At 39.6% G+C, this 115,343-nt stretch carries 98 protein-coding genes, 3 tRNA genes and 1 other RNA gene; 52 read left to right on the forward strand and 50 right to left on the reverse strand.

Going from position 1 to position 115,343, the window contains the following annotated elements; all coding sequences use genetic code 11:
* Nucleotides 1-77: 77 nt before the first annotated feature.
* Complete coding sequence (locus tag IL355_RS13835; RefSeq protein WP_192462701.1) at nucleotides 78-2,264, reverse strand: glutamine synthetase III family protein; 2,187 nt, start codon at nucleotides 2,262-2,264, stop codon at nucleotides 78-80.
* Between the two features lie 214 nt (nucleotides 2,265-2,478).
* Here IL355_RS13835 and IL355_RS13840 point away from each other — a divergent pair, with 214 nt between their 5' ends.
* The gene (locus IL355_RS13840) at nucleotides 2,479-3,495 is read left to right on the forward strand and encodes a glutamine synthetase beta-grasp domain-containing protein (RefSeq protein ID WP_192462702.1); all 1,017 of its coding nucleotides are present in this window, start codon (nucleotides 2,479-2,481) and stop codon (nucleotides 3,493-3,495) included.
* A 60-nt stretch (nucleotides 3,496-3,555) separates the two neighbouring features.
* Here IL355_RS13840 and IL355_RS13845 read toward each other — a convergent pair whose 3' ends face one another.
* The 3 genes from IL355_RS13845 to IL355_RS13855 form a co-directional block, all read right to left on the reverse strand.
* Nucleotides 3,556-3,933 (reverse strand): hypothetical protein, encoded by a 378-nt coding sequence (locus tag IL355_RS13845; RefSeq protein ID WP_192462703.1) that lies wholly within the window; start codon nucleotides 3,931-3,933, stop codon nucleotides 3,556-3,558.
* Between the two features lie 99 nt (nucleotides 3,934-4,032).
* Nucleotides 4,033-5,169, reverse strand: coding sequence for a carboxypeptidase-like regulatory domain-containing protein (locus IL355_RS13850; protein ID WP_192462704.1), 1,137 nt, complete (start codon nucleotides 5,167-5,169; stop codon nucleotides 4,033-4,035).
* A 10-nt stretch (nucleotides 5,170-5,179) separates the two neighbouring features.
* Entirely contained in the window at nucleotides 5,180-6,118 is a 939-nt protein-coding gene (locus IL355_RS13855) for a calcium/sodium antiporter (RefSeq protein WP_192462705.1), read from the reverse strand.
* 567 nt (nucleotides 6,119-6,685) lie between these two features.
* On the opposite strand from IL355_RS13855, the gene IL355_RS13860 reads away from it, so the two are divergent.
* Complete coding sequence (locus IL355_RS13860) at nucleotides 6,686-6,835, forward strand: SsrA-binding protein (RefSeq protein ID WP_192462706.1); 150 nt, start codon at nucleotides 6,686-6,688, stop codon at nucleotides 6,833-6,835.
* Nucleotides 6,836-6,839: 4 nt separating this feature from the next.
* Here the strand turns inward: IL355_RS13860 and IL355_RS13865 are convergent, their stop codons facing one another.
* On the reverse strand, nucleotides 6,840-7,352 hold the full coding sequence (locus IL355_RS13865; RefSeq protein WP_192462823.1) for an adenine phosphoribosyltransferase: 513 nt from the start codon (nucleotides 7,350-7,352) through the stop codon (nucleotides 6,840-6,842).
* Nucleotides 7,353-7,413: 61 nt separating this feature from the next.
* Between IL355_RS13865 and IL355_RS13870 the strand changes: the two genes are divergently transcribed.
* Nucleotides 7,414-7,487: transfer RNA gene (locus IL355_RS13870), tRNA-Arg, on the forward strand.
* A gap of 546 nt (nucleotides 7,488-8,033) precedes the next feature.
* Here IL355_RS13870 and IL355_RS13875 read toward each other — a convergent pair.
* Nucleotides 8,034-9,116 (reverse strand): carbohydrate-binding family 9-like protein, encoded by a 1,083-nt coding sequence (locus IL355_RS13875; RefSeq protein WP_225621248.1) that lies wholly within the window; start codon nucleotides 9,114-9,116, stop codon nucleotides 8,034-8,036.
* Between the two features lie 199 nt (nucleotides 9,117-9,315).
* Between IL355_RS13875 and IL355_RS13880 the strand changes: the two genes are divergently transcribed.
* Nucleotides 9,316-9,873, forward strand: coding sequence for a YeeE/YedE family protein (locus tag IL355_RS13880; RefSeq protein ID WP_192462707.1), 558 nt, complete (start codon nucleotides 9,316-9,318; stop codon nucleotides 9,871-9,873).
* A 3-nt stretch (nucleotides 9,874-9,876) separates the two neighbouring features.
* Nucleotides 9,877-10,290, forward strand: a complete 414-nt coding sequence (locus IL355_RS13885; protein ID WP_192462708.1) for a DUF6691 family protein — start codon at nucleotides 9,877-9,879, stop codon at nucleotides 10,288-10,290.
* A gap of 7 nt (nucleotides 10,291-10,297) precedes the next feature.
* On the opposite strand, the gene IL355_RS13890 is transcribed toward IL355_RS13885, so the two are convergent.
* The 5 genes from IL355_RS13890 to IL355_RS13910 are packed head-to-tail and all read right to left on the reverse strand — an operon-like array spanning nucleotide 10,298 to nucleotide 13,951.
* Nucleotides 10,298-10,573: an ATP-dependent Clp protease adaptor ClpS gene (locus tag IL355_RS13890; RefSeq protein ID WP_192462709.1), complete on the reverse strand. Its 276-nt coding sequence runs from the start codon at nucleotides 10,571-10,573 to the stop codon at nucleotides 10,298-10,300.
* Nucleotides 10,574-10,605: 32 nt separating this feature from the next.
* Nucleotides 10,606-11,442: a 50S ribosomal protein L11 methyltransferase gene (gene prmA, locus IL355_RS13895; protein WP_192462710.1), complete on the reverse strand. Its 837-nt coding sequence runs from the start codon at nucleotides 11,440-11,442 to the stop codon at nucleotides 10,606-10,608.
* Between the two features lie 60 nt (nucleotides 11,443-11,502).
* A complete protein-coding gene (gene tpiA, locus IL355_RS13900) occupies nucleotides 11,503-12,252 on the reverse strand; it encodes a triose-phosphate isomerase (RefSeq protein WP_192462711.1) in 750 nt (249 codons plus the stop codon).
* A 51-nt stretch (nucleotides 12,253-12,303) separates the two neighbouring features.
* Nucleotides 12,304-13,401, reverse strand: a complete 1,098-nt coding sequence (locus tag IL355_RS13905) for a BT_3928 family protein (protein ID WP_192462825.1) — start codon at nucleotides 13,399-13,401, stop codon at nucleotides 12,304-12,306.
* Between the two features lies 1 nt (nucleotide 13,402).
* Nucleotides 13,403-13,951 carry a DUF1599 domain-containing protein gene (locus IL355_RS13910; protein ID WP_192462712.1) on the reverse strand — a complete coding sequence of 183 codons (549 nt, stop codon included), beginning with the start codon at nucleotides 13,949-13,951 and terminating at the stop codon, nucleotides 13,403-13,405.
* Between the two features lie 106 nt (nucleotides 13,952-14,057).
* Here IL355_RS13910 and folP point away from each other — a divergent pair, with 106 nt between their 5' ends.
* Both folP and cdaA read left to right on the forward strand, forming a co-directional pair.
* On the forward strand, nucleotides 14,058-14,894 hold the full coding sequence (gene folP / locus IL355_RS13915) for a dihydropteroate synthase (RefSeq protein ID WP_192462713.1): 837 nt from the start codon (nucleotides 14,058-14,060) through the stop codon (nucleotides 14,892-14,894).
* A gap of 23 nt (nucleotides 14,895-14,917) precedes the next feature.
* The gene (gene cdaA, locus IL355_RS13920; protein WP_187457138.1) at nucleotides 14,918-15,706 is read left to right on the forward strand and encodes a diadenylate cyclase CdaA; all 789 of its coding nucleotides are present in this window, start codon (nucleotides 14,918-14,920) and stop codon (nucleotides 15,704-15,706) included.
* Here cdaA and IL355_RS13925 read toward each other — a convergent pair.
* The gene (locus tag IL355_RS13925; RefSeq protein WP_192462714.1) at nucleotides 15,703-17,469 is read right to left on the reverse strand and encodes an ABC transporter ATP-binding protein; all 1,767 of its coding nucleotides are present in this window, start codon (nucleotides 17,467-17,469) and stop codon (nucleotides 15,703-15,705) included. The genes cdaA and IL355_RS13925 overlap by 4 nt on opposite strands.
* Nucleotides 17,462-18,214, reverse strand: a complete 753-nt coding sequence (gene truA / locus IL355_RS13930) for a tRNA pseudouridine(38-40) synthase TruA (RefSeq protein WP_192462715.1) — start codon at nucleotides 18,212-18,214, stop codon at nucleotides 17,462-17,464. The genes IL355_RS13925 and truA overlap by 8 nt, the downstream gene beginning before the upstream one ends.
* A 91-nt stretch (nucleotides 18,215-18,305) precedes the next feature.
* On the opposite strand from truA, the gene IL355_RS13935 reads away from it, so the two are divergent.
* Entirely contained in the window at nucleotides 18,306-18,800 is a 495-nt protein-coding gene (locus tag IL355_RS13935; RefSeq protein WP_192462716.1) for a metallophosphoesterase family protein, read from the forward strand.
* A 168-nt stretch (nucleotides 18,801-18,968) separates the two neighbouring features.
* Here the strand turns inward: IL355_RS13935 and IL355_RS13940 are convergent, their stop codons facing one another.
* Together IL355_RS13940 and IL355_RS13945 are read right to left on the reverse strand one after the other, a co-directional pair.
* On the reverse strand, nucleotides 18,969-19,787 hold the full coding sequence (locus tag IL355_RS13940; protein ID WP_192462717.1) for an SDR family oxidoreductase: 819 nt from the start codon (nucleotides 19,785-19,787) through the stop codon (nucleotides 18,969-18,971).
* 182 nt (nucleotides 19,788-19,969) lie between these two features.
* On the reverse strand, nucleotides 19,970-20,380 hold the full coding sequence (locus IL355_RS13945) for a DUF4293 domain-containing protein (protein ID WP_192462718.1): 411 nt from the start codon (nucleotides 20,378-20,380) through the stop codon (nucleotides 19,970-19,972).
* A 193-nt stretch (nucleotides 20,381-20,573) separates the two neighbouring features.
* On the opposite strand from IL355_RS13945, the gene rho reads away from it, so the two are divergent.
* The 7 genes from rho to IL355_RS13980 all read left to right on the forward strand — a co-directional run bounded on the left by rho (nucleotide 20,574) and on the right by IL355_RS13980 (nucleotide 27,727).
* Nucleotides 20,574-22,235: a transcription termination factor Rho gene (gene rho, locus IL355_RS13950; RefSeq protein ID WP_192462720.1), complete on the forward strand. Its 1,662-nt coding sequence runs from the start codon at nucleotides 20,574-20,576 to the stop codon at nucleotides 22,233-22,235.
* A gap of 210 nt (nucleotides 22,236-22,445) precedes the next feature.
* Complete coding sequence (locus IL355_RS13955) at nucleotides 22,446-23,177, forward strand: hypothetical protein (protein WP_192462721.1); 732 nt, start codon at nucleotides 22,446-22,448, stop codon at nucleotides 23,175-23,177.
* A 102-nt stretch (nucleotides 23,178-23,279) separates the two neighbouring features.
* A complete protein-coding gene (locus IL355_RS13960; RefSeq protein ID WP_192462722.1) occupies nucleotides 23,280-23,900 on the forward strand; it encodes a hypothetical protein in 621 nt (206 codons plus the stop codon).
* A 106-nt stretch (nucleotides 23,901-24,006) separates the two neighbouring features.
* Nucleotides 24,007-24,690: a hypothetical protein gene (locus IL355_RS13965; RefSeq protein WP_192462723.1), complete on the forward strand. Its 684-nt coding sequence runs from the start codon at nucleotides 24,007-24,009 to the stop codon at nucleotides 24,688-24,690.
* A 241-nt stretch (nucleotides 24,691-24,931) separates the two neighbouring features.
* Nucleotides 24,932-25,735, forward strand: a complete 804-nt coding sequence (gene proC, locus IL355_RS13970; RefSeq protein ID WP_192462725.1) for a pyrroline-5-carboxylate reductase — start codon at nucleotides 24,932-24,934, stop codon at nucleotides 25,733-25,735.
* Between the two features lie 2 nt (nucleotides 25,736-25,737).
* Entirely contained in the window at nucleotides 25,738-26,517 is a 780-nt protein-coding gene (proB, locus tag IL355_RS13975) for a glutamate 5-kinase (RefSeq protein WP_187457128.1), read from the forward strand.
* Nucleotides 26,518-26,527: 10 nt separating this feature from the next.
* Nucleotides 26,528-27,727 (forward strand): glutamate-5-semialdehyde dehydrogenase, encoded by a 1,200-nt coding sequence (locus IL355_RS13980; RefSeq protein WP_192462726.1) that lies wholly within the window; start codon nucleotides 26,528-26,530, stop codon nucleotides 27,725-27,727.
* A gap of 78 nt (nucleotides 27,728-27,805) precedes the next feature.
* Here the strand turns inward: IL355_RS13980 and rpsT are convergent, their stop codons facing one another.
* From rpsT to proS, 4 genes are all read right to left on the reverse strand, one after another.
* A complete protein-coding gene (gene rpsT / locus IL355_RS13985) occupies nucleotides 27,806-28,057 on the reverse strand; it encodes a 30S ribosomal protein S20 (RefSeq protein ID WP_187457126.1) in 252 nt (83 codons plus the stop codon).
* Nucleotides 28,058-28,118: 61 nt separating this feature from the next.
* Nucleotides 28,119-28,190, reverse strand: a tRNA-Glu gene (locus tag IL355_RS13990).
* Nucleotides 28,191-28,263: 73 nt separating this feature from the next.
* Nucleotides 28,264-28,335: transfer RNA gene (locus IL355_RS13995), tRNA-Glu, on the reverse strand.
* 70 nt (nucleotides 28,336-28,405) lie between these two features.
* Complete coding sequence (proS, locus tag IL355_RS14000; protein WP_192462728.1) at nucleotides 28,406-29,881, reverse strand: proline--tRNA ligase; 1,476 nt, start codon at nucleotides 29,879-29,881, stop codon at nucleotides 28,406-28,408.
* 95 nt (nucleotides 29,882-29,976) lie between these two features.
* Here proS and IL355_RS14005 point away from each other — a divergent pair, with 95 nt between their 5' ends.
* The gene (locus tag IL355_RS14005) at nucleotides 29,977-31,197 is read left to right on the forward strand and encodes a hypothetical protein (protein ID WP_192462730.1); all 1,221 of its coding nucleotides are present in this window, start codon (nucleotides 29,977-29,979) and stop codon (nucleotides 31,195-31,197) included.
* A gap of 38 nt (nucleotides 31,198-31,235) precedes the next feature.
* The gene (locus IL355_RS14010) at nucleotides 31,236-32,750 is read left to right on the forward strand and encodes an OmpP1/FadL family transporter (protein ID WP_192462731.1); all 1,515 of its coding nucleotides are present in this window, start codon (nucleotides 31,236-31,238) and stop codon (nucleotides 32,748-32,750) included.
* Between the two features lie 77 nt (nucleotides 32,751-32,827).
* Here the strand turns inward: IL355_RS14010 and IL355_RS14015 are convergent, their stop codons facing one another.
* Both IL355_RS14015 and IL355_RS14020 read right to left on the reverse strand, forming a co-directional pair.
* On the reverse strand, nucleotides 32,828-34,249 hold the full coding sequence (locus IL355_RS14015; protein ID WP_192462732.1) for a T9SS type B sorting domain-containing protein: 1,422 nt from the start codon (nucleotides 34,247-34,249) through the stop codon (nucleotides 32,828-32,830).
* A 127-nt stretch (nucleotides 34,250-34,376) separates the two neighbouring features.
* Nucleotides 34,377-36,179 (reverse strand): T9SS type B sorting domain-containing protein, encoded by a 1,803-nt coding sequence (locus tag IL355_RS14020; RefSeq protein WP_192462734.1) that lies wholly within the window; start codon nucleotides 36,177-36,179, stop codon nucleotides 34,377-34,379.
* A 215-nt stretch (nucleotides 36,180-36,394) separates the two neighbouring features.
* On the opposite strand from IL355_RS14020, the gene folE reads away from it, so the two are divergent.
* From folE to IL355_RS14055, 7 genes are all read left to right on the forward strand, one after another.
* On the forward strand, nucleotides 36,395-37,075 hold the full coding sequence (folE, locus tag IL355_RS14025) for a GTP cyclohydrolase I FolE (RefSeq protein ID WP_187457120.1): 681 nt from the start codon (nucleotides 36,395-36,397) through the stop codon (nucleotides 37,073-37,075).
* A gap of 16 nt (nucleotides 37,076-37,091) precedes the next feature.
* Nucleotides 37,092-38,573, forward strand: a complete 1,482-nt coding sequence (gene cysS / locus IL355_RS14030; protein ID WP_192462736.1) for a cysteine--tRNA ligase — start codon at nucleotides 37,092-37,094, stop codon at nucleotides 38,571-38,573.
* Nucleotides 38,574-38,575: 2 nt separating this feature from the next.
* Nucleotides 38,576-38,800: a membrane protein insertion efficiency factor YidD gene (gene yidD, locus IL355_RS14035; RefSeq protein WP_192462737.1), complete on the forward strand. Its 225-nt coding sequence runs from the start codon at nucleotides 38,576-38,578 to the stop codon at nucleotides 38,798-38,800.
* Nucleotides 38,801-38,902: 102 nt separating this feature from the next.
* On the forward strand, nucleotides 38,903-39,865 hold the full coding sequence (gene lgt, locus IL355_RS14040; RefSeq protein WP_192462739.1) for a prolipoprotein diacylglyceryl transferase: 963 nt from the start codon (nucleotides 38,903-38,905) through the stop codon (nucleotides 39,863-39,865).
* Between the two features lies 1 nt (nucleotide 39,866).
* Nucleotides 39,867-40,370: a DUF192 domain-containing protein gene (locus IL355_RS14045; protein ID WP_192462740.1), complete on the forward strand. Its 504-nt coding sequence runs from the start codon at nucleotides 39,867-39,869 to the stop codon at nucleotides 40,368-40,370.
* Nucleotides 40,371-40,372: 2 nt separating this feature from the next.
* Nucleotides 40,373-40,897, forward strand: coding sequence for a GNAT family N-acetyltransferase (locus tag IL355_RS14050; RefSeq protein WP_192462741.1), 525 nt, complete (start codon nucleotides 40,373-40,375; stop codon nucleotides 40,895-40,897).
* Nucleotides 40,890-42,125 carry an ATP-binding cassette domain-containing protein gene (locus IL355_RS14055; RefSeq protein WP_192462746.1) on the forward strand — a complete coding sequence of 412 codons (1,236 nt, stop codon included), beginning with the start codon at nucleotides 40,890-40,892 and terminating at the stop codon, nucleotides 42,123-42,125. Before IL355_RS14050 ends, IL355_RS14055 begins: the two co-directional genes overlap by 8 nt.
* 58 nt (nucleotides 42,126-42,183) lie before the next feature.
* On the opposite strand, the gene secDF is transcribed toward IL355_RS14055, so the two are convergent.
* Both secDF and IL355_RS14065 read right to left on the reverse strand, forming a co-directional pair.
* Nucleotides 42,184-45,153, reverse strand: a complete 2,970-nt coding sequence (gene secDF / locus IL355_RS14060) for a protein translocase subunit SecDF (protein ID WP_192462747.1) — start codon at nucleotides 45,151-45,153, stop codon at nucleotides 42,184-42,186.
* 303 nt (nucleotides 45,154-45,456) lie between these two features.
* Nucleotides 45,457-46,383, reverse strand: a complete 927-nt coding sequence (locus IL355_RS14065) for a malate dehydrogenase (RefSeq protein WP_192462748.1) — start codon at nucleotides 46,381-46,383, stop codon at nucleotides 45,457-45,459.
* Nucleotides 46,384-46,707: 324 nt separating this feature from the next.
* Here IL355_RS14065 and IL355_RS14070 point away from each other — a divergent pair, with 324 nt between their 5' ends.
* Nucleotides 46,708-47,082 (forward strand): hypothetical protein, encoded by a 375-nt coding sequence (locus tag IL355_RS14070; protein ID WP_192462749.1) that lies wholly within the window; start codon nucleotides 46,708-46,710, stop codon nucleotides 47,080-47,082.
* Nucleotides 47,083-47,163: 81 nt separating this feature from the next.
* On the opposite strand, the gene IL355_RS14075 is transcribed toward IL355_RS14070, so the two are convergent.
* The 3 genes from IL355_RS14075 to asnB all read right to left on the reverse strand — a co-directional run bounded on the left by IL355_RS14075 (nucleotide 47,164) and on the right by asnB (nucleotide 51,883).
* On the reverse strand, nucleotides 47,164-47,925 hold the full coding sequence (locus IL355_RS14075; protein ID WP_192462750.1) for a hypothetical protein: 762 nt from the start codon (nucleotides 47,923-47,925) through the stop codon (nucleotides 47,164-47,166).
* 90 nt (nucleotides 47,926-48,015) lie between these two features.
* Nucleotides 48,016-49,971, reverse strand: coding sequence for a DNA topoisomerase (ATP-hydrolyzing) subunit B (gene gyrB / locus IL355_RS14080; RefSeq protein WP_192462751.1), 1,956 nt, complete (start codon nucleotides 49,969-49,971; stop codon nucleotides 48,016-48,018).
* 241 nt (nucleotides 49,972-50,212) lie between these two features.
* Nucleotides 50,213-51,883 carry an asparagine synthase B gene (gene asnB, locus IL355_RS14085; RefSeq protein WP_192462752.1) on the reverse strand — a complete coding sequence of 557 codons (1,671 nt, stop codon included), beginning with the start codon at nucleotides 51,881-51,883 and terminating at the stop codon, nucleotides 50,213-50,215.
* A gap of 239 nt (nucleotides 51,884-52,122) precedes the next feature.
* Here asnB and IL355_RS14090 point away from each other — a divergent pair, with 239 nt between their 5' ends.
* Complete coding sequence (locus IL355_RS14090) at nucleotides 52,123-52,671, forward strand: DUF2911 domain-containing protein (protein ID WP_192462753.1); 549 nt, start codon at nucleotides 52,123-52,125, stop codon at nucleotides 52,669-52,671.
* Nucleotides 52,672-52,741: 70 nt separating this feature from the next.
* On the opposite strand, the gene IL355_RS14095 is transcribed toward IL355_RS14090, so the two are convergent.
* On the reverse strand, nucleotides 52,742-54,361 hold the full coding sequence (locus IL355_RS14095) for an amidohydrolase (RefSeq protein ID WP_192462754.1): 1,620 nt from the start codon (nucleotides 54,359-54,361) through the stop codon (nucleotides 52,742-52,744).
* Between the two features lie 36 nt (nucleotides 54,362-54,397).
* Complete coding sequence (locus IL355_RS14100; protein ID WP_192462755.1) at nucleotides 54,398-54,823, reverse strand: hypothetical protein; 426 nt, start codon at nucleotides 54,821-54,823, stop codon at nucleotides 54,398-54,400.
* Nucleotides 54,824-54,955: 132 nt separating this feature from the next.
* Here IL355_RS14100 and IL355_RS14105 point away from each other — a divergent pair, with 132 nt between their 5' ends.
* Nucleotides 54,956-55,747 carry an NIPSNAP family protein gene (locus tag IL355_RS14105; RefSeq protein WP_192462756.1) on the forward strand — a complete coding sequence of 264 codons (792 nt, stop codon included), beginning with the start codon at nucleotides 54,956-54,958 and terminating at the stop codon, nucleotides 55,745-55,747.
* A gap of 6 nt (nucleotides 55,748-55,753) precedes the next feature.
* On the opposite strand, the gene IL355_RS14110 is transcribed toward IL355_RS14105, so the two are convergent.
* From IL355_RS14110 to IL355_RS14125, 4 genes are all read right to left on the reverse strand, one after another.
* Nucleotides 55,754-56,803, reverse strand: coding sequence for an OmpA family protein (locus tag IL355_RS14110; RefSeq protein ID WP_225621249.1), 1,050 nt, complete (start codon nucleotides 56,801-56,803; stop codon nucleotides 55,754-55,756).
* Nucleotides 56,804-56,934: 131 nt separating this feature from the next.
* Nucleotides 56,935-58,413: a hypothetical protein gene (locus tag IL355_RS14115; RefSeq protein WP_192462758.1), complete on the reverse strand. Its 1,479-nt coding sequence runs from the start codon at nucleotides 58,411-58,413 to the stop codon at nucleotides 56,935-56,937.
* Nucleotides 58,414-58,528: 115 nt separating this feature from the next.
* The gene (locus tag IL355_RS14120) at nucleotides 58,529-60,301 is read right to left on the reverse strand and encodes a TonB-dependent receptor (RefSeq protein WP_225621250.1); all 1,773 of its coding nucleotides are present in this window, start codon (nucleotides 60,299-60,301) and stop codon (nucleotides 58,529-58,531) included.
* Nucleotides 60,302-60,359: 58 nt separating this feature from the next.
* The gene (locus IL355_RS14125) at nucleotides 60,360-63,383 is read right to left on the reverse strand and encodes a tetratricopeptide repeat protein (protein WP_192462759.1); all 3,024 of its coding nucleotides are present in this window, start codon (nucleotides 63,381-63,383) and stop codon (nucleotides 60,360-60,362) included.
* Between the two features lie 233 nt (nucleotides 63,384-63,616).
* Between IL355_RS14125 and IL355_RS14130 the strand changes: the two genes are divergently transcribed.
* The 4 genes from IL355_RS14130 (at nucleotide 63,617) to ppgK (ending at nucleotide 67,467) form a co-directional block, all read left to right on the forward strand.
* Nucleotides 63,617-64,300 (forward strand): cell division ATP-binding protein FtsE, encoded by a 684-nt coding sequence (locus tag IL355_RS14130; RefSeq protein WP_192462760.1) that lies wholly within the window; start codon nucleotides 63,617-63,619, stop codon nucleotides 64,298-64,300.
* Between the two features lie 9 nt (nucleotides 64,301-64,309).
* Nucleotides 64,310-65,125 carry an NUDIX hydrolase gene (locus IL355_RS19380; RefSeq protein ID WP_192462761.1) on the forward strand — a complete coding sequence of 272 codons (816 nt, stop codon included), beginning with the start codon at nucleotides 64,310-64,312 and terminating at the stop codon, nucleotides 65,123-65,125.
* A gap of 41 nt (nucleotides 65,126-65,166) precedes the next feature.
* Nucleotides 65,167-66,642 (forward strand): sulfatase, encoded by a 1,476-nt coding sequence (locus IL355_RS14140; protein ID WP_192462762.1) that lies wholly within the window; start codon nucleotides 65,167-65,169, stop codon nucleotides 66,640-66,642.
* A gap of 75 nt (nucleotides 66,643-66,717) precedes the next feature.
* The gene (ppgK, locus tag IL355_RS14145; protein WP_187457098.1) at nucleotides 66,718-67,467 is read left to right on the forward strand and encodes a polyphosphate--glucose phosphotransferase; all 750 of its coding nucleotides are present in this window, start codon (nucleotides 66,718-66,720) and stop codon (nucleotides 67,465-67,467) included.
* On the opposite strand, the gene IL355_RS14150 is transcribed toward ppgK, so the two are convergent.
* The 5 genes from IL355_RS14150 to IL355_RS14170 form a co-directional block, all read right to left on the reverse strand.
* Complete coding sequence (locus tag IL355_RS14150; RefSeq protein WP_192462763.1) at nucleotides 67,464-68,363, reverse strand: hypothetical protein; 900 nt, start codon at nucleotides 68,361-68,363, stop codon at nucleotides 67,464-67,466. The genes ppgK and IL355_RS14150 overlap by 4 nt on opposite strands.
* 41 nt (nucleotides 68,364-68,404) lie before the next feature.
* Entirely contained in the window at nucleotides 68,405-69,193 is a 789-nt protein-coding gene (locus IL355_RS14155; protein WP_192462764.1) for an SDR family NAD(P)-dependent oxidoreductase, read from the reverse strand.
* A gap of 188 nt (nucleotides 69,194-69,381) precedes the next feature.
* Nucleotides 69,382-71,181 carry a translational GTPase TypA gene (gene typA / locus IL355_RS14160; protein ID WP_192462765.1) on the reverse strand — a complete coding sequence of 600 codons (1,800 nt, stop codon included), beginning with the start codon at nucleotides 71,179-71,181 and terminating at the stop codon, nucleotides 69,382-69,384.
* A gap of 114 nt (nucleotides 71,182-71,295) precedes the next feature.
* On the reverse strand, nucleotides 71,296-71,520 hold the full coding sequence (locus IL355_RS14165; protein ID WP_192462766.1) for a hypothetical protein: 225 nt from the start codon (nucleotides 71,518-71,520) through the stop codon (nucleotides 71,296-71,298).
* 15 nt (nucleotides 71,521-71,535) lie between these two features.
* Nucleotides 71,536-71,838, reverse strand: coding sequence for a hypothetical protein (locus tag IL355_RS14170; RefSeq protein WP_192462767.1), 303 nt, complete (start codon nucleotides 71,836-71,838; stop codon nucleotides 71,536-71,538).
* A 138-nt stretch (nucleotides 71,839-71,976) separates the two neighbouring features.
* Here IL355_RS14170 and kdsA point away from each other — a divergent pair, with 138 nt between their 5' ends.
* The 6 genes from kdsA to IL355_RS14200 all read left to right on the forward strand — a co-directional run bounded on the left by kdsA (nucleotide 71,977) and on the right by IL355_RS14200 (nucleotide 79,587).
* Nucleotides 71,977-72,795, forward strand: coding sequence for a 3-deoxy-8-phosphooctulonate synthase (gene kdsA / locus IL355_RS14175; protein WP_192462769.1), 819 nt, complete (start codon nucleotides 71,977-71,979; stop codon nucleotides 72,793-72,795).
* A 136-nt stretch (nucleotides 72,796-72,931) separates the two neighbouring features.
* Nucleotides 72,932-75,250, forward strand: a complete 2,319-nt coding sequence (locus IL355_RS14180; protein WP_192462771.1) for a TonB-dependent siderophore receptor — start codon at nucleotides 72,932-72,934, stop codon at nucleotides 75,248-75,250.
* 66 nt (nucleotides 75,251-75,316) lie between these two features.
* Entirely contained in the window at nucleotides 75,317-75,649 is a 333-nt protein-coding gene (locus IL355_RS14185; RefSeq protein ID WP_192462772.1) for a DUF3325 family protein, read from the forward strand.
* A complete protein-coding gene (locus IL355_RS14190; RefSeq protein WP_192462774.1) occupies nucleotides 75,649-75,936 on the forward strand; it encodes a hypothetical protein in 288 nt (95 codons plus the stop codon). Before IL355_RS14185 ends, IL355_RS14190 begins: the two co-directional genes overlap by 1 nt.
* Nucleotides 75,933-77,480 (forward strand): PepSY-associated TM helix domain-containing protein, encoded by a 1,548-nt coding sequence (locus IL355_RS14195; protein ID WP_192462776.1) that lies wholly within the window; start codon nucleotides 75,933-75,935, stop codon nucleotides 77,478-77,480. The genes IL355_RS14190 and IL355_RS14195 overlap by 4 nt, the downstream gene beginning before the upstream one ends.
* Nucleotides 77,481-77,601: 121 nt before the next feature.
* On the forward strand, nucleotides 77,602-79,587 hold the full coding sequence (locus IL355_RS14200; protein WP_192462778.1) for a DUF3857 domain-containing protein: 1,986 nt from the start codon (nucleotides 77,602-77,604) through the stop codon (nucleotides 79,585-79,587).
* 4 nt (nucleotides 79,588-79,591) lie between these two features.
* Here the strand turns inward: IL355_RS14200 and IL355_RS14205 are convergent, their stop codons facing one another.
* Both IL355_RS14205 and IL355_RS14210 read right to left on the reverse strand, forming a co-directional pair.
* On the reverse strand, nucleotides 79,592-80,548 hold the full coding sequence (locus tag IL355_RS14205) for a bifunctional helix-turn-helix transcriptional regulator/GNAT family N-acetyltransferase (protein WP_192462779.1): 957 nt from the start codon (nucleotides 80,546-80,548) through the stop codon (nucleotides 79,592-79,594).
* A gap of 78 nt (nucleotides 80,549-80,626) precedes the next feature.
* Nucleotides 80,627-81,610 (reverse strand): serine/threonine dehydratase, encoded by a 984-nt coding sequence (locus tag IL355_RS14210; protein ID WP_192462780.1) that lies wholly within the window; start codon nucleotides 81,608-81,610, stop codon nucleotides 80,627-80,629.
* A gap of 349 nt (nucleotides 81,611-81,959) precedes the next feature.
* On the opposite strand from IL355_RS14210, the gene IL355_RS14215 reads away from it, so the two are divergent.
* Nucleotides 81,960-83,564 (forward strand): sulfatase family protein, encoded by a 1,605-nt coding sequence (locus IL355_RS14215; protein WP_192462781.1) that lies wholly within the window; start codon nucleotides 81,960-81,962, stop codon nucleotides 83,562-83,564.
* Between the two features lie 39 nt (nucleotides 83,565-83,603).
* Here IL355_RS14215 and IL355_RS14220 read toward each other — a convergent pair whose 3' ends face one another.
* Nucleotides 83,604-83,975, reverse strand: a complete 372-nt coding sequence (locus IL355_RS14220; protein WP_192462782.1) for a DUF1801 domain-containing protein — start codon at nucleotides 83,973-83,975, stop codon at nucleotides 83,604-83,606.
* Between the two features lie 85 nt (nucleotides 83,976-84,060).
* On the opposite strand from IL355_RS14220, the gene IL355_RS14225 reads away from it, so the two are divergent.
* Nucleotides 84,061-84,978 carry a phospholipase A gene (locus IL355_RS14225; protein ID WP_225621251.1) on the forward strand — a complete coding sequence of 306 codons (918 nt, stop codon included), beginning with the start codon at nucleotides 84,061-84,063 and terminating at the stop codon, nucleotides 84,976-84,978.
* 41 nt (nucleotides 84,979-85,019) lie between these two features.
* Here the strand turns inward: IL355_RS14225 and IL355_RS14230 are convergent, their stop codons facing one another.
* A complete protein-coding gene (locus IL355_RS14230; RefSeq protein WP_192462783.1) occupies nucleotides 85,020-85,286 on the reverse strand; it encodes a hypothetical protein in 267 nt (88 codons plus the stop codon).
* Between the two features lie 127 nt (nucleotides 85,287-85,413).
* Between IL355_RS14230 and IL355_RS14235 the strand changes: the two genes are divergently transcribed.
* On the forward strand, nucleotides 85,414-86,862 hold the full coding sequence (locus IL355_RS14235) for a sulfatase (RefSeq protein ID WP_192462784.1): 1,449 nt from the start codon (nucleotides 85,414-85,416) through the stop codon (nucleotides 86,860-86,862).
* Between the two features lie 244 nt (nucleotides 86,863-87,106).
* Here IL355_RS14235 and IL355_RS14240 read toward each other — a convergent pair whose 3' ends face one another.
* A complete protein-coding gene (locus IL355_RS14240) occupies nucleotides 87,107-88,312 on the reverse strand; it encodes an NAD(P)-dependent oxidoreductase (RefSeq protein WP_192462785.1) in 1,206 nt (401 codons plus the stop codon).
* A 512-nt stretch (nucleotides 88,313-88,824) separates the two neighbouring features.
* Between IL355_RS14240 and ssrA the strand changes: the two genes are divergently transcribed.
* The 9 genes from ssrA (at nucleotide 88,825) to IL355_RS14280 (ending at nucleotide 98,581) form a co-directional block, all read left to right on the forward strand.
* Nucleotides 88,825-89,223, forward strand: a transfer-messenger RNA (tmRNA) gene (ssrA, locus tag IL355_RS14245).
* 299 nt (nucleotides 89,224-89,522) lie between these two features.
* On the forward strand, nucleotides 89,523-89,648 hold the full coding sequence (locus IL355_RS19330) for a hypothetical protein (RefSeq protein WP_262892188.1): 126 nt from the start codon (nucleotides 89,523-89,525) through the stop codon (nucleotides 89,646-89,648).
* Nucleotides 89,649-89,884: 236 nt separating this feature from the next.
* Entirely contained in the window at nucleotides 89,885-90,550 is a 666-nt protein-coding gene (locus IL355_RS14250) for a recombinase family protein (protein WP_192462786.1), read from the forward strand.
* Nucleotides 90,551-91,513 carry a 5'-nucleotidase gene (locus IL355_RS14255; RefSeq protein ID WP_192462787.1) on the forward strand — a complete coding sequence of 321 codons (963 nt, stop codon included), beginning with the start codon at nucleotides 90,551-90,553 and terminating at the stop codon, nucleotides 91,511-91,513.
* A 1-nt stretch (nucleotide 91,514) separates the two neighbouring features.
* On the forward strand, nucleotides 91,515-93,116 hold the full coding sequence (locus tag IL355_RS14260; RefSeq protein ID WP_192462788.1) for a site-specific DNA-methyltransferase: 1,602 nt from the start codon (nucleotides 91,515-91,517) through the stop codon (nucleotides 93,114-93,116).
* Between the two features lie 3 nt (nucleotides 93,117-93,119).
* The gene (locus IL355_RS14265) at nucleotides 93,120-94,184 is read left to right on the forward strand and encodes a Fic family protein (protein ID WP_192462789.1); all 1,065 of its coding nucleotides are present in this window, start codon (nucleotides 93,120-93,122) and stop codon (nucleotides 94,182-94,184) included.
* Between the two features lie 158 nt (nucleotides 94,185-94,342).
* Entirely contained in the window at nucleotides 94,343-96,982 is a 2,640-nt protein-coding gene (locus IL355_RS14270; RefSeq protein ID WP_192462790.1) for a DEAD/DEAH box helicase, read from the forward strand.
* A 124-nt stretch (nucleotides 96,983-97,106) separates the two neighbouring features.
* On the forward strand, nucleotides 97,107-97,679 hold the full coding sequence (locus IL355_RS14275; RefSeq protein ID WP_192462791.1) for a hypothetical protein: 573 nt from the start codon (nucleotides 97,107-97,109) through the stop codon (nucleotides 97,677-97,679).
* A gap of 158 nt (nucleotides 97,680-97,837) precedes the next feature.
* Nucleotides 97,838-98,581: a hypothetical protein gene (locus tag IL355_RS14280; RefSeq protein WP_192462792.1), complete on the forward strand. Its 744-nt coding sequence runs from the start codon at nucleotides 97,838-97,840 to the stop codon at nucleotides 98,579-98,581.
* A 594-nt stretch (nucleotides 98,582-99,175) separates the two neighbouring features.
* Here IL355_RS14280 and IL355_RS14285 read toward each other — a convergent pair.
* Genes IL355_RS14285 through IL355_RS14305 form a run of 5 tightly spaced genes read right to left on the reverse strand, consistent with a single transcriptional unit; the run spans nucleotide 99,176 to nucleotide 106,767 of the window.
* On the reverse strand, nucleotides 99,176-100,294 hold the full coding sequence (locus IL355_RS14285) for an SGNH/GDSL hydrolase family protein (protein ID WP_192462793.1): 1,119 nt from the start codon (nucleotides 100,292-100,294) through the stop codon (nucleotides 99,176-99,178).
* Nucleotides 100,291-101,796: a sialate O-acetylesterase gene (locus IL355_RS14290; protein ID WP_192462794.1), complete on the reverse strand. Its 1,506-nt coding sequence runs from the start codon at nucleotides 101,794-101,796 to the stop codon at nucleotides 100,291-100,293. The genes IL355_RS14285 and IL355_RS14290 overlap by 4 nt, the downstream gene beginning before the upstream one ends.
* A 3-nt stretch (nucleotides 101,797-101,799) precedes the next feature.
* The gene (locus IL355_RS14295; protein ID WP_192462795.1) at nucleotides 101,800-104,403 is read right to left on the reverse strand and encodes a sodium:solute symporter family transporter; all 2,604 of its coding nucleotides are present in this window, start codon (nucleotides 104,401-104,403) and stop codon (nucleotides 101,800-101,802) included.
* 55 nt (nucleotides 104,404-104,458) lie between these two features.
* On the reverse strand, nucleotides 104,459-105,595 hold the full coding sequence (locus tag IL355_RS14300; RefSeq protein WP_192462796.1) for a sialidase family protein: 1,137 nt from the start codon (nucleotides 105,593-105,595) through the stop codon (nucleotides 104,459-104,461).
* Nucleotides 105,596-105,606: 11 nt separating this feature from the next.
* On the reverse strand, nucleotides 105,607-106,767 hold the full coding sequence (locus tag IL355_RS14305; protein ID WP_192462797.1) for an AGE family epimerase/isomerase: 1,161 nt from the start codon (nucleotides 106,765-106,767) through the stop codon (nucleotides 105,607-105,609).
* A gap of 185 nt (nucleotides 106,768-106,952) precedes the next feature.
* On the opposite strand from IL355_RS14305, the gene IL355_RS14310 reads away from it, so the two are divergent.
* Nucleotides 106,953-107,684, forward strand: coding sequence for a FadR/GntR family transcriptional regulator (locus IL355_RS14310; RefSeq protein ID WP_192462798.1), 732 nt, complete (start codon nucleotides 106,953-106,955; stop codon nucleotides 107,682-107,684).
* A gap of 167 nt (nucleotides 107,685-107,851) precedes the next feature.
* On the opposite strand, the gene IL355_RS14315 is transcribed toward IL355_RS14310, so the two are convergent.
* From IL355_RS14315 to IL355_RS14325, 3 genes are all read right to left on the reverse strand, one after another.
* On the reverse strand, nucleotides 107,852-109,357 hold the full coding sequence (locus IL355_RS14315) for a RagB/SusD family nutrient uptake outer membrane protein (protein ID WP_192462799.1): 1,506 nt from the start codon (nucleotides 109,355-109,357) through the stop codon (nucleotides 107,852-107,854).
* Nucleotides 109,358-109,366: 9 nt separating this feature from the next.
* Nucleotides 109,367-112,672 (reverse strand): SusC/RagA family TonB-linked outer membrane protein, encoded by a 3,306-nt coding sequence (locus IL355_RS14320; protein ID WP_192462800.1) that lies wholly within the window; start codon nucleotides 112,670-112,672, stop codon nucleotides 109,367-109,369.
* Between the two features lie 81 nt (nucleotides 112,673-112,753).
* Complete coding sequence (locus tag IL355_RS14325) at nucleotides 112,754-113,683, reverse strand: dihydrodipicolinate synthase family protein (protein ID WP_192462801.1); 930 nt, start codon at nucleotides 113,681-113,683, stop codon at nucleotides 112,754-112,756.
* A gap of 156 nt (nucleotides 113,684-113,839) precedes the next feature.
* On the opposite strand from IL355_RS14325, the gene IL355_RS14330 reads away from it, so the two are divergent.
* Nucleotides 113,840-114,085, forward strand: a complete 246-nt coding sequence (locus IL355_RS14330; RefSeq protein ID WP_192462802.1) for a hypothetical protein — start codon at nucleotides 113,840-113,842, stop codon at nucleotides 114,083-114,085.
* Between the two features lie 215 nt (nucleotides 114,086-114,300).
* Nucleotides 114,301-114,798: a hypothetical protein gene (locus IL355_RS14335; RefSeq protein WP_192462803.1), complete on the forward strand. Its 498-nt coding sequence runs from the start codon at nucleotides 114,301-114,303 to the stop codon at nucleotides 114,796-114,798.
* The last annotated feature ends 545 nt before the right edge of the window (nucleotides 114,799-115,343 follow it).

The following is a 115,343-nucleotide window of genomic DNA, read 5'->3' on the forward strand; positions in this document are numbered from 1 at the left end:
AAGGTATTCACGTCATAAACCTTAAATAACCTTTAAAGTTTAGTACCATACCTAATTTTTCTTAATAAACTGAATTCTTATTTAATAAAAAGGAGCTCCCGATATTTTGTTAAAGGCCACAATTGATCATCTACCAATTGTTCCAAGTTATCACAATGCCCACGTATTTCTAAAAAATACGGTAAGACATTATCACAGTAAGTGGATGCTTTTTTATGGGTATCCGCTTGTTTATCGGCACGGGCAATAGCAGCTTTCATTGCATCGGTCTTTTTCTTTAGCTCGGCCAAATTCTCACCAATATTTTCAATGATGCTAGCGGTAGTATCTGAAAGTCCTTTATGCGCGGCACCGTAAATTTCCTTTAATCCTATAACATTTTTGATCAATCTACTTTGGTATTCCACTGCAGCGGGAATTACCTGGTTATAGACCATATCTATTAGCACCCTGCCTTCAATTTGCACATGCATTATATAAGCCTCCAGTTCTACTTCCTGTCTTGCTTTTATTTCGGTTTCACTCAAAACACCAGTGGCCTGAAACAGATTAAGGCTCTCCGCAGATGTAAGCACTTTTAAAGCATCCGGTGTATTTTTATTATTGCTAAGCTTTCTTCTTTTAGCCTCCTTTTCCCAATCCACACTATAGCCATCACCATCAAAACGAATACGTTTGGATGTTTTAATATATTCCCTAAGAACATTGAAAACGGCCTCATCCTTTTTTAGACTTTTCTTGTCGATAAGAGCATCTACCTCCTTTTTAAAATCGCGGAGTTGTTTGGCAACAATGGTATTCAAAATAGTCATAGGCTTGGCACAATTGGTCTTAGAACCTACACCACGCATCTCAAATTTATTTCCGGTAAACGCAAAGGGAGATGTTCTATTACGATCCGTATTGTCCAGTAAAATCTCTGGAATTTTCCCTACTACGTTCAATTTAAGTTCCGTTTTTTCCTCTGGGGACAATTTACCTTTGGTAACCCCTTCCAGTTCATCAAGAACATTGCCTAGCTGTGAACCGATAAAAATGGAAATAATGGCCGGTGGGGCCTCGTTGGTCCCTAAGCGATGGTCATTACTTGCCGAAGCTATTGAAGACCTTAACAATTCCTCATAATTATCAACCGCCTTTATGGTGTTAACAAAAAAGGTCAAGAATTGTAGGTTCTTCATTGGGGTGGACCCAGGGCTCAGCAAATTAACACCGGTATCCGTAGTCAAGGACCAATTGTTGTGCTTTCCGGAACCATTAATTCCTTCAAAAGGCTTTTCATGAAACAACACCTTAAAATTATGCTTGGCGGCCACCTTGTCCATCACGTCCATCAATAAAAGGTTATGGTCTACGGCAAGATTAGCTTCTTCAAAAACTGGTGCGAGCTCAAACTGATTGGGAGCCACCTCATTATGCCTAGTTTTTACGGGGATACCCAACACCAAGCACTCCCGCTCCAATTCTTTCATAAAAGCAATGGCCCTATTAGGTATGACCCCAAAATAATGATCATCTAACTGCTGGCCTTTGGCCGCAGCATTACCAATTAAGGTACGACCGGTTAAACTAATATCGGTTCTTGAATTGGCCAGGGCCCTGTCTATCAAAAAATATTCTTGCTCCCATCCCAAGGTGGCGCTCACTTTCACTACATTTTTGTCAAAATACTTTGCAACTCCAGTAGCCGCCTCATCAATAGCATTCAATGCCCTTAGCAGCGGAGTCTTATTATCCAAGGCCTCACCTGTATATGAAACAAAAACAGTAGGAATACAGAGTGTTGTACCGTAAACAAAAGCTGGGCTGGTAGGATCCCACGCCGTATACCCCCTCGCTTCAAACGTATTTCTAATACCGCCACTGGGAAAACTGGAGGCATCCGGTTCTTGTTGTACCAATTGCGCCCCGCCGAATTTCTCCAAGGCCCTACCACCATCCAACAGATCAAAAAAGGCATCATGCTTTTCCGCAGTAGCACCCGTTAAAGGTTGAAACCAATGGGTGTAGTGGGTTGCACCCATGGTTATGGCCCATCCTTTCATAGCTTCGGCAACTTGATCAGCTATTTTTCTATTGATTTTTGAACCTGATAAAATAGCGTTTCTCACGCTATCCAAAGCATCTTTGGTAAGATACTGTAGCATGCGCTCATCATTAAAGACATTGGATGCAAATATCTCTGACCGTCTACCTGCATCTTCCACAGGTAGAGGGGTTCTTTTCTGACTTTCCAAAATAGCATCAAATCGCAATCTAGACATAAGGACTTATTTAAACAGTGCGCAAAATTACCAATTAAGGATTTAATAATAAAAAGGATATATAATCCATATTATTTAAAATACCCCTCACAAAAAAGGGGTATCATAAATTTTATTCAATTTTTAGATATTTACCCCCTGTAAAAATAGGATATGTCTTCAAAAAATCTATTTTTGTTAGTCTGAAAATTAAAAAATTTAACTTCCAAAGATTATGAGCAAAACAAAATTGGAGTATATCTGGCTAGATGGATACTTCCCCACGCAGAACATGAGAAGCAAAACCAAAGTAGTAAATGATTTTGGCGGAACCTTGGAAGACTGCCCAATGTGGTCTTTTGACGGAAGTTCAACCAAACAAGCCGAGGGTGGTTCTTCTGATTGTTTGTTAAAACCAGTTGCTATTTTCCCAGACCCAGTTAGAAAGGATGCTTTTCTGGTAATGACCGAAGTATTGAACGCCGATGGTACTCCCCACCCTTCTAACGGTAGGGCTACTATTGACGATGACGATAATGATTTCTGGTTCGGTTTTGAACAAGAATACTTTATCATGGATACAGTAACCGACCTTCCATTAGGCTTCCCAAGAGGTGGATATCCTGCCCCTCAAGGAATGTACTACTGCTCCGTAGGAGGAAAAAACACTCATGGTCGCCATATTGTTGAAGAACATGCAGATATGTGTATAGCTGCAGGTATCAACTTTGAAGGAATCAACCAAGAGGTTGCTTGCGGACAATGGGAATTTCAATTGTTTGCCAAAGGTGCAAAATTAGCCGGAGATGAGCTTTGGGTTGCCCGTTATTTGTTAGATAGATTAACAGAGCAATATGGTTATTACATTGAGTATCACCCAAAACCATTAGGTAAGGACATGGACTGGAACGGTTCTGGTATGCATGCCAACTTCTCTAACACTACTTTAAGAACTGCCGGTTCTAAGGAAGTTTATGAGAAAATTTGTGAAGCATTTAGACCTGTAGTTAAAGAGCACATCGAAGTTTACGGTGAGTTTAACGACCAACGCTTAACCGGTGACCACGAAACACAGTCTATCAATGAATTCTCATTTGGTATTTCTGACCGTGGAGCTTCTATCCGTATTCCTATCGCAACTGTAGAGAGCGGTTGGAAAGGTTGGTTGGAAGACAGAAGACCAGCTTCTAACGGTGATCCATATAAAATTGCTGGTAGAATCGTTAAGACCGTAAAGTCTGCTAACGTATAATCGAAAAGATTAATTGTTGACATAATACGTAAAAACGCCCTGATTTGTTCAGGGCGTTTTTTATTTCTTAAGTGAATTTTCCTCCAGAGGCTTTAAAGGTGTGTTCATCCAATAGCCACCAATATCTGGAAATAGTACAAGCGGCTGTTCTTTATCAAAGAATGGCTTGTCCTTCTTCATGAGCAATTCTTGTGAAGGAATAATAAAACCCATTTGCGTTTCTTGCACGAAGAACTCCCTAAATTGGTTGTATTCTTCCAATTTTCCCTCGTTTATAACATTACCGAATTCATCGAGAATACCACCTACATCAAATTGAAAATTTTCCCCATTTACATTACCATTAGCTATTTGTCCACCATTAAGACTATCCACCATTTTGTTCCATTCCTCATCTTTAACTTCCAGAAAGACCAAAACGCTTTTCTTTAATACCATTAGATAATCAATTTTTAACCTGACCCCTAAATATTTAAGGCTATAGCTCGACTTTTTATGTGTTTTGACTTCTGGATTTAAATTATTATTGAATTTAATTTAAATTGCCTTTCTATCCGGTCTAAACACAACTTCCTCAATTATAAACTTAGAAGGTGCGGCAAGTGTAAAGTTGTTGTGGAATGAAATAAAATTAAGCTCCATTTTATTGTTGCGCCCCCTTTTATATTCCGTTATAACTTCAAATATCAATTTCCCCTCCTTTTGATATTCTTCAACACTTCTCTCCCCCTCAAAGGTCCTATCAAATACAGCATACTCTAACTTGTGGATAGCAAAATCGTTCTTACTTATATAGATAGTACCCAACGCCCGGAAGTCTTCCATCCTCCGAATTAGACCAATTTTATACAGTTTTTCATCGCCTAGAGAGGTTTCATGAAACTTCCTGAATGAGTGATTGGCCACTAAGTCACCATCATTCAGCACATTTACGTAATCAAAACTATTTACCCTAAAATTACGGATGGCGTCATGAACCCTCAAAATCAAGAACTCGTTACCTCCGTAAGAGGGAAGAAAAGCCTTGTCAATTATCTTCTCATAATTTAAGTAGTCATAGGCCTTAGCCGCCCTATCATTCCGTTTGAAAGCTTCATTTAATCGACTTTCATAAATACTTACTTCACTATAATTTGAATCGTTATAATCAAAACCCGGGTCATACACCTCCAAAATGGCCTCGTTCAAGTTTAGGTATACTTCGCTGTCAAGTTGATAATCCCTTGAGTATCCCTTTTGAGAAAAACCCGAGGTTAGATAGTTAATTGGAATTCTTTCAATGGCCTTCTTTACTATTTGCCGAGCTGTCAATCTTTTTTTACGCTTAGCACTTACGACAGCTTCATCCAATGAAAAAATAGTGGTTGGTAACCTTATGATGTTAATTTCAGAAGGAGATAGTTTTGATATCGGAAAGTTCGTTAACTGATACCCCATACTTGAAACCTGAATGGTATCACCCAATTGGTAAAGGTTCTTAGGTAAGCGAAAACCTCCATCCATATTGGTAATCACACCTTTCGCTTTTCCTTTAATACGAACCGTAGCGTAGACAATTGGAATATTTGAAGTAGTTTCATAAACCCTGCCCCTAAGAAAATTCTCTTCTTGAGCATACAAAGTAATTGTCGAAAAACCGATCAACAGTATCAACAAACATTTAAGATAGCTCATAATTGCTGGTTTACCCCAAGGTAAAATACACAAAGGTCACATATAGACCCACAAGAATTATACCATCGCGCCACCCTAATCGCAAACCTTTAGGGAAGAAAACCAAGGGTAGGATAATAAAGGAAATACCCAACATCCAAAAAATATCGTTTTGCAATAGACCTTGATCCAAGACCTTTACGGGCGTTATAATCGAGGTAATGCCCAGAACCGCCAAAATATTGAAAATATTGGAGCCTATGAGATTCCCTAAGGAAATTGCCTTTTCTTTCTTTATCACAGCAATGATGGATGCTGCCAACTCCGGGATACTTGTACCTATGGATACCACTGTAACCCCAATGACTCGTTCGCTCACCCCATACAGTGTAGCCAAACCTACGGCACCATTGATCAATAGTTCAGAACCGCCCCAAAGAGCCACCCCCCCTAATCCGAGAAAAAGTACCGTCTTATATAACGGAAGAGGTTCATCATCTTCAGGAAGTTCGTCCACCACGGCAGGTTTTTGAAAACGGAGAAGATAGACCAAAAACAGAAAAAGAAAGGTTACCATAAGCAAACCTTCATACCGCACCAAAACGCCATCAAAATATATAAAACCAAAAAATACTGCAGAGGCAATCATCATCACGGGCCAATCCGTGGTATAAAAACTCTTGTTTACATCAATACTGCCCAAAATAACGGTGACGCCCAATACCAGACCAATATTGGCGATATTGGACCCCACTACGTTTCCTAGAGCCAAATCAGGAAAGCCATCCAGGGCGGATTTTATACTCACAATTAACTCCGGAGCTGAGGTAGCAAAGGAGACCACTGTCATCCCAATAACGATTTTAGGAATATTCAACCGCATTGACAAGGCCACAGCAGACTTCAGTAGCCAATTACCACCGGCAATTAACAATACGAGACCTAAAACTATAAATAATGAATTTTGCATGGTTGGGTAAATATAGAAACAAAGATAATTTAAGATTTACTAAACTATCTTAAGCCAACAAATACTTACAACCAAAAAAAAATCAAGAATGATGGTTTTGGTTAAAACATGAAAATTTTTGATGGAATGACCCTTGAAAACTCAAATTTGACCTAAAAGGACCCTTCAAATATTTCGAATACGAACCCATAGAGTGTTTTATAATAACATTTAGAAACAAAAAATAAGTAATCATAACCAAATACGAAACTACATTCATTTTATTGACTACAGTTTTGTATTTAATTTTAATAATAATTACCAATTTATTAGGAAGATATTAGCACTCTTATATATATTGAAAAGACAATCGATTGAGGAGTACTATTTACTCAACCTTCCAAAAGAAGGCTAACCCTAAAAATCTTTAAAATTAAAATGATCACTATTGCAAAAATGCTTTTATTTTTTATTTCCTTGATCCTTGCAATTATCTAGATACTTTTCCAATAGGCCTATTATAAAATTAGACCGCCAGCGGGCGGTCTAATTATTTTTTATATTATTTATATTTGGTAAAACCCAATTATGAAAAAAAGTTTTTTCAAATTCTTGGCCAAACTAAATAAAGTCTTGCTTCCTTCTTACACCAAAAAAAGACTGGATTTGGCAAAAGCATCTAAAATACAGTTGGCAATCATTGGTTGGCGTTATTACGTAACTACCCATGCCCTGTAAAACATTAGTACTTTATCAACGACTTTATAGGGTACTCCTTCAATTTTTCTGCTCCATTTAAAAAAGTAAGTTCAATTAAGAAATTACATTGAACAATTTCACCTCCTAAGCGTTTAATTAACTCACAAGTAGCCAAAGCAGTACCTCCCGTCGCCAAAACATCATCATGAACAAGTATTTTATCCCCCTTCTTAATACTATCTTGATGCACTTCTAGCATATCCTTACCATATTCCAAGTCATAGGATTGTTGAAGGGTCTTTGCAGGTAATTTCCCAGGTTTACGCACAGGAACAAATCCCGCGCCTAGTTTACTAGCGAGCAATGGGGCGAAAAAGAACCCTCTACTTTCCATACCAACCACCTTGTCTACATTTTTGTCATCTAAAAGTTCAAGTAAGGCTTTCACAGTTTGATTTAACGCCTCTCCATTTTTGAGCAAAGGTGTAATATCTTTAAATACCACTCCTTCTTTCGGAAAGTCTTGAATATCCCTGATATATGATTTAAAGTCTATATTTTTCATTTTCAGTTTTGCTGTAAAAGTAAAAAGAAATATATTTGCACCCCGTTTATAAGGCCTCGTGGCGCAACTGAATAGCGCATCTGATTACGGCTCAGAAGGTTGCAGGTTTGAATCCTGCCGAGGTCACTACAAGTGGAGAACCACGTCTTTTTAGACGTGGTTCTTTGTTTTCCGGAAAGATGGAAAGCGATAGGTTTCAATTTTTTTTAGCAAGACAAAGAACTAAGGCGATAGCTGTAGTTTTCCAATTGCAACATTTCGCTTAAAGGAAAATCGAAGGTAATCCTGCCGAGGTCAAGAATAAATCTAAAAGCAAGCAAAATCTTAAAGCTTGCTTTTTTGATTTTTTGGCCTTTTTTATTTTAAGCGTGGGGCACCAAGAAAGAGAAATAATCCTACTGAGTTCGTTTAAAGCTTAAACCCTCTATGAAAATGCAGGGATTTATTTTTTGGTTAAGACTATATCTATACCCTAACGGATGTTCAAGAAAAGATTATCAAGGATATTGGGTTGACTCCATCTTTTAAAAACCACAAAGAAGAAATTTGTTCCAAACCCCTTAACCAAAAGCCACTTCAATAGAACACCACACCCACCTTAATGAGCCATTCTTTTAAATTTTCCAAGGTTTTGAATCTATAAACCTTTAGAATTTTTGGTGTTTGAATGGACTACCGCTCAAAAACGATAAACTTGCCGTCCTCTTTAATAAGCAAAACTTTTGAGCTGAACGGACTTATCACGGTTATGTTCCATCCACTTTTGTGCCTCTCCACTTTAGGGGCAACCATTTTATCTAGAACCTTCAAGGATTTTGAGTCAATTTCATCCTTTACTTTTACAAAATTGTCCCCTGCCCCTAAAAGCTTTCGGTACAACGCATACATCTTCCATTTTATATGCTCGTCTTCAGGCAATTCAAAATCAACCTCTTTACCTACCTTTCCATCGGCAAAAAAAAGGTATCCCCAGTGCTCAGGTTCATGCATGTTGATAACCCATTGGGGCGACCATACCCAATTGTATTCTGGAAGAAATTTTCCATCGGCATCCTGTTTTCTGCTATACTTATCGTCCTTCAGCTGATAATCCCAGTTGACCCTGGAGAAGTTGATGCGCCAAAATTCATTTATAGGTACTCCGTTTTTTCTACTAGCTTCGGTTATTACCTTCCAAGGAAATGCTATTTCAACACTCCAGCCTTTATCTATATCCTTGGGGTCGTTCAAAGTACCGTCAATGCGAACGGCCGTTTTTACCCCTTGAATATCCCAACTATCAATTATTTTTCCATGATTCCTGTACGGTTTAGTGAGAAAAAGGTCCCACAAAGTGTTCAAGGCGTTCATTTCAAACTCATAATAATTATGGGTATCCCCATCTGGGTCAATAAAAATTTCAAAGTCATTATTGTAAAATATGACCGTGTCCCTTTGTTTTAAAGTTGCCCAAACATGAGGCTCTTCCATTTCCGCATAGAAATAAAGATATTCCTCATCATACAACATCTTCATCTTTGTTGAGTACGCTGGGGTTTTATCACCCTCAATATCTATATAATTGTCTGTCCATAATGCCTTTTCCCATGAAGTTTCATTGGCCATTCCATCAATTTGAATAGTATCTACGGTTTGGTATGCGATATAATTTCTAGGCGGTTCTTGTGCCTTCACCACAAAAACAGTTTTCAAGGAAAGAAAGAACGTTTTGATCATCATTGTTACCGATAGACCAGATTTTGAAATAGTAGTCATTTTAATAAATTTTGGTTTGGTTTAGCGCCAAAAGTAAAGATTAAAACCTAGAGGGTACCGGAGTTCTTTTCTTTTTACGAATGCTCCAAAATGCAATCGATATCCTTGTAACAACATTTAATTCATTAATGGTAATGTAACAATTATTACGTTCAAGCCCTTGTCTTTGTATTACTTTTGCTGAAAAGTTTATAATTAAATGGAATACATTCTCAAACCGTGGCCTTGGTACGTGTCAGGTCCTTTAATAGCTACGATTTTATTGCTTCTTCTCTATTTTGGTAAAACATTTGGCATGTCTAGCAACCTACGAACTTTTTGTAGTATTGGGGGAGCAGGCAAGTATGCCGATTTTTTTAAGTTCGACTGGCGTAGTCAAAAGTGGAACCTCACCGTTGTTCTAGGAGCTGTAATCGGCGGATTTATTGCCGTACAATTTCTGTCTAACGGAGCGCCTATAGATTTAAACCCGGAAACGGTTGAAGACCTAAAAAAATTAGGGTTTCAAAATGCTGGAGAGTCCATTTTACCTCCTGAAATTTATAGCTGGGAGAATGTATTAACCTTAAAAGGTATGCTCATATTGTTAATTGGTGGTCTTTTGGTAGGTTTTGGAACACGCTATGCTGGGGGTTGCACCTCCGGGCACGCGATTACAGGTCTAAGTAATCTTCAACTACCGTCTCTCATTGCAGTTATTGGTTTTTTTATAGGTGGTTTGCTGATGACCCATTTTATTCTCCCCCTAATTTTTTAATTGATGAAGTTTCTAAAATTTTTACTTGTAGGAGTATTTTTTGGAATTGTTTTGGTTAAATCCGAAGCTGTTTCTTGGTACCGTATTTTTGAAATGTTCAAGTTTCAGTCTTTCCATATGTATGGCATTATAGGATCTGCCGTGTTGCTAGGAATCACAATTGTATATACCATCAAAAAAACAAAGCTGAAGAGTATTGAAGGAAAGGAAATTTACCTCCCTCCAAAGGACAAAAGTGTGACCCGATATTTGTTGGGTGGTAGCATTTTTGGATTAGGATGGGCACTTGCGGGAGCTTGCCCCGGACCCATGTACATATTGGTAGGAACTGGGGTTTTAAGTATGCTTGTCGTAATAGCGGGAGCCGTTTTGGGTACTTTTCTCTACGGGGTTTTTCGGCATAAACTCCCCCATTAAGTTAACTTTAGACAATTTCCGCACTCAGGCCCGCTCGCAATAGTTTGCTGCAACGAGGTTCCAAATCTTTGTATTCACCCGTTTTTACCGTACACTTACCGTTATAATGTACGATAATGGAGCATTGTTCCGCTTGCTCCGGGGTATGATCGCAAACATCGATCAGGGTTTCAATAACGTGGTCAAAGGTGTTTACATCATCGTTAAAAAGAACAATTTCATTTTGTTTAACAACCTCTTCCTCTAAAAATAAATCTTCTAAAATCTTTTCCCTCGTACTCATATCTTTTTCATTTTAGACGTGCAAGACACTTTCTAAAATACGTATTTTACTGCTACCCAATTGTTTCTGGAAATATTTTTTTCAAATTTTAATCCACAGCTGTTACATATTTCGGAAATCGCAAAAATATCATCTTCATAGAAGCCACTTACAAAAAGTATGCCGTTGGGTTTAAGACACTTTGCATATGCAGGAATGTCATTTATCAAAATATTACGGTTGATATTGGCCAAAACAACATCGTACATTTTGTCACTATTCAAGAGGCTTACATCGCCTTCAAAAACGGAAATCTGCACCTTATTTCTTTCAACATTTTCCACTGCATTATGGTAACACCAATTATCAATATCAATAGCCTCTACATTGGCTGCCCCTTTCATGGCCGCTAATATGGCCAAGACACCGGTTCCGCTACCCATATCCAAAACGGACTTCCCTTCAAAATCATGATCTATGATCATTTGAAGCATCATATGGGTTGTCTCGTGATGACCTGTACCAAAGCTCATTTTGGGCTCAATAACAATATCATAGGTCACCTGAGGCTTTTCATGAAAGGGAGCCCGTACTGAGCATTCCTCTCCCACAAGAATTGGATTAAAATTCGCTTCCCAAGTGGCATTCCAATTTTCTTGCTCAATCTCTTTTTTTTCAAAAGAAATAGTAAAATCGGTATTCTTAAGAATATCTATGGAGCCCATCATTCCTTCTTCAAACTCTTCCTTTTGAATATAGGCTTGTACACCTGTTTCATTTTCAACAAAACTTTCAAAACCTACTTCTCCCAATTCTGCAATTAAAATATCGGTAGCTGGCTGAAGCGGTAAAACGGTAAAACTATATTCTATGTAAATGGTATTCTCCATACAAAATCAAAGAGGAGTGCAGAACACTCCCCTATTAAGTTATTATGTGTCATCAATTTTTTAGATAGCCCCAATGATGGCCACGAAATCATCGGCTTTTAAAGAAGCCCCTCCAATTAGTCCGCCATCTACATCTGGCTTACCAAAGATTTCCTTTGCATTGGCAGGCTTTACACTACCACCGTACAAAATGGAAACATTTCCGGCAATTGTGGCATTATAGGCTTCCGTAATGGTCTTACGGATAAATGCATGCATCTCCTGTGCTTGTTCCGGAGAAGCGGTTTCTCCCGTTCCAATGGCCCAAACCGGCTCATACGCTAATATAATGCTGCTCCATGCCGATGCATCTAGAGAGAACAAGGCATTCTTCAATTGGCTCTCTACAACATTAAAATGATTACCGGATTTTCTATCTTCCAGCTCTTCTCCAAAACAGAACATAACTTTCATGTTCTTGTCCAAGGCAGCTTTTACCTTTTGTGCTAATATTTCATCATCTTCCTTAAAATAAGCCCTTCTTTCTGAGTGGCCTAAAATGACAGTTTCCACTCCAATGCTAAGAAGCATGTCTGCTGAAATCTCACCCGTATACGCCCCGCTTTCTGCAAAGTGCATATTTTGCGCAATTACTTGAATTACGGAAGACTCCAAAGAACGAACAGCTCCAGCCAAATTAACAAAAGTAGGGGCTACCATCACTTGGGCATTGGTATCTGGCAGTTTTGCAGCTAATTCCGTTAATAATGCTTCGGTCTCCGCCGCATTCTTGTTCATTTTCCAGTTTCCGGCAACTATTTTGCTTCTCATTTTATTTTAATTTTTAGTGTTCATGGTTAAATAAATATGGCCGTTTGAAAATCAATTGAATTCCAACGCGTCCAAATCGTTATAATGTACTTTTTGTTTGATGGTTCCTTTCTCTAAAACCAACACTCCAGGGTTGGAACGCACAATGGTTTTTAATGTGGTCTCATCCGTAAAATAGAATTCAAAATCCAGTTTAAATTTATCGACTAAGGCCTGGGTCTGCTCATTATTGGAAGCGGACATCCCTATGACTTTATAACCGTTGCTTTTAGCTTTAGCCGTTACGGATTTTACTTCAGCATAAGCCTCCTCATTTGTTTTACGAAGATCATAAGCAATTACCATCAACAATTTAGGCTCTTGAAGCAAACTTGCAGCGAAATCCTCGCCATCTTGCTCTATGGTAAAATCATGAACAGGAGGTTCATACCCTTTTTGAACTTCAGTTGTTTCCACATCTACAAACTCACCATCCACTTGTGGATAATCCCCTTGGGTAACAATCACTTTTTCCTCTCCGTTCACATCAAATTTCCATGCGTAATCATAAATGGGCTTAGGAGCATCTTCCGGTACGCTCATTCCTTCCTCAATATTGGCTCCAATTTTATAGGGCCTAAAATCTATGACAGGTAGATGATTGAGTACGTGATTGCAATACGCAATACACAACAATAAGGAGATAACCGTAACAATGGAACGCCCTTTAAAACTAAACAGGGGTGTGATATACTTTTGTCCTAAAAACAGCGCCAGTATCAATACCAACAGTATAACATCCTTGATAAATGACTCCCACGGCGTTAATTTTATGGCGTCTCCAAAACACCCGCAGTCCGTTACTTTATTGTAGTAGGCAGAGTAAAAGGTCAAAAATGTAAAGCCGACAATCATGATTAACAAGCTCCATACCGTAAATTTCACCCTGAACCCCACTAATAGCATGACACCCAATAGCACCTCAAAAATTACAACGAATATGGAAATTGCCAGCGCATAAGGCTCAAATACCGGCATATCAAGCACTCCTTGGCTAAAATATTCTTCCAGTTTAAAAGAAAACCCCACGGGGTCGTTCAGTTTTATAAATCCGCTGATAATAAAAAGAATCCCAACAAATACCCTACTTATACCAACTACATACTTCATCTTAAGAACCGGATTTTTCATTAAGGTGAATAAGAGCAAAAACCGCATAATTCACCATATCTTGGTAATTGGCATCTATACCTTCGCTCACCAAAGTCTTGCCTTTGTTGTCCTCTATTTGTTTAACACGTAATAGTTTTTGAAGAATAAGGTCTGTTAATGAACTTACCCGCATATCCCTCCAGGCCTCCCCATAGTCATGATTTTTGTTCTCCATAAGTTGCTTGGTATCCGCGGTGTGCTGATCGTAAAGTTCTACGGCAGCGTCCGGGTCCAAATCCGGTTGATCCGCCACGCCTTTTTGTAGCTGGATCAAAGCCATAATGGAGTAATTGATAATGCCGATAAACTCGGAACGTTCCCCTTCATCTACTTTCCTAACCTCATTTTCTTGAAGCCCCCTAATACGCTGAGCCTTGATGTAAATTTGATCGGTAAGGGAAGGTAGGCGTAAAATTCTCCAGGCACTCCCATAGTCCTGCATTTTATTCTTGAACAACTCACGACACGTTTTTATGACCTCGTCATACTGCTGGGAAGTTTCTGGCATGGATATCGTTTCTAATTTGCGTAAATTTCACACAAAATTTTGAATTGCTCAAAGTTCGTGTTTTAAACTTGGTTTTTCAAATCATAGCGCTTCAACTTTACGTAAAATGACCATTAACTGCCTAGGCCAACTTATAGACTTATCAACCCCCAAAATAATGGGGATACTAAATATAACCCCAGACTCCTTTTTTGATGGGGGTAATTACACCCACGAATCCCAAATTTTACATCAGACCGAAAAAATGCTGGCCGAGGGAGCAACTTTTATAGATGTGGGTGCCTACAGTTCCAGACCGGGTGCTGATCATGTAAGCGAGGAGGAAGAATTGCAGCGCATAGTCCCTATTGTACAATTACTTACCAAAGAATTTAAAGGGGTTAACCTATCCATAGATACTTTTAGAAGCCGGGTAGCCAAAGAGTGTATCAATTCCGGAGCGGCCCTCATAAATGATATTTCCGCAGGGCTTATGGATGAAAAAATGCTTTCAACCATCGCCAAACTGCACGTGCCGTATATCATGATGCACATGCGCGGAACTCCAAAAACCATGCAATCCTTAACGCAATATGATAATTTGCTTACGGATGTTTTAACGTATTTTGCAGAGCGAACTGCAGCTACCAAGGCCTTGGGAATTGTAGATGTGATTATTGACCCCGGTTTTGGGTTTGCGAAAACTTTGGAACAGAATTTTCAACTTTTAGGAGCACTTGAGCTATTTAATAACTTAGAACACCCTCTTTTAATTGGCTTAAGCCGAAAGTCAATGATTTATAAAAGTCTACAAACCGATGCAAAAAAAGCCCTTAACGGCACTACGGCACTTAACATGGTGGCGTTGGAAAAAGGAGCCAATATTTTACGAGTTCATGACGTTAAAGAAGCCATGGAATGTGTTAAACTTGCAGAAAACCTGAAGAGCGAATTATTTTCCTAATTTTACAAAAACTCCTCCCAATTTTGGACTTTCTCAATTTTCTGGAATTTAATGTGACCGATTTACTGGATATTTTTCTGGTAGCCGTTCTTCTCTACTATGTGTACAAACTGGTACGCGGATCGGCAGCCATCAATATCTTTATAGGAATCGTTATCATTTGGGGTTTTTGGAAACTCACAGAACTCCTAGGAATGGAAATGATCAGCAGTCTGGTGGGTGCTTTTATGCAGGTAGGACTAATAGCGTTAATCATTGTTTTTCAACAAGAAATACGTAAATTCCTCCTCATGGTGGGGTCCACCAATTTTTCCAACCGAAAAAAATTCCTGAAACATTTTAAATTTTTAAAAGAAGATAGCCTAAATACTTCTACCGATGTAGATGCCATCATATCTGCCTGTAAAAAAATGAACACCACCAAAACCGGTGCGCTCATTGTAATTGAACGAAACACTTCTTTGGACTTTATAAAATCTTCTGGTGACAAAATGTATGCGGAAGTAAACAAACCCATTTTAGAAAGTATTTTTTACAAAAACAGTCCCTTGCATGATGGTGCTGCCGTAATTGAGGACAATCATATTGTAGCCACAAGGGTCATCTTACCCGTTTCAAACAAAAGAAATATCCCTCTTCGATTTGGGCTTAGACATAGAGCCGCCGTAGGCATTACAGAAAAAACCGATGCCTTGGCTTTGGTAGTAAGCGAAGAGACGGGCAACATCTCCTACATAAAAAACGGGGAGTTCACGGACTATGCAGATTTGAACGAACTCATAGAGATCATTAAAAATGATTTAGTGGATTAAGCCACTTTTTCTTCCATAAATTGTGCTTCGTACAATTTACTATAATAGCCACCTTGTTTAAGAAGTTGTTTATGCGTACCGGTCTCTACAATTTTACCGGCATCCATGACAATAATTTTGTCCGCTTTTTTAATGGTAGCCAATCGGTGGGCGATAATTATGGAGGTTCGCCCTTCCGTAATCTTTTCGGTAGCCCGTTGAATCAATTGTTCAGAATAGGTATCTACTGAGGAAGTAGCCTCATCCAAGACAAGAATACTGGGGTCGCTTACATAGGCCCGTAAGAAAGCAATCAATTGCCGTTGACCACTGGAGAGCATTGTACCCCTTTCTTTTACGTTATATTGATATCCCCCTGGCAAACTGGTGATAAATTCGTCAACTCCAATTTCATTGGCTGCCGCTATTATCTGTTCCAAATCAACGGAAGGATTTTTCAGGGAGATATTGTTCTCTATCGTATCGGCAAAAAGAAAAACATCCTGAAGCACTACCGCAATTTGAGCACGAAGGGAGCTCAATTTAAAATCTCGAATATTGATATCATCCACAAGGATGCTTCCCGAGTTAATTTCGTAGAATCGGTTCAACAGGTTAATAATGGTCGATTTACCTGCTCCGGTAGCACCTACAATGGCTACCGTTTCCCCAGCTTTTACCTCAAAAGAAATACCGTGAAGCACTTCCTCATCTTCCAAATAACCAAAACGAACGTCAGAAAAGGTAAGGTTTCCACTTACATTCTCTTTTTCAATTTCCCCTACATCCTGAATATTGCTTTGGGTATCCAAGATTTTAAAAACCCTATTGGCCGCCACCATTCCCATTTGAAGTGTATTGAACTTATCGGCGATTTGTCTCAAAGGCCTGAACAAAATTTCAATATACATGATAAAGGCAAAAATGGTTCCCGCCAGATCTGCACCAATATTGGCAACATTTTGCAAACCACCATACCAAACCACCAGACCAATAGCTACAGACGAAACTATTTCGGCAATTGGAAAAAATATAGAGTTGTACCAAACCGTTTTGAGCCATGCATTTTGATGCTTCTCATTGATGACCCTAAAATTCTCACTTTCAATTTTTTCACGGGTAAACAACTGCACGATCTTCATGCCCGTTAAACGCTCCTGTACAAAGGAGTTGAGATTCGAGACCTCTGCCCTTACGTCTATAAAAGCAACTTTCATTGCTTTTTGGAATAGGCGTGTTGCATATAGAATAACAGGTAGAATGGCAAAAACAATAAGGGCCAATTTCCAGTTGAGGTACAACATCATCCCTGCTGCGGCAAACATTTTTAGCAAGTCTGCCACAATCATGAAAAATCCTTGACTAAATATTTCACCGATCCGTTGCATATCCGCTACCGCGCGTGTAACCAAAACTCCTAATGAAGAATTATCAAAGTACTTCATTCTAAAGCCCAGCATGTGCTTGAAAAGATTGATACGCACATCTTTTATTACCGATTCCCCCAACCAGTTGGCATAGTAATTAAAGAGCAATTGACAGATTACCTGCCCCAAGAGAACCACTAACATGATTACACTAAGGTTCAATAGTTTTTCGCCATTAGGCTCCAAAATGGCATTGTCAATTATTTTTTGAACAATGTATGGTATCATCACTGCAAATGCCGATAGAAGTATAGCAGCAAGCGCAACACCATAAAAAGTGAGCCTATAAGGTCTGGTATGCGCCATTAGGCGTCTAAAAAGTCGAACATCAAAGGCTTTACCAGAATCTTTATCCATGCGCTGAAAGGGTCTTTTTAGGATATAAAACAGACGTCAAATATAAGCCTTTTGCCGGTACAGAAGCACCGGCCTTACTTCTGTCCCTGCTATTTAGTACGGTTTTAACATAGGACAAATCCCATTTGCCCATACCCACTTCCAACAGTGTACCAACCACGGCACGCACCATATTTCTCAAAAATCGATCGGCTGTTATGGAAAAAACCAGCTTATCCTCTCTTACTTCCCACACTGCTCTTTTAACCTCGCAGAGAAATGTTTTTACATCGGTATTGGATCTTGAAAAGCATTCAAAATCTTTATGGTCCAGTAGTAAAGAGGCGGCTTCGTTCATTTTTCCAATATCCAATGGGACCTTCACATAGTGAGCAGATTCAGTATAAAATGGATTTTTTTCTTGGACTATCCAATACTCGTAGCTTCTCTCAAAAGCTTCAAAACGTGCATGCGCACTTTCCTCTACCTGATGTAGTTTTTTTAAAGAAATATCCGCTGGAAGAAAGGCATTTAATCTATATACGGTCTGTTGCAAATCGTTTATTGCATTACTCTCAAAATGGGCGTACATCTGTTTGGCATGCACTCCCGCATCCGTTCGACCCGCTCCGGTAAGCTCAACAGTTTCTCTTAAATAGGTGGAGAAAGTTTCTTCCAAAACACCCTGAACCGTTATGGCGTTAGGTTGTTTTTGCCAACCGTGATAATTCTTTCCGAAGTATGAAAACTCAACAAAATATCTCAACTTGAAACCTTAGTTTTGTAAAATTTCAAAGATAGTTTACTTTCTTAAAAGGTAGACACTTCTTTATCTTACATCCCCTAAAGTATCATTAATGACCCGTATTCTTTTACTTTCTGACACCCATTCCCATATAGACGATACCATTCTTAAATACGCAAGACAGGCAGATGAAATATGGCACGCCGGAGATATTGGAAACCTTAGGGTAACTGATAAACTCAAAGCCCTAAAACCTGTAAGAGCCGTTTATGGTAATATTGATGACCACATTATACAAAAAGAATTTCCGCTTGATAATCGTTTTTTATGTGAGCAAGTGGAGGTACTTATGACACATATTGGAGGATATCCACCAAAATACAATTCACGAACCCGGCCAATGATACAGAAACAGCCACCCAAACTCTTTATTTGTGGACATTCCCACATTCTAAAGGTGATGATGGACCAAAAGAATCAAGTATTGCATATGAATCCAGGAGCCTGTGGAAAGCACGGTTTTCACCAAGTAAGGACCATGCTCCGTTTCAAAATTGACGGGCCGGAAATTAAAGACCTTGAAGTTATTGAATTAGGAAAACGTTAATTGAAAACGTAGCCCAATAGCCAGTAAAGTATTATAAATACGACCACAAAACCGATACAACCGCATTTACCGCCTCCCATTTTTTTTGCTCCCCAACCTGCGAGAATCGCTCTTAGAATATTCTTCATAGTTCAATTGATATTATTTTAGATATGGAAATTAGAAAATTTATCCGTTAGTTGTAAACCCAGGATAACAGGTCATGCCCCCATCTACATAAATGGTGGTACCATTGATGTATTCAGACTCGTCTGAAGCCAACCAAGAAGCAACACTACCAATATCTTCTGGAATGCCAATTCTCTTGTAGGGAATAAGCCCCAACATGCCTTCCCGACCTTCTTTGGTACTCCACACATCCTTATTAATTTCAGTTTTTATGGCCCCTGGAGCAATACTGTTGCATCTAATCTTTTTAGGACCATATTCTTGACAAATACTTTGCATTAGCATAACCAAACCTCCTTTACTTGCAGCATAATTGGCATGCCCGGCCCAAGGAATAACCTCGTGTACCGAGCTCATGTGGATAATTTTACCCAAGGATTTTGATACTTCTTCACGCATTCCCCTTCGTAAAAATTCCTTAATGGATTCCCTGGCGCATAAAAATTGGCCGGTTAGATTAATATCTATCACCTTTTTCCATGCATCAAAAGGCATTTCATGTAAAGGATGGTCTATTTGAATTCCCGCATTGGCAACACAGACATCTACCGTTCCAAATTCCTTGATCGTTTTTTCAAACATCTGTTTTACCTCGTCTTCCTTGCTCACGTCGCATTTTATAACAATGGCGTCACCACATGAACTATTTTTAATAATCCAATGCGCTACTTCCTCTGCCTTCTCCTTGCCACTGTGGTAGTTAACTACAATATTAGCACCTTCGGTTCCCATAGCCATAGCCACCGCCTTGCCAATCCCGGAACTAGAACCGGTAACAATACAGATCTGGCCTTGCAACCTTTTATTGGGTTTCTGCATATCTTCAATTATTTATGACTAAGCTACTTGAAATTTAGACATGTAAGGCCCTATAAGATGCTTAGCATTAACAATGATTGCGTTAGGATTCATTTTTAGAAAAAGGAACAAGAAATCCTAAAACGCAAAAAACCCGGGAACTACCCCGGGTTTAACGCACTAATACTACTAAGATGTTAGGTTTAACGCAAACGATCTACAGATTTTACAAGATCTTCATCCTTTTTGATAGCCCTATTGGCAAGGACTAGAAAAACGATAGAAATAACAGGAATCAACATCCCAATACCCTTCTCAGAAACCGAGGTCTCTCCAGATAAATTTAGCGATCGGTAAACGAAAAATCCTAGTAAAAAAAGGTTTAGCAACAGATTTAATCTGTTGACTACAAATTGATTTTTTCTATTTTTAAAAAGCACAATAGCTACCAAAGCCAAAACTGAAATAACATAAAATACAATCGAAATAAGTATTTCATTTTGGGCGTATATCTCGTTTCCATTGGCATCTGACCATAAGTTTACCCAAAACGGTAAAATGGCAGAGATAAGCATAACTACTAATAAATATACGGTCTGTATTCTTTGAATCATTCCTCAAATGGCATAATCAGGCGCAAAAATAGGGTCTTTTTATAAAAAAGCGATGATGTATTGAAAATAATTTGTAATATTGCCTCGTTATTAGTTATAGCACTTACCCAAAAGAACATCTGTTCTTAGTAATACCCAAGTAACAATACACTTCTTATCATATTACGGAGACTTATAATATATACCTTACTTAATGTTTGAGATTTCAGAATTAAAAGCGAAAAAGCTGCCTGAACTTCAGGAAATTGCAAAGGGCTTAAATGTACCCAAATTCAAGTCCTTAAAAAAATTGGACCTGGTATACCAAATACTTGATGTACAAGCCTCTAACCCCAAAGTGGTGCAAGAGGTTGCCGCTGGCCAAACAGAGGAAAAACCAAAAACCAGAACCCCTAGGAAAAGAATAAGCAAGGATAGCAGCCCTGAAACAAGCAAGGAAACTGCACCGGAAAAAAAACCGGAAGCTGAAAAAACTGATAATGAGCCAAAAAAACCAAGGCCAAGGGCTCAGAACAAAAATAACAGTACCAATAAACCTAACAATTCCAACAATAATTCAAACTCAAATTCCAATACCAATAGCGGTAAGCCGGATCAAAAGAATAATCAAAACCGAAAAGGGCAGAACAACAAAAATCAAAACAATCAGAATAGTAAGAACAGACATCAAAAGAGCAACCACGACAAAAGCAATTTTGACAAGGACTTAAAAAACAGGTACAAAGAGCCTGAATATGAGTTCGATAGCATTATTGAAAGTGAGGGCGTGTTGGATATTATGCAAGATGGGTATGGGTTCTTACGTTCGTCCGACTATAATTACCTATCATCACCAGATGATATTTATGTATCCCAATCCCAGATTAGACTTTTTGGACTCAAGACCGGGGATACCGTTTTAGGAAATGTTAGGCCACCAAAAGAAGGTGAAAAATATTTTCCATTAATAAAGGTGAACAAAATAAACGGAATTGACCCCCAAGTGGTGAGAGACCGAGTTTCCTTTGAGCACTTAACACCGCTTTTCCCACAGGAAAAATTTAATTTGGCAGACAAGCAGAGCAATATATCCACTAGGATCATTGATTTATTCTCACCAATAGGCAAAGGACAAAGAGGTATGATCGTTTCCCAGCCCAAAACTGGTAAGACAATGCTCTTGAAAGCAGTGGCAAATGCTATCGCTGCCAATCACCCTGAAGTTTATCAAATTATTTTACTGATTGACGAAAGACCGGAAGAGGTTACGGATATGCAGCGAAATGTGCGTGGGGAGGTGGTTGCTTCTACTTTTGACAAGGAAGCCTCAGAGCACGTAAGGGTAGCCAATATCGTTCTTGAAAAAGCGAAGCGTTTGGTAGAATGTGGCCATGATGTGGTTATCCTATTGGATTCCATTACGCGTTTGGCAAGAGCCTATAACACTGTTCAACCAGCTTCCGGTAAGGTTCTAAGTGGTGGTGTAGACGCTAACGCATTGCACAAGCCTAAGCGTTTCTTTGGAGCGGCAAGAAATATTGAAGGTGGTGGTTCCCTGTCCATAATCGCTACGGCGCTTACTGAAACCGGCTCTAAAATGGATGAGGTTATTTTTGAAGAATTTAAAGGAACCGGTAACATGGAACTTCAGTTGGATCGTAAAATTTCTAACCGTAGAATTTTCCCTGCCATTGACCTTACCTCTTCAAGTACAAGACGTGACGATCTTTTATTGGATGAAAATACCATTCAAAGAATGTGGATTCTAAGAAAATATTTAGCGGATATGAATCCGGTGGAAGCTATGGAGTTCATTGAGCAGCGTATCAAGCAAACCAAAAACAATGAAGAGTTCTTACTTACAATGAACCAATAAAAGGGCCCAAGTAATAGATTTAAATCCCGGAAACATCAAAGTTTTCGGGATTTTTTTATGCCCATATGTTGCTAATTATCTATTTGAGCTTTTAGATAATTACTTAAAAATTTACCGTTAATCAGATTTTTAAAATATATTTATAAAGCAAAAATACCCAACCCCCGAATTTTGCGTGTTTAAACAAGTTGAACCTAAAACGCTTATAACATGAAAAATTCAAACTATTTTTCCATGAAAATTCTTTCTTTCCTACTTCTTTTGGGCACAATTTATGGTTGTGGCGAACAAACCGGGAAAATCATTGATGAGACAGTTTCAGAGCCCAAAAATATGATTGTTAGCCTGCAGGATGGCAAAGTATTTTATGATACCTACACGGAGCGAAGAGCAAAAATTATAAAGCGTTATGAGGACTCAATGGACAAAAGGGACCAAAAAGGCGATACTGACGGAAACAGTCAGGAAGCAGAGGAGTCTACTTCCGCAGCAATGGAAGGAGGCTTTGTTCCTACCAGGTTTATTGAGTTCAATTATAAAGATTTAAAGACCTATCTCAAGTTTATTGAACAAGAGGCAGATAGTGCCCAAGTAGACATTTCAAATCTTAGAATTTACCTCACCAACTATCCCAAGAAACAAGAATTTCCGGACGGTAAAACTATTAAAGAACCTAGACGCAATAGTGTTATGATGGTGCCAACAACATCTGACGGAAAGAAGAATTTTGCATTCTATACCGCGGACGATTCTGAGGATGGGCAAAGAAAAGCGTATTTACTTACCGATGAACTTGATGATACCGGGAAGTATATAGGTGGAAAAAAGAAATCTAAAGCGTCTATAGCACCTAGCATTTTACCGGTAGAAGCACCCGCTCCACCTGCCCAAAATCAACAGAGCCTATACGGAAATGAAGGAGGGTTACACCCTCCTTCATAGCTAGCCCAGCTTAACCTAACGGCTGTATGCATGTTGTTCAACCCAAATTCATTACTTGAAAATTCTTATATCCCCATATATGGGATAACTTTAGCTGTAGCCATGTTCAGATATCCAAAATATTTTGACACCGCCTTAAAGTATTTTCCCATTCTGCTTCTCTACACATTTTTTAATGAAACCCTGGGAACTCTCATTTATAAGTATGATGCCTTTAGCCTAACGGTAAATTCTCTTTACATCGATTATTATTATGTCATATACAACATTTATAACATCGTATTTTTTGTCTATTTTCTTTATCTGTTCAGGAGCTATACAGAAAATTTAGCTTTCAAAAAATTAGCAAAGTACTTTATCTATATTTTCCTAGGGGTAGTACTGGTGAATTTATTTGTACAAGATTTCTTTTTGGAATATCAGTATTTAACCTTCTTTACAGGAACGGCATTCCTAGTAATCATCGTATCACAATATTTATACGAGGATTGGACAAATAGACAAGCAGGGCTTAGAAAGAAGAATATTTTATTTTGGTTGGGCACAGGTTTACTTTTATATCATATTTGCTACTTACCAATAAAAGCGATTAGATATTACAATGGGCTATATAATCTATCTGAAAACCCAGAATTAAGGAAAATCCACCTTACTCTTATTTTAATAACCTACATCATATTTATCGTAGGCTTTATTAGAATGAAAAAGAAGCTTGTGCGCTAAGTTCTTACCAAAAGGGTTTTTGCCTATCTTGCGAAGAGATGAACCAACAACCATGATATCTTTCTATTTAATATAGAATGATCTCGGCAAATTCCCCTCTATTCAAATGCTGAGAACTTTTTTGGAGTACACCTATTTAGCTATGTATGCCATCGCGTTAGTGGCAGCTATCTACCGATATCCAAAATATTTCGATACCAAACTCCAATACTTACCCATAATTATCTGCTACACTTTATTCAATGAAATATTGGGCTACCTAACAGCCTATCTTCCACAATTTGGCTTTTTTAGCCGCGAATCCATTTCTCATTACAACGTAATTATTTACAATATCTATAACCTCATCTTCTACTTATACTTCCTATTTCTCTTTAGATTCTATATAAAATCACCTAGACTGAAAGAATATATCTTTTGGGGCATTGTACTATTTCTGGTAACAAGTGCCATAAATCCATTTTTTCAAAATTATTTAATGAGTACGCAAACCGCAACCTACATTTCTGGCGGATTTCTTCTCATTACTAGCATCATTTTTTATTTAAGAGAACAACATTTTAAATATAAAAGAATACCTCTGGCCAATCATCCCCTACATTGGATAAGCATAGGGTTACTTTTATTTTATGTGGGCTATTTACCCATTAAAGTTGGTAGGTATTTCCATTTTGCCAACGGTACCCAAGAAGCTCCTATTATTAGGATAATTCAATATTTACTCATCATTACTATGTATGCTTTCATAACCATGGGCTTTATCACATTAAAAAAGCGCTCATATCGTTAAAATTGACTGACAGTATTACCTGTCGTATTTTCAGTAGAGTCCCCAGGACTTGAGGAGGTCATTTCATATAGGCACACTTCTTTCTAACAGAATCACCATAAACATTGCCCTAAGCCCCACACAATAGATATATTCTATACTATTATGTTTAATAGAGCCAAACTCTATAGGACCTTTTGTCATTCCGCACGGTTCTTGCGCCTTTAGGGGCGTATAGATATTTAGAAATTAAAACAAAAATATGAAAGTACTTGTTATTGGAGCTGGAAATATGGGACTCACATATGCTGAGGCCATGTCAAAATCAAAACAGCTAAAGAAACGTAACGTTATGATTCTTGACAGCTCTCCCGAAAAAATCCTCTCCTTAAAAAAGATTTCACATTTTGATGTCTTTGAAAATCTAGAAGATTGTCTTCCACAGGCAGATTTGGTTTTTATAGCTGTTAAACCATATCACTGTGAGGACCTTTTTGCCAAGATGAGACCTTTAATCAATAAGGGACAAATTGTAATATCCATCATGGCCGGGGTCACCATTCAAACTATGCAAGATGCTTTGGGCATCCAAAAAGTAGTTAGGGCAATGCCCAACCTTCCCGCACAGGTAGGAAAAGGAGTCACTTCATTTATTCCTTCCAAGGAGGTGAGTAGAATTGAACTCCTTACGGTAGAAAGCCTTTTGGATACCACTGGTAAATCTATAAAGGTAAGTTCAGAAAATTATATTGACGCTAGTACAGGAATTTCTGGAAGTGGTCCGGCTTACGTTTTTTACTTTATGCAAAGTATGATGGAAGCCGCCCTGAAAATGGGCTTTTCCGCAAATGACTCCAAAGTATTGGTGAGTCAAACTTTTGATGGAGCCGTAGAGCTTTTCAATCAATCAGACCTATCACCGTCATCTTGGATGAATAAAGTTGCCTCCAAAGGAGGAACCACCAGAGCTGCATTGGATTCCATGGAGGACAATAACGTTAACGAACTCATTAAAGAAGCCGCTTATGCAGCTTTTGACAGAGCGGTTGAACTAGGAAAACAATAAACATGTACAAACAGAGAGTAGTAATAAAAGTAGGTACCAACGTAATGACCAATAAGGATAATAGGATCGTTAGACCTATTCTCAAAAAATTGGTCAAGCAGATAGCGGAACTCTATGAAAACGACGTCATGACGGTGTTGGTTTCTTCAGGGTCGGTAATTGCCGGAATGGAAGTTCTGGGAGAAAGTCACATTAAGGACAAGACCATGAGAAGGCAGGTTTATTCTTCCATTGGTCAGCCAAGAATGATGAGACTTTATTATAACATTTTTAGGGATTATGGTATGAAATGCGCACAAGTTTTAGCGACCAAGCGCGATTTCAATCCTGGAGTCCATAGAGAAAACATGATCAGTTGCTATGAGGGACTTTTATCCGAAGGAGTTATTCCTATAGCCAATGAGGATGATGCTGTTTCCGTAACCAACTCCATGTTCTCAGACAATGATGAACTGGCAAGTTTGGTTGCCGAATTGATTGAAGCAGATAAGCTTATTATTCTAACGGATATTGACGGTCTATATACTGGTCATCCAGATGATGAGGATACGGAAGTGATTTCAAAAGTTGGTATTGATGAGAATGTAGAAAAGTACGTAAAACAAGTTAAAAAAGGTGAAGCCGAAGGCCGTGGCGGCATGGGCTCTAAGTTGAGTGTAGCCAAGCAAACAGCGGCCAAGAACATCCCTACCTTTATAGCCAACGGTAAGAAGGAGAATGTCATTTTAGACATTGTAAACGGTAAGGATGTAGGAACGCAGATAATGGCGGAACAACTTTAAAAAAAGCAAAATGAAATTATTAGAAACAACAATAAAAAATAAGGTATTAGAATCCATGATTTCTATCTTGGACAAAGACCGAGATAAAATACTGGAGGCTAATAAAAAAGACTGCGAACTATTTAACAAGGAAGACAGAGCCATGTATGACCGCTTAGTGGTTGACAATAAAAAAATAGATGGCATGATTGCTTCTGTAAAAGAAGTTTTGGGACAGGAAGACCCTGTTGGTAAAGTAAAGTCTGAAAGGAATTTGGAAAACGGTCTAAACGTAACCAATAAAACAGCTCCTTTTGGCACTATAATGATTATTTATGAATCTAGACCCGATGTTACCATAGAGGCCGCGGTCCTAGCATTCAAAGCCAACAACAAAATTCTATTAAAGGGAGGAAAAGAGGCGCTTCACAGTAATAAAGCCTTAGAAAAATGCTGGCATCAAGCTTTAGAAGAAAATGACTTGGATACCAACTGGATTCAACTACTTCATATGAACCGAACAGAAACCCAGGAATTTCTGAGAAACCCTTCTGAGAAATTAGACTTAATTGTTCCTAGAGGCGGAGAGCGACTTATCGCTTTTGTGAAGGAACATGCAAAATGTGCCGTTCTCGTAAGCGGAAGAGGAAACAATTTCCTTTATGTTGACAAGGATGCCGATTGGGAGAAAAGTATCAAGGTCATTTTAAATGCCAAAACGCATAAAATCTCGGCGTGTAATGCCTTGGATAAAATCTTGGTAGATGCTGCAGTCCCAAATTATGAGCAGAAGCTCAAAGAATTGGACAGTATTCTAAAAGAACAAGGTGTATCCGTTCTTGTAGATGAAAAAACGGGTTCTATCCTCAAAGAAGAGGAAGTTATAAAAGACGAAGCTATTTGGCATGAAGAATTTTTGGCGATGAAATGCTGCATAGGAACCGTAGAAAATCTAGATGAAGCTATTGAAAAAATAAATAAATTTTCTGGCGGACATTCTTCTACCGTGATGACCAAAGACTCCTCCAAGGCCATGAAGTTCATGGAGCAAGTAGATTCAGCCGCGGTTTACCATAATGCGTCTACGCGCTTTACAGATGGCGGAGCAATGGGCGTAGGAGCAGAATTAGCCATTAGTACGGACAAACTACACCACAGAGGTCCATTAGGATTGGAACAATTGGTTACCAACAAATACTTTGTGTTTGGAGACGGACAGATTAGGGTATAACCTTATCTGACGGCCTATGATAAATTAAAAAGCCCCGATGTTTTTACATCGGGGCTTTTTTAATGCTGTTCAATAATATTACAAAGCAGCAACATGCTTAGCCAATTTACTTTTCAAGTTTGCGGCTTTGTTACTATGAATAATGTTGCGCTTTGCCAACCTATCGATCATACTAACAACGCTAGGCAATAAAGCCTCAGCATCTTTTTTGTTCTCCTCACCACGCAATTTCTTGATTGCATTACGAGTAGTTTTGTGCTGGTAACGGTTACGTAGACGTACCGCTTCGTTTCTTCTGATTCTTTTTAACGCTGACTTGTGATTTGCCATCTTACTTTTTTGTTATAATTTTTTAGAAAAATCAACTTCCTCAATCTTTCTCAAAGTCTAGTAGCCCGTAGGGGAATCGAACCCCTGTTACCAGGATGAAAACCTGGCGTCCTAACCCCTAGACGAACGGGCCAAATTTCAAAATTCTGAAAAGGCCTTAAAAACGCCTTAAAACAGAATCACAATTTACTATTATGAACACTTTGTAGCCCGTAGGGGAATCGAACCCCTGTTACCAGGATGAAAACCTGGCGTCCTAACCCCTAGACGAACGGGCCATTACTTTGAGTAATTGCGGATGCAAAAATACAATTATTTTTTACTATCGCAACATCCAATTAACTTTTTTTAATAAGCTTTTGCAAAGAGCACTCGTTTAGAAGATTTTTCACCGGAAATTATACAACTTCCCTCCTCTTCTTTTGCATCTATTGGAATACATCTTATAGTTGCCTTGGTCTCTTCCTTTATCTTATTTTCAGAGGCAATGGTACCATCCCAATGTGCAGATATAAAGCCTCCTTTGGCCTCCAAAACCTCCTTGAATTCTTCATAGGAATTTACCTCCGTTATATTATCTTGGGTATAGGTATTAGCCTTCTTGAAAATATTTTTTTGAATATCCTCCAACAAAAATTCAATTTTGCTCACAACCTCATTGGCAGGAACAGTTTCCTTTTCCAGTGTATCCCTACGTGCTACTTCGTACGTACCGTTTGCCAGATCCCTTTGACCTATTGCTAACCGCACCGGCACTCCCTTCAATTCATATTCATTGAACTTAAATCCGGGTTTATGTGTATCCCTATTATCAAACTTTACAGAAATACCTTTAGACCTTAACTCTTTCAGTAAAGGCTTTACACTATCTGAAATTGTACCCAATTGCTCCTCCCCCTTATAAATAGGCACAATCACCACTTGAATAGGTGCCAATTTAGGAGGCAATACCAATCCATTATCATCACTATGGGTCATGATAAGTGCGCCCATCAATCTAGTAGAAACCCCCCATGAGGTTGCCCATACGTGTTCTTGTTTTCCTTCTTTGTTAGCAAACTTAACATCAAAGGCCTTGGCAAAGTTTTGACCCAAAAAATGAGAGGTACCAGCCTGCAGTGCTTTTCCGTCTTGCATCAGGGCTTCAATACAGTAGGTTTCAATGGCCCCTGCAAATCGTTCACTTTCGGTTTTAAGCCCTTTGATAACAGGAACGGCCATATGTTCTTCGGCAAATTCCGCATACACGTTCATCATTTGTTCCGCCTCTTCAATCGCCTCCTTTTCGGTAGCGTGAGCGGTATGGCCTTCTTGCCAAAGAAATTCAGCGGTACGCAAAAACAATCGGGTACGCATTTCCCAACGAACCACATTCGCCCATTGGTTGATTAACAAGGGTAAATCCCTATAGGATTGAATCCATTTTCTGTACGTATCCCAAATAATGGTTTCAGAGGTTGGCCTAACAATAAGTTCTTCTTCCAATTTGGCGTCCGGATCTACTACAATCCCGCTACCGTCTTCGGCATTCTTTAATCTATAATGGGTAACAACGGCACACTCCTTTGCAAAACCTTCAACATGGGCCGCCTCCTTACTTAAGTACGACTTTGGAATGAACAGTGGAAAATAGGCGTTTTCATGACCTGTATCCTTAAACAATTTGTCCAACCCCGCTTGCATTTTTTCCCAAATTGCATAGCCATATGGTTTTATCACCATACAGCCACGAACCCCTGAATTTTCGGCCAAATCAGCCCCTACAACTAGTTCGTTATACCATTTGGAATAGTCCTCGTTTCTCTTGGTCAGTTTTTTACCCATCCTCAATAGTTTGGCACAAATCTTGTGACTATGTTATAAAAATAATTGGGTAAAACTAGTTATTTTTACTATGTTCAACAATAAAAATTGCAACCATGATATATTCATTACCCCTCCCAAAAATTAGGATGTTTTCCTTTCTTGGCCTTATAGGGCTAACATTGGCTTCCTGTGGTTCATATCAATCCGCATCTTATTATGATAATGATGGAATTTATTCGAATGACACTCAGGTAAGTGCAGAAAATCCACAAAGGCCTTCAACTTCAAAAAAGAAAGGGAGTGGAGAGAATTACGCTACCTATTTTGGCCAACAAGCCGAATTAATGGATGGTGAAATTTTTACCGATATCGATTCCTATTCTAGCAATGTGGAAGCCGATACGATTCCTCAAGGTCAATTAACAGATTACTATGACAATGAAAATGATTATAATGGCTACGCTGCTTGGGGAGATAATACGACAGATGTAAATATCCAAATTCACGACTTCAACTACGGTTGGGCCGGCTGGGGCTGGGGTTCCCCTTGGCTTTATAACAACTGGGGATGGGGTGGCTATTATGGAGGCTGGGGAGGCTTTTATAATCCATGGAGGTACCGTTACAACCCGTGGGGTTGGGGATGGGGCGGTTATGCCTACAATCCTTATTTCTACGGCGGATGGAATACTTGGTGCCCTCCCTATGGTTATTACAATGGGTATAACAACTTTAGATACGGCCGCAGAACTTATGCATACAACAGTACAAGAAGAGGATATAGAACTAGTGCCATAACCGGCGGGTCTTCACGCGGAGCTTATTCTAATACGGGCAGGAACAATAGAAACAGGGTCTCTTCAGGGTATACAAGTACAAGCTCAAGAAGTTCTACCAACAGAAGTTCAGCTTCCAGAACTAGCAATAGCCGTTACAGCTCAAGAAGCGGCAACCTTAGTTCGAGAAGAGTTGTTGGGGTAGACCAAAATAGGAACTACAGAACGAGCAGGAGTACTAGAACAGCTCCTACTTATAATCGTTCATCCCGAAATGGCAATACCTACAGAAGCTCTTCTAGAAACAGTCAAAACTACAGAAGTTCGGCTCCTAGAACAAGTTCGTACAGAAGCAGAAGTTCTGGAAGTAATGGTAATACCTATAGCAATTCAAGAAGTAGTAGTTACAGCAGAAGTTCGGCTCCTAGAACAAGTTCTTACCGATCTTCCGGTAGTAGTAGTAGAAGCTATAGTTCTGGCAGAAGTAGTTCCGGAGGTGCTTCGCGCTCATCTGGCGGTGCTTCTAGATCTAGTTCATCCAGTAGAAGCAGAGGGTAATTTCAACATTGATTCAAAATCTATTTAAAAAATTATTGATGAAAAGAATTTTCACTTTCATTGGGCTATTGGCATGCACAATTTCAACGGCGCAGACCATAGACGATGTACTAAGATATAGCCAAGAAAACCTACAGGGAACCGCGCGATTTCAAGGAATGGGAGGGGCTTTTGGTGCCCTAGGAGGAGATATGAGCTCTATCAACATCAATCCCGCAGGTAGTGCCGTTTTCAATAACAGCTTACTTACCCTGTCCGCAACATTTTATAATTCTGATACGGAATCAAATTATAGAGGTTCTTTCGCTCAAGCCGATAACAATACTTTGGACCTGAATCAAATTGGCGGTGCCTTTATTTGGAAAACCACCGACCCTAATTCTGGGTGGAAAAAACTTTCCCTCGCTGTCAATTATGATGTGGTTCAAAATTTTGATGATTTCAATGTTTCCAATGGAGTTGGTATAGAAGGACTGGACAATTACTTTTTAAATTTTGCAGATGGAATAGCTTTGGACAATTTAAAACTACGAGATGGTGAAACACCCAGTGATGCCTATTTGGATATAGGAGCCACCAACGGATTAGGATTTGCCGGTCAACAGGCCTTTTTAGGGTTTCAATCTGCTTTGATCGAACCTACGGTTGACGAACCAGAGAATACCACATATTTCTCAAATTCAGATTATACAGATCTTAATCAAGATTATCGCCAGACTACAAGCGGCTACAACAGTAAATTTGTTGTGAATGCCGCTACCCAATATGAGGATTTTCTATATATGGGAGCTTCCTTAAATTTCCATACCGTTCTATACGATAAGTATAGCAGATATCAAGAAGAATTTTTTAATGTGGATGACGAATTAAGATCGGCCACTTTTGAAAATCAATTACGTACAGAAGGTTCTGGGTTTTCCTTTAGTTTGGGTGCCATTGCCAAGTTGAATCAATTCATTAGAGTGGGCGGCAGTTACCAATCTTCAACATGGTATCGATTGAGCGATTCTTTTGCACAAGGCATTAGTACCAATTATCCAAATCAGGCACCAAATTTTAATTTCACCGGACTTAGGGATATAAATATTTTCGATTATCAAATTAAAACGCCCTCCCGACTAACCGGAAGTATCGCTGCTATTTTTGGAAATAATGGACTTATTAGTTTTGATTACTCCTACCAAGATATGTCCAGTGCAGAATTAAGACCTACCAGTGATGCAGGGTTTGCAGAAGAGAACGACTTTATTTCACAAACTCTAGCCGGAGTGTCCACATACAGATTAGGGGGAGAATACAAAATTCAACGTGTGAGCTTACGCGCCGGATACCGGTTTGAACAAAGCCCTTATGCAGATGGAAATTTTGTTGGGGACTTACAAGGTATTTCCGGTGGACTTGGATTTAATTTTGGTTCCAGCAGATTGGATTTGGCCATCAACCGCACAGAGCAAGATGTATTGCAATACTTTTTTTCCACTGGTATAACCAATCCTGCAGTATTAAACCGAGTGAATACAAATTTTACCCTTGGGTACACCTTAAACTTTTAGGGAGTTCATCTCTGGATATTATATGAAATGAAAAGGGCGGGCCTATGGCCCGCCCTTTTCATTGACTATTATTGACTTTACCTTTTAAGAGTAAAATTGGCCTTTGTGTTTTTTGCTACCACAACACCATCTTCATCCTCTTGATATTCAAATCTGAACCAATAATCAGATGATGGAAGCGGCTTACCATTGTAAGTGCCGTCCCAAGCTGTATTGGCATCTAATTGTGCCAATAATTTCCCAAAACGATCAAAAACAAATACCACTGGATTGTTCAAAGTCTCAATACCTCTTATATTCCATGTATCATTTGTACCGTCATTGTTTGGTGTAAAAAATTTGGGGTACCCCACTACAAGAAATTCAATAGGCTCAGTAGTTCCACATCCATTCTTATCATTAATTACCAAAGTATTGATTCCCGGTGGCACGTCATCGAAAATGGCATCATCCTGATATTCGCCGCCGTTAATGGCATATTCGTAATCTCCCGTTCCATCCACATGTACCTCAATATTGTTCATATCCGGGTCCAATGTCAAATTTGAATTCAATAAGTCTACCCTATCCAGTTGGGGAAGGCCATAAAAAGTAATTAAAATATCATCTAAGTAATGGTTACCTTCATTGGTGGTAATATCCACAAAATATCTTCCCGAATTGGGGCTAGATACCGTCAATTGAGTAGCTGTTGGGCCGGATCCCATAGGTTGATCAATGGTTCCGTCATCATCAAAATCAACTGACCAAGCCACATTGGCTATATTAGGGCCAGCAGGAGAATTCAATGCACTCAATTCAATATCTGGATCTCCTTCACAAGCTTTAATGTCCAAACCAAGAAATTCATCCCTTAACGTACAATCCAGTGCATTGTTTTGATCGGCATCCACAGAACTTCCAGTGAATGTGAGCATAAACTCCTCGGGGTCATTATCTGTATTATTACTAAAATTGTTGATTAAAATGTAATAGACTTCACCGGGAAGCACTTCCAACCACTCGTCATAGGTATTCAAATTCTGCGTGGTAGAAGGAACACCTACAGTGCCATCTTCAGGGTTTACCCCTAAACCTGTAAAACGGGTACTTCCTACCTCATAATTACATCTAATGGGAGTAGCGGTTCCGCTACTTATTTCAGAACAGCTTACATCCGGTCCGTACACCGCAAAATCCCATTCAGCAGTAATAGTAGTCTCTCCAGGCAAAGGCATTGCCTCAATATCAAACCCCACCTGACCACCTGTTCCGGCCCTGAAAACATACCACGAAGTGTTATTTTCAATATTGGCATTGGCTACACTGCCTTTTTCCAAACATCCGGTCTCTAAAATGATTTCCGGATCAAAATCATCAATATCCCCCCTACCCTCTGCCATTCCCATAATGGGCGCATCTGCACAAACTGGTATGGCCGATCTACAATCGGGAGAGTTTTGGGCTAATAGAGTAGTCCCGGAAACGAGAAATAATAGTATTAAGGTTAGTTGTCGCATACAGGTATAGACTAAGAATAGACTCCTAGCTATAACTATTTACAAGCTGATTTAGTATATGTTAAACGAAGAAATAGGCCTTTAATCGATAAAAAAATCAAGACCTTTTACAGAAAATTTTGAATAACTACCGTTTTAAGCTAAAATGGTTGTTGATATACTTAGCGGTTATCCGTTCACCCTCCAAGTTGGAATAAGTTAGCTGAAACCAATAATCAGTTTCAGGTAATGGTTTTCCATTTAAGACGCCATCCCAACCCGGACTTGCCCCATTTAATTCAGCCAATAATTTACCGTATCTATCAAAAATATGGACTAAGGGGTTTTCCAATGTCTCTATACCATCAATTTGCCAATAGTCATTGGACCCATCTGCATTTGGACTAAAGAATTTAGGGAACCCCACTACAATTACCTCTTCAGATATGGATCCACAGCCCATTGGATCATTAACCGTAATGGTATGCCTACCTGGCAAAACCTGATAAAATGTATGCCCTTCTTGATATGGACCATCATCCAGCTGATATTCAAATTCCCTGTTTGATGCTGTGATTACGGTTATAGTATTGTTAGTACTCAAATCTTCGATTAACAAATCCTGAATTTCTGGAGGGTTGGACCTTGATACCGTAATAGTTTCCGTTACCTCACATAAGAGACCCGCCTGTTCATTGGTCACTGTCACCATGTATTCTCCCTCCTGTTGCGCTATTATAGAAGGAGAGGATTCTCCCGTACTCCATTGGTATCGATAATTTAGGTTTGGACTAGCTTCTCCTATTTGTACACCGGAGTCCAAACCACATAAATAGACTTCCGTAGGAAAGTTTAAGTCTGGCGTTTCCAAGTTTATCAAATCAAAACTTTGGGAAGCATCAAAACATCTGGGATTGGCCTTTGAGGTAATACGGGCATAAATGGTTTGACTCCCAGCAATTGTGGTAAATTGTTTGGGTTGCGCATTCACTCCATTTAAGGCCTCGTCCATGGATAAATGATAACTTATCAAAAAATCATTAGAATTTTGTCCTCCCAAAATTTCTAAATCTTTTTGGTCTAAATCGAACACCTCCAACCCGCTGCACGAAGCATCGTCCGTAAGGGGATTGGCCACAGGCATAGGATAAAAAGCTACCTGAACATTACTATACAAATTACCTGTGGGCCTAACAACCTCTACCCTATACATAGCGCTATTGGTAACCTGTAGTGTAGAATTATGCTCCCCAAGTAATTGTTCATAGCCATTACCAAAATCCTGAAACCAATTATAAGTGCTGGCATTTACCGTTGTGGCATCTAATTGTACGGTATTTCCTTCACACTCGGTAACTGGTGGGCCCAACAAACTGTCTATTATGGAACAGTCTAGCGCATCATAAGGGTTGGTCACAAAAATATGACCCGAAAATTGAATGGAAAACCCAGCATTGTTGTTGCTAAAATTATTGATAAAAAGGTAATAATCCTGCCCAGGTTCTACTTGCAACCAATCTTCATATTGCACGTTTAGATCGTCTCCGGTAGGGTCTTCCCCCACCCCTATGAATGTATTTGAATCAGAATTATCAAAGAAATTACACCGTACAGGCTCCCCCAAATTGTTACAATCATTGGTTTGATAAAGGGCAAAATCCCAATCTTCAGAAACATCTATGCTTATATTAAATCCCAATTGGCCTGAAGCTCCTGTTCTAAACCTATACCATGCAGAATTGGATTCAATGGAACCGGTCAATGTTCGCTCTAAACAGCCACTTTCCGCCGTTCCGCTAAAGTCATCAACTCCATACCCACTGGTACCTCCATTTACGGGAGTATTGTTGCATATGGGAATGGCATTGATACAATCTGGAGAAACCTGGGCTACAATCGTTTGTATACCAAGTACAAAGAATAATAGTAATGTCTTCTGAAACAGCTTCATGAATACGTATCATCTAGATTTTTATAAAACTATTTCAAGAATAAGCTTAACACCAATTTATGTTGTGTATGATAAGATATAGAGCATAAAGTGCCATATAATGTATATCTTTGCAGTTCGTTTTTGTTGATAGAAAGGTTATTTATAAATACTTAGCATTCAGTAATTATTTGCCATTTACACCGACCAAACGGGACAAAGAAAGAGTTGAGCTGATGAAAATTAACAGTACTTTGGAAAAACAGTTTGAAGAAATGGGAGACGATCACGTCTCCGCGGCAGAGGATACCCCCATGCGTGCAGATGCATTTGTATTATCCGATGAAGAAAAAATAGAACGTATTCAAGAAAATATAAGGGAAGTTATGCTTACCCTTGGTTTGGACCTGGATGATGACAGCCTTAAAGGTACTCCGCTAAGAGTAGCCAAAATGTACGTAAAGGAAATATTTGGCGGACTTCACCCAGACCGTAAACCAAAATCCTCAACGTTCGACAATAAATACAAGTACGGTGAAATGTTGGTAGAAAAGAACATTACCTTGTATTCTACCTGTGAACACCATTTGCTCCCCATAGTTGGCAAGGCCCATATTGCCTATATTTCTAGCGGAAATGTTGTAGGTTTATCCAAAATGAACCGCATCGTAGATTATTTTGCCAAGCGTCCGCAAGTTCAAGAAAGACTTAACATTCAGATTGTACGGGAGCTACAGAGGGTTTTAGAAACGGATGACGTAGCCTGTGTTATTGACGCCAAGCATCTTTGTGTAAATTCCAGGGGAATTAGAGATATAGATAGTAGTACCGTAACCGCGGAATTCGGAGGCAAATTTAAGGAAGAGGCCGTTCGTAGAGAATTCCTCGACTACATTAATCTAGAAACCAACTTCTAACAGCTTTTAACTACCAATGCCACTTTTCGAGAGTCAAGAACTAAAGATTTATAATTCCCTTAAAGGTCAAAAAGAAACGTTCCACCCCATAAATGAGGGCCATGTAGGTATGTATGTTTGCGGTCCCACGGTGTACAGCAATGTACATTTGGGCAATTGTCGTACGTTTATGTCCTTTGATATGATTTTTAGGTATCTTAAACATCTTGGCTATAAAGTTAGGTATGTTAGAAACATAACGGATGCGGGCCATTTGGTAGACGATGCCGAAGACGGTGAGGACAAAATTGCTAAAAAAGCAAGACTGGAGAAATTGGAGCCCATGGAAGTAGTACAACGCTACACCTTGGATTTTCATAATATTTTGGAAAAATTTAATTTTTTACCTCCAAGTATTGAACCTACGGCTACCGGGCATATTATAGAACAGATCGAAATTATCAAGGAAATTTTAGATAAAGGTTTTGCCTATGAAATCAATGGGTCTGTCTATTTTGATGTGGCCACTTTTAATGAAACCAACGAATACGGTAAGTTAAGCGGTAGAAAACTGGAAGATATGGTCGCCAACACCCGCGAGCTGACCGCACAGGATGAAAAAAGGAACCCTCAGGATTTTGCCCTTTGGAAAAAAGCGGAGCCACAGCATATTATGAGATGGCCCTCTCCGTGGGGCGATGGGTTTCCCGGTTGGCATTTGGAATGTACAGCCATGAGCACCAAATATTTGGGAGAAACATTTGATATTCATGGCGGCGGAATGGACCTTAAATTCCCGCATCACGAATGTGAAATAGCTCAGGCAGAGGCAAGTTATGGCAAATCTCCAGTTAATTATTGGATGCATGCCAACATGCTTACCATGAACGGTAAAAAAATGGCCAAATCCACCGGAAATAATATTCTTCCGGGCGAAATTTTTACTGGTGATAACGATATCTTAAGCAAGCCATTTGCTCCCTCTGTGGTGCGTTTCTTTATGATGCAAGCACACTACACCAGTATCTTGGATTTAAGCAACGATGCCCTGTTAGCTTCAGAAAAAGGTTTTAACAGATTAATGGAAGCCTATAATCTAATTGAAAATCTACCTACTGGTAAACAAAGTGATTTTGATGTAAAGGCATGGAAGCAAAAATGTTATGATGCCATGAATGATGACTTTAACAGTCCCATTCTCATCGCTAATTTATTTGATGCCGTTAGACACATCAATTTGATTAAGGAAGGCAAAGAAAGTATTGCGAAAGAAGACAAGGAATTTTTGGCAGAAGCCCTGCACGCTTTTGTTTTTGAAATTTTAGGATTGGAACAAAAAGCAGGTAACAATCAGGATACAGAAAAACTTTCCGGTGTAGTAGAGCTACTTATTCAACTGAGAAAAGAAGCAAGGGAAAACAGAGACTTTTCTACTTCGGACAAAATAAGGGACCAATTGGCAGAATTGGGTATTCAACTAAAGGACGGTAAGGACGGAACCACCTTCAGCATACTATAAACATGATAAAAAAGATTCTGATAGCTCCCTTTGTATTTTTAGTTAGATTCTATCAGATAGCCATTTCTCCCTATACCCCGGCAACATGCCGGTATTCTCCTACGTGTTCCCAATATACCCTAGAAGCCTTAAAAAAACACGGCCTTTTTAAAGGAGGTTGGCTAGCCATTAAAAGAATTGTCAGTTGCAACCCTTGGGGAGGTAATGGGTACGATCCCGTACCCTGATTAATATCGTTTAGCCTCACTTAAAACCCAAACGATTTAACCCCTAAAATTTACTTTTGCCCCTTCTTAAATTCTTATCTTAGCGATCCTAAAACCAAATGCATGTACTATCTAGGCATTATCTGGAATCCTAACGAAACGTTGTTTACCTTAGGGCCTCTTCAAATTAAATATTACAATCTTCTTTGGATTATTGCATTCGCTGCCGGTTGGTTTATTATGAAGAAGATTTTTGTTCGTGAAAACAAAACAGTAGAACAATTAGATTCCCTATTCATACACACCGTATTGGCCACCATGTTAGGAGCCCGTTTGGGCCATGTATTTTTTTACGATTGGCCGTACTACAAAAATCACTTGTTGGAAATTTTACTTCCGATTAGGGAAAGTGCCAATGGCTCTTTGTTCGGCTTTATAAATGGCTATGAATTTACGGGTTTTACAGGTCTCGCCAGTCATGGGGCTATTATAGGGGTGCTTATTGGAACCTATCTTTATGCAAAAAAGTATCCGGATATGAAGCCGCTTTGGTTATTGGACAGAATGGTGGTTCCATTTGCACTAGGTGCTTTTTGTGTACGACTGGGAAACTTTTTTAATTCAGAGATTAATGGAAAGGTAACCGACGAATCTTTTGTGTTTGCTACAAAATTTATCCGCGATTCCGATGATATGCATCCTTCCCAGGCATTAGGCATAACCAAGCAAAAAACACTTAACGCGGCCTATGATGCTATTGAAAACAATCCGCAATTTTCGGAATATTTAGCTCAAATTCCCTATCGCCATCCAGCGCAATTATATGAAGGTGTAGCTTATATTTTTGTCTTTCTCATACTTTATTTCCTGTATTGGAAAACGGACAAAAGGGAAAAAACCGGATACCTTTTTGGAGTGTTTCTTGTTCTGCTATGGACCATTAGATTCTTTGTAGAATTTGTAAAGAAAAGCCAAGGTGGTTTCGAGGAATCCCTAGGACTTTTATCTACCGGTCAATGGTTAAGTATTCCATTTATCCTCATAGGTCTTTATTTTATGTTCAAACCTCAGATAAAAAAAGGATAAGATGTGCTTGTCATTTCATTCTTTTAGAAAATTAATCGCTTCAGTACTATTCCTTACCTTCTTTTTTACAGGATGCAAAAACTCTGAAAAAAGAACGGTAAAAACAGAAGAAATAACCTTTATTAAGGAAGGAGAGCTCAGTATTTATAAACCAGGAACAGATGTTCCTGTACTAAACTTAAATATTGAATTGGCCGAAACGGATTATGAAACCCAAACGGGTCTTATGTACCGAACATCAATGAAAGAAAATGAGGCTATGCTTTTCATTTTTGATGATGTAGCCATGCATTCTTTCTACATGAAGAACACGGAATTTCCGTTGGACATTCTCTTTATTAAAGAGGATATGACCATTGGTAGTTTTCAGGAAAATGCCCAGCCGCTTGATGAAGGCAGCTTATCATCAAAAGTACCTGTTCAATACGTCCTGGAAGTAAATGCTGGAATTGTGGCTGAAAAGGGATTGAGTATTGGTGATAGCATTAGTTTTCAAAAACTTTAGTCATGTCCCCATTATTGTTGAATGGATGCTCCTCCAGTAGACTTCTATTCCGAAAAGTAGAGGTTTCAGATTTCAATGATTGGCTACCCTTTCATCAAGAGCCCAAAAGCTCTCAATTCTGGCAAGGTTTACCTAAAAACCCCGAAGTGGCTTGCCAAGAACAATTTGAAAGAATTTTTGAAAGGTACGAAAAAGGATTGGGGGGAATGAATGCTCTTATCTGCAAAGAAACAGGCCTATTAATTGGACTGAGCGGTCTACTAATACAAACAGTGGACGACAAAAGTGAACTGGAAATAGCGTACAGTATTTTACCTCAATTTTGGAAAAAAGGGTATGCTACCGAGGCAGCCAATAGATGTAAATTGTATGCCTTTGAAAACAATCTCTCACCTTCGCTAATTTCCATTATTCAAGTTGATAATATTCCTTCACAAAAAGTCGCTATCAATATTGGAATGACCAACAGCAAAACAACCGAATACAAAGCCAACGAAGTATTCATATTTCGCATACACCATGAGTAAAAAGCATTGGGCCATCTTCACGGACAATTCATCAAAAAAATCCAGCTTTATCCAAAGCATTTTAAAGGGAGTGTCGCCGCAGGGTTTCGAGCAACTTAAGGATTCAAAAGGATATTTGTTTTCCAAGAGGGTACTTGAGAAATTAATTGATGAAGAAGACAGACATGATACCAAAATCATCAATTTAGATAGAACACAATCATTGAAATCCATGTCCAGTGGTGAACAAAAGAAGGCCCTGTTATCCCATTTAATAAGTTTGTCACCAGATTACTTGATATTGGACAACCCATTTGATAATCTAGATTTTGAAAGTCAACAAAGATTAAAGGAAGAGTTAGAGGAAGTACAATATTCCGTACAACTAATATTTCTTTTAAGTAGGCGAAAAGACATACTACCATTTTGTAATCATTTTGCCAAATTGGATGGCTCAAGCCTTATTTTTCTGGACGAATACGAAAAGTCTTCACAAGCAGGTACGAGAACTATACTCTCAGGAAAAATACCTGCTCCCCCTTACTCGTTTGATTATGATGAGGAAGTACTGATTCAACTTAACAATGTTTCCGTAAAGTATTTGGACCAACCTGTTTTAAAAAATATCAACTGGACCATCAGGAAGGGAGATTTTTGGGAGTTGAAAGGAAAAAACGGTAGTGGAAAAACAACCATTTTATCAATGATTACCGGTGAAAACCCAAAAGGGTATGGTCAAGACCTACATATCTTTGGACACAAAAAAGGAAGTGGGGAAAGCGTTTGGGAACTCAAAAAAAAGATAGGATATTTTACCCCGTCCATTACGGATAAATTTACAGGCTATCATTCCGTAGAAAACATGTTGATTTCTGGATTAACTGATTCCATAGGTTTATACGTAAGACCTACGGAAATACAAAGTAGGCTTGCTAAAGAATGGCTTCAATTGATTCATATGTGGGATTTAAGAAACCATCTCTTTCATGACCTTAGCCTAGGTCAAAAAAGATTGGTTATGTGTGCAAGAGCCATGATCAAACATCCTCCCTTATTAATTTTGGATGAACCCACGGCTAGTTTGGATGATGCCAGCGCAGCCCTATTTGTTTCGCTAGTGAACAAATTCGCAGAAGCAAGTGAAACTACCATTATTTTTGTATCGCATAGAATAGAACCCGGACTGACTCCTGATTACACTTACCAACTTAATCTGTCTCCAACCGGATCAACCGGCACAATTCTATAAACTAAAAAAGACCCGCCAGATAGCGGGTCCTTTTAAAGTTTGAGTTAGTAATATATTGTTATTCCGCAACTTCTTTTATCTTACCAGAACTTACCGATTTGTTCAACGTATCGAACATAACCGGAGTAGCGATAAAAATAGATGAATACGTACCTACAATTACACCAATTATCATAGCGAACATAAATCCTCTTAAGGATTCACCTCCAAAAATGAAGATTGCCAACAATACCACCAAGGTAGTCATAGAGGTGTTCAAAGTACGACTCAAAGTACTGTTAAGGGCAAGATTAATGTTGTCGCCCCCGCGCCAACCTTTCTCACCAATAATCTCACGTATACGGTCAAACACTACCACCGTATCGTTCAATGAATAACCGATCACGGTTAATATCGCAGCAATGAAAGCTTGATCAATCTCCATATTAAATGGCATAATCGTACCAAAGATGGAGAAGATACCCAATACAATCATAACATCATGGAAAACCGCTGTAACAGCTCCCAAAGAGAATTGCCACTTACGGAAACGGAACAAAATGTAAAGGAAAACTACTGCCAGTGACCCCAAGATTGCCAAGAAAGCATTCTTTTTAATATCGTCTGCGATAGTAGGACCCACTTTTACAGATTGCAAAATACCTATTGAATCCTCTCCACTACCAGATACAAAATCTTCTTTACTGATTCCTGAAGGAAGATATTTCTGTAAGGAAGTAAACAATTTATCCTGAATTTCATTATCAACTTCAAGACCTTCTACATCTACTTTGTAAGGTGTTGTTATCTTAATCTGATTTTCTTCACCAAATGTTTTTACATTGGTACCGCTACCGAATACGTCATTAAGTTCAGAAGCTATTTCAGAAGAACTTACCGCCTGCTCAAACCTAACTTGGTAAGATCTACCACCTATAAAATCTACACCTTGTTGCAATCCATTTGTAAAAAGACTTATCACACCAACAATAACCAATATACCGGATACTATATAGGCAATTTTTCTTTTACCTAGAAAATCAATACTTATATTTCTAAACAAGTTTTTGGTAGCTCCCGTGGCAAAATCCAATCTTCTAGATTTACCCTGCAAATACCAATCAACCAATAATCTGGTGATAAAAATGGCTGTAAACAAGGAGGTAACGATACCAATCAATAAAGTAGTTGCAAAACCTTTGATAGGTCCAGAACCAAAAATGAACAAGATAATTGCCGTAAGTCCCGTTGTGATATTCGCATCTAAAATGGAGGACAGAGCATTATTGAAACCATCGGCAACTGCCTGCGACTTCCCTTTCCCCTTGGCTATTTCCTCTTTAATACGCTCAAATATAAGTACGTTGGCATCTACGGACATACCAATGGTCAATACGATACCAGCAATACCAGGTAGGGTAAGAACCGCACCTAAGCTAGTTAATACACCAAAAATCAATAGAATGTTCAAAAGCAAGGCGATATCTGCAAAAAGACCCGCACGACCGTAATAGAAGACCATCCAAATCAATACAAATGCCATGGCAATCAAGAAGGACATAAAACCGCTATCAATAGCTTCCTGACCCAATGAAGGCCCTACAATGGTAGCCTGAATAATTTCTGCGGAAGCTGGCAGTTTACCGGCTCTTAAAACATTGGCAATATCCTTAGTTTCGTTGATGGTGAAGTCTCCCGTAATTTCTGAACGGCCACCGGAAATAGGACCAGAGGAAACACCGGGTGCGGTATACACCTTATTGTCAAGAACGATAGCAATACCCGTCCTGTTATTATAGGCATCTCCTGTTAACTCTTCCCACTCTTTGGCCCCTTGGGTATTCATGGTCATAGACACCGCAGGTTTGCCCCCTAAATCAAAATCATCACGGGCGTCACTTACCACATCGCCACTAATTCTTGGAATACCGTCCCTATTAGATTTTAAGGCAAAAAGCTGAACTATTTCAGAATCCTCTGAAGGACGCTCCCAAAGAAACTTTACAAATTGCATATTGGCAGGAAGCAATCTTCTGATCTCCTTCATTCTTAAGTATGACCCAATTTCGGCAGTATCCTTGGCTGCTGCCACCCCTACCGCATAACTTGGTGCACCTAACTGAAATTTCTCAAAAAGCGGATTACGTTGATTGGCCAAATCCAATGAATCTTGAGCAACATCCGAAAGAAGGGAATCCAACTCAGACTCCTCTTTTACCGGCTCTACCTCATCTACATCTATTAGGGATTTTAACTTTTCGTTCGCTTGAAAGAAAAAGCCTTGTAATTCTGGATTATTAGGCTGATAAGTTTCCCAAAATTCTAATTGGGCTGTACTGGAAAGTAAATCTTGGGCACGGGCAATATCCCTTGCTCCAGGTAGCTCAACCAAAATACGGCCCGAAGTACCTTCACGCTGAATATTTGGCTGGGTAACCCCAAAACCGTCAATACGCTCCCTTAATACCTCAAATGCAGAAACAATACTTTCATCTATTTTTCTTCTGATGATAGGTTTTACCTCATCATCCGACATCTGAAAATTGATTTCTTCGCTCAATCCTTTATTTGCAAAAATATCTGGAGAGGCCAATTTGGAATCACCGCTAATATCGTCCCAAGCTTGGAAAAACAAATCAACATAAGTTGCATCACTATTCTTGGAAGCTGTATCGGCATCCGCCAAAGCCTTATTGAAAATTGGGTTCTTACTATTATTGGCAAGACCTTTTAAAATATCCTTAACGGATATCTGAAGAGTTACATTAATACCCCCTTTAAGGTCCAAACCTTTGTTCAACTCCTTTTTCTTGGCTTCGTTGTAGTTGGTATACCCCAAAACCGAATTGTCTCCAATAGAATCAAGATACTGCGCTTCTAATGCTTCACGCTTAACTACATAATCTTCCTCGGATTCTGAAATTTGGCTTATGGCATAGGCTTCCGCATCGTTTTCGGCCTTATTGGTAATGAAAGTGTACGATAGTTGGTAGATACTTACCAGCCCGAACAATAGGGCGAAAAGCTTTATAAGTCCTTTATTTTGCATCGATTACAAATATTTAATGGGTGCTTTTTCTAACAGCGTGCAAATATATGATTTTCCAATAGGATTTGGCAACATATTTGCCAGTTATTATATGTTGCGACAAAAGTAATTATTGTAGCAACGGTAATGAAATTTTTAAATTTTAAAGTGTTTTCATTGACAATAATGCAAACATTTTTTTCAAATCAACAATTTATCAAAAGAGTAATCAAGCCGTATTTTATCTTATTCCCCTAATAGAAAATCCGTTTTGAAAGAAACTTCCAAAACGGATTTTTAGTATTTAAGGATTTATTTCAAGTTCTATAACTCCAATAATCCATTGGTTTTACTCACTCCCTGAGCACTTTCCTGCATTTTAGCTTTTTCGGCATCACTAAGCGGAATATCAACAATTTGCTCAATACCATCCTTTCCTAAAACCACAGGCACTCCTATACATATATCATTTAGGTCATACTCTCCCTCCAAATAAGTAGAACATGGGAATATTTTCTTCTGATCGCAAGCAATGGCCTGTACCAGACCAGAAACTGCGGCTCCAGGAGCATACCAGGCACTAGTTCCCAACAATTTGGTCAAGGTTGCACCACCCACTTTAGTATCTTCAGCCACCTGTTGAAGTCTTTCTTCAGACAGGAAAGTTGAGACTTTTATACTATTTCTGGTAGCATGGCTGGTTAAAGGCACCATTCCCACGTCGCTATGACCTCCAATTACCATACCGTCCACATCTGAAATGGGCGCTTCCAAGGCCTCAGCCAATCTATATTTAAAACGAGCACTATCCAAGGCGCCTCCCATTCCAATAATCTTGTTCTTTGGAAGATTAGTGGTCTTGTGCACCAAGTAGGTCATTGTATCCATAGGGTTACTTACCACAATCATGGTTACGTTAGGGGAATGCTCAATTAAGCTTGAAGCTACAGATTTTACGATACCTGCGTTAATTCCGATCAATTCTTCACGGGTCATTCCCGGCTTTCTTGGAATACCTGAAGTAATAACGGCAATATCACTATTGGCAGTTTTGGAGTAATCGTTGGTAACACCTGTTATTTTGGTATCAAAACCATTTAAAGAAGCAGTTTGCATAAGGTCCATGGCTTTCCCCTCTGCGTATCCTTCTTTTATATCCAACAATACTACTTCAGAAGCAAAATTTTTAATTGCAATATATTCGGCACAGCTAGCACCAACTGCTCCTGCTCCTACTACGGTAACTTTCATGTTTAATTGTTTAAGTTTATTTTTTATCTCTTGACCTTGAATCATGACTTCGTTCATTGAAGAACACCATAATTAAGACTCTAAATAGCCATTTTTTCAAGGGTTTCCAAAAATAAACATTCTTGTTAGAAAATTAAGCGAATTCTGGGTCTATTTCTCCATTGCGAAATCGTTGTAATACATCGTTGAAATGCATAGCTGTTAAAAAATTTGACCTTTTAACGAAGAAAAATGCAAAATTGAACCATACATCGAATTGTAATAATAGAGGTTTAAAAAAGGGCGTTCTAGTAGTGTAAACCCCGAATCAAAAAAACCTACATAATGAAAAAGCTCTTTTCATTTCTTGGCATTGTTGCCATTGTTTTGGCAAGCAATTGCTCCCGAATCCCAGAGAATAATGATGATGTAATTGGCATCTGGTCAGATGAAGAAATTAATGCCTCCAGCCTAACTGCCAAACAAGAAACGGTGAGACACGAGTGGATTTTTAACGATGCCTATTTGGGAAGATACCACAGAAAAACAAATGGGGCCATTACCTTTAAAACAGATTTTAAATGGTCTATTGAAGATGATACATATACCATAACATATCTTGGGACCGATATGCCAGTAGAACATGTGCATATGCAATCTGCCAATGGAATCACTGTACTTGCAGACATACAAGGACAGACCATGGCTACCAGGGAATAAAAATTTTACTAGGTTCAAATACGCGAAAAAGCCGCATTCCATGACAGGATGCGGCTTTTTAATTATCTAGTTTCTAGCAATCTATTTTGCTTCGCCCATCTGGGCATCTAAAGCAAACTCTGTGTAATCCAATATATACACACCTAGCAAACTCCATTTAAACTTCTCTCCTTCATATTTGGATTTAAAATCTTCACTATCCATAAATAAACGATCAAAATGCTCGTCTAAGTTACTTTTTGTCAACCAAACGATCTCTTCTCCTTTCTTTACGTAATAGGATTTGGCTATTCCACCCGCCAATTTTAAGCTACCAACACCAATACTGGCTGTTTGCTTGGCAAAAGGATCTGAATAAACCTGAATAACCTGACTGTACTTTGGGTTTACCACCTGCATTAAATACTCCGTAGGTTTCTTTTTATTTTTCAAAGACACCATTTGGTTGGTATACATGGTATAGCCTTTACTCAAATGCTTTGTGGCATCTGTTTTTCCCCATTTAGTAGCATCATTAAAAAAATTTGCCTGCTTATCCAATTGCTCCAAACCTGAAGGAGCCATATAAAGGTCTGCAATATCAGTAGCCTGAATTTCTACTTTCTTTTTACCGTCCTCAATGATTTTCAACCTATGGATTTGACCTTTTTTACGGTCTACGTCCTTGATATGGCCTTCAATTTTAGTACCATCTTTAAGTGTTACATAGGCTGGTTTCTTTCTGGAATAAGAAGTGTAAGCCGGATCAAAGGCGGCCTGTTGTTCTCGTTCTTTCAAATCTTCTTGGGCAAAGGTCATTACGCCCGTCATAAATAACAGTAGGGAAACTACTTTTACTTTCATAATAAAAATTTAGGGGTTGTTAATAAACATCCCTAAAAATAAAACGCCCGCCAATTGGCGGACGAATTTATGTTGTGAAAGTCTTATTTATTATACATCAATGTTTGCATAAACGGCATTTTTCTCTATAAAGTCCCTTCTTGGAGGAACTTCGTCACCCATAAGCATAGAGAAAACCCTATCCGTTTCGGTTGCATTGTCAATTGTAATTTGACGAAGTGTTCTAAACTCTGGGTTCATGGTCGTATCCCATAACTGTTCGGCATTCATTTCCCCAAGACCTTTATAACGTTGTATACTAACGCCGCCACTATAACTTGCGGCTATCTCATCACGCTCCTTATCAGACCAGGCATAGCGTTTCTTAGAGCCTTTCTTTACTAAATATAAAGGAGGAGTTGCTATGTAAACATGGCCACCTTCTATCAACTCCCTCATGTACCTGAAGAAAAATGTGAGAATCAATGTTTCAATGTGGCTACCATCCACATCGGCATCACACATGATAACAACCTTATGATATCTTAATTTTTCCAGGTTCAAGGCCTTACTATCTTCTTCCGTTCCTATAGTAACCCCTAGAGCCGTGTAAATATTCTTTATTTCCTCATTTTCAAAAACCTTGTGCTGCATGGCTTTTTCCACGTTCAAGATTTTACCCCTTAACGGAAGAATGGCCTGAAATTTTCGGTCCCGGCCCATTTTTGCCGTACCACCTGCAGAATCTCCCTCCACAAGAAATACTTCACATTGCGCAGGATCCTGTTCAGAGCAATCGGATAATTTCCCAGGTAGCCCACCAATACTCATGACCGTCTTACGCTGCACCATTTCACGGGCCTTTGTAGCGGCATGCCTCGCCTGAGCGGCAAGAATAACTTTTTGGACAATCACCTTGGCATCATCTGGATGCTCCTCCAAGTAATCCGTAAGCATTTCAGAAACAGCTTGACTCACCGCTGAAGAAACCTCGCGGTTTCCAAGCTTGGTTTTCGTCTGACCTTCAAATTGAGGTTCTGCCACCTTAACGGAAACAATGGCTGTAAGTCCTTCACGGAAATCATCTCCCTGAACCTCAAACTTTAATTTCTCGAGCATTCCTGAAGAATCTGCGTATTTCTTTAAAGTAGAGGTCAATCCCCTTCTAAAACCGGAAAGATGGGTACCCCCCTCGTGCGTGTTGATGTTATTCACATAGGAATGTAAGTTCTCTGTGTAACTAGTGTTGTATACCATCGCTACCTCCACAGGGATACCGTTTTTCTCGCCCTCCATTGCGATAACTCCTTGAATCAAAGGTTCACGGGTACCATCCAAGAACTTAACAAATTCGCTAAGTCCAGCATCGGAATAAAAAGTTTCAGAAAGGTATTCCCCTTCTTTATCCTTTACTCTTTTATCCGTAATGCTTATGGTAACCCCTTTGTTCAAGAATGAAAGCTCACGCATTCTATTGGCAAGCGTCTCATAACTATACTCCGTAGTTTGGGTAAAGATCGAATCATCTGGAACGAACGTAACAATGGTACCAGTTTCATCCGTCTCGCCCACACTTTTTACAGGATAAAGGGATTTTCCCCTTTCGTACTCCTGCTCCCAAACTTTCCCATCTCTATGTACGGTAGCTTTAAGGTGATTAGAAAGGGCGTTCACACAAGAAACACCTACCCCGTGCAAACCACCGGATACCTTGTATGAGTCTTTATCAAATTTTCCTCCGGCTCCAATTTTGGTCATTACCACCTCCAGTGCGGAGATACCTTCTTTTTTATGCAGGTCAACAGGAATACCCCTACCGTTATCTTGACAGGTAATGGAGTTATCCTCATTGATTATTACGCTTATTTTATCACAATGACCACCCATGGCCTCGTCAATGGAGTTATCCACTACTTCATACACTAGGTGGTGCAGCCCTCTCACACCAACATCACCAATATACATGGAAGGGCGCATACGTACGTGTTCCATACCCTCTAGGGCCTGGATACTGTCCGCCGAATATTTTTTCTTGTTTTCTTCTTTGTTATTCGCTTCTTCGCTCATAAAATTACAAGGTTGTTAAACTTACATTTTGGCAATCTAGCAAATATACGGAATACCCTATAGAATATAGGTTTTTAGCACTATATTAACTCTAAGTTATCAACAATATTTGTGGAAAATTTACATCGCAGATTTACATTTCGACGTGTACAAAGAATCCCTTAAAATTGGCACTTCAAAAACACAAAAAAACCCTGTCTACAAAATAGACAGGGCATTATTATAACAAACACAAACTTATTTATTTCACATAGGCATCTGTGTGAACCTTTGCAACAGCTCTACCGGAAGGGTCGTTCATATTTTTAAACGCTTCATCCCATTCCAAAGCAATCTGTGTACTACAGGCAACGGAAGCCTCTTGAGGTACACTCAATGCCGCTGCATCCGATGGAAAATGGGACTCAAATATGGAGCGGTAATAGAATTCCTCCTTAGAAGTCGGAGTCTGGATAGGGAACCTATACTTGGCGTTGGCCAACTGCTCATCTGTAACCTCCGTATTTACAACCTCCTTTAAAGTGTCTATCCAGCTATAACCTACACCATCTGAAAACTGCTCTTTCTGTCTCCATGCAACGCTTTCTGGTAAGTAATCCTCAAAGGCCTTACGCACTACCCATTTTTCCATACGTTCGCCGTTGATCATTTTATCCTGCGGATTAATGCTCATGGCCACGTCCATAAATTCCTTATCCAAAAATGGCACACGACCTTCTATACCCCAAGCCGCCAAAGACTTGTTGGCACGCAGACAGTCATACATATGCAATTTGCTCAACTTACGAACGGTCTCCTCATGAAACTCTTGTGCGTTTGGCGCTTTATGGAAGTAAAGATACCCGCCAAACAACTCATCTGCCCCTTCACCGGAAAGCACCATTTTAATCCCCATTGATTTGATGACACGGGCCATTAGATACATAGGAGTGGAAGCACGTATGGTTGTAATATCATAGGTCTCCAAATTGTAGATAACATCCTTAATGGCATCTAAACCTTCCTGTATGGTAAATTTAATCTCATGATGAACGGTTCCAATATGATCGGCCACTTTTTGAGCGGCAGCCAAATCCGGTGAACCTTCCAGACCTACAGAGAAGGAATGTAATTGTGGCCACCAAGCATCAGTTGTATCATCTGATTCCACCCTTTTTTGGGCATATTTTTTGGCTATGGCCGAAGTTACCGAAGAATCAAGACCTCCGGATAATAAAACTCCATAAGGCACATCGGACATTAATTGACGATGCACAGCTGCTTCCAAAGCCTCTTTTATGGCCTTAATACTGGTTTCGTTTTCCTTAACGGCTTCATACTCCATCCAATCCCTTGAGTACCATCTTTTAAACTCACCATCCTCACTATGAAAATAATGCCCCGGAGGAAACAATTCTATTTTAGAGCACGTTCCTTCCAAAGCCTTTAATTCTGAAGCCACGTAGAAAGTACCATTCTGGTCCCATCCTATATAAAGAGGAATAATACCCATATGGTCGCGAGCTATGAAGTAGGAATCATTCTCAGCGTCATAGATGGCAAAACCAAAAATACCGTTCATTTCATCTATGAAGTCCGCACCTTTTTCTTGATACAGGGCCAATATTACCTCACAATCAGAGTCCGTTTTAAAATTGTATTTTCCTTCAAATTGTTTTCTAAGTTCCCTATGATTATAAATTTCTCCATTGGCCGCCAAAATCAACTTTCCATTTTCACTCAACAAAGGCTGCTTTCCTGAAGCTGGGTCTACAATTGCCAAACGCTCATGGGCAAGAATGGCTTTCTCATCTGCGTAGATACCGCTCCAATCCGGACCGCGGTGTCTTACTTTTTTAGACATTTCTAACAACTGCGGTCTTAAAACATCTGAACTCTCCTTTAAATCAAAGGCACATACAATTCCACACATAACAAAATGATTATTTGTAATTTGAAAGCAAAGATGAACCTATTCTTTCAATTAAAAAATATTATTTAATTTTTAACTACACATTGAAACTTTTAAATTCAATTCCAATTCAAACTGTACAAAATAGACTTTAATTCAATTAAAAATTAAAGATTGTGTAAGAAGGAGTAATTTTAACGACTCTTTAGGAAAGATTAAATTGTTAACTAAGTAGTTTTATTAAAAACATTAATTCTATCATGAAAAAAGTATCTCTTATCGCATTTTTGGCAATAGCCATGTTTTTCTCAATCGATGCCACCGCACAGAAGTTCAGCGGTCTGGACAAAAGTCCTATGGACATGGCGTCTTTTCCCAACGATTATAAAATTGCCAATAAATCCGTTAGGGTAATCTATAGCAGACCTCAACTAAAGGGTCGTTCCCTTGCAGAACTTGCGCCAGCCGGGAAGGTATGGAGAACAGGTGCCAATGAAGCTCCTGAAATTACTTTCTATACAGACGCAAATTTTGGCGGTAAGGATATCAAGGCAGGTACTTATTCTTTATTCACTATTCCTGGCGAAAAGGAGTGGACGGTAGTACTTAACAAAAACTTGAACCAATGGGGCGCTTACTCTTATGATGAAAGTGCGGATGTTGCCCGTGTATCAGGTATTTCTAAAGCTGAAGGTGACTCGTTAGAAGAATTTTCCGTTACCTTTCAAGAAACTGGAGACGGTGCTTCACTAGTTATGGGTTGGGAAAAAACGAGAGTAGCCGTACCTATCACATTTACCAAAATGTAATTGATCCACTATCTATACACAAAACCCAAGGCTAATGGCCTTGGGTTTTTTATTTGGTGTATTCGGAATCTTATATTTTATTTCCACCAATATATGTAGCTAGCACCTTTATTTTGGGAATTTCAGTTAAAGGTACTTGCATCAGATCATTTTCATATATAACGAAATCCGCCATTTTTCCGGGTTCAATACTTCCCTTTTCATTTTCCTCAAAATTGGAGTAAGCAGCCCATATAGTCATACCACGTAATGCTTCCTCCCTACTTAAGGCATTCTCACTCTGAAAACCTCCTTCTGGATATTGCTCCAAATCCTGTCTCGCTACAGCTGCATAAAAAGTTAGAAACGGACTCACTTGCTCCACGGGAAAATCCGTACCCAAGGCCACTAGCCCGGCTTTATCAAGTAATGATTTATAGGCGTAGGCTCCTTGTATTCGCTTTTCCCCCAACCGGTCTTCAGCCCAATACATGTCACTAGTAGCGTGGGTAGGCTGTACTGATGGTATAATCCCATCTTCAAAATAACCAAAATCTTCCTCATCGATTACTTGGGCATGTTCTACCTTCCATCTTTTATTGGTTTTCCCTTCAAGAGCATTTTTGTAGGCCCTCAAAACCACTGCATTCGCAGAATCCCCAATGGCGTGGGTATTCATTTGAAACTCGGTCACCGATAACTTTTTGGCCAAATCAGCTATTTCATTTACAGGCGTTACCATGGCACCAAAATGTTGGTGTTTGTCCGAGTAGGGTTCTTTTAATGCAGCTCCCCTAGACCCCAAAGCCCCATCACCATATACTTTCACTGAACGCACATTTAATTTCTCCGTCTTAATAGGACCCTTCTCCAAAAAATAATCTACCTCCTTAGGGTTATTGCTGATCATGGCGTACATCCTAATTCTGAGCTCATCTATCTGTTGAAGACTATCTATTAATTCAATAGTAGAGCGGTCTATCCCCGCATCGTTCACGGTTGTCAATCCGTAAGAAAGACAGATAGATTCAGCATCTTTCAAGGCCTTAATTCTAGTTTGCAAATTGGGCGCTGGAGTTATGGAATCTATTAACATCATAGGGTTATCTATTAGAACACCCGTAATTACATTGCCATCCTTCACAATTTCACCTCCTTCAACCTTGGTATCATCATTGATTCCCGCCAATTTTAAAGCAGCAGAATTTACCAATAATGCATGGCCGTCTATACGACTTAGAGAAACCGGTGTATCCGGAAATAGCTCATCCAGCTCTTTTTTGTTTGGAAATTCCTTGACTTCCCAATCATTTTGGTCCCAACCCCTTCCAATAATAAAATTGGCGGGATTTTCCTTTTGAAAGGCCTGAACCCGCTCCAATACTTCTTGATAACTTTTGGTACCCACCAAATCTACCGTTTGTTGGTCCAGTCCTAACCTATAAAAGTGACAATGGGCATCTATAAGACCTGGAGTTATGGCTTTTCCATCAGCATTTACAACCTCAGCAGCTGTAAATCTATCCGTTATTTCTTTGGTAGTTCCGGCAGCAACAAATTTACCTTCCTCGACCGCAAAGGCCTCTACGGTATTAAATTTCTCATCTACCGTATACACTTTTGCATTAACCACCAGTAAATCTACCTCTTGCTTGGTAGGTTGACAAGAAAGAAAAATGAGGCCAATAGAAAGGAAAAAATATCTAATCATTAGTGAGGGATAAAACTAGTTGCGGATGTAAGTTTTTTATTTTGGGGTGATTCTAGACCCGGTAATTTGGTAGGTACCGTCATAGGAAGAACTTTCTCCAGATATGGTATCTCCTTCAGCGGTCAAGACAACAGAGAAAACAGTACCTTCTACGTTGACATCAAAAGTAATTTTTTCACCGTCCACTTGAACATTGTAGCCTTTTAACGTTGCTCCGCTCAATTCTACTTCAACCCCATAGGCTTCATCTTTTTGACTGATAACTATGACACCTGAGCTATATTCAGGAGGTGCGCTAACCACTTTATACTTCCATATACCCACAAGACCATCCGCTACCATCGGATTCTGAAACGCTATATCAATAGAATTTGTTTGTTCGCTAGAAGCTTGAATCATATTGACCGAAAAAAAAGTCAAAACAAGAAAACCATAAGCTATTTTCTTCAATGCATTTTTCATGGAATTAAATTTTAAGTTTTCTTAAAGATACTATTTTATCTCCATCAACAAACTTTAAATAATTAAGGCCTGCAATAGGTTTATTGGCCCATCTTCATTAAGTTTATTCACTTTCAAACTTAAACTGAACAAATGAAAACTTTTAACTCAGCCAAATTAGCCCTCATAGCATTGTTTTTTATAATGTGTGCAAAAGAAGGTCTTTCCCAGAATGCTAAAAGGGAGTACTATCAATTGAAAATGTACACTTTAAAGGACGAACAACAAGAAAGCAGGATGGACAACTATCTTGAAAAAGCTTATTTACCAGCTCTCAAGAAGGCCGGAATCAACAACGTAGGCGTTTTCAAATACAGACCTAACAATTACTTATTGGCAAATAAGATTTATGTATTAATTCCATTTTCATCCCTAGACCAATTTGCCCAACTGGAAGAAAAATTGAATCAAGATACCGCATACAAGGCTGCAGGGGAAGATTACATCAAAGCCAAATATGACAACCCACCCTATGAACGTATTAATTCTACCTTGATGCGGGCGTTTGGGGAAATGCCAAAAATGAGAGCCTCCACGGTATCAGGTAAAAGGAAAGATAGGGTCTATGAGCTACGAAGTTACGAATCTCCAACCGAGGCTACTTATTGGAATAAAGTGGATATGTTCAATGCTGGTGGGGAAGTAGAACTCTTTGAATCCCTAGGATTTAATGCCGTTTTTTATGGGGAAGTTATATCTGGAGATAGAATGCCCAACTTAATGTACATGACCACTTTCACGGATATGGACACCAGAGATGCCAAATGGGAAGCATTTTTTAGTTCGGACAAGTGGGGCGTGTTGGCAAACGACCCCAAGTACAAAAACAACATGAACAAGGCTGATAAATTACTTCTTTACCCAACTGAATACTCGGATTATTAGGGATATTTAATCAGGAGAGATTTCTTGAAATATAAATTCAACCCTGCGATTGAGGGTTCTACCTTCATCGGTTTTGTTTGTGGATACTGGCTTTGAACCTCCCAAGCCATTCCAGGAAATCCGATTTTTAGAAAGGCCTTTTTCTTGCAAGAAGGAAGCCACCGCCCGTGCTCTTTTTTGGGATAATTTTTTATTGTAGGATTTAGAGCCCACATTGTCCGTATGGCCATTGATAACAATACTAATTTTTGAATTATCCTGCAGGTACTCCAAGACTTGCAGGAGTTCTATTTGAGCTAGTTCAGTTAGATGAAATTCATCAAAAACAAAGAGAACATTCTTAAAAACATGTGTCTCGCCCACCTTAAACTCTTTCCTGCGCAAAGAATTACTTTCCAATTGTTCTTTATTGCCGAGTGAATCTTCAATTTCAAGCACCTTCACCATATCTATGTAGTAGTATGCTCCCTGCTTGGCATTTTTCTTAGTTTTGAACAATCTAGTTCTTCTATTATTTTTAAAATTGCCCAATATCATAAAACGCTCCCCTCCTTTTGCTTCAAATTGGGTATGCACTAAAATCCAATCTTGGGTATCCGAATAGAAATTACTGTAGCCAATTTCCAAGTAGGTATATCTATTTTCCCTGTGTTCATACCACAAGCGTTTGGAAAACTCTTTTTTGGTATCATTTTCAATTTTATGACTGGAGAAAAGAGCACCAAACTCTTTAATAGCAAAGTCTGATTTTTCTGCCAGACTTACATAAAAGGAAACTTCATACTTGGTTCCCGCCACCAAAGGAGATTTAAGTTCTGCCTGCAGATATTCCCTATAATCATCCGGAGCATAGAAATAAAGTCCGGCATATCCCTTTCCAAAATTCGCAGCTTGTGCCCCATTAAAGTTTTTGGGGGTACCCATTTCCGAACTGCAACCATTAAAATAATCTGTGGAACCGCCAGTGGGAGTAGTCCAAATATCAACATCAAAATTAAAGTTCCCCAGTTTTTCCGGACAGCGGTTATACACTTCAAAACTCGGATTCAGAACCAAATTCTGTGAGAAAGAATATAGGATTCCCAACCCAAAAAAAATAGCTACAAGAAAACGAGGTAACATAGAAGGAGTGACAAAAACTCCCTAAATGTAGGAAATATTAGTTTGTGGATGAATCCCTAACCACCTTACAGCGTATCCATATACTGATGAATAAGATCAATTCCTTCCGTATGAATTTCGGTGATACCAATTTGCGGCATGGAGGGACCGTAGGCAGGCAAGGTTTCCGTTCTATTTTTTATATCATCCTTAAATTCAACAAAAAGACCATCTGCTAATGAAACTTCATAACGAAAATCTGGTCTTCCGGGCGTGTTTGCGTTGTGATTACCACCCGGTTGGTGGCAATGTGCGCAGTTCACGTCCATATAAGCTCGGGCACGTTGCGCCAATGAAAAATTGGAATCGTCCCAGGCAGGCAACCTCTCTATTTCCGATAATGCCGGTACCCCTGTCAACAAGCCCTTGGCAATAAAATATTGTAACTGATTTTGCCCGTTATACTCAATATTTAGATTCCTAGCCTTTGGTCCAATTGGGATTGGTGTACTATTCACATTATGACATTGGGTACAATTAACGGAAAAAGGAACTTGATAATTGACCGTTTGGGAAGCACCATTACCGTCTATCCAATTGACAGGCACCGTTGGTGCACTATTGGATAAATTGGCCTCTGTCTGATCTTCGTTCCAAAGGTAATTCCCCATTGTCCAAATTCCATTCTTTTTAATCAAAAGACGGGTCTCGATCAATTTTCTGCCCGAATTAAAATTTCTTTCGTCGTTGTAGTAATAGAAAGTCTTGGTGATAACGGTATTATCCGGAAACTGTAAAAGTCCGCTTCCATCATAGGTCATTTGTGCACCTTCGGGCAGCGATATGGTCCTGAATTTGTATGCATAATCCGAATATAGTGGCGTACTTAAACTATATTCATGGGTGGTAGGATTGGGAAGCAAATCGCCAATATTTCCCCTGAACAATTGCAACTCGGAAAGTTTTGGCAGAAATTCCGCCACTGCATACACCGTGTCATCCAGATAGGGATTGGTGCTGGCGCTTACTTCATCTCCATTGAAAACTCCATCAGCATCACAATCAGAAGCAGCCCATACAGAATTTAATGCATTGTAACCATCATAGCCTTCTTCTTGTAAGGGGTCACAAGGGTTGTTCTCATCGCTCCCGTTGGCAACCTCCAAATAATCCGGTATCCCATCTCCATCACTATCCTTTGATTCGTTTAAAAAAGGGTCTGAACCGTCCGTTAATTCTTGAGCATTGCTGATACCGTCAATATCGCAGTCTGCAGCCAACCATACCGTATTGTTGGCATCATAACCCGTATAACCGGAGGTAGGCTTTGGGTCACAGGGATTGTTCTTGTTGGTGCCGTTCAACTCCTCTTGCTCATCCGTGATACCATCACCATCCGAATCTAGATCTATCGGTGAATCTCCACCGCCACTATCAGATTTACAGGCAACGATAACCAGCAGACCTACAAAGACTACTAATTTTAAGAAATTACTCCTTTTAATGAAGTCCTTCAATCCGGAAAGGGATATGGTTACCAATGGCGTTTTACCCAAACTGATCATAGCGCAAAGTTTTCTTTTTGTAGAAACAATCAAAAATAAAGAATCCCTACCTTATCTTCCTCTCGGATAGACGAGCACCTATAAAAATCGGTTGACTAACTAAATATACTTGTTATTACAAATCAAATTTATAGGTAGCCCCACCCATAATCTGCAATCCTTGAACGGGATAATTTGCCCATCTTAAATAGTTGTTATTGGCTATGTTGGCCGCTTTTAAGAAGAAAGACCACTGATCGGTCCACCTATAACCAATATGCGCATTGGCATCAAAAAAGGAATCCAACTCCACTATTTCTGAAGTAAATGAAGAAGGAATCCCGGAAGAATTAGCTATAGAAGCCAGGTCCTCTCTACTTCCAACATAAAATAGGTTGGCACCAGCAAACCATTTCTCCCCAATTTGGTAATCCATAAATAAGGAGCAGGTAAGTTCAGGAAGGTTCCATGCGGGGTTATCTGTTTCGGTACTATAATTAAAATATTCCGCATTTACACCCAAAGTAAAATTCCTGTTTACATCCACGTTCAACTCGCCAAAAACACCAATGGTTTTTACATCGTCATAAAAAACATGGAAAGAATTGCCATAATAATAGCCCTTTTCATCCGTGCGAACGGTATTCTGTGGATTCAACATATACAGGGGTTTTCTATTTTCTGCTGTATAGGAAGCTTTTACGTTATAACTTAAATTAGGCAGCAGTTGCCCCTTCAAACCTAAATACCCATCATATTGCTTATCCGTTGGCTGAATAGTAAGGGTTGGGGATACGTAAGGATTATCACCTACCAGACCGTAATAGGAGTTTTGGTTAAGCTCTCCTTCAACCCCACCATACACAATGGCCAATTCATCCAATAAGTTATAAGAAGCCGTTACCGCAGGATATATATAAAAATTGCTATCACTGTTCTCCAAATCCAGACCGTACACCAATTTTACCCCCAAGTTAAGGACCAAACCTTCCGCCAACATCCTTAGGTTTGGGTTTAGACCCACCTGCAAATTACTGTAATTTATACCCGGTTCGTTATTCTCGTTGTTTAGGCTGGAATTTTCAAATGTACCGTTCACAAAATCCACCTTGGCCCTAATCCCGAGTTCTTCCTCTGCTATGGGAAACGCCAAACCTGCGTCTAAAACAGCCCTGTTTTCTCCAGATTTGACAGCGTCCCAAAAACGTCTGTAGTGCAATTTGGCATCTTCAAAATAGGCATCTTCCATTGAAATTTTACCAGTAAGGCCTGCTGTGTAATAATTTTGCCGTTCATCAATTGAATTCACCTCTGTTTCAGTAAACGCACCATTTTCAATACCGTACCAATTATATAATTGATGCTGGGCATCAAAATCTACTCCCCAGTTAAAATCACGATCTCTCTTACTATAGCTAGCGTCCAATTTTGTATTGGAAAAAATATTGTCCAACGCCGTACCGTCTATGTCGCCACGAGAAGAATTATGGTCCAAGCCTATGGTATATCCAGATTCTCTATCAATGGTTCTACTAGTATAAAATTTGCCCATTACATTAGCAGGATTTCCACCTCCTGCAGACGCATATGAGTTATAAAGTACCGGTGGAGGCGTTTTTTTCACCGCGTTGGCTTTCCCTTTTGCCGGGGTAAACGTAGAAGCAACAGGCACTGAAAAAATACTATACTCTATTTTCTTTTTTTGTAAAACGATAGAATCGTTCATGTTTGGAACCGACTTTATTTTAAAAGCGTCCGAAATGGTAGGGGTATACGCCTTGGTTACAGTTACCGTTTCTGTACCAATATCATCCGTTTCTTCCTCTTCTTGAGCGGATACTATCTGTAAGCCACCTAAAAAAAGTAGTATTAATAAACCAAAGGGCTTACGCATTTTATATTCTCTCATTAATGTTCTCTTTTCAATTTTCATATCCGATACTAAACTCACCGTTGTAATTTTCCTATTACTGCCCATCTGTTCTTACGGATGAATTACTTTGTGCCTCCTTGGCCTTGATAATAGATAGTTCACTTTTTGCCTCGGTTACCACTTCCGGAAATTGGCTAAAGTTCGTGATTACACTATCCAGAATATAAGTGGCTTGATAAGCGTCTCCCAATGCGTAAAAGTTTTTGGCCATAATAATCAATCCTTTTCCGCCCCATTCCTTATAACTTGAATAATCCTTGGCCAACTTCTGAATCGAAATATTGGAAGCTTCATAGTCCTGATCCTGATTTTTGAAATAGGCATCATAATACAATGCCTCCGCAGCGGTAGCACCTGTAGCAATGGTTAGCACGGTTGCATAAGCTGATTTGGCTTTGGCCTCATTACCCGTTGCAATCGCCGAGCGCGCAATCATTATATGCGCATCACTCTTTATCCTATTATCAATACTTGGTGTGGCCAGCACTTTTTCTGCATATTGAAGTGTTTTATTATAATCCTTTTGCTCATAATACCCCTTCATCAAGTTAGATTGCGCAAAGGTTCGGTTTTGCTGAATGTCCGCCTGTGCTTCCAAACGTTGCAAATAAGGCAAAGCCGTAGCATAGTCCTGTTTGCCGATCAATATTTCGCAGACCCTTGTCAAGGATTGTTCCGCATACTCACTACCAGATTTATCGGCCACAAATTGATAGTACGGTAAAGCTTTTTCCTTATCTCCCTTGGCAAAATATAGTTGTGCCAAATTAAAATTCGCCTTTACCGAATTAAGTCCGTTAGGAAACTGTTCTATATATTTTTCATATCCTTTAATGGCCGCATCCTTCTTTCCTTCTAGATTCTGTTTATCGGCCGATTCAAATGTTGCATTGTCCAACTCAGAGTCCGTAACTTCAATGAAATCAATTCCCTTAACCCATTGTGCATACTCATCCACCCTGCCCATATCCACATAGATCAACTTAGCAGTGGAAACCGCCTGAATAGCTTCTTGGGTATTGGGGAAATTATGAACTACAGACTTGAACTTGCTTAATGCCTGATCATTTCTATTGGCATTGTAGTGTACCAAACCTTGTCTCATCATTGCCTGTGGCACCAAAGAACTGCCTTTAAATTCATTGATCATACGGTCATAAGTTTGTAACCCTTGTTGCTCCTGCCCCGCAGAAACCAAGGTGTTAGCCAACTCAAAAAGGGCATCGTCCTTTAGTGTAGACCGTGAATATTTTGATACAAAGGAGCGTAGTTCTTCAATTTTGGAATCCCTTCTGTCCACAAAACCGTAACTGATAGCCTTTTGGTATGCCGCGTAATCCTTTTCCGGTCCGGTAAGGGCGAGTGCTTTGTTGTAGGTTTCTATGGCAGGCCAATATTTACTGGTCACGAAATAGCTATCTCCAAGTCTTAAATACCCGTCATACAGCTTTTGGGTGTTGCTTGTATTTTGACTAGTGAAATCCGAAAAACTACCAATAGCATTCCCATAGTCCTTAAGTTTAAAATAAGTGTAGGCCAGATTGTAACTCAAATCCTTGAACTCTTCCGTGTTTTGGGCCGATGGATTGGACTTAAAATCCAAATAATCACTTAGGGCCGCGTTGTAATTGTTCAAAAGATATTCTGCCTCGGCCTTCCAATAACTGGCCCTGGCCTTGAAAAGTGAATTTTCGGCATTGTCCAGTGACTTTTGAAAGTTTTGAGCCGCAGCAGCATATTCATCGTTCATGAATAATTCCAGTCCTCTATAATAAGCCACCTTTTGATAGGTCTCTTTACTGGCATAGTTTTTATTCTTCTCCAACAATGCCATGGCACCTTCAAAGTTTTTTGAGGTGATGTAAGAGTCTACCAATAGATTTTGCATTTCTTCTGTATGGCTATCATTTGGATATTTGGACAAGTAGTCTGTGATTACCTGTGGAACGGGTTCATAGGCATTGCCCACTTCGTAGCTTAAACGTGCGTAATTTAAATTGGCGTCCTTCTGTATTTCCGGGGAGAAATCCATCTGTGAAGCGTTTCTAAAGGCATTTAAAGCCTCTTGTTTTTTATCGAGCTTTAGATAACATTCCGCCAAATGGTAGTAGGCGTTTTGAGACACACTATTGGTACCATCAATTATTTTATTGAACTGCTGAATGGCATTGACATAATCGCCTTGTTTATAATAAGAGTATCCTAGGAGATAAAAATCAGTATTGTTCCATTTACCCCTTTTGCCTTTATAATCCTCCAAATATGGAATAGCATTGGCATACTGACCCAAATTAAAATAACTTTCCCCTATTATTTTGGAAAGTTCAGATTTCTCATTGCGGTCACCTTTGGCAAGTTGTCTTTTGGCCAAAGCAATAGCTTCTTCAAACTTACCAAGCTTAAAATTCATATCGGCTTGGTAGTAGTCCATCTTCTCCTCCAGAATTTCAGGATCTTTAATTTCATCAAACCTTTGATTGGCCGTTTCATAATCATCTTGCTGATACGCAATATAACCTTGGTAATATTTTGCCTGTGAGCCGTACACCTGCGAATTTTCTACTTTTTGCAAGTAGCGTTCCGCTTCCTTTTGTTTTCCGCTGGAAAAAAGGGAATAACCATAATTAAAATTGAACTTGTCCATTTCCTTTCTGGAAAGTGCTCCTTGGTCCACCTTGTTGTACCATTTAAGGGCATATGGATATTTTCCTGTTTCAAAATAATATTCCGCCACGTCTGCAAAAGCAGAATTTCTTTTGGTTGATGTTGGGTACTTTTCCACAAAATCTTCCATTAGCCTATCGGCACCCAATTGGTTTAAACGTACCGCAGCATTGGCCTCGTAATACGCACTATTGGCCTTGGTTTCCAGGTCATTGGTAGACTCTTTTACCCTTGAAAAAATAGATTGGGCCGCTTGGTACTGCTCATTGTGGTACAGTGCCAACGCATCTTGATATTCCTTTTGATCGTGTGTATAGATTTTTGTCTCTTGGGCAGAGCATAGGAAAACAGCCCCCAAGAAGACGGGAACCATAGCGGTGATTCTTTTCAGCATAGTGTTCAACTAACCTTATTATTAATTTTAATAACGGCGAATATTGTACCAAAGTATATTTGGTCTATTAAATAAAACCTAACAAAAGAAAAAGTTTTTTAGAAGACTCCCTATGGGTTTAACATTCACTTATTACTTTTATATCAACAAAAACAGTTGGCCCGGGTTTCTAAACAAAATTTAAAATATCCTAGGTCAAATACTTATTCAAAGTAAAATATTGCGCCCCAACTATGTCGGAAACTATTTTAGAGCTAAAAGATGCCTCTATTTTTCAAAAAGACAGCCTTGTACTAAATGAAGTGAACCTGGATGTTCAAAAAGGTGAATTCGTATACCTTATCGGAAAGACCGGAAGCGGTAAAAGTAGCTTTATGAAAACCCTTTATGGAGATTTACCCTTAAAAAAAGGAACGGGAAACATAGTGGGTTTTGACTTGAAAAAACTTAGGGAAAAAGAAATTCCGTATTTGAGAAGAAAAATCGGAATTGTCTTTCAGGATTTTAAACTCTTGCCGGATAGAAACATTAATAATAATCTGTTTTTTGTTTTAAAGGCTACCGGTTGGAAGGACAAGCCCAAGATGCAGCAAAAAATTGAAGATGTATTGGGTAAAGTGGGAATGAAAACAAAAGGTTTTAAATTTCCGCATGAACTATCAGGTGGGGAACAGCAACGGGTAGCCATTGCCCGTGCCCTTTTAAATGACCCTGAGCTTATTCTTGCAGACGAGCCTACGGGCAACCTTGACCCCCAGACCAGCGTTGAAGTAATGAAAGTGCTCCAAGAAATTCACAAGGCCGGCAGGTCTATTTTAATGGCTACCCATGATTATGCACTCATTCTTAAATATCCGTCCAAAACCCTCAAATGCGACGGAAACAAAATCTTTGAGGTGGTACAGAGAGCCGTATAAAAATCCAAGATGATTCTAAAAAAACGCACCTATACGACGGACAAAAAGGTACATCCATTCATTGGCGCGCTCCTTTTTATTATTTCCATAGTGCTTATCCTCATAACCGGTCCTTTAGGTTTCGTTTATGGCATTCTTCATTCCCTCTTTAAACAAGGTTTTAAGGGCACCGGGGAGTTCTTTCTTAAAATAGCCATTTCAGTGGATCAATTGGGCAACGTTCTCATGCAACACCTGCTCAATCTACTTTGGATGAAGCCCGGCGGTTATAAATTTGGGAATAGGGACGAGACCATTTCCAGTGCCCTGGGCAGAAACAAAAAATTAGGAACCCTTACGTGGCAGGGACGCTTCATTGATAAAATATTGGACATCATTGACCCCAACCACAGTCTAAACTCCATAGACTACTATATTGAACCTACTGCCAATATCATCGATAAACTTGCATGGATACATATTGTGGACGGAAAGATACTGGTGACCAGAAATACAGGCCGGGATAAATTTTATATTCCGGGAGGAAATAGAAAAAAGGGTGAATCCGATGCACAAACCCTACATAGGGAAATTCAAGAAGTGCTCAACGTTGAAATTGAACTGCCAACCATGAATTTTGTAGGTATTTTTGAAGCGCAGGCAGATGGGTACAAACCCGGAATACTGGTTAGAATGACTTGCTATGCCGCCAATTATTTAGGAGACCTAAAACCTCATGATAAAATTGAGGAAATAGCATGGCTAGGATATGAAGACCGCGAAAAGGTTTCAGAGGTAGACACCCTAATTTTTGATGTTCTTCAAGAAAACGGAGACCTTATTTAGATTTTCTTTTTAGTACCTTTTGGCTTTCAATCCAAAAGACCATGCACGATTACCTCTCAAAAATCCTAACATTTCTATTTTTCATTTTTTGGTTGCCTTGCCAATCACAAGAAAAGCCCAACATACTTTTTATAGCCGTAGACGATTTACGGAATGAACTGGGCGTACATGAAGGCTCACAGGCCATTACCCCAAATTTGGATGCTTTAGCCAATGCTGGTTCGCTATTTACCCATCATTATGTACAGGTACCTACCTGTGGCGCATCAAGACATTCCATTTTAACCGGTAGGAGACCCTATAAAAAAGTGCATCTGAGCAATAGGGCTATTGAAAAGGAAATTTCTGACAAACCGGAAACCGATGTTCCTGAAAGTTTTATCCATCAATTAAAGACATCCGGTTATCATACCGTTGGCATTGGTAAAATAGCTCACTCGGCAGATGGGTATCTATACGAATATGAAGAAGAACCTTCCAACCAAAGAGAGCTTCCCCATAGTTGGTGTGAAATGCATTTTGACGCCGGAAAATGGTCCACCGGGTGGAACGCCTTTTTTGCGTATGCCAATGGCGAAAATAGACAAAGCCTAAAAAAACAAGTAAAACCCTATGAAGCCGGAAATACTGATGATGAGGGATATCCAGACGGACTCACGGCCAACCTCGCCGTTTCAAAATTAAAAGAACTAAAAAACTCCAAACAGCCCTTTTTTTTAGGGGTTGGCTTTTTTAAGCCCCACCTTCCCTTTAATGCCCCCAAAAAGTACTGGGACCTTTATGACAGAGACAAAATTAAAGTTTCCGATAATCCGCACTTGCTAAAAAACGTGCATTTATCAAGTTACAACAACAACGGAGAATTTAACCAGTATGCCCTGGGAGAGGAAAAAGCATATTTGGAACAACCGGTTTCCGAAACCTATGCCAAAAAAATCAGGCACGCCTATCTAGCTGCAGTAAGCTATACGGATGCACAAATAGGAAAGGTGTTAAAGGAATTAAAAGCATCCGGTTTGGACAAGAATACGGTAATCATTATTTGGGGCGATCATGGTTGGCACTTGGGAGACCAGCGCATGTGGGGAAAACATACCCTTTTTGAAAATGCCCTAAAAAGCACCCTAATTATTAAAGAGCCTTCAATAGAAAGCCAACCCAATAGAATCGACCAAATAGTTGAAAGTGTTGACATTTATCCCACCATCCTTGAAATAGCTCAATTGAAGCCAAAAACAACTTTGGACGGCATGAGTTTGATACCTCTGCTCAGAGGCAAAAAAAACTGGAACCAACCCTACGCCTATAGTTACTTTAAAAATGGAATAACGCTTAGAACCCCAAAATACAGATTGACCAAATATTATAGGGGACAGAAACCGGTAATTGAATTATACGATCACACCCAAAGCCAAAATGAAAGTATCAATATTGCCGAAGAAAGTCCTAAAATAGTAGATAGGTTGATGCCCATTTTATCACAGGGAAACACGGGTTTGTACGATAACATCAATTAGACTGGCATTGACTCCAAAAGGTTATTTTCTATCAAAAGTTTTTGTTAATTTGCCATCCAAATAGAATAAAGCATAATGGAAATATTAGGAATAGATGTAGGTGGTTCAGGAATAAAAGGCGGTATGGTCAATATAGAAACCGGCGAAATGACAACTGAACGCTTCCGCATTCCTACGCCCCCATCGCGCACTCCTGAGGCAATGGCAGATGTCATTGCTCAAATTACGGCACACTTTAATTACAAAGGAAAAGTAGGTTGTGGGTTTCCAACTATTATCAAAAAAGGAATTTGCAAGTCTCCCGGTAATTTGGACCCAAGTTGGTTAGGCGTCAATGTAGAAAAATTATTTGAGGAGCGTACAGGTCTGGATTTTACGGTGGTAAACGATGCCGATATTGCAGGTTATGCCTGTATGACCTACGGAATTGGCAAAGGAGAGGAAGGTTTGGTAATTATGATAACCATTGGAACGGGCCTTGGTAGTGGCGCTTTTCTTGATGGAAGGTTGATTCCCAATTTTGAGTTGGGCCAAATTCCATATAAAAGCTACAAGAAAATAGAAACTTGGGCAGCTGGTTCCGCAAAGGACAGAGAAGGGTTATCTTATAAAAAATGGGGCAAAAGGTTTAATAAGTTCTTGAAATATGTAGAATTACTGGTTGCCCCAGACTTAATTTTATTGGGAGGCGGTGCATCCAAGGATTTTGACGAATTTAAAAAGTATATTAAGATAGAAACCCCTGTAAGACCTGCACAGCTTCAAAACCATGCAGGTATTATTGGAGCCGCTGCCGCAGCCATGCACAATATCCCTATAGATTAAAGGCTTTTGGCATCTTCTGGCATTTCAAAATAATCCTTGGAAAGAGTAGCATCAAAATGCATTTCACTTATATCAATTTTAGTGATGTATTCCCCGGGAAGTCCATCTTTCGTCCAATGGGTCTTAAATCCGCTAGGAAGTAAAATTCCTTCTACATTTACCAATTTTTCTACTTCCATAAATTTTTCAGGATTGTGTCCTCCATCTTTAAAATATTCAGGGTAGGAAACAATGTACCTCACTGCCGTAATCAAATGACTTTCGGCATCAAAATGCAATATATAGTAATCATCGGGAGCATCTCCGGTACCGGCCTCAAAGGTAACTTTTACAACATCATTGGTCTTTCCTTGGTATTGTGCCTGTGAAAGTAGCTCTAGATTTACGCCCTCACCGTCCAAAACAAATGGGTGGCCCATTAGGTATAAAGGTGTTAATGCCCAAAATTTGGTATCATAGGCAAAAGCGGTGCTATCTTTTGCTTTTATCCAAGCCTTTTCCCCTGTCCAACCAAAACGTGCCGTAGAGTCCTCAACACTCGTATGCTTGGCCCTGTTTCTCCACGTATCAATAGTTTGATAACTATCCCTTACAGGTTTATCATCCAAGGGTTGATAATTGAACCTCATGGAGAGAGCTCCGTTGGAAAACCATTTTTTTAATCCCCCATGGGCTTCCATAGCCTGCCAAACAACCTTTCCTGCCGGTGTTGAAGACAATCGGGCTTTGGCTTTTTCAACCCTATTTTCAATCCATTTTTCTGGAACGGAACCTACTTGTTTATCTTCTTGTACCTGGGTCATGGTACTACCAGTTTCTGATTTTTTCTTTTCGGAATTACAACCTGCAAAAATTAGAAAGCCTAGCACAGGTATGGCCCATAGTGTGTTTTTCAAAGTGATTTTATTCAAAAGGTTATGACCCCAGAAAAAGTAAACTACATGGATTTATGCTCTAAACTAGCCTCTCGCCTTTCATCGTAGCTCTCGGCAATTTTGGCATCCAACTTTTCGGGGCTTTCAAAATTCAATTTACTCTCTTGTAGTCGTTCTTCCCCTCCAAAAATTACATGAAGTTTTTTATTGATCAGACCATCTATCGATTTTTCGGCAACATGCTCGGGAGTATCCATATTTTGCGCCTTGGAAGTAGTCATCATATCCGTATCCGTAGCTGCAGGATACACACAAGTAACCGAAATATGATCAGGCTCCAATTCCCTTCTGATAGCATCCGAAAACTGTCTTACCGCTGCCTTCGTACTAGCATACACAGAGTAGAAAGGCATACCTATAAGTCCCAATCCAGAAGATACATTTAAGATAGCCGCATCATCGGACCTCTTTAAAATAGGAATACAGTACTTAGTTATCACTACCACTGCCGTAAGGTTGACAGCTATTTGATCGTAGATATCTTCATCGGATTGCTCATCCAAAGGTCCCGCAGAAACTACTCCAGCATTGTTGATCAAAACATCCAAAGAACCCCATTCATCCTCTACTTTGGACGATATTTCCCTAAGGGCGTTGATATCCCCAACATCTCCCCTAACGAATAAAAAATTTACCGATTCAAATTCTTCGCGAAGTGCCTTGAGACTATCCTTATCTCTACCTATGACCGCAATATCCTGAACCCCATGTTTTACGAGTTCAGTAATCATACATTTTCCTATTCCCCTAGACCCTCCGGTAATGAGAACTTTTTTTCCTTTAAGCTGCATATTATTCAATTTGAGTTAAGTTGACAGCTTTAAGGTAGATATAATCTGGAGCAAGATGAACTAAATAATTCTTCCTGTTTTAAGAATTATCAAAGTGCAAAAATTCCCACTTTGATTTTGAATTATTGGCAAGGATTTAACTATATTTTAAAAAGAAAAAGCCCCGATAAAATCAGGGCTTTCCTCTTTTAAGCAATTTTATTCCGTTTCCGGTCAACCTCCTTTAAAAACACCTTTCTCAATCTTAGGTGATTAGGGGTTACCTCAACATATTCATCTTTTTGGATGTATTCCAAAGCCTCTTCCAAAGAGAACTTGATCGCAGGTACAATCTTCGCCTTATCATCAGCACCTGCTGAACGTACGTTGGAAAGTTTTTTGGTTTTTGTAACATTTACCGTCATATCATCTTGGCGAGAGTTTTCTCCAATAACCTGACCTTCATAGATATTTTCTCCTGGATCGATAAAGAACTTACCACGCTCCTGCAGCTTATCTATAGAGTAAGGGATAGCCGTACCTGTTTCCATGGATACCAATGAGCCATTGATCCTTCCTGCAATATCCCCCTTTAAAGGTTGGTACTCAATAAATCTATGGGACATAATAGCCTCCCCGGCCGTTGCGGTTAGCAATTGGTTTCTAAGACCTATGATACCTCTGGAAGGAATAATAAATTCGCAGATCATACGGGTACCCTTGGTTTCCATACTAACCATTTCTCCTTTACGGATAGATACCATTTCCACCGCCTTTCCGGAAACTTCCTCGGGCAAGTCAATGGTCAATTGCTCAACAGGCTCACACTTAACACCGTCAACCTCCTTAATAATTACCTGCGGTTGACCTATCTGAAGTTCATACCCTTCTCTACGCATGGTTTCGATCAATACGGAAAGATGAAGAACCCCACGACCAAATACCAAAAATTTATCGGCACTGTCCGTTTCTTTCACCCGTAACGCCAAGTTCTTTTCCAACTCTTTCTCCAAACGTTCCTTAATGTGTCTTGAGGTTACGAACTTACCGTCCTTACCAAAGAAAGGACTATCATTGATGGTAAACAACATACTCATGGTAGGCTCATCAATGGCTATGGTCTGTAGTTGCTCAGGGTTTTCAATATCGGCAACGGTATCTCCAATTTCAAAACCATCCATACCAACAATGGCACAAATATCACCAACTTCAACGGTCTCTACTTTCTTTCTACCCAATCCTTCAAAAACAAAGAGTTCCTTAATCTTGGACTTTACAATAGACCCGTTTCTCTTTATCAAAGAAACTTGCTGACCTTCTTTAAGGCTACCCCTTTGCAATCTGCCAATGGCAATCCTTCCCGTAAAGGAAGAGAAGTCAAGAGAGGTAATCAATAACTGTGTATTACCTTCGGTAGGCTTAAAAGTTGGAATATGTTCAATTACCATATCCAACAGAGGTTCAATATTCTTCGTTTCTTTTTTCCAATCCTCACTCATCCAATTGTTCTTGGCAGAACCATAGACCACAGGAAAATCCAACTGCCATTCTTCGGCACCCAACTCAAACATCAAATCAAAAACCTTCTCATGAACCTCCTCGGGCGTACAATTCTCTTTGTCCACCTTATTTATGACCACACAAGGCTTAAGACCTAAATCTATAGCCTTTTGCAACACAAAACGCGTTTGGGGCATAGGGCCTTCAAAAGCATCTACCAACAATAATACGCCATCGGCCATATTAAGTACACGCTCCACCTCTCCGCCAAAATCGGCGTGACCGGGCGTATCTATGATGTTGATTTTTGTATCCTTATAAACTACGGAAACGTTCTTAGAAGTAATGGTAATACCTCGTTCCCTTTCCAAGTCGTTGTTATCCAGGATCAAGTCTCCAGTATTTTCGTTTTCACGGAACAACTGACAATGGTACATAATTTTGTCTACCAGGGTGGTTTTACCGTGGTCAACGTGCGCGATAATCGCAATATTCTTTGTTGTAGACATAATAAAAAATTAAAAGGGTACAGCCCTCTTTTGAGCGCGCAAAGATACTGCTAATTTTCTAGTCTTCAACGAAGTTGATGTTATTTTTATGTGATTGATTTTGAGAGTGTTAATTTATCGAATCTTTTTAACCACCCAACCCAGTTTTACATCTATCATGGCAGCAGGTCCAAAATCGGATTCACTAATACCTACACCGGGACCAAAAGAAATATTCCAATAAAAGCCTTTGGGCCTAGTGCGCTGAATGCCATAGGTTATGGCTACAATATGGTTATAGGTATAATCCAAATAATAGGTGCCGAGCAAAGGATTTCCAATCAGTATTTGATTGTTCAAGGCTAGGTAGTTACCCTAATTACCCTCAATATTTTTTCCTTTTGATAGGCGCCTATCAAAATTGGTAAAATACCTGAACTCGGCTTGCCCAGCTACAAAAAGTCCAAATTCTGGATCACCGTAATAGTCGGTACCCCCACCTAGCACCAAGGCGATATCAAAGTTCAAGGTAGTTTTATCGCCAAGGCCCAATTCATAAGAAGCACCAGGTAGAAGAGCATTGACCTTTAGCAAACCCTTTTCTACCTGTTTATCGGTCTGGGCCTGAGAAGTAAAAAAAGCACTTACAAAAAGTGCCAATAGTATTGTTTTTTTCATGAAGTGAAGATATATAATTTCCAATATGGCCTTACCAATTATTGCGCCAATCGCTTTGGCATATTAGAAATAATTTCATTCCATCTTTACTCTTATAAAATAGCTCTTTTAAATAGTATCTTTGTACAAATTTCAACTATGCAACTTCAAAATATTCCTCAGATAAAACACGCCAACAGCAATAATTTCTTTCTTTTATCAGGCCCCTGTGCAATTGAGGGAGAGGAAATGGCCTTACGTATTGCCGAGAAAATTGTTTCGGTAACCGATAAGCTTAAAATACCCTATGTTTTTAAGGGAAGTTTCAAAAAAGCCAACCGCAGTAGGGTTGATTCTTTTACGGGAATTGGAGACGAAAAAGCATTGAAAATTTTAAAGAAGGTTTCCGAAACCTTTGAAGTACCTACCATTACGGACATTCATGAAATATCGGATGCTTCCATGGCCGCGGAATATGTAGATGTTTTACAGATTCCTGCATTTTTAGTACGACAAACGGATTTAGTGGTAGCCGCCGCCGAAACCGGAAAAGTAGTCAATCTAAAAAAAGGACAGTTCATGTCTCCGGAAAGCATGAAACATGCGGTGACCAAAGTGACCGATTCCGGTAACGAAAATGTCTGGATTACCGATCGAGGTACCATGTTCGGCTATCAAGATATGATCGTTGACTTTAGGGGCATACCCACCATGAAGCAATACGCTCCAGTGGTTTTAGATGTTACACACTCCCTACAACAACCCAATCAGACTTCTGGTGTTACGGGAGGAAGACCCGCCTTAATCGGCACCATGGCCCGCGCCGGTATTGCTGCCGGGGTAGACGGCATTTTTATGGAGACCCACTTTGACCCTGCCAATGCCAAAAGCGATGGTGCTAATATGCTTGATATTAGCCTTCTAGAAAAACTTTTAACCGACTTGACAGCCATTAGAACGACCATCAATTCCCTGTAGAAATCAGCAATACGCTAGAAATCAATCCGTTTAAACTTTTTATTTATAATTATTCTAAATAATTTTTGATAATTCGATTTAGGGTATACATTTGTATTGTTATTTAGAATTAAACCAAATAAATATAATGCAATTAATGAAAAACATTCTTCTACCCTTTTTCTTTTTAGCTGCCTTTAGCTATGCGCAAGAGAATACTATTCAAGGTACTGTAATTGACCAAAACAACCAGCCCATACCCTATGCCACGGTATTGATTCAAAATTCTACAAATGGGACGACCACGGACGAAAACGGGGCATACAACCTTGCCACTGGTAATAAGAAATCAATCACTTTAATCTTTTCTTCCATTGGCTATACTAGCGAAAGTAAGTCGATAACCCTAAACCCCAGCGGTATCACCCAAATACCCGATGTAGTACTTACCGAAAAGCAAGAACAACTGAACGAAGTCATCGTGGAAGGCCACCAAGACAAGTTTTTAGAGCGCGAACCTTCACAATCCCTTCGGTTAAAAACTGAATTGGTCAAACTACCTCAAAACATCCAGGTCATTGGAAAAAATCTATTACAGGACCAACAAGTGACCACAATTATGGACGGACTTACCCGTAACGTGAGCGGTGTGACCATGCTAGAACATTGGGGAAATTTTGCCAGGATCAACATGCGCGGCTTTCGTTTACCTGCCTTTAGAAACGGCGTAAACGTACAGGATTCATGGGGACCACTAGCGGAGGACATGAATACGGTTGAACGAATAGAATTTGTAAAAGGCCCGGCAGGATTTATGATGGCCGCCGGTGAGCCTGGAGGTTTCTATAATGTCGTAACCAAAAAGCCGACCGAAGAATTTATAGCGAATGCCTCGGTTTCTGCCGGTAGTTTCGATTTTTATAGAGGAACCGTGGATGTGGGCGGCAAGTTAACGGACAATGGCAAACTTTTAGGTAGGTTCAATGCCATGTATCAAACTTCGGACAGTCACCGCGGAAACGAAGACGCCGCTAGGTACGGTATTGCACCTTCGCTCACCTATAAATTTTCCGATAAGACTTCCATAACTACGGAAGCCAATTTGCAGCAAGCCGAGTCGTACCTAGGTTCTGCCTACGTTTTTGCACCCGCAAGTGCCGGTTACGCCAGCCTTCCCAGAGACTTTAAATTCACCAATAACGATTACCCGGTTACGGATATTCAAGAAGTTACTTTTTTTACCAATGTTGACCATGAATTTTCAGATAAATGGAGCATTCACGGACAACTGGCGTATTTAAGGTATGATCAAACCGGAAATTCCACGTGGCTCATTTCCATGGCCGAAAATGGGGATGCCGTTCGCTACACATCCCAATGGGATGCCCTCTCCAGGGGTAAATATGCCCAACTGTACGTAAATGGGGAGTTCAACACCTTTGGAATCAACCATAAAATAATGGGTGGTTTTGATTACAGCGATAAACGATATTGGGCGGATTGGAATGCGCTTTCCAATGTTGATACCACGGTTCCGTTCAATGTTTTTAATCCCGTTTATACGGATAGTCCGGACACTAACTTTGACAGAAGTGTTCCAGTGCAAGAGAGAAACGGTGGAAACCCTTATGGCTCGAGTATCTTAAGATCTTACTATGCACAGGATGAGCTAGGCTTCTTAGACCAAAAGATTAGATTGACCCTTGCCGGCAGATACTCCAATCTCTATTCCCTTGGTCAAACTGAAACAAATAATGTGGTAACGCCCAGAGTTGGTTTAAGTGCCGATATTATTCCATACCTGACCGTTTTTGCACTTTATGATGAATCGTTCCTTCCACAAAGTGGTTTTAGCTCAGAGGGAGAAGTTTTGAACGACCCTGTAAACGGCAAGGACGTTGAAGGAGGAATAAAGGGCAATTTCTTTGACGGACGTTTGCGTGCTTCTTTGGGAGTTTACAAAATAAACAAGAACAAAATATTGGTAAGCGACCCTGCCTTTCCCAATGATAATTTCAGCATCTATTCAGGCGAAATTGAATCAAAAGGAATTGAATTTGATATGCAAGGGGAAATTACTCCCGGTTTAAACCTTATTTTGAACTACGCCAATACCAATGTAGAGGACAAATCTGGCAACCTAGTCGCCGGTCATGCCAAACACGTAAGCAATGGCTGGTTGAATTATGCCTTTGCGCCCAAAACCCAATTGAAGGGTTTTGGCATTTCATTGGGCTACCAATACCAAGTTGACCGAAGTACGTGGGCCTGGGCCGCCGATAACCAATCAGATTTACCCAACTACTTTCGAATGGATGGAGCCCTTTCATGGCACAATAATAAGTTCCGTGTACAAGTAAACGTAAACAATATACTTGACGAATACCTCTATGCTGGGGCCAACTACGGAAGTTATATCTACTGGCAATCAGAACCGGGGATTAACGGTAGAGTGACCGTAGCTTATTCCTTTTAATCCTAATCTTAGTTAGTTACTTCCCCAGAAGAAAAATTTCTGGGGAAGGCTAACCATTACTATTTTATGTGGATCATCTCAACCCTTCTCATTTTTATAGGTTTTTACCTATACTATTTGACCTCGGCAAAAACAAGTAAGAACAACTCCGAATTAATTCAAAAATATGTGGGTAGACATCGGGTATCTCTCAAATGTATGGGCTTGTTCGTACTTCTTTTGGCCCTTATCATCTGTACACAGCAGTTAGGTTGGGGTTCCGGAATTTTCATCTTTATCATTCTCTTAATGACCGTTGCCAGCACGATTATCCTTCTTGCTCCTCTAGAAATACTGCGCCCGTTGCCTCTTTTACTTGGTCTGACCTTGCTTATAATAACTGAAAACCTGTTTCTATAATGCCGGCCAACCCTAAATATCTCAATCCAAAATTCAGTCATCGATTGGCAACAATTACTGCCGCTATTTTTGGAGGACTATTGGTCACCCTTAGCTTTCATTTTGCCCTAGCCGTCTGGTTTGACCAAGTAACCGTAATCATTACTAGCACTTTTACAGCCTTTATTCTTTGGGTTGTTCTGATGATGTTGGCCTTTATGGCTAAAAACGGATTAAAGATTTGGGGCATTTACCTCTTAGTAACTCTCATATTTTCACTAATCACCTACTTAGGATTGCCGTCATGAAACGAAGAATTTACAATATACTTTTTCACACCCACACAGTAAGTGGTATCGTTATTAGTGTAGCCCTATATGTAATTTTCTTTGCAGGTTCTTTTTCTTTTTTCAGGGATGAAATAGCCATGTGGGAAAGAGGTCATCATGCGGAGAGTACAGACCGGATTCCAATGGATATCGATAGTTACCTGAGGCACATATCGTTAGATAACGAACTCCAAGGCCGAGAAATCGAAATTTCTAGATATTACAACGAAAGAAATATCAACATCCATTTAACGGCCTCAAAAGATTCCTTGGCTCCGCAACAGGCTCAAGAAAGAAAGAATTTTTACCTTGACACCAAAGATTTATCAAAGTCCACCTACGCCACCAACTACGGCTTGGGCGAGTTTCTCTACAGATTACACTTTCTAGACCAGATTCCCTACCCATATGGCAGGTATCTATCTGGCTTTGTAGCCCTCTTTTTTCTATTTGCCCTACTTACCGGCCTATGGATCCATTGGGACAAAATAGTAAGCAATTTTTTTGTTTTTAGGCCCTGGGCAAAACTTAAAACGCTATGGACCGATGCCCATACCGCTTTAGGACTCATAGGATTTCCCTTTCAATTTGTTTATGCAGTCACCGGGGCCTTCTTTCTTTTAAAAGGTATACTTATGCTACCCACCGTTATGACTCTGTACGACGGCGACCAAAACGCTCTTTTTGAAGATTTGGAATACACCCATCCGAAGTTTGACTACAGCTACCAACCGCTAGAAAATGAACCTGCGGTTAATCAATTTATTGATAAAACACTTGAAGATTGGGAAAATTTTCATCTTGCGGAAGTACACATCTTTAATTATAATGATGCTAATATGCATGTCGCATTGAGTGGTCATCTCAACTATGCTTCCAAGTTCAACGGTACCGGTTACCGAATTTACCGGGTAAGGGATCAAAAACTGATTGATGAACGCATTCCCATAGAAAACAACCGCTATTTGGATGGGGTCAAAAACGTATTGTTTCGGTTGCACTTAGGCGATTACGGCGGACTGGGCCTGAGAATCGTTTCTTTCTGGTTAGGTCTAATCTCGTGTATTGTAATTCTTTCGGGAATCATGATTTGGATGGTTGCCCGCAATAAAAAGCATATTCCCATAAAAAGAAGAAGATTCAACAATCAGGTCGCCAATGTTTATATGGCCATTTGTTTGAGCATGCTTCCGGTTACGGCGGTAAGCTTTTGTGCGGTAAAAATTTGGGGCGCTGAAAAAGGGTTTATTTACAAAGTCTATTTCTTAAGTTGGTTAGTAGCGAGTCTTTTCTTTACCCTTAAAAAGAACATCAACTTTACCAATAAATACTGTCTCATTTCCGGGGGAATCTTATGTATCCTGGTGCCTTTATGCAATGGCTTTACAACCGGACTCTGGCCTTGGATAAGCTACCCTAAAGGCTTTACCGAGGTACTTTTTATCGATTTACTGTTCTTATTTATTGGAGGCATTTGCATTTGGGTAGTTTATTTTAAAGGAAAACCTAAGCAATCTCAATAAATAACATCAATCATAACTTTCATGCTAAGTTGGCAACATCCTACCCCTAATTTCTTCCGATGAACGAATTTGTTTAGCCCCCTTTATTCTTTAAGTTAGATTGGAGACCTAAAGACACTCCATGGTACAGTTAAGAATTTTTAGCTTCCTCTTCTTACTCATCTCCTTCAACGCTTTTTCTCAAACAGATGAATTCGGTAAACTCACTCAAGCAGAGAGAAACCTAAAAATCTACGAAAAAGATTCCAGCGCCTTTGCAGTGGTATTATATGAAAAGGGCAACAATTATTTTAAGGTTGTTGACAACTACATTAGATTGATAAAGGAGTACCATGTTAAAATAAAAGTTTTAGATAAAAGGGGCTTTGACCAAGGAACCATTTCCATTCCTCTGTACAAAGGGAAAACCTCCGAAGAAAAAATTGATAAAATTAAAGCGGTAACCCACCTAAATGGAATAAAATATCCCGTTAGGGCATCAGAGTTTTTCAAAAACAATTTAAATGAATTTTGGAAAGAACAGACATTTACCTTCCCTAAACTAGAAGAAGGCTGTATTTTAGAATATTCCTATAAAATTATTTCTCCATTTTTCTTCAATCTCACTGGCTGGGATTTTCAATCTGATATTCCAAAATTACATAGTGAATACAATGCCCAAATACCTGGCAATTATGTCTACAACAGAACCCTTATTGGAAACTTAACATTAGACACAAATGATGCGAGCATCAAGAAAAACTGTTTTGAGGTACCAGGCTATTCCCAAATTGCAGATTGTGAGGTACTAAAATATTCCATGAAAGACGTTCCTGCATTTAAAAGTGAAAAGGAGTTTATGCTTTCTGAAAGAAACTATAAATCGCGCTTAGATTTTGAATTGGCCAAACACAACAGATTTGATGGTGTTGTAGATAAATACACCCAATCTTGGGAAGACGTTGATAAAGAGTTTAAAAGTGACAAGGATATAGGGCGCCAATTAACCAAAAACAATTTTTTTGAAAAACATGTTCCCGAAGCACTATTTCTAGAGAAGGACCCGTTGACAAAGGCTCAAAACATCTACAAATTTGTACGGTCCCATTATACATGGAACGGTAAGTACGGAGTTTACGGAAAAGCCAGGGTAAAGGACGCCTTTGAAAACAATTCTGGAAGCGCCAGTGAAATAAATATGGCCTTGATCAATTTGTTAAACTCGGCAGGCCTACCAACCAATCTAATGCTATTGTCTACTCGAGAAGCCGGACTCCCCAAGCAGACCCACCCGGTAATGTCAGATTTCAATTACTGCTTGGCCTACCTAAAAATAGATGATCAAGTATTTCTATTGGATGCCACGGATAAATATATGCCTTTTGGTATGCTTCCTTTCAAAACCCTCAACCATTATGGCAGGGTCATGGATTTTAAAAATGATAGTTATTGGGCAAAAATTGTGCCTGGCAGCAACAATGTTTTACAGGTCAGGGCTAGCGTAAATTTAGATATGGAGAATAATCTCCTTTCCGGAATCATGGATAAAACAGCTCATGGTTATTTTGCCTTGAACACTTACAAAAAATTAGCGGACACCAATGAACAGGCGTATTTAAATTATTTGGAAAAAGATGCCTTTGGCGATTTTGAAATTACCGAATATGAACTTAATGAAGACCTGAGTACCGAAAATAAAACCATGGAGCGCATCCATTTTCAAACTGAAGGTGATTTAAATTCCAAGATGCTATACATCAACCCATTTCACAGCGTCTTTTACAAGGAAAATCCTTTTAGCCTTGCAGAACGAAATTATCCTATAGACTTTGGTTATAATCGGACCTATAAATACAACTGGGCTCTTAACATCCCGGAAGGTTACGAAGTAGTGGATTTACCAAAAAAGAATCGTGTAACCGTTGGCGAAAGCGATTTAATACTGGATTTCACCCCTTTGAAATCACCCACACAGATTGGAATTAATTTTACCCTTTTAGTGCGCAATAGCCTTTTGTCTCCCAAGGATTACAAAGCCATAAAAGAACTTTTTGCCAAAGCCATTGATATTCAAAGCAATTCATTGGTTGTACTTAAAAAGACGACCATAAGTAACACTAGTCAATAAGGAATTACTCTAGCATCTTTTCCATCTGTATATTGCTTCGGGAATAAGGCGTTGGCCTATGTGCTACTTTTTTAAAGCCTAATTTTTGGTACAAATTAATGGCCGGTTTTAATACTGTGTTACTTTCTAAGTACACCTTTTTGGCTCCCAGTTTCTTTGCTTCCTCCAAAACGGATTTCCCTAATAAATATCCGATACTCTTTCCTTGCGCCTTGGGGCTTACTCCCATTTTCGCTAATTCGTAATCGTAATCGGGGTCGTTCATTTTTATCAGGGCACACACTCCCAAAGGTTCACCGTCGTAAAGGGCCACCATAATCTTACCTCCAAGGTTTAATATATATTCTTCTGGATGGTCAAGTGCCTTGTAATCCTCCTTTTCCATCACGAAATACTTCGAGATCCATTCTTCATTTAGGCTTTTAAAAATTTCTTTAAAAGCACTGGTATATGGTACAATTTTTACCTTTTTTGCTTCCCTGATTTTGCGTTGCTCTTTTACCCTTTCAAAAAGGGATTTTTGTTCAAAAAGAAACTCCCATTCCGCCAAGGCCTCCCAAAGATTATGGTTTGCCTGAGATAGCAATTGGTCTACTGCGGCATCTACATCCTTGCATTGCACATCGATAATATGCCTGGCATTCTTCTCCCCCTTATCGGTCAAACGAACCGTGTTTCTTCTTTTATCTTCCTTACAGACCTGTTTTTCCAATAGGTCCTTTTTCAACATCTCTTTTACCATTTTGGTAACGGATGGCTGAGAGTGCGAAATTTTATCTGCAATTTCCGTAATGGTCAATGCCCCAACTTGCGACAAAACGAACAACACCGGAAACCAATTGGGCGAAACATCCAATTGGTACATCTCATAAATTTTCCCTGCGTCTTCGGTCATTTGAGCTGATAACATGCGTAACCTGCTTCCCAGGGCTATCTTTCCTGTTCTATCAAAAAAATTCATAAATAAGTATTTATATAACTGGTTATGCCAATATATTTATTTTATATAATTCTGCTACTAGAATGATAAGGAAATAGATTAAAGTCGGGGTGTTTCTATCAGAAAATCATCTTCCCAAATAGCTTTTTGGGTAGCGTTATCGATATTACCTCCGGTCAAAACCATCATAATCCGTTTTTTGGATTTTTGGGTCTTCAACCATTGAAATACCCCTTCCATAGTCATGGCACTGGTGGGTTCCAAATGTAGTTTTAATAAGTGCGTCAGCCATTGTGTCCAATAGACAATTCGATCCTCGGTAATTTCATACATCCCATCCAAATGCTTGAGGTGTTCAAAAGTAATGTCGCCTACGGCCATGGTCATTACTCCATCTGCCAACGTCTTAGGTTTTGAGGCAAGCCGCTGAATGGAATTTTTCCGGAGGGATTCTGCCGCATCATTAGCGTTCAAAGGTTCTACCCCAAAGACCTTACTTTTTGGAGACATTCCCTTGGTGGCCACCAAAGTTCCGGATACGAGTCCCCCACCGCCACAAGGGGCAAAAACTGCATCGATTTTTGGCACGTCTTGTAGCGCCTCATACATGGCCGTACCTTGACCTGCGATTACTTGCTCATGATTAAAAGGAGGAATCCAATAGGTACCCTCTTCTTCCGAAGCCTTTTTTACTTTTGCATCGGCCAAATCCCTTGTTTCACACAGAACCACTTCCGCCCCGTACGATTTGGTAGCCTCTATTTTAACCTTACTTGAGTAGTCTGGCATATAAATCGTCGCAGGAATATGGTACCGATTAGCCGCCCAAGCAATGGCCTGCGCATGGTTGCCGCTACTGTTTGCCACTATCCTCTTCGGTTTTTGACCCGTTTCAATCAACCACGAAATGGTATTACAGCCTCCCCGCGCCTTAAAGGCCCCTATTTTCTGAAGACATTCAGCCTTAAAAAATACATCGTGTCCCAGCCATTTATTTAATAATTGAGAGCTAAGAACGGGTGTTCTTTTTACTTGCCCTTCTATTCGACCACAAGCTTTTTCAATATCATTTAGGCTGATCATGGGTAGGAATTTAAAAACATGCAAATTAGCATTTTTAAAACGGTACTCTCTCGTTAGTCATGTAAAATATCGTTCCCTTCTTTTGTTCACTTACGATTATTGATGCAATCCGGTCAAACGTGGACTTGTTTGATTTTTTTGCAACTTCAGCTTACCAAAAATTCCTATACTGCAAGCATTGTAGAGCAAAAGAAATATTTAGAAACTAAAATCGGCTATGTGCCGATATGCCCTTCCCAAGAACAACTGCTTAAAAAAGTCCTTATGTAGGACTTTTTTAGTTTCTACCAAGCAGCAACTGACATTAATTTGATAACTTGCCGCTACCAATTACCAAACCACACCACCAATGAATCTGAAGTATCTTACTTTGGCCTTGTTGCCAATTATATTTGCCTCCTGTAGGGAAGAATCCAAATCTCGTCAATCCACAAAAAGGCCCAATATTGTTTTTATCATGTCTGATGACCACGCTTATCAAGCCATCAGTGCCTATGATGACAAGCTGATCCAAACGCCCAACATCGATAGGATTGCCAAGGAGGGAATGCTTTTTAACAATGCAACAGTTACGAATTCCATTTGTGCTCCCTCTAGGGCCGTTATTCTTACCGGAAAGCATTCGCACCTCAACGGTAAAATAGACAATCGAATGCCGTTTGACACGACCAATGTCACTTTTCCGCAACTGTTACAAAAAGCGGGATACCAGACGGCTATGTTCGGGAAACTTCATTTTGGAAACAATCCCAAGGGTTTTGATGAATTTAAAATTTTACCCGGACAAGGGGATTATTACAATCCAAAATTCATTACCCAAACCGGAGATACCACCATCACGGGCTACGTGACCGATATCATTACTGATTTGACGATTGATTGGATGGAAAAAAGAAGGAATCCCGCGAAACCCTTTTTATTGATGTACCTTCACAAGGCTCCGCACCGTACTTGGATGCCTGCCGAACGACATTATCCCGAATTCACCAAAAAAAGCTACCCCCTACCTGAAACGCTTTTTGACGATTATACCACTAGGAATGCCGCTTCCCCATCCGCAGAAATGGGCATTCTCAAACACATGCAAATATCGTACGATCTTAAAGTGCCGGATCGCATTGCCAACACTTTAGACATTAAAAACTGGAACCAGATAGGTAATCGTATCGGAAGATTAAATGCCGACCAACGTGCTGCTTGGGATGTGGTTTATAATCCGATTGCAGAAGATTTTGCGGAGAAATTCCCAAATATGAACGACAGTCTTTTGACGGTCTGGAAATACCAACGCTACATGCAAGACTATTTAGGAACCATAGCTGCAGTTGATGAAAACGTGGGTCGTTTATTGAATTATTTAGACAAAAAAGACCTATCTGAAAACACTTTAGTGGTCTATACCTCCGATCAAGGGTTTTATCTGGGCGAACACGGTTGGTTCGATAAGCGATTTATGTATAACGAATCTTTTAAAACACCGCTGTTAATCAAGTGGCCCAACGTTATTACGCCCAATACCACCGAAGAAGAAATGGTACAAAACCTTGATTTTGCCCAAACCTTTTTGGAAGTTGCCGGAGTGAACCCACCTTCCGATATGCAGGGCGAAAGTCTGGTACCCCTTTTAAAGGGGGAAAAAGAAGCTTGGGATAGAGACGCTGTGTACTACCACTATTATGAATATCCCGGGGAACATGCGGTAAAGAGACATTATGGCATTTCCACCAAAGAATTTAAGCTCATTCATTTTTATCATGATGTTGACGAATGGGAGCTGTACGACCGACTCAAAGACCCGAACGAAATTCGAAACGTTTATGAAGAACCGGAATATGCCGAAACGGTAGAGGCTATGAAAGAAAAATTAGAAGAAGTAAGAAAAAAATATAAAGATTCTGATGAGCTGAGTAACGGATACATTGAACTTTACAAAGAAAATGGGTGGATCAAGTAAGCTACCATTCATCTGCCTTTTAAAGAATTAGCAGTGGCATCACGATTTTTTATAAAATCGGTTTCCCCTTAGCTCGTAGGCTTCGGCGATTACCTCTTGAAGAACCTGATCGTCAATTTCTTCTAAGGAGGTATAGCGTAAGGATTTGACCACCTTTCGTTTTTCGGTGTTCATTTTATCTAAATGCTTGGTCAAGTGGGCGGAGTTCCAAAAAGCGATATCTACGAAATTCTTTTTGTGGGATGCGTTCAAATAACAAATAGGACTTTTACCCACATAAAAACAGGGAATTCGCCATTTGTATTTCATTTCTACTTCTGGTAACACCCGCTGAATGGTCATCTGTAAATGCAGTAAGACACTTTTGTACGGTTGCGGTTGGTTGAGGATGTATTCTTCGGCTGGGTTCATTTTCCTACTAAAATTATGATAAACAAAGGCCTAAGAGGCATTGGGCGGTATCAAATATATACTTTTGCCAAAAGATTGCCCTTCAATGATTAAAAGAAATAGTAGTCCGCCCCTTTGCAAAATGCTATTACTATCCATACTGATAGTGGTCCAATTAGGTTTTTCTCAAGACAATGTGGACCAAGATTGGATTTTCAAGAACAGTAAAACCCTTTCCGAACTTTGGGAATTGGATGAGGAGCACCATAGAGGTACGTTTTTAATCACTTCCTACAAGCCCATCTATTTTACGCTTGCTAAATTTTCTACTGATACCAACAAATTTCCAATTAGCGAAGAACGTAACAACGTGCTACCTGAACCCGTAGACCTCAATGTCGTGGAAGCCAAATTTCAACTGAGTATGAAAACCAAGGTTTTCTATAAGGTTTTATGGGGAAAGGCCGATGTTTGGGCCGCTTACTCACAACGGGCCTACTGGCAGATTTACAACAAGGAACTCTCAAGACCCTTTAGGGAAACCAATTACGAACCGGAAATCATCCTGAACTTTCCGGTAAATTTTGATGTATTAGGATTCAAAGGAAAAATGTTGGGTGCGGCTTTTATTCATGAATCCAATGGGCGTTCAAACCCTATTTCCAGAAGTTGGAACCGACTGGCTTTTCACGCCGGTTTTGACCGTGGACCGTTACAAATTATGCTTAAAAATTGGATTCGACTCGGTGGAAGCAATGACGACAACCCACAAATATCCGATTATATAGGCCGAGGCGAGGCTAAGGTTACCTACGATTGGGGCCGGCAGCGCTTTTATGCCATTGTCCGGCATTCCCTAAAATTCGGGAATAAAAGCAGAGGAAGTATACAGTTGAATTACACCTTCCCCATCATTAAAAATTTTAGTGGACATATTCAAGTTTTTGATGGCTACGGTGAAAGTATGATCGATTACAACCATAGACAGACCACTTTTGGATTGGGAGTAAGTTTAATCAATTAACGAAATGGGGAATTGGAAGAATAGTTCTTTGTTCAATAGAACTACATTCTACTAAAGTCTAAAATGGACTTGGGAAAATCAGCTTGCAGTAATTGATAGAAGGTAGACGGAGTGTTTTCAGACAGACTGATATTTTTGCCTTCGACATCAACATCAAATTGAAAACAAGAAAAATCATAACAGCGATCGGGGTCTACTCGGCTAATTAAAAACTTGGTGATTTTTGGTCTTAACTGGTATTCTAATTCAACACAATAACTTTTGAGGAGAGGGTCTCCGTTGATATTGATAAGCCAATTAAAAGTCATCGTGGGAATATTTAAAAGCAGAGCAATATATAACTTATTTACAATTTATTTACATTAAATATACCTTAAATTAAATCACTGAATTCATCAAATCATTCCTTACCAACCAACAACCAAACTTAAAGCAATGAAATTCAAAATTCTATCTCTTCTAATAATCTCATTACAGCTTACCAGTTGCCAGCAACAGCCCGAAGAAAAAATTAAAAGACCCAATATTCTCTTCATCATTGCCGATGATTTAACCACTACGGCCCTTTCTTGTTATGGAAACAAACTTGAAATCAGCCCGAATATCGACGAATTGGCTTCTGCAAGTGTTATTTATACTAAGGCATATAGCCAGTATCCCGTTTGCGGACCGTCCAGGGCTTCCATGCTATCTGGCTATTACCCCAATGCAACTACTACCTATGGTTATGTGAGTGGCAGGGAAAATATAGGTCCGGATAGAAAAATGCTCCCTCAGCTTTTTAAGGAGAACGGCTATGTTTCCACCAGGGTGAGCAAAATTTATCATATGGGCGTTCCCGGGGATATTGAAAAAGGGAGCGATGGCAAGGATGACCCTGCTTCTTGGACGGAAAAACACAACAGCCAAGGGCCGGAATGGCGGGCTAAGGGAGATGGCGAATTGGTTCAGGGAAACCCTGATGGGAGCTTACCTGTAAAAGGGGGCAATGTCATGACAATTGTAAAAGCGGAGGGCGACGATTTAGTCCATTCCGATGGAAAAACCGCTGAAAAAGCGGTAGAACTGCTCAAAAAATATAAAGATACCAGCTTCTTTCTGGCCGTAGGATTCGTACGGCCTCACGTGCCCTTTGTGGCCCCTAAAAATTATTTTGAGCCTTATGATTATGAGGAAATGACACTTCCTAAAAAAGTGGAAGGAGATTGGGTCGATATCCCCGAAAGGGGCATTAATTATGTAACTTCGGTTAACGGACAAATGAACCTAGAGCAGCAAAAAAAGGCCTTGGCCGCCTATTATGCCTCGGTGTCTTATATGGATGCCCAAGTTGGAAAAGTTTTGGCAGCCCTAAGGACCGAAGGTTTGGAAGAGAATACCATTGTGGTCTTTACCTCCGATCATGGTTTTCATTTGGACGAGCACGACTTTTGGATGAAAGTAAGCCTACATGAAGAATCGGTACAGGTACCCTTATTGATTAAAGTCCCGGGGAAGGAACCGGCTATTTGCCATTCGTTTACGGAACTGATCGACCTCTACCCCACCCTTGCCGAATTGACCGATATTCCGTATTCACCACATCTGCAGGGAAAATCGCTGGTTAACACCTTAGATAATCCCTCTAGCCCAGTACGTGAGATGGCTTTTACCGTTTCCCAAGGGGGAAAATCGTTTTTATTGAGAAATGAAAACTGGGCTTTTATCCAATACGATGAGGATGCCGCATCAGGCATAGAACTGTACGATATGAATAAAGACCCTCAGCAGTATACCAATTTGGCTTTAAATCCTGCTTATGCCGATACCGTGGCGTTATTTCAAGAAAAGCTCAAGAAGAAATTGACGGAGGTGAGAACCAATGATTTGGGAATCGAGTATTAGTTGTTCGTTGTTCGTTGTTCGTTGTTCGTTGTTCGTTGTTCGTTGTTCGTTGTTCGTTGTTCGTTGTTCGTTGTTCGTTGTTCGTTGTTCGTTGTTCGTTGTTCGTTGTTCGTTGTTCGTTGTTCGTTGTTCGTTGTTCGTTGTTCGTTGTTCGTTGTTAAAACGAAAAAAATTTCCGAGCAACATTTTGGCAATTTTCAACCTTTTGGTTTTGTTTCAAGGCAAAATGAAGAAGATCTTCCAGTTATTCCTTCCCATCTACATAATCCTGCAAATAGGAATAACGTGGTGTCAACTTACCATTCTGTGTCATGCGGGCCCGTTCTAAAATACCATTTTTATCACCATTAAAGAACGCGGGAATTACATTTTTTAGAAAAGCCTCCCCAAATCCTTCGCTGGCATCTCTTGGTAATTCGCAAGGCAGATTATCTACGGCCATTACGGCAATGGCATCTTCATTCTTAAAATCCGTTTCCTTTTCAGAAATGGGGTCGTAGCCATAAATTGGATTGGCGATGGTAGACGGTTTAATAGTACTAGCCACAGGTCCGTCAATATCGCAGCTAACATCGGCCACCACCTTGATTTTGAAATCGGGGTGTTTGGCATCTTCCCGGGTATAGAGATAGGGAGCTCCTTGTCCGTAAAAATGGCCCGCGATGTAAAAATCGGTCACCTCGGCAAAACGGAAGAAATTGCTCTTATATTCCTCGGGATGGGCGAAGAAGTCAGCCTTATTGCCCCTAACCCCATCTTTGCGCCTGTTATATTCAGAAGCATCGATTTGACAATACACCGGCTCGTTAAATTCTTCTTTTAGGTATTCTGCTACGTTCACTTTTTTGAGTCCCATAGCATCGAGCATCTCTTTAGAGCCGTTACCTACTCTACCCTTTCCGGTCAATAAAATTTTGATGTTAGGTAGCTTTATTTTTTTGAGTTCCGCTATCAAAGCCTGCTGATCGGTCAAGTTTTCTGCCTTGGGCAGTTCAAAAGTTCCGTATTTGAGTCCGAATGAACGAAATCCGTTGTAAGCGCCCACAATGCCCGCATATCGACCAAAAGCCACCAAACGCTGTTCTTTTTCATTAGTGATGACCTCGTGGTCGTACAATTCGATGTTCTTTTCTAGAATAGCCCTTAACAAGTCTCGATTGTAGGGCTGTTTTTTAATGGTGTGCGAGAAAAAAAAGTAGTTTTTATTGGGAATAAGATGAGTAATAGGCACTTCTTTTACGCCCAAAAGCACGTCACACTCTTCCATTTTAGCAGCTACTTCTACACCTACCGCAACATAATCTTGATCTTGGTAGGCCCTAATGGGAGAAGGTTCCACCACAATTTCAGCCTTTGGATATTTGGAAAGGACTTTTTGACAGGCGGTGGGAGATAGTACTACGCGCCTATCGGGTGGGTTTTTACGTTCTCTTATAATTCCGAATTTCATGAGTTGCATTGTTTTTGGTTGATGGTTGTTGGTTGTTGGTTGTTGGTTGTTGGTAAACCCAAACTATCCTAAGCTTAACTTTCAACAATCGAAACACTCTTTTAACATTCCGTGGCCGACTGGTTTCAAATGTAACGGAAGCGCATTCACTGTCAAAACTTTTTTTGGAATACTTTTTGGGGTATATTTGCCGCCCTATTCCTTTAAGGTATCGGGTTTGCGTTAAGGATAAAGGCAGGTACCCGCCAAAGCGTGCCGATAGGTACGGGCAGGTGTGTACGGCCGATAGCCTGACCACTGGAACGTTAGTGACAGGGGCAACGCCCAAAAGTTCATTGAAAAAAAATGAGATGGTCTCGAAATAAATTCGGGACGTAACCTGCCCGGCAATGGGTGGGCTCGACTACGCAAATCAATAGATTTGCTGTCGAGAGAATAATTTTTTTTAGGTCCCGAAGTAAATTCGGGACGTAATTCGAGTACGCAAATCAATAGATTTGCTGTCTCATTACGGGGCCGACTGGTTTTGACAGCGAGACCAATGGCATTGTAAGCATGCCGAGCGCTGGGGTACAGCTCGATAATATCATACTTCACACTTTTAATTGGCGAATCTAATTACGCTCTTGCCGCGTAACCCGAATTATAGTAAGGTTATGCCTCGTTCCCGCAAGGCGGGAAAGCGAGATGTCTCTGAACAGCCCTTGTTGACGGCGGTTTATTAAGAGGCACCATAAAAGTCAACACAAGGGTAGCGTAGCTTTGGCGCTGCCTCTAAAACCTTAAGAAGCTAAGTGTGCGTTAGGTCGTTTCCGGCCGTGCGTGCATCGAAAATAAAGCGGAAACTAAGCATGTAGAAAGCACTGACGTTGCTTGTTTGGACGAGGGTTCGAATCCCTCCGGCTCCACAATATCAATTGATTATCAGTTAATTACTGATAAAACTCCCATTTTCACACCCAATTTTAAATAAATTGGGTGTTTTTTATTGTGCTTTCTAATGAGTAAAAACTAAACGTAGCATCAGAATTCAACTCAATTAAAAGCAAACTACGTTTCTTACCCTTCAAAAAAATTAGAAGCCTTCAATGAAAAAAAATTATAATCGTTCATTATGAACGATATGATTTCGCTAAACTTAGTGACAACTTGTTAAAAAAGGATAAAAAACAACTATCTTGGAAGTAATAACTACGAAAAAGGTACAAACATGAAAGAAGTTGTCGCAGAAATCAAATCACTCAAAGTATCCGTCAGTGCCCAATTTAATGTTCTTCTGGGATTGATTAGCTTTTTAGCATTAGTTATGACAGTTATCGTCTTTATGAAAGGATAGCCAATAGGCAATCTCTATTAGGTTGTATACTTATTCATATCGAATGAAAATGGCCTCCCTTTTCTTTTCTTAGTTATTGAATACCCAAAATCAAATACCAAATTTGTTATACTAAAAACGTAATTAAACCACCGTTTAAATAAACTTTACTAGCTATATCAAATTGTTAATATTCCAGAGTTTACTATTACCGTACACTTTAATAGTTTACCTTGTACACGTATAAATACCACAAAATGAAATTCGGGTACGCACGGGTAAGCACCAAAACGCAAAAGCACGACCTGCAGGTAGATGCATTCTTAAAGGAAGGCGTCGAGTCCAAAAACATCTATGCGGATATCTCTTCTGGAGCCAAGGCCGAACGAAAGGGCCTGGATGAAATGATGTCGAAGTTACGCGAAGGCGATACCGTGGTTGTTTGGAAACTGGACCGGATAGCCAGAAGCCTATCGCATCTTGCCAAATTGATCGAAGAATTTGAGCAAAAAGGCGTACATTTCAAGAGCATTCAAGAAAGTTTTATCGACACCACCTCCCCCCATGGTCGGTTTGTTTTCAACATTTTCGCATCCGTAGCCCAATTGGAAAGAGACATTATCATTGAGCGGACCCGCGCCGGACTGGAAAGTTCACGGCGTAGGGGAGTACGTCTTGGCCGTAAACCGGGCTTAAGCAAAAAAGCCGAGCACAAGGCCATATTGGCTGAACGCTATTATAGGGATAATGAACTCAGCGTCGAAGAAATAATGAAACTGATTGATGTGGGCTCCAAGAAAACCCTTTATAAGTATCTTGCCATTCGTGGACGAAGAACTTGTAAAGAATGTGGAACTTTGTTCTGGGACAAAGAACAAGATATAGACACTGCCTTATGTACTAACCATAAAACTAGAAAATAGATGCCAGTAGACTTTTCAAAAATATTAGTGATTGGTGTTTCTTCGAGAGCTTTATTCAATCTCGAAGAAGAAGAGCAAATTTTCAGAGAACAAAATATTCGCGGATTTCGGGAACACCAATTGGCTAATGAAGACAAGTTACTCGAAAAAGGTACCGCATTTCCATTGGTTGAGGCATTACTAAAACTCAATACCCACGTTGAGAAACCTATTGTTGAAGTGGTTGTGATGTCAAGAAACAGCCCTGAAACTGGTGTAAGAGTTTTAAAGGCAATTGAATATTACAAACTTCCAATTACAAGATGTGCATTCTCAGGTGGGGAGCCACTAGCTCCTTTCATAGACGCTTTTGATGTTGACCTTTTCCTTTCACGAGATGAAAGTGATGTTCAAAAACTCGCTGATACAGCAAACTGTGCGACCGCCTTGATATACGATCCACCTGAAAATTTTGAACCTGAAACAGATAGAGTAAAATTTGCCTTTGACGCAGATGCGGTTGTCTTTTCAGAAGAATCTGAAATCATTTACAAGACGAAAAATATTGAGGCATTCCACAAACACGAAAAGGAAAACGAGGATGTTCCTTTGAATGATGGACCTTTTGCTGTGCTTCTAAGAAAGTTATCTGATATTCAAGACTTCCTGCCTGTTGAAAAAGAACTTTCACCACTGCGTATTGCAATAGTAACCGCTAGAAATGCACCAAGCCATATGCGAGTTATCAAAACACTAAGACATTGGAATGTTTATGTTGATGAAGCCTACTTTATGGGCGGACTGCCAAAAGAAAAAGTGTTAGAAGCCTTTGGTGCTCATATCTTTTTTGACGACCAGCATACACATTTGAGCGATTCGAGTAAGAAAATACCTTGCGGAAGAGTATTGTATAAATCGAATTCCATTCTCAAAAATTACGAGAAGGAAATTATTGTTGAACCTAAGAAAATAAAAGAGAAATAATATGCCAACACTCCATTGGATAGGAAAAGAAAAAGTGGTGAGTCACCATCAAGATGTACCATACCGGGTTTTGGAATACAAATATGGTTTTACAGCCGACAAAGGAGAACAAACCGAACCGACCAACAGCGGAAATAAAATAATTCAGGGCGATAACCTTGAAGCTTTAAAAAGCCTGTTGCCTGAATATGAAGGAAAAATAAAGTGCATTTATATAGACCCACCATACAATACAGGAAATGAGAATTGGGTGTATAACGACAATGTAAACCACCCTAAAATAAAAAAGTGGCTCGGTGAAGTGGTTGGTAAAGATGGAGAAGACCTTAGCCGACACGACAAATGGTTGTGTATGATGTACCCGCGACTACAATTACTGCACAAACTCTTGGCTGATGATGGCGCTATTTTTATTTCTATTGATGACAACGAACAAGCCAATCTAAAATTGATGTGTGATGAGATTTTTGGAGTTAGGAATTTTATTGCAAATATAACTTGGCAGAAAAAATATGGACCTGCAAATGACGCCAAATATTTTTCTCAAACACACGAGTTTGTTATAGTTTACAGTAAACAGAAAGAACTTTTCACCCATAATTTAGTACCCAGAGACGATAAGCAGCTTAAAGCATTTAGAAATCCAGATAATGACAAAAGAGGATTATGGCGTGCTAGCGACCTTTCTGCAAGGACTTATTCTAAAAGTGGGGATTATATTATTGAAGGTCCAAATGGTGAAAAATATAGTCCGCCTCCAAGTCGGGCTTGGATTTTTAATCAAGAAAGATTTTTTGAATTACTTAAAGACAAAAGAATCTCTTTTGGGGCTAATGGGAAAGGTAGACCAATGCAGAAAAAGTTTCTTTCAGAAATAAAACAAGGTGTAACGGTTCAAACTTGGTGGGATAGAGACTTTGCCGGAGATAACAAAATAGCAAGATATGAATTAAAAGATATTTTCCCTCAAAATCCGTTTGACACTCCTAAGCCTTCATCACTAATAATTAGAATATTACAAATCGCTTCCGACAAAAACTCTATCATTCTCGACTCATTCGCAGGTTCAGGCACTACAGCACACGCAGTATTGAACTTAAACAAACAAGACGGTGGTAATCGTAAATTCATTTTGGTGGAAATGGAAGATTACGCCAACGATATTACGGCAGAAAGAGTAAAGCGTGTAACTAAAGGTTATGGTTCAGGCAACAAAAAAGTGGAAGGTACAGGCGGAGCATTTGACTTTTACGAACTCGGTTTGCCATTATTTGATGAGAACCAAAACTTAAACGAAGAAGTTGGCTTGGCAAAAATCAGAGAATACATTTGGTTTTCAGAAACTCGAACAAGTCTGAACTATGATTTATCTGATTTGCGTGATGGCTCTGATTATTTTTTAGGGAGAAAAGATGGAACCGAATATTATTTCATTTACGAAAAAGAAAAGCTCACCACCCTCGATTATGATGCTTTGGAACTCATCAAAACCAAAGGCGAGCAATACATCATATATGCGGATAATTGCTTGTTGCCAAAGGAATTTATGGCAAAGAAGAACATCATCTTCAAGAAAATACCAAGAGACATCACAAGATTTTAGATTATGGAAGAAATAAAAGTGCAAAACCTCCCGCCAAATGTAGATTGTGAGTCCGTGGCTATTTTAAAGCAACTCAACAAAGCTTCACGAGCATTAGGGCAGTTAAAGGGAGAGGTGTCTAAAATCCCGAATTCGCAAATACTACTCGATACACTTACGCTTCAAGAAGCAAAAGACAGTAACGAGATTGAGAATATTGTTACCACCGATGACGAGATGTACCAAGCAAGCATTGACGAAACGGTGGCTTCAGTAACGGCAAAAGAGGCACTCAATTACTCGAATGCCATTAAATTAGGATTGGATATTGTTCGCAACAAAGGTTTATTGACCATAAACGATATTTCCCGAATCCAACATATCATATCGCCAAATCATCCCATTCGGAAAATACCCGGAACGGTTTTGAAAAATCCGAAAACACAAGAAGTGGTTTACACACCGCCCCAACATTATGACGAAATAAAAAGCTTGCTCGATAATTTGGAGCGTTACATCAACGTACCCGATTTTCACGACATAGATGCTTTAATAAAAATGCCCATCATCCATTTTCAATTTGAAAGTATTCATCCCTTTTTAGATGGCAATGGAAGAACAGGGCGTTTGCTGAATATTTTGTATTTGGTTCAACAAGGTTTGCTAGACATTCCTGTTTTGTATTTAAGTAGTTACATCATTAAAAATAAAAGCGATTATTATCGCCTATTGCAGGAAGTACGCACCAAAGGCAGTTGGGAAGAATGGATTGTATGGATGCTAAAAGGCGTTGAATTGACTGCCAAAGAAACCATTGTAGTAGTTAATAAGATTAAAGTGCTGATGGACGATTACAAAAAGGAAATCCGCTGCAATTTCAGTTTTTACAGCCACGATTTGATCAACATCCTTTTTAAGCACCCTTACACCAAAAACAGTTTTTTGGAACGTGAATTGAAAATTCACAGAAATACGGCTTCAAGCTACTTAAACACCCTTGCAGATGCAGGATTGCTTACCAAAGTGAAAATTGGGAAGTTCAACTATTACATCAATGTTGCCTTGCTGCAAATACTTAAAAACAGATGATAGCCAGCAACTTAAATAAAGAAATAGACATGCACAGCAAATCAAGGTTTCTTGTGCACGTTTCGGGAACATCTACAAATATGTGTAGAATGTTGTGCACGATATCAGTATATGCTTAAATAAAGACGAAATGTTGTGCACGTTAAAATTTTAGAAATATGGAATTAAAGAGCTATCAGCAGAAGGTAATTGAAAATCTTGAAGAATACTTGACTTACGTTCAAGAGCAAAAAGATTTAAAAACGGCTTTCGATAAATATTGGGAAGATAAAATTGGTCCATACAATCCTTTGGATGGTACAGGAATGCAGCCCTATAAAAATAACATACCGAATGCGGCACACGTTGCAGTCAAAGTACCAACGGCAGGGGGTAAAACCTTTATTGCCGTAAATGCTTTGCATTCCATTTTTCAGGCTTACGATTCTAGCAAACCAAAAGCGGTGATTTGGTTAGTGCCTTGGAGTAACCTTCTGCAACAAACGGTTGATGCCCTTTCCAATCCAGAGCATCCATATAGACAAAAACTAAATACTCTTTTCAATCACCGAGTAGAAGTCTATCAAAAAGAAGATTTATTACAAGGCTCTAACTTTAATCCAACGGTTGTAAAAGACCAGTTGAGCATTTTTGTTATGAGCTTTGCCAGCTTGCGGGCAAGAAAAAAGGACGACAGAAAAGTTTACCAGGAAAACGGTCAGTTAGAAGCATTTGTATCGCAATTCAAGAACAGCGAACACATTTTAGACGGTGTGGACGACACAGCTCTTATTAACGTTTTGCGTTATCTCAATCCTGTTTTGGTAGTAGATGAAAGCCACAATGCGGAAAGTGATTTGAGTGTGGATATGCTTAAAAACTTAAACCCTTCTTTCATTCTCGATTTAACAGCAACACCCAAAGAAAACAGTAATATTGTTAGCCTTGTCCCTGCTATAGAATTAAAGAAGGAACATATGGTAAAACTTCCTGTTATCGTGTACAACAACCACGATAAAACGGAAGTCATAAATAATGCTTTGCACTTGCAACGCAAATTGGAAAACCTTGCAAAAAAGCAAGAAGCCGAAGGCGGAAAATACATCAGACCCATTGTGTTATTTCAAGCCCAGCCCAAAACCAAAGACGACAATACTACTTTCGAAAAGCTGAAAGAACAGTTGTTAAGTTTGGGTATTCCGGAAAATCAAATTAAAATCAAAACAGCCAACATTGACGAACTCAAGAGCATTGATTTGATGAGCAAGGAATGTGAGGTCCGCTACATCATTACCATCAACGCCTTGAAAGAAGGTTGGGATTGTCCATTTGCTTACATCCTGGCATCATTGGCAGACAAATCAAGTGCAGTTGATGTTGAGCAGATTTTAGGTCGTGTTTTGAGACAGCCTTATGTACAAAGACACAAATCATTTCAGCTAAACCTTTCGTATGTTTTAACGGCTTCTGCCAAATTCAACGAGACGTTACAAAGCATTGTAAAAGGCTTGCAAGAATCAGGTTTTAGTGAAAAAGATTATCGCAAAGTTGATAAGATGACCGAAGAAGAAAAGAAAACGGTTATTGCTGACCCAGTTGAATCTTTCCTTTTCCCTGAGCAACAAACGGAACAAGAAGAAGATGAAAATATCGACACCAATAGAGTAACGTTTGACCCAAATGCAGATGAAGAAGAACCTGAATCAACAACGGTAATTGATGAAATTGAAGCCATTGCGGAAGAACAAAACCGACAGTTAGAAGAACAAATAAAAGAACAGGAACAACAACCTGTTGACGACAATATTTTTCAAGAAATGGGTGATAAAGTAAAACGATACAAAGTTAAAGAAGCCTACAAGGAGTTTATAGATAAAATTGAGTTTCCTCAGTTCTTCATCAAAGTAACCGCAAGCGATATTTTCGGAACAGATGAAGAATTATTGAACCGTGAATCTTTGCTCAAAGACTTCAAGTTATCGGATGAAGACATCAAAATTGACTTTGACAAAATCTCTTCTGACTTATATAAAATTGACTTGGAAGAAGCCAAGAAAAACGAGTACAGACCGTCATTCACAAAGATTGAAGACAACTTGGTCAAAGACCCAATTGCGGAATACATTTTGGCAAAACCAAAAGAAAACCAGATAACAGACATTACACATCAAGTAATGCAGATTATCGGAAATATTTATCCTATTCCAGACCAAGAAATCAAGGTTTACATTGGACGAGTTCTTAACAATATGAACACCGAGCAACTAAGAGATATTTTGGTTCGGAAATGGAGCTATACAGACAAAATCAAATCTAAAATAAGGCAATTAGCGGACTCGTATGCCGAAGGTCGTTTTATGGATTTAATCAAATCGAAACGAATCAACACAAAAGGCAATTGGAACCTAAGCATGGAGATTGTTCCAGGGAATACAGGTTCTTCGATTGGTAATTCATTGTACGAAAAGGAAGGTTCAATGAACAACTTTGAAGAACGAGTAGTAATGGAACTCGGTACATCTTCAAACATTGAGTTTTGGCATAGGAATTTAGAACGTGGAAAAGGTTTTTATATCAATGGATTTAAAGCCAACCACTACCCTGATTTTATAATGAGAACTAAATCGGGCAGAACAATTTTAGTAGAAACGAAAGGCGACCATTTGGACAATGCCGACAGTGCGGCAAAATGCCGACTAGGAAATGAATGGGAAAAACAGGCGGGGCAAGACTTTGCCTACTTTATGATATTTGACAAAAAAGAGGTTGAAGGAGCATATACATTAGATAAAGCAAAAGAGTTGATATCGATGATGTAAAAGTTTGTTCTCATTTAGTTAGTAATTAAGTAATCAAACGTGTCCATCGGAATAGATAATTTCGCGGCGACCACAAATAATCAATTGCTATTTATTCAAATAGGCTTTGTAAATTATTTAAAAAATGGAAAATTTCAATAAGTCGATAACGGTTACTATCTTAATAGTATTACTAATCTTTTTTCTTCTTTGGGCCGCAATGGTTAATTGGTATCCGATTCCCTCAACGGCATCTGAGTTCGGTGATAGTTTTGGTGGACTTAATACCTTATTTTCGGCTTTAGCCTTCGCATTCTTAATAGTCACAGTGGTAATGCAAAAAAATGAACTCCAATTACAACGACAAGAAATTTCCAATACGAGGGAAGAATTAAAGAAATCTGCTTTGGCCCAAGATTCCTCTCAAAAAGCTCTCAATATTCAAGTTCGTATTATGGCAAAACAAGCCATGTTAGCCTCTTACCAGAGTCTTTACCAAGCTTATTTGCCAACTTCAACTAGCATGAAAGCGGATAGTCGAACAAAGAAAAATGCTTTGGCGAATTGTAAAAAATATATTGCTTTGATAGAACAAACTGTAACGGAACTGGAGAAAGAACAGGAATTATTTGCTGATCCTCTTTTGTTTGAAAAAATCAAGGCGCTTTACAATGAGGAAGAGGAGGAGGGTAATAAAGGAAACTATGCTGTGCGCTAAATGCTATTTTTAATATCGGCTTTCAAAAGTATTTTAAGCTTTTTGTATTGTCTACTTAGAGTTATTAATAATCCATATTCATTTTGTTAACTATAATTGAATAGGACAAGAAAATTAAAAATTGAACTAAGCCATTTGGAGTAATATATTGATTAGTAATGAGAAGACTAAACACGGATGAACTTTTAGGTAAATTCAGGGATTATGCCTCGGATATTGAATATTGTGATTTTAAAGATTCATCAACTAAAATTGATCATTTCCTTTATTTTTTATGGGACCAAGCAATTTCAAAGCGAATACTTGAAAGAATTTATGAGGACTTTAATAGCCTTAAGACTATACTGAAAGATTGCGAAATACAAAGACCTAACCATGAGAGCACTATTCTAATCAAGCAAGAACTTGTAAATCGGGAGTTGCAAGGAGCATTCGGCTTTTTTTGTATAGATGACTTATACAAAAGTACCGGAAGAAGGCATGACATATATTATATTAACCTCGGTGATTTGTGGTATCGAGCTGGTGGAGATTATTATACATATCAAGAAAAATTTAACACACACTTTTTTAAGCCCTTTACAGAGTTATTCGAATGGTACATGTATGAAAGTCAAACAAAGAAAAACGCTGACTATTTTTCCATGGAGAGCCAAAATCTAGTTTTGGAAGAATTAGCTGAGATTAAGAGTATGTTGGTGCAAAATGGTATTGGGCAAAATATAATATTTGAAGAAATAGAAGAACAAGCGGAGTTAATTAAATTTTTGGATAAGAAAAACTGGTTGCAACATTTAGAAGGAAAGGTTTTTGGTTTAGTAAGCGGAAAGATTCTCGAAAGTGAACAGGCAGAAAAGTTGATAAATCAATTGCAAGAATTTGTAAATAACATTCCCAAGTAACCTGAAAAAGTCATTAAGTAAAACAAAATCTAAACAAAGTTCAATAAAACGATAAGTCTTGAAGTTTAACACTCTGTTATATAGAATTGTAAAATACTTCTTGTTGGTCTTTATTCTCATAGACATACTAATTTTATTATTTTATGTTTTGAAGGATTATGGCGAACCAACCAAAATTGAGAATATCAACAATACGATTATATTTTTTCTACCTGCTACACTGATATGCCTTTTTTTAGAAAGAATATTGAGGAATAGATAAAGTTTAAAAAAACGATTTTCAAAAATACTATCCGAACAAGTACCAGAACATGTAACCGAACAAGTACCGAACAAGTACCGAACAAGTACCGAACAAGTACCGACTAAGTGAGCGACCAAGTAACCGACCAAGTAGTGAATAGTTTGGATTTACTTATGTGGTGTATTTAGGCTGTTTTCAAATTTGATAATTCATAAATCGTAACTTAGGGTAAAGTTCAAAAAAACGATTTTAATTCTATTTTTAAACAGTTCGGTTTTAAGGGAAGCTTACAAGAAGAGGTAATCAAAAACATAGAAATTACATAGAAGGTTGTCCCCATTTCTTTTGGTCTATTCCTTTTCAATCGTATCGATTTTCTTTAAATAAGCATCCGCATACAGGATCATTCCATGGTCGTTCGGATGCGTGCCATCTACAAAACCATCGATGCCAAGGCCTAGGTTTTCGTGCCTCAATAAATAGAGGTTTGGTGTTTTTTCTTGGAGAAGTTCGTTATAGACTTGTTGGGTAGCTACGTTCAGTTCCCTATAACTTTGCATCCGATGGGGCTGAATATCCCCATCGGAATAACCTGCGTGTTCTGCAATCAAAATAGGGGTTTGGGGATGTTTTTTTCGGATGTTCGATACTGATGATTTTAACCTTTTTTTTGCTTCTTCCACATTTAGTCCCTGACCTGGTGTAAAGTTCGCCATACAGTCCAGCACATAAACTGAGGCTTCTGTTCGTGTCATAAATTCGATGATTTCTGGTTCCAGTCGACCATTCCCTGAAAAACCCAGATTAACGACACATCTTTGCAAACTTCTGCCCAGGATACTGGGCCAGGCCATTCCCGGGCGAGTGGCACAAGCCCCTTGAACGATGGAGGTTCCGTAGACTATTACCGGTTTTTTGACTTCCGGCAAAGCGACGGCTTTAAGCTCCGTATACCTGCTTATACCGATTTTCATCCACTTCACGGTGTTGTACAAGGGCAAATACAGTCGAAAGGATTGGATTGTATCAACATCTATTCCACTGAATTGGTAGGAAATGGTGTCTCCAAAGTTGTAATTTCCGCGGACCCATCGCCATTCCTGTTCGGGGGTCGACATGTACAAGTCCACCCCACTGACACCCGTTGCTGGCATATGTGGAAAAGCCAATTTATCTTCAACTTCATATTGGATGATGATATCAGTGGCATCGGTCTTAAAATCTAGGTAGAGTCCAGCCGCGTTCTTTGAAAGCTGCCACACCCGCTCCCTAACCTTGTCTTTCATATCCATTGGAAACCGCTGAAACGGTGCGGTATACACTGTATCTAATTTTCCATGGACCGTAAGTAATGAAGCATCATGCCAGATTGTCCCTTCATTATCTTGACCTGTGGCAACAAGCGACAGCAGGCCCAAAAGTACCGTGAAAATGGGCAATGATACCTTCTTTTTTAAAATGTGCCTCATTCCACTTTTATTTTAAAGGTCGATGCAGGTAGATTTTCAAAGTTTACCAGATTTGCATCCGTCCAAGGTTGCCATGCGTAATATAGGAATTTGGGTTTTCGCACAGTGGGAACAACAATTTTATCTTTATTGATATATGTCTTGACGGGGGATTTTCCATCCAAAGAAAATCCGCGCAGTGATTTTCCGTCCGAAGTGGTCAGTCCATCGCCATATTCGTACGATATCACTACTTTTCCGTCTTTGAAGTCCGCGGAATAAGGCAACGGGCCAGAGGGTATGATGCCATGACCATATGTATTTTTCAATGCCCATCTTGCCAGTCGTTTTCCCACATCCTTTTTATTGGTAGGGTGCACGTCATTTTTTGCGCCGATGTCGCTGGTAACGACCATGCCGCTATTATCTATTTCTTCCAACAGTTTGCGCTGTTCGTTCCTAAATTCTGGCCAATAGTGCGATTTGTATTTCAATGTGTCAATAGAGGAAAGTTGCACCCAATAAAAAGGCATTTTGGGCTGCTTCCATTGTTTTCGATAGTCTTCGATCAATAATTTCTGCAATTCTGCATACTCATAAACCCGTTCTAGTTCTTGGGCGTTGCTCTCGCCTTGATACCATAAGATTCCTTGGATAGGCATTTGTAGCATTGGTTCAATTCCCGCTGAGAAAGCGAATCCCGGTTTAAAGGCGTGATTCGAACCTAGTTCGTCTTGATTGATTACCGGTATTTTGCCCACATTTTTATCGCCTCGTTCCCGTATCCAAACGGGCAGTTCTTCGTTGGTAAGCCAGTTGCCTTTTGCCTTTCGAATAAACTGCGGACTATTCTTCATTGCCTTAACGCCTACAAAAGTTTCGATTGGAGCACCCCCAATAGACATATTAACCAATCCGATTGGAACATGCTCTTCTTCAAGAATTCTTTTCGCAAAATAATAACCGACCGCACTCATCTTTTTTATTGAACTGCTATCACTAACGGCCCAACTCCCTTGAAAGAAACTCTTTTTGTTCAATAACTGTAAAACAGAATCCGTAAATACTTCATTATAAATACCTTTACCTGCATAAATTGGATTGTAGAATCGTAATAAAGGTTGCTGTGCATTTGACAGCTCTTCCTTAAGATGTTCTTCCTTCTCCATAGGCCATTCCATGTTCGACTGGCCGATGCAGATCCAGATATCGCCAATCAAAATATTTGACAATATGATTTTATCCACTCCGTCAGTGATTTCAATGGATTGGGGGGTGGAATTTGCCCTCCGCTCTTTCAATAGGATGCTCCAGGTAGAATCTTGATTGACCCTTGTTGTAACAGTTTCCTTTCCAAATTGTACTTTCAAAGATGTATTTAGACTACCCTTACCCCAAAGATGGATAGGCTTATCTCGCTGCAACACCATATTGTCCGTAAAGATTTTCGGTACATTTAATTGGCCAAGTATCTGATGGATACCTAAAAAGAAAAAAAAAGCACATCCAAAGAAAAAGCGCATAGGCTACTTTTTATCCTTAAAAATCAAGCTGAATAAGTATCCGAAAACAAAACAGGACACTACCCCGAAAAAGGCGTACATCAAAAAACTGATCTCGGTATAGGCACTTATGTACCAGGTCAGCAACGCACTTACCAGTAAACCCAATAGGGTTCCGTTGGCATTTGCCTTTTTGGTTAGCATACCCAAAAGGAACATTCCCCCCAGGCCTCCGGTAAACAGCCCCAAGTATCTGTAAAATTCGTCCCAAAGCGATTTTATGTTGGAGCCGGCCATCCATAGTGCCAGCAAGACACCTATAATCCCAGTAAGTATAGTAGCGATGCGGGCAATTTTCAATAGCTTTTCATCAGCTACGCCTGACCGAAAGTGTTTGTAAAAATCATTACAGAATGCAGTGGATACCGAATTCAGGCTACTACTAATACTTGACATGGCAGCGGAAAAAATACCCGCGACCAATAGTCCCGAGATCCCGATGGGAAGCTCCCTTACGATGTACCAGGGCAAAAGCGCATCGTTGTTCGATAGCGCAGGTGATAGACGTTCGGGCATTTCTGTGTAGAAAATGAACAGTAACGTACCCAATCCGAAGAAAATTATTGCAGCGGGCAATGACAGCACAGCATTGGTGTATAGGGTTTTTTGGGAATTTTTCACATCGGTACTGGTCAGGTACCTTTGTACGACGGTTTGGTCCGTTCCCTGGGTAACCAATCCCGAGGCCAGACCGCCGATAAGCGTTACCCAAAATGTGGCCTTGGTAAAAGTGAAATCCATATCGGCCATATTGAATTTGTTACGTTCGGTGGCATAGGTAACCATATCTCCAAAAGAGGATTCGGTATTTAACATTATCCATACAACGGCCAAAATGCTACCGCCCATAAGCACGATGACCTGTAGTACATCGGTCCATATCACGGCTTCGATGCCACCGAAGGTAGTGTAGAGAATGCACAACACTCCCATAATGAGGATGCTTATATCCACTGGAATACCTGTTACAATCGATATTGCCAGAGAGGGCAATAGTAGTACGATTCCGATACGCCCGAATTGAAAGAGAATGAAGGAAAGGCTTCCGAATGCCCTTGCAAAGTAGTTGAACCTATTTTCCAAAAACTCATAGGCGGTGGTAATCTTGAGTTTATTGAAAAAGGGGATGAACAGAAAGGCGATGACTGGGGTTATCAGTATGGCCGCAATGGTAAGCATAAAAAATGACCAGTCGGTAATAAAGGCCTTGGCGGGAATTGCCATAAAGGTAATAGCGCTCAACAACGTACCGAAAACGCTAAGCCCACTGGCCCACCACGGAATACGCCCCCCACCAACAAAATAATCTTCGGTCGATTTTTGTTTTCGCATAAAATAGATGCCGATACCGAGCGAGATCAGCAGATAAAGGGCCAAAACGGTATAATTGATGACACCGAAGGGTTCGGCGGCTTCTGCAATTTTATATTTTCGCACTTTCGGCGTTCGTATTCCGGGGGAAATTTCGCCGGAAACAATAAGAAATTGGTCATCCTTCTTAAACGACAAGGCCGTTACCGGAATTTTCTCAGGCAAGCTATCATAGACGAACCACTTTTTGGTAATTGTGTTGTAGCTCAGAATTGCTTTTGAAAAACCGGGATGTGTGTTCAGAATCTTATCCTGCTTTGCGGTCAGCTTCGCGATCAAGGAATCGTTTTGCGTTCGACCAACTCGCAAAGCGATATTTTCAAGTTTGTCAAAAAGCACTTCGTCCGAACCGCCATATACTATCAAATGCATGGAGCCCATGGTCTCGGCAGCCGCTCCCATCAAAACTTTAGTTTTTCCGTTTATCAAGATTTCGCCCTCTTTTTTCCAGATGCCCTCCTTCAGGTCATAGGACAGGAAATCGGTTAGGGGTTCCGACTTTTTTCCAGCCATTTGGTTGCGTCCCCCGATGACAAAAAGTTTCCGGGAATATCTTGTCTCTTGCACCGCCACGGCATGCAAGGCACGGGGCGACTCCGGAAAGTGGGGAAGTTTTTCCCATGCAGATTTGTCAGTTAGGGACATCCTATAAAAAGAATTGACGCTTTTCGTGGAATTTTTTCCTCCGACCACATAGACAAAATCATCTTCGACGACAGCAGATGAATACGCCAAAGGTTCGGGCAGGTTGGGAAAATCAATAATTTCAAGGTCGCCTTTGCCCGGATCATATTGCAACAAATAAACGGCATCAGTGGTCGAAGTTCCATCCTCTCCGCCAATAACCAAAACACCTTCGGGAGTGGAAACCGAAGCTCCATAAGCGAGAGGCGAAGGCATCCGCAGATCCGCTAAGTGCCATTGGCCGTCCTTCAGCAGATAAATGGTATCGCTATAAAATTTTTTGCCACCTTCCCAAGGCAAAACGTTGGGAAAATTGGTACCGCCCCCCGCGATAACAGCATCATTATGTGTGCCGCCCACCATGCCCGCAAAGCCCAGAGAAGTTTTACCGGCTTCTTGTGCCGGAAGGTTCGGCAATTCGGTGATGCCGAGTTTGGGAATTTCTTGACCAAGGCCTGCGAAGATGATCAAGAAGAATAAAGCCGCCACTGTCAAAATTCTTGCTTTGTTCATTTGTATCGGTATTCGGATTGGATTTTTTTTAATTGCCCCTCTAGGTTTCAAAGTACTAGAATTTCTTATTCTTGGGTTTTTTATACTTGTCTTTTCCGTTGGTCAGCCATTTCAACGAAAAGCTGGCAAACACGTTCTCGGTGTACTCGTCTTTTTCAAAGAACATGCCGATGTCCCCATTGTCCAAAACGGTCAATGAAGAATACGCCGAAGGGCCTTCATAAATTGTCTTGCCCTTGGTCCACGTTTTCCCTTCATCGTAACTCACTCGAACGGTCAGGTTCGTTCGGCCCTTGGCCGAATTGGCGTTTGAAAATAAGAGGCGGTTTTTATCATAGCCATCTTTAATGGCCGTATAACGAACGATACTTGCATTGCAGCCTGGATCCACTAGTTCGGGTGCGGGTTTTGTCGCCCACGTTTTTCCACCATCGGTTGAAGTGTGCACATAACGAAGCCCTTTCTTATTGACGCGTGCATTGATCATCAAAGTGCCGTCCGCAAGTTCGATTACCTTTGATTCATCGGCTGGTTGAACAGGCGTATCGATAAAATACCACGTTTTACCATGGTCATCACTACCGAACAAGTGAAGGCCACTGTTTAGGTTGACCATGGTGTGCAATAGTTTTCCGGACCTAGTTTGAATACCCCGACCAGATGTAATAAATTTAAAATCGTTATGCCATTCCGGTTTGGCAATCTGCGAAGTAATATCTTCCGGTTCGCTCCATGTTTTCCCATTATCGGAACTTTTTGTGACATGTAAATAATAGATGTCTTTTTCGGTATCTAAGTTCATGAAATTGTAAAACAAGAAAATCTCTTTGGTCATTTCATCAACAATCATTGAAGGATCTGAAGCTGACTTACCCAATGGAAAATCTATTACCGTCTCGATTGGTCCCCAAGTCCTACCGCTATTGCTGCTTCGACGAATAACGATGTTGATGTCGTCACTGCCCCTAAGGTCGTTACATGAGGGTATCCTTTCATCAATAGCGGCAATAAGGTCTCCATTGGGTGCCGTAATGAGCGCGGGTATACGATAGCAAGAAACCGAATCGTTCATTGAGGTATTAAATAGGTCCTGATGTGTTTTTAATCCTTTGGCCATTGCAGGTGTTTTGTTTTGGGCCTGCAAGGAAAAGGCGGCAAGAACCAATAGGATAAACAGCGCTGTTTTTTTCATTTTTTTAGATTTTATTGTTCAGTTTCGATTTTTTCAAAAGATTTATAGCATTGATACATAGCTCTTGGAACATGGAAACAGCCTTTCCATTTCCCGCCCTTTAATGTCAATAAAGGTTGCCCTTGTCGGTTAAGATACCCGAACCACTCCCCATTTACAGGGTCCGGAAAATGTGACCATGTATAATCGTGTACTTTTTTATACCAGTGTTTAATAGTTTTGACCGGGTTATGCTCCCACGCTTTGGCCAGGGCTACCAAGGTTTCTAAATGGACCCACCAAAGTTTCTGATCCCATTCAAGTTGTTGGGGCGGATGGCCTTTTCCATCCATAAAATAGAAAATGCCCCCGAATTCTTCGTCCCAACTATACTCCAAAATACGGATGATTGTCTCGGTCGCCCTTTGAATAAATTTGTGGTCTTTTTGTCGCACGCCAATATCGATCATAAACCACATGGCTTCGATTCCATGGCCTGGGTTGATAAGCCTACCGTCAAAACTGTCATGCAGAGAACCGTCCGTTGAGACATTTTCATAAATGATGCCGGAATCTTTTTGTAGAAAAACTTCCATCACTTCGTCAACGCTAAACGCTATTGTGCGCTCTACTTCCTCGGGTTCAAGAATATCTTCAAGTTCCAATACCAGATTAGATAATATCATCGGGAGGGCAAAGTTCTTCAGTTGTCTCTCGCCCATGCTTTTCTCATAAATCCCTTTTGGATTACCTTTTCGATCCAGAATATTGAGATAGGTGTTTTTTGCCAGTTTCTCGTATTCATCACTTCCCGAAGCCTTTGCGTACTGGGCAAAGGCCATGGCTGCAAAACAGTCGGAGAAAACATTATAGGGTTGCACCAAAGGTTTGCCCTCTCTGGTCAGGGAAAAATAAAAGCTCCCATTAGCGTCCATTCCGTTTTTCCTAAGAAAATCCGCCCCAGATCTTGCAATTTGCAACCATGTAGGCCGTTTCTCGAACTGATTGTACAATTTGGAGAACATCCAAACTTGTCTGGCTTGAAGCCAGACGAACTTGTCGGTGTCGTAAACCCTTCCTTGTTGGTCTAAACAAGTATAGTATCCTCCATATTGAGTATCCAAGGAATATCTCTCCCAAAAAGGGAGTATATCATTCAACAACGTTTCTTGGTATATTTGTCTATATTTCATTAAATATGTATAACATAATACAAAATTAGGTAAATTTACCTTAACTTCGCAATGTTTAAAGGGAATAATCTACAAATGGCGATAAGCCTAAAAAAAAGAAAATAACAATTCCTATTTTTGCAGAATTATCTACTTAATTTTTGAATCTGCACTAGCATTAATGGCTGGCATAATCAACGACACCAATGACGAAGCAATTAAAGAATATAAAGCCCGTTGATACCGGATCTCTTGTAGATAAGGTGGAGGTGCGCTTATTGGCCTTTTTTAAGGAAAATAACTTAAAACCTGGTGATGCCATTCCCAAGGAGTTGGACTTTGCCGAATCGTTAGGAGTCAGTAGAACGGTGGTTCGTGAAGCATTACTTCGCCTAAGGACTCTTGGATTAGTGGAATCGAAGAAACACCGGGGGATGATATTAAAGCAGCCGGATATCATCAATAATTTTGAACGGATAATGGACCCTACACTATTGGGCGAAAACACGTTGAAGCAGCTGTTCGAATTTCGTCTGATCCTTGAAATGGGCATGGCCGATTTTCTTTTCGAAAACAGAACACAAAAAGATATGGACGAGCTAGAGGAAATCGTAGAGACCGGGGAGGCCACGGATACCGGCAAAATACGTTTTACCTTGGACAAGGAAGTTGCCTTCCACGGCAAACTATACCAAATATCCAAGAATGAGACCTTACAAAGGTTTCAAGGTTTGCTTTTGCCTGTCTTTGAATATGTATATTTGAAGGAAACTGAAAACACGGACTTGGACGAATACCATTATACCACGGGCACATTTGTAACGCATAGAATGCTGTTGGACAATTTAAAAATAGGTACTCCCGAAACTTTTAGAAATGCCATGCGCAGGCATCTCGAGCCTCATTTTGACCATATATTAAAAAAAGGACAACCTTAAAAAATCCTTTTGATTACTATCTCAAGCTTGATACCCCCCCCTTGATAGTTAAACTTTGTTCATCTTTTACATTCTATTATAAATAAAAAGGGATTTGATATATCAAATCCCTTTTCCCATTCACTAACTCAACTATCTAAAACTAACAAAAACAATTCATAATTATACTATTGCCATCCCGGCGTTTGATTAAGCAAGGGGTTTCTACCAATCATGTCATCGGATATTGGTAATAACAATTTATATTCCTCTCCAGATTCTAAAAATGTTACATTATCCAAAACAAAGCTATCACCAGCTCTCCTGAGGTCCCACCACCTTTTTCCTTCTCCTATAAATTCTTTATAACGTTCGTTAAGGATTGCATTGGTATTTTCAACCTGTGATCTACTCGCATAACCATGTAATACTGGGGAATAATTCTCACCATAAGCCCTTTTTCTGATTTGGTTTATTTCACCTGATGGATCTTCGCCCAGCAAATTCTTTGCTTCCGCCAATAGTAGGAGAACATCGGCATATCTATATAAGGGAACATCATTTTCAAAAATACGTTCCGACCCATCGACCTGACCCAAAAACTTTTTAAAAATAGACCCAAAATAGGTGGGTTCACTGTACATGGGGTATCCAGAACCACCATTGTCGTCCGTATATAGCCTAATGAAGGTGGCATCTTTACGGGCATCATCATTGTCATCCAACAAAACTATGGTCTTTTCAGATTGTCCATATCTATTTGCTCCGGCAATTATGAAGTCTATCATGGATTCTCCGTCAGCATTGAACTGTGGGTTAATCTCCGTGCTTCTACCTGTAAAGCTATTGTAAATATTGGAGGCCTCGTCACGCTGGTATTGTAGGGCAAAAACAAACTCGTTATTCCCCTCATTGGACACTCCCCAAAGGCTTTCTATATCCGGTACCAAACTAACTCCTAACCCCTCGATTTGTTCTAAAGCCGATTTAGCGTCGTTAAAATCAGCAGCTCCGCCATCCAATAAATTTCCCGACCAAATATAGACATCACCTTTAAGTGCCAAAGTTGCTGCCTTACTCCAAAAATTTCTATTTTCTTGCCAAAAGCTGTTATCTGATCCAAATGCTGATAAGGAAGCCTCTAGATCTGACTTAATGAGTTCCATAACCTCACTTTGCGATGACCTTTCTTTACTTAAACCTGCGGGATTCACTGTGGACAAAGGCTCTAAAATAATTGGTACGGCACCCCAAGTTTTTAATAGTGTATAATAGTAAAAAGCTCTTAAGCCATATGCTTGGCCTATCAAATGACTTTTATCCGATTCATTAACAAATTCAACTCCGGGAGCATTTAATAAAAAGTCATTCACTCTGTGAATATTGGTATAAAGACCAGCCCATCCGCCAAATGGTGCCGTTGATACCGTAAAGCTTGATTCTATAAGGTCTATATTGGATGGGGTTTCATAAGTTCGACCACCCCATACGTCACTTCTAATTTCGCCAAGAAGCCATAAATCTGCAGCTTCTCCACGAAAATCGGCAAACAAACCGGTGTGCGCAGTTCTAACCCCTTCTTCGGATTCCCAAAATCCAGCGGTGGTCAATTCACTAGGTGCGTCAAGCTCCAATTCCTTTTCACAAGCCATGAAACTTACTGCTATTATTATTAAATAGATATACTTTTTCATCTTTGTTTTTTAAAATGTTACGTTAAGTCCTATAGTTAGGGTTTTTGGTACCGGAAATTCGCCATACTGTACCCCACCTACTTCTGGCGTATCCCCACTCATACTTTTAAAATAATGTAGGTTTGATCCAGTTACGTTTATACTCAATCTTTTTATATAGTCATTGAAATATTCACTTGGCAGGTTATAGCTAAGGGTAACCTCCCTAAGCGCTAAATAATCTCCCTTTTCCCAAAATCTTTCATTTCCTTCCGTCTGTAAACTTGCTATACTTTCATTACCTCTCCAAACATTTCTCGTGCCGTTGACAAAAACAAATCGCGGCCAATCTGTATCCGTGTTATCAGGAGTCCAAGAATCTAAGACTTCAACGGGCTGCGCCAAGTTACCCTGTGTTTGTGCGTACCCCTTGTTCCTGATATGGTTCCATACCAAATGTCCAGTAGCAAAATCCGTTTGCACGAAAAGACTAAAGTTTTTATAAGTTAAGTTAGTATTGAAACCACCCACAAAATCCGGTGTTGTTCTGCCAATTACCTTTCTGTCCAAACTATTGATTATTCCATCACCGTTTTTATCAACCCATTTTACATCACCAGCCCATCTTTGGTTACGACTGGCACCAGGTACATATTCATCGGTAATTGCATTGTCGGCATCTGCTTCTGCTTGGTTGGCATAAATGGATTCTTGTTCAAAGGCAACTACTAAGTCGCCACCATATCGCTGGCCTTCCTGTAATCCTCCTACCCATTCTTCCTGACCGGTGTTAGGGTTCCATATTAAACTACCGCCTTGCCTGTTAAGATCATTATCATTTTCGGGTAAATTGACAACGTAGTTTCGGTTGGTGGTCATGGTCGCTCCCAAATTCCAGGTGAAATCATCTTTTCTTATAATATCCCCATTAACTTGAAGTTCAAAACCTTTATTTCTATAAGTTCCATTATTTGTAAGAATCCCGCTGAATCCTGTATAATAAGGAAGGGTCAAACTTGCCAATTTATCCTTTATATCCCTTTTGTACAGATCTGCGATAAAGGACAATCTATTGTCAAACAAGGATACATCCAGACCTATATTAAATGTTGTTGCCTTTTCCCATTTTAAGTCAAGGGTTGCCAAACTCGAATTAGCATAACCTGTTTGTCCATTATAAACTCCTTGGGAACCATAAGAACCATATACGCCATAATTGCTCAAAACATCCTGATTTCCGTTAACACCATAACTTAACCTTGGCTTCAGGGTGGTTATCGTTTTTCCTAATCCCGAATCTTGGAAGAATTTTTCATTGTGAGCGTTCCAACCGAGAGATACGCCGGGAAAGAAGCCAAACTTGTTATTTCCTAGTCTTGAAGAACCATCGTTCCTAAATGTGAAACCGACCAAATATTTGTTATCGTAGTCATATAACAATCTACCAAAAGTGGAACTGATTACATATTCCGATTCAAAACTATAGGGTATGCCATTAGCTTCAGCTCCAGCATTAAGAGTTTCTATCAAATCTGTTGGTGAGTTTCTAGTACCTGCGGAAGTTTGGAAGAAATTATCCTTAAAATATTCTGCTCCCACCAACGCATTAACATTATGCTTACCAAAACTCTTGATATAATTCAAGGTTCCTGTTAGCTGATTCCTTAAGGTTCTATCCAAACTTACACTTGCCTCCCTTCCTGTGCGAAGTGGACCTGAAGTACTACCTACCCTATATGCCCTATTGAAATTTTCATTGTGATTATTGATGGCAAAGTGACTTCCTTGTAAAGAAAAAATTAAATTATCGAAAATGGTCCAATCGAGTCCTGCGGATGCCGTCAAACGTTGCTCAAGATTCTTTCTAACAAACTTGTCTTGATAATATAATGGATTACCAAAACTTTGGTTCTGACCAACGGCATATTGATCAGACCATGTTCCATCAGGTTTACTGTCATAGGTTCTAGAAGTGGCCGCCTGCCCTTGAAATCTCCTGAACACAGTATCTTCATTTCCTAAGCCACCAGTACTTAAGTTAGAGTGGGAATAAAGAATATTGGAATTTACCTTTACATTGTCATTTACTTTATAAGAACCACTAAATTTTCCCGAATATCTTTCAAATCCAGACCCTAAAATGAGACCTTCATTATCCAACATACCTAAACCTAAATAATAAGTACCCTTGTCATTACCGCCATCAAAAGATATATAATGGTCTTTGGATTCACTATCCTGGTAAATTCTATCTCCTACACCCTTGTTGTCAAAGAAAACAATTTGTTGACTTGGGTTTAATATATCTGGAATGGATTGCCAACCAGGTTGGTTTAGCAAGTACCGGTTTTCTGACGTCAGCAATTGCGTAGTGAAAGGGTCGTTAGTACTGTTGTTACCGGTTCCCGCACCTTGATTACCATCAAGAAATGCACTAAATGCACCTGGATCTCCCGCAGCCTCACGATACCAAGCTATAGATTGCCTGTTATAATTAATGTGACTGGCCGCACCAATATATTGTTGGTCATTTCGTTCATTATTTAAGCTATATCTATATTTATAATTTATAGAAGACCTACCTAATTTGCCCGTTTTTGTGGTAATCAATATAACACCATTTGCCGATCTCGCACCATAAATGGCTGTGGCCGCGGCATCCTTTAAAACCTCAATAGATTCAATGTCGTCTGAATTAAGGGCATAAAAAGAGCTGGGCACTCCGTCAACAAGAATCAAAGGGGAGTCATTCCCACTAAAATTAGTTCCCCCTCTTAGCACTATTTCCGGTGTAGAACCGGGTTGCCCCGTAGTGTTGGTCACCCTCAAACCGGCAACGGTTCCTTGCAAAGCGGTTGCGGGATTTGATCGTGTCGCACTTTCCAAAACTTGGGTATCAAGTTTTGCAACCGAAGATGTCAAGGTAGCCCTAGATTGACTACCATATCCTGTCACCACCACTTCATCCAATACTGCCGTGTTTTCATCTAGAATTACATTAATAGTGGTTTGATTAGATACAGGAACCTCCTTGGCAGAGAAACCTATATAGCTAAAAACTAAAACATCATTGGGACCGGCTTCTATGGAATAGTTACCATCAAAATCTGTCTGAGTGCCATTTGAAGTATTTTTTACCAACACAGAGGCCCCTGGAAGGGGAACCCCATCCGAGCCGGTCACATTACCGGTTAATTGGCTTGTTTGGCCGTGTGAAGTGAAAGAATATAAAACCATTAATGCAAAAAGGGAAAAATGGGCTAAAGCGCCCTTCCCCCGCAACACACGGCGTGGAAGTATCGTAGTGCTTTTTCTTACGTAATTGGAGAATTCCATAAAATTTAGAGTTTGATTATTTAAGTATTAATCGCAAATATATAAAATGTGTATTATGTATTACATAATACCGCAAAATTTTTATTGATTAGGTATTTTGCTAAGTTGTGTAGGCTTCGACAGATAATCCAAGAGGGATTCCTTTTTCATCAAATCATAAGCTTGATTCAACTGTATGTCGCTGAACGTCTTATGTGGAAAACGACTAGGTCCCATTTCTAATCCAAAGAACTTCATAAATCCCTTGCTACCGCCGTGGAAACCACCTATTTCTTCAAGTGTGTCCACAAAGTACACGGCTAGTTTTTGCAATTTATCAGCATTTTCAATCAAACCATTATCATGATTGGTCAAAATACTATGGTACAAAGGAGCCAAATGGTTGTAAGTACTTCCTACCCAGCCCTTGGCGCCTACCTTAATACTGGATGCAAACTTTTCGTCTACCCCAAAAAAGATTTCCACTTTATCATCGGAGTAATCCAAACTACTGGCAAAACCTGTTAAATTATCTTCTGTAAATTTTATTCCTCTAAAGTTTGGAATTGATGATATTGCCTTGTTCTGAAATGTGACCATATCAAAATTGACTCCGCTCAAAACAGGTATATGGTAGTAATAAAACGGTAAGTCTGGCGCAGCTGATGCTATCTCCATACAATAGTCAAGCAACCTTTCTATACATTTGGGCTTGTAATAGTAAGGGGCCAATGCCGCTATCGCATTCGCCCTACCCACAGAATGTACGGCAAGGTCTTTTGCTTCTCGAATATTAGTATGCCCAACATGATTTATGATATAGAGGTCATCCGCTTTCGCATCGGACCACGCCTCTGTCAAATCCATTCTTTCCGAGGTGCTCAGAGACACAAAATCACCGGTAGAACCATTTACAAAGGCTCCAGTAACTTTATTCGACTTTAAAAATTCCCCATATGCCTTTATAATACCCAGATTAAGGGTTCCATTAGGATGCATAGGAGCATAAGTTGCAGCTATTAAATTTTTCATAATTGTATTATGTTATACATAATTCAAATGTATGAATTTATTTTGATTTCTTAAAATCTTAAGTGAGATTTAATTAAGTACCCCTAAATGAACCTTTTTCGGCACTGTTTGGTTTTTGCCTATCTTGATGTCTTATATTGAAAGTTCAAAAAAAGGATGAATCTAGCCGAGCTATATAATGAACTAAAAGCTTTAGAAATTGATGATTCCCAAATTTATTTGCATGGTTTATATGGAAGTAAAGATGATAATGATAAATTGGCTTTATTAATCAAAATGGGAAAGCACAGACCTGTTTGGGAAATATATCATAAAGAAAGAGGTCAAATTGGTTCTGTACGTAAATTTTTTGATGAAGATAGTGCCTGTGAATATTACCTAAAAAGAGCAAAGTTTAAATAAAGGATTGTTCTGAACCATTTGTTTTTGAGTTAAAGGATTATCAATTCTATCACTTTTAGGTGCCATCGAGGACAACCGTGCATATCAACCGCAATATGCAATCTGCTGTGCTCCCTTGTATTTTTCTTTTTACGTACCTTACTGGTACGACAAATACTAATCCAAACGCACGACTAAACAAAGTCTTGCGTTGTGCAACATTTGAAAAGATAATCTTGAAAAAAATTATTCTTCTTACTCTCATCATGTTTTCTTCATGTAAAGACCTGAATAAGACGGACTACAAGGTTGAAGAAAAATTAAAGCGGACGGATTTCGGACTTGCTAACTCTGACTTCACAATAATTAAATTCAATCCGGAATGGTACTGGATTTTCCAAGATGAAAAACCAACTGCAACGGAATTAAGTCTGGACGAACTGAGCAAAATTGAACCTATTCTAAAAAAAGCAATTGCAAAGCACAATGAGGGATTAGAAACGGATTCTAGATGGAGACTTGAATTAAAAGGTTACAAACGTCAATATGTAGCCACCTTAAACGAAAAAGGAGAAAAGGAAATTTGGTTAAACTTTTTTTGTCAAGATTTCCAATTTGACAAATGGCGGACTGAAATACCATTGGTCGCTGATGGAGGGAATTGCTTCTTTAATATTAAAATTAATCTTGCAACAAAATCTTATAAGGACTTACGAATAAATAGCATCGCTTAAAAAACCTTGCACAACATGGGTAACCGTTGCACAACCCTTTAATAGGCAACAAAACGGATTGTTACAAGCCTCTTGTATCCTTCCCTAAAAATATAGCCTTCCCCATTTTCTACAAATGATAATTCAGAAATCGTAACTTAGTGGAAAGTTCAAATAAAGGATTTTCAGCTTTCACCGACCAAGTACCGACCAAGTAAGTAATGAGGCTTTCCTTGTAATCCAAGAAACGTTCTTGAATTGCGTAGTAGTAGGAGTGGCTTAATGTTATTTTATTTTTATGCAAAGCTTTAAATTCGCCCAATGGCCATGAGACCAAGTAATATCTATTTGTCGCACAGCTGTGCGACAAACTTCATTAAACAATTCTCATCAGTGATAAAAATTAGTTTTTAAGTACCTTTAACCAATGGGTTCGGATACACTAAACAGAAGCGAATATTTCAGTTGGGTCAATGATTTAAAGAAAAAAATCCAATCGACACAAATGAGGGCTGCCGTTTCCTTGAACCGGGAAATGCTCCATCTATATTAGGAGTTGGGCAAGT

The sequence above is a fragment of the Euzebyella saccharophila genome, assembly GCF_014855495.1.
Taxonomy (GTDB): Bacteria; Bacteroidota; Bacteroidia; order Flavobacteriales; family Flavobacteriaceae; genus Euzebyella; species Euzebyella saccharophila.

What these genes read in the sequence shown, in the direction of transcription:
- IL355_RS13835 (WP_192462701.1), bottom strand. Translation starts at nt 2,264, where the DNA reads ATGTCTAGATTGCGATTTGATGCTATTTTGGAAAGTCAGAAAAGAACC.
- IL355_RS13840 (WP_192462702.1), top strand. Translation starts at nt 2,479, where the DNA reads ATGAGCAAAACAAAATTGGAGTATATCTGGCTAGATGGATACTTCCCC.
- IL355_RS13845 (WP_192462703.1), bottom strand. Translation starts at nt 3,933, where the DNA reads ATGGTATTAAAGAAAAGCGTTTTGGTCTTTCTGGAAGTTAAAGATGAG.
- IL355_RS13850 (WP_192462704.1), bottom strand. Translation starts at nt 5,169, where the DNA reads ATGAGCTATCTTAAATGTTTGTTGATACTGTTGATCGGTTTTTCGACA.
- IL355_RS13855 (WP_192462705.1), bottom strand. Translation starts at nt 6,118, where the DNA reads ATGCAAAATTCATTATTTATAGTTTTAGGTCTCGTATTGTTAATTGCC.
- IL355_RS13860 (WP_192462706.1), top strand. Translation starts at nt 6,686, where the DNA reads ATGAAAAAAAGTTTTTTCAAATTCTTGGCCAAACTAAATAAAGTCTTG.
- IL355_RS13875 (WP_225621248.1), bottom strand. Translation starts at nt 9,116, where the DNA reads ATGACTACTATTTCAAAATCTGGTCTATCGGTAACAATGATGATCAAA.
- IL355_RS13880 (WP_192462707.1), top strand. Translation starts at nt 9,316, where the DNA reads ATGGAATACATTCTCAAACCGTGGCCTTGGTACGTGTCAGGTCCTTTA.
- IL355_RS13885 (WP_192462708.1), top strand. Translation starts at nt 9,877, where the DNA reads ATGAAGTTTCTAAAATTTTTACTTGTAGGAGTATTTTTTGGAATTGTT.
- IL355_RS13890 (WP_192462709.1), bottom strand. Translation starts at nt 10,573, where the DNA reads ATGAGTACGAGGGAAAAGATTTTAGAAGATTTATTTTTAGAGGAAGAG.
- prmA (WP_192462710.1), bottom strand. Translation starts at nt 11,442, where the DNA reads ATGGAGAATACCATTTACATAGAATATAGTTTTACCGTTTTACCGCTT.
- tpiA (WP_192462711.1), bottom strand. Translation starts at nt 12,252, where the DNA reads ATGAGAAGCAAAATAGTTGCCGGAAACTGGAAAATGAACAAGAATGCG.
- IL355_RS13905 (WP_192462825.1), bottom strand. Translation starts at nt 13,401, where the DNA reads ATGAAGTATGTAGTTGGTATAAGTAGGGTATTTGTTGGGATTCTTTTT.
- IL355_RS13910 (WP_192462712.1), bottom strand. Translation starts at nt 13,951, where the DNA reads ATGCCAGAAACTTCCCAGCAGTATGACGAGGTCATAAAAACGTGTCGT.
- folP (WP_192462713.1), top strand. Translation starts at nt 14,058, where the DNA reads ATGACCATTAACTGCCTAGGCCAACTTATAGACTTATCAACCCCCAAA.
- IL355_RS13925 (WP_192462714.1), bottom strand. Translation starts at nt 17,469, where the DNA reads ATGGATAAAGATTCTGGTAAAGCCTTTGATGTTCGACTTTTTAGACGC.
- IL355_RS13935 (WP_192462716.1), top strand. Translation starts at nt 18,306, where the DNA reads ATGACCCGTATTCTTTTACTTTCTGACACCCATTCCCATATAGACGAT.
- IL355_RS13940 (WP_192462717.1), bottom strand. Translation starts at nt 19,787, where the DNA reads ATGCAGAAACCCAATAAAAGGTTGCAAGGCCAGATCTGTATTGTTACC.
- IL355_RS13945 (WP_192462718.1), bottom strand. Translation starts at nt 20,380, where the DNA reads ATGATTCAAAGAATACAGACCGTATATTTATTAGTAGTTATGCTTATC.
- rho (WP_192462720.1), top strand. Translation starts at nt 20,574, where the DNA reads ATGTTTGAGATTTCAGAATTAAAAGCGAAAAAGCTGCCTGAACTTCAG.
- IL355_RS13955 (WP_192462721.1), top strand. Translation starts at nt 22,446, where the DNA reads ATGAAAAATTCAAACTATTTTTCCATGAAAATTCTTTCTTTCCTACTT.
- IL355_RS13960 (WP_192462722.1), top strand. Translation starts at nt 23,280, where the DNA reads ATGTTCAGATATCCAAAATATTTTGACACCGCCTTAAAGTATTTTCCC.
- IL355_RS13965 (WP_192462723.1), top strand. Translation starts at nt 24,007, where the DNA reads ATGCTGAGAACTTTTTTGGAGTACACCTATTTAGCTATGTATGCCATC.
- proC (WP_192462725.1), top strand. Translation starts at nt 24,932, where the DNA reads ATGAAAGTACTTGTTATTGGAGCTGGAAATATGGGACTCACATATGCT.
- proB (WP_187457128.1), top strand. Translation starts at nt 25,738, where the DNA reads ATGTACAAACAGAGAGTAGTAATAAAAGTAGGTACCAACGTAATGACC.
- IL355_RS13980 (WP_192462726.1), top strand. Translation starts at nt 26,528, where the DNA reads ATGAAATTATTAGAAACAACAATAAAAAATAAGGTATTAGAATCCATG.
- rpsT (WP_187457126.1), bottom strand. Translation starts at nt 28,057, where the DNA reads ATGGCAAATCACAAGTCAGCGTTAAAAAGAATCAGAAGAAACGAAGCG.
- proS (WP_192462728.1), bottom strand. Translation starts at nt 29,881, where the DNA reads ATGGGTAAAAAACTGACCAAGAGAAACGAGGACTATTCCAAATGGTAT.
- IL355_RS14005 (WP_192462730.1), top strand. Translation starts at nt 29,977, where the DNA reads ATGATATATTCATTACCCCTCCCAAAAATTAGGATGTTTTCCTTTCTT.
- IL355_RS14010 (WP_192462731.1), top strand. Translation starts at nt 31,236, where the DNA reads ATGAAAAGAATTTTCACTTTCATTGGGCTATTGGCATGCACAATTTCA.
- IL355_RS14015 (WP_192462732.1), bottom strand. Translation starts at nt 34,249, where the DNA reads ATGCGACAACTAACCTTAATACTATTATTTCTCGTTTCCGGGACTACT.
- IL355_RS14020 (WP_192462734.1), bottom strand. Translation starts at nt 36,179, where the DNA reads ATGAAGCTGTTTCAGAAGACATTACTATTATTCTTTGTACTTGGTATA.
- folE (WP_187457120.1), top strand. Translation starts at nt 36,395, where the DNA reads ATGAAAATTAACAGTACTTTGGAAAAACAGTTTGAAGAAATGGGAGAC.
- cysS (WP_192462736.1), top strand. Translation starts at nt 37,092, where the DNA reads ATGCCACTTTTCGAGAGTCAAGAACTAAAGATTTATAATTCCCTTAAA.
- yidD (WP_192462737.1), top strand. Translation starts at nt 38,576, where the DNA reads ATGATAAAAAAGATTCTGATAGCTCCCTTTGTATTTTTAGTTAGATTC.
- lgt (WP_192462739.1), top strand. Translation starts at nt 38,903, where the DNA reads ATGTACTATCTAGGCATTATCTGGAATCCTAACGAAACGTTGTTTACC.
- IL355_RS14045 (WP_192462740.1), top strand. Translation starts at nt 39,867, where the DNA reads ATGTGCTTGTCATTTCATTCTTTTAGAAAATTAATCGCTTCAGTACTA.
- IL355_RS14050 (WP_192462741.1), top strand. Translation starts at nt 40,373, where the DNA reads ATGTCCCCATTATTGTTGAATGGATGCTCCTCCAGTAGACTTCTATTC.
- IL355_RS14055 (WP_192462746.1), top strand. Translation starts at nt 40,890, where the DNA reads ATGAGTAAAAAGCATTGGGCCATCTTCACGGACAATTCATCAAAAAAA.
- secDF (WP_192462747.1), bottom strand. Translation starts at nt 45,153, where the DNA reads ATGCAAAATAAAGGACTTATAAAGCTTTTCGCCCTATTGTTCGGGCTG.
- IL355_RS14065 (WP_192462748.1), bottom strand. Translation starts at nt 46,383, where the DNA reads ATGAAAGTTACCGTAGTAGGAGCAGGAGCAGTTGGTGCTAGCTGTGCC.
- IL355_RS14070 (WP_192462749.1), top strand. Translation starts at nt 46,708, where the DNA reads ATGAAAAAGCTCTTTTCATTTCTTGGCATTGTTGCCATTGTTTTGGCA.
- IL355_RS14075 (WP_192462750.1), bottom strand. Translation starts at nt 47,925, where the DNA reads ATGAAAGTAAAAGTAGTTTCCCTACTGTTATTTATGACGGGCGTAATG.
- gyrB (WP_192462751.1), bottom strand. Translation starts at nt 49,971, where the DNA reads ATGAGCGAAGAAGCGAATAACAAAGAAGAAAACAAGAAAAAATATTCG.
- asnB (WP_192462752.1), bottom strand. Translation starts at nt 51,883, where the DNA reads ATGTGTGGAATTGTATGTGCCTTTGATTTAAAGGAGAGTTCAGATGTT.
- IL355_RS14090 (WP_192462753.1), top strand. Translation starts at nt 52,123, where the DNA reads ATGAAAAAAGTATCTCTTATCGCATTTTTGGCAATAGCCATGTTTTTC.
- IL355_RS14095 (WP_192462754.1), bottom strand. Translation starts at nt 54,361, where the DNA reads ATGATTAGATATTTTTTCCTTTCTATTGGCCTCATTTTTCTTTCTTGT.
- IL355_RS14100 (WP_192462755.1), bottom strand. Translation starts at nt 54,823, where the DNA reads ATGAAAAATGCATTGAAGAAAATAGCTTATGGTTTTCTTGTTTTGACT.
- IL355_RS14105 (WP_192462756.1), top strand. Translation starts at nt 54,956, where the DNA reads ATGAAAACTTTTAACTCAGCCAAATTAGCCCTCATAGCATTGTTTTTT.
- IL355_RS14115 (WP_192462758.1), bottom strand. Translation starts at nt 58,413, where the DNA reads ATGATCAGTTTGGGTAAAACGCCATTGGTAACCATATCCCTTTCCGGA.
- IL355_RS14120 (WP_225621250.1), bottom strand. Translation starts at nt 60,301, where the DNA reads ATGAGAGAATATAAAATGCGTAAGCCCTTTGGTTTATTAATACTACTT.
- IL355_RS14125 (WP_192462759.1), bottom strand. Translation starts at nt 63,383, where the DNA reads ATGCTGAAAAGAATCACCGCTATGGTTCCCGTCTTCTTGGGGGCTGTT.
- IL355_RS14130 (WP_192462760.1), top strand. Translation starts at nt 63,617, where the DNA reads ATGTCGGAAACTATTTTAGAGCTAAAAGATGCCTCTATTTTTCAAAAA.
- IL355_RS19380 (WP_192462761.1), top strand. Translation starts at nt 64,310, where the DNA reads ATGATTCTAAAAAAACGCACCTATACGACGGACAAAAAGGTACATCCA.
- IL355_RS14140 (WP_192462762.1), top strand. Translation starts at nt 65,167, where the DNA reads ATGCACGATTACCTCTCAAAAATCCTAACATTTCTATTTTTCATTTTT.
- ppgK (WP_187457098.1), top strand. Translation starts at nt 66,718, where the DNA reads ATGGAAATATTAGGAATAGATGTAGGTGGTTCAGGAATAAAAGGCGGT.
- IL355_RS14155 (WP_192462764.1), bottom strand. Translation starts at nt 69,193, where the DNA reads ATGCAGCTTAAAGGAAAAAAAGTTCTCATTACCGGAGGGTCTAGGGGA.
- typA (WP_192462765.1), bottom strand. Translation starts at nt 71,181, where the DNA reads ATGTCTACAACAAAGAATATTGCGATTATCGCGCACGTTGACCACGGT.
- IL355_RS14170 (WP_192462767.1), bottom strand. Translation starts at nt 71,838, where the DNA reads ATGAAAAAAACAATACTATTGGCACTTTTTGTAAGTGCTTTTTTTACT.
- kdsA (WP_192462769.1), top strand. Translation starts at nt 71,977, where the DNA reads ATGCAACTTCAAAATATTCCTCAGATAAAACACGCCAACAGCAATAAT.
- IL355_RS14180 (WP_192462771.1), top strand. Translation starts at nt 72,932, where the DNA reads ATGAAAAACATTCTTCTACCCTTTTTCTTTTTAGCTGCCTTTAGCTAT.
- IL355_RS14185 (WP_192462772.1), top strand. Translation starts at nt 75,317, where the DNA reads ATGTGGATCATCTCAACCCTTCTCATTTTTATAGGTTTTTACCTATAC.
- IL355_RS14190 (WP_192462774.1), top strand. Translation starts at nt 75,649, where the DNA reads ATGCCGGCCAACCCTAAATATCTCAATCCAAAATTCAGTCATCGATTG.
- IL355_RS14195 (WP_192462776.1), top strand. Translation starts at nt 75,933, where the DNA reads ATGAAACGAAGAATTTACAATATACTTTTTCACACCCACACAGTAAGT.
- IL355_RS14200 (WP_192462778.1), top strand. Translation starts at nt 77,602, where the DNA reads ATGGTACAGTTAAGAATTTTTAGCTTCCTCTTCTTACTCATCTCCTTC.
- IL355_RS14205 (WP_192462779.1), bottom strand. Translation starts at nt 80,548, where the DNA reads ATGAATTTTTTTGATAGAACAGGAAAGATAGCCCTGGGAAGCAGGTTA.
- IL355_RS14210 (WP_192462780.1), bottom strand. Translation starts at nt 81,610, where the DNA reads ATGATCAGCCTAAATGATATTGAAAAAGCTTGTGGTCGAATAGAAGGG.
- IL355_RS14215 (WP_192462781.1), top strand. Translation starts at nt 81,960, where the DNA reads ATGAATCTGAAGTATCTTACTTTGGCCTTGTTGCCAATTATATTTGCC.
- IL355_RS14220 (WP_192462782.1), bottom strand. Translation starts at nt 83,975, where the DNA reads ATGAACCCAGCCGAAGAATACATCCTCAACCAACCGCAACCGTACAAA.
- IL355_RS14225 (WP_225621251.1), top strand. Translation starts at nt 84,061, where the DNA reads ATGATTAAAAGAAATAGTAGTCCGCCCCTTTGCAAAATGCTATTACTA.
- IL355_RS14230 (WP_192462783.1), bottom strand. Translation starts at nt 85,286, where the DNA reads ATGACTTTTAATTGGCTTATCAATATCAACGGAGACCCTCTCCTCAAA.
- IL355_RS14235 (WP_192462784.1), top strand. Translation starts at nt 85,414, where the DNA reads ATGAAATTCAAAATTCTATCTCTTCTAATAATCTCATTACAGCTTACC.
- IL355_RS14240 (WP_192462785.1), bottom strand. Translation starts at nt 88,312, where the DNA reads ATGAAATTCGGAATTATAAGAGAACGTAAAAACCCACCCGATAGGCGC.
- IL355_RS19330 (WP_262892188.1), top strand. Translation starts at nt 89,523, where the DNA reads ATGAAAGAAGTTGTCGCAGAAATCAAATCACTCAAAGTATCCGTCAGT.
- IL355_RS14250 (WP_192462786.1), top strand. Translation starts at nt 89,885, where the DNA reads ATGAAATTCGGGTACGCACGGGTAAGCACCAAAACGCAAAAGCACGAC.
- IL355_RS14255 (WP_192462787.1), top strand. Translation starts at nt 90,551, where the DNA reads ATGCCAGTAGACTTTTCAAAAATATTAGTGATTGGTGTTTCTTCGAGA.
- IL355_RS14260 (WP_192462788.1), top strand. Translation starts at nt 91,515, where the DNA reads ATGCCAACACTCCATTGGATAGGAAAAGAAAAAGTGGTGAGTCACCAT.
- IL355_RS14265 (WP_192462789.1), top strand. Translation starts at nt 93,120, where the DNA reads ATGGAAGAAATAAAAGTGCAAAACCTCCCGCCAAATGTAGATTGTGAG.
- IL355_RS14270 (WP_192462790.1), top strand. Translation starts at nt 94,343, where the DNA reads ATGGAATTAAAGAGCTATCAGCAGAAGGTAATTGAAAATCTTGAAGAA.
- IL355_RS14275 (WP_192462791.1), top strand. Translation starts at nt 97,107, where the DNA reads ATGGAAAATTTCAATAAGTCGATAACGGTTACTATCTTAATAGTATTA.
- IL355_RS14280 (WP_192462792.1), top strand. Translation starts at nt 97,838, where the DNA reads ATGAGAAGACTAAACACGGATGAACTTTTAGGTAAATTCAGGGATTAT.
- IL355_RS14285 (WP_192462793.1), bottom strand. Translation starts at nt 100,294, where the DNA reads ATGAGGCACATTTTAAAAAAGAAGGTATCATTGCCCATTTTCACGGTA.
- IL355_RS14290 (WP_192462794.1), bottom strand. Translation starts at nt 101,796, where the DNA reads ATGCGCTTTTTCTTTGGATGTGCTTTTTTTTTCTTTTTAGGTATCCAT.
- IL355_RS14295 (WP_192462795.1), bottom strand. Translation starts at nt 104,403, where the DNA reads ATGAACAAAGCAAGAATTTTGACAGTGGCGGCTTTATTCTTCTTGATC.
- IL355_RS14300 (WP_192462796.1), bottom strand. Translation starts at nt 105,595, where the DNA reads ATGAAAAAAACAGCGCTGTTTATCCTATTGGTTCTTGCCGCCTTTTCC.
- IL355_RS14305 (WP_192462797.1), bottom strand. Translation starts at nt 106,767, where the DNA reads ATGAAATATAGACAAATATACCAAGAAACGTTGTTGAATGATATACTC.
- IL355_RS14310 (WP_192462798.1), top strand. Translation starts at nt 106,953, where the DNA reads ATGACGAAGCAATTAAAGAATATAAAGCCCGTTGATACCGGATCTCTT.
- IL355_RS14315 (WP_192462799.1), bottom strand. Translation starts at nt 109,357, where the DNA reads ATGAAAAAGTATATCTATTTAATAATAATAGCAGTAAGTTTCATGGCT.
- IL355_RS14320 (WP_192462800.1), bottom strand. Translation starts at nt 112,672, where the DNA reads ATGGAATTCTCCAATTACGTAAGAAAAAGCACTACGATACTTCCACGC.
- IL355_RS14325 (WP_192462801.1), bottom strand. Translation starts at nt 113,683, where the DNA reads ATGAAAAATTTAATAGCTGCAACTTATGCTCCTATGCATCCTAATGGA.
- IL355_RS14330 (WP_192462802.1), top strand. Translation starts at nt 113,840, where the DNA reads ATGAATCTAGCCGAGCTATATAATGAACTAAAAGCTTTAGAAATTGAT.